Origin of the sequence: Saccharothrix algeriensis, from assembly GCF_016907655.1 — a bacterium.
In the GTDB taxonomy this organism is placed as follows: Bacteria; Actinomycetota; Actinomycetes; order Mycobacteriales; family Pseudonocardiaceae; genus Actinosynnema; species Actinosynnema algeriense.
The window spans coordinates 4,316,386-4,431,728 of sequence record NZ_JAFBCL010000001.1; the positions used below are offsets into that span (position 1 = coordinate 4,316,386).

A 115,343-nucleotide genomic window follows, 5' to 3' on the forward strand; every position below is an offset into this window, starting at 1 on the left:
TGCTGCAACCGCAGGAGCATCACCGGCACGCTGAAGCAGCCCACGGCGAGCACGCCGGCGCCCCACCGGGAGCGCTCGGCCAGCGACCAGAAGCCGGCCAGCGGCAGCAGGAGCACCGGGCCGACGAGGTAGCCGACGAACGTCGGCCCGGAGATGTCCCGGTCCAACCCGATCAGCTTGACCACGCCGATGACGGCCTGCACCAGCAGGCCGACCTCCAGCAGCACCACCAGCCCCGCGATGCCGAGCGTGAGCTTGGTTTCCAGCGTCAGCGGCTTGTCCAGCACCATGAGCAGCACCGCCCAAGCGGCTGCCACCAGCGCCAGGACGGCCAGCGCCACGGCCAGAGAGTCGATCATCGCCCCAGGTCCTCCAACGGCATGTCCACCCCGGAATGTAGCCGTCGGCCCCCGGCGCCCGACCGAGCGGGCGAGCTAACGCCGGTCCCGCGGCCGGGCCGGGGCGCTCGCCGCGCTCACACCGCACCGGTTTCCCGAACCCCGCGCGGCCGGCCTGCCAGCGCCCCGTCAACCGGCCATCTCACTGTTGACGTCGATTCACCCGGCAGTGCCCACTCCCGTGCGATCCTGCCGGACAGATCGGCACCATCTCGTCACGCACAGTCAAAGCCCTAGGTGGCGTGCCGGCACCCTGCGTCGCCGACTTCGGGGAGAGGACACCCAGCCGTGCGAAAGTTCCCCTGGCGCTTGAGCGGACTGCTCGCCGCCACCGCCACCGTCGCCGCCACCCTGCTGGCGCCGTCGACCGCCGCCGGAGCCGCGCCCATCACGGTCGCGGAGGCCATCGGCCGGCAGGACGGGGCCCCGGCCACGGTCCGCGGCTACGTCGTCGGGCAGCCGACGGCGACCGACACCGTGCTGCGGTCCGGTTTCCCGTCCGACTACGCCTTGGCGCTGGCGGACACACCGGAGCAGACCTCCACCAGTCGTATGCTCTACGTGCAGGTCACGTCCTCCTTCCGGGCGTCCTGGGGCCTGCGCGGCAACCCCGGCCTGCTCGGCGCGCGCATCGACGTGACCGGCCCGCTGAGGGCCTACTTCGCCCACCCGGGCCTGACCTCGCCCACGGCGTTCGCCCCGGCCGGCGCCACACCGCCGCCGACCACGACCCCGCCCGCGACCACCACCGGGCCCGGCGTGCCCGGCGGCGACCACGACTCGACGTACTACCGGAACGCCGTCGGCAAGTCCGGCGCGGCGTTGAAGACCGCCCTGCACCAGATCATCCGGACGAACGCGAAGCTGTCCTACGACCAGGTGTGGAACGCGCTGAAGGCCACCGACGAGGACCCGGCCAACCCGGCGAACGTCATCCTCCTCTACAGCGGCCGTTCGCAGAGCAAGTCGACCAACGGCGGCAACGGCGATGACTGGAACCGCGAGCACGTCTGGGCCAAGTCGCACGGCGACTTCGGCACGGCCACCGGTCCGGGCACCGACCTGCACCACCTGCGCCCGGAGGACGTGTCGGTCAACGCCAACCGCGGCAACAAGGACTTCGACCTCGGCGGCTCGGCGGCGGCGGAGGCGCCCGGCAACTACACCGACGCCGACTCCTGGGAGCCGCGCGACGCGGTGAAGGGCGACGTGGCGCGGATGCTGTTCTACATGGCGGTCCGCTACGAGGGCGGCGACGGGTTCGCCGACCTGGAGGTCAACGACAGCGTCGGCAACGGCAGCGCGCCGCGCATGGGGCGGCTGTCGGTGCTCAGGCAGTGGAACGCCCAGGACCCGCCGGACGCCTTCGAGAAGCGGCGCAACCAGGTCATCCACGACACCTACCAGCACAACCGCAACCCGTTCATCGACCACCCGGAGTGGGTCGCGTCGATCTGGGGCTGACGCGCCGAGGGGTGTCACACGGGGCAGGCGTGTTGCGGGCGCGGCACCTGCCCCGTGTACGGCCGGAAGGGGACCACGTCCCCCGTACTCCTCTTCCGACTCCCCTTGCACCAACGGAAGGACACACACCCTCCAGGAGGAGGTGCGGTAACGCTATGCCACGCCGGCCTGATTGGCATCTACGACGTTCGAGTGAATTACCCGGTTCGCGGTAGTCGACTACTCTCAGGGAGTGACCGCTCCTCGGCGGTCGAACACGAGTTCGCGGGCCGAGCGCAGGCCCATCGCGATCGCGCCGCTGAGCACCGCCCCGTCGCCCAGCTCGCCCGCCACGACGCGGGGCGCCAGCGGCGTCATCCGGCGCAGCGCCGCCTCCATCGGGCCGCGCAGCATCCGGGTGTTGCCGCCGATGCCGCCGCCCAGCACCACCACCTCCGGGTCGATCACCGCGGTCACCGACGCGACGACGTAGGCCAGGCGCTCGCCCTCGTCCCGCACCGCCAGCAGCGCCCGCTCGTCGCCGGACTCGGCCAGCGCGAACACGTCGCGCGCCGACTTCGCCGTGGTGATCCCGTGCTGCCTGGCCAGCGCCACGACGGCCTCCGCGGCGGCGACCGCCTCCAGCCGGCCGCGCGGCGGGACGTCCACCCCGGACGGGTCGCCGTAGGGCAGGTAGCCGATCTCGCCGGCCGCGCCGTGCGCGCCGCGGAACAGCCTGCCGTCCACCACGATCCCCATGCCGATGCCGGTGCCGACCGTGACGTAGGCGAACACGTCGATCCCGCGCGCCGCGCCGCAGGCGCGCTCGCCCACGGCGGCGAGGTTGGCGTCGTTCTCCACCACCAGGTCGGGGCCGAGCACGGCCCGCAGGTCGCCCAGCAGCCCCGGCCGCCCCAGGCCGGGCAGGTTCGGCGCGTGGTGCAGCGTCCGGTCGTGCCGGTCGGGGACGCCGGGCGTGCCGACGACCTTGACGACCAGGTCGGCCGTCGTGAGCCCGGCCTCGGCGGCGGTGCGCGCGGCCAGGTCGCGGACCGTGCGCACCAGCGTGGCCGCCGAACGGCTCCGGTTGCGCTCGTCCACCCGGGCGACCACCGAGCCCGCCAGGTCCGCCACCGCCACGCGGATGTGCTGCCGGCCGATGTCGACGCCCAGCACGTGCCCGGCCGCGGGGTCGGGCTCGTAGACCATCGCCGACCGGCCGGGGCCGGCCGTGGTGCGGCCGATGGCGCGCACCAAGCCGTGCCGCTCCAGGTCCAGCAGCGCCTGCCCGACGGTCGGCTTGGACAGCCCGGTGTCCTTGGCGACCTGCGGTCTGGTCGCGGGGCCGCCGCGCCGCAGGCGGTCGAGCACGGCGCGCTGGTTGAGCACGCGCATACCTGCGGGGGTGCCCACCCGGGGCGACTTGCGGACCGTCACAGCGGGTGAGTCTAGATCGCGGGCGGCGGTGGCCGGTCAGTCTCGCGGGCAGGCGGCCGGCCGGTGTTGACAACGATGTCAGCTTATGGTCCCCCTGGGTCGGGAGCCGGTTCGCCGAGGCGGGAGGCACGTGCGATGGGGCACCTGCGGAGTTCGCTGGTCCTGCTGACGGCGGCTGCCGCGGCGCTCGGCGGCGTGGGAGGCTGGTCGTCCGCCACCGCACCGGGGGAGCCGACCGTGAGCGAGACGTCGTTCGCCTCCTCCTTCGAGGAGGGGCAGCCGCAGCCGCGGTGGACCAGCGCGGTGGAGACCGACCGCGACGGGGCGCCGAAGGCGTCGGGCGTCGACGGCTCCGACCCCACCGACCTGCCCGGCGACGTCACCGACCGCGTCGTGGCGGTGGCCGCCAACTCCGAGCACGCCGAGGCGGGGGAGGTCAAGGAGAACCTGGTCGACGGCAGCGCCGCGACCAAGTGGCTGACCTTCACGCCCACCGGCTGGGCGAGCTTCGGCTTCCCGGAGCCGGTGGTGGTCCGGCGGTACGCGCTGACCTCCGCCGACGACGCGCCCGGGCGCGACCCGCGGGACTGGGCGCTGAGCGGGTCCGACGACGGCTCGACGTGGACGGCGGTCGACGCGCGGGCCGGCGAGGTGTTCCCCGCGCGGCTGCGGACGAAGGTCTACGACACGGCCAACACCGCGGCGTTCCGCTTCTACCGCCTGGACATCACGGCGAACGCCGGGGGCGTGGACCTCCTCCAGCTGGCCGAGGTGCGGTTCTCGGACGGCTCGACCGAGCCGCCCGCCCGGAACATGCGCACCACCGCGGGCAGGGGCGCCACCGGCGGGTACAGCGCGAAGGCGGGCGCGGGCTTCACGGGCGTGAGGGCGCTGCGCTACCGGGGTGCGCACGTCGCCGAGGGCCGCGGCTACTCGTACAACAAGGTGTTCGAGGTCGACATCCCGGTGACGGCCACGACCGAGCTGTCGTACCTGATCTTCCCGTCGTTCACCCCCGGCGACCTGCGCTACCCGAGCACGTTCGCGGCGGTGGACCTGGCGTTCACCGACGGCACCTACCTCAGCGACCTGGGCGCCCGCGACCAGCACGGGTTCGAGCTGTCGCCGCGGGGACAGGGCGCGGCGAAGTCGTTGCACACCAACCAGTGGAACCGCGTCGCGTCGGTCGTCGGCGAGGTCGCGGCGGGCAAGGTGGTCCAGCGGATCCTGGTGGCCTACGACAACCCGGCCGGCCCCGCGTCGTTCAACGGCTGGATCGACGACGTGGCGGTGCGGTCCGCGCCGGTCGTCGTGGAGCGGGCCCGGCCGACGGACCACGTGCTGACCACCCGCGGCACGAACTCCAGCGGCAGCTTCTCGCGCGGCAACAACATCCCGGCCACCGCCGTGCCGCACGGCTTCAACTTCTGGTCGCCGATGACGAACGCGGGTTCGACCAGCTGGCTCTACGAGTACGCCAAGGGCAACGACCGGGACAACCTCCCGACGATCCAGGCGTTCACCGCCAGCCACGAGCCCAGCCCGTGGATGGGAGACCGGCAGACCTTCCAGGTGATGCCGTCGGCCGGCCCGCCCACCGCCGACCGCGCGCTGCGCGCCCTGCCGTTCGAGCACGGGAACGAGACCGCGCGGGCGCACTACTACGGCGTGCGGTTCGAGAACGGGATGCGGGCCGAGATCACGCCGACCGACCACGCGGCGCTGCTGCGCTTCACCTTCACCGGGGACGCCTCGAACCTGGTGTTCGACAACGTGAACAACAGCGGCGGCCTGTCGCTCGACGCCGCTTCCGGTGTCGTGACGGGCTTCTCCGACGTCAAGAGCGGCCTGTCGACCGGCGCGACCCGGCTGTTCGTCTACGGCGTGGTGGACCGGCCGGTCCTGGCGAGCGGGCGGCTGACCGGCGCGGGCCGCGACGACGTCGCGGGCTACCTCCGGTTCGACACCTCCGCGGACCGGACCGTGACGCTGCGGATCGCCACGTCGCTGCTCGGCGTGGAGCAGGCCCGGCGGAACCTGGAGCTGGAGGTGTCCGGTTCGGACACCTTCGAGTCGGTGCGCGACCGCGCCCAGCGGGCGTGGGACGACGTGCTGGGGGCGGTCGAGGTCGAGGGCGCCTCGGCGGACCGGCTGACCACGCTGTACTCCAACCTCTACCGGCTCCACCTGTACCCGAACTCGGGCTTCGAGAACGTCGGCACGGCGGCCGAGCCGCGGTACCGGTACGCGTCCCCGGTCCGCCCGGCCGGGCCGTCGACCCCGACGCGGACCGGCGCGCAGGTCGTGGACGGCAGGATCTACGTCAACAACGGGTTCTGGGACACCTACCGCACGACGTGGCCCGCGTACAGCCTGCTGGCGCCGCGCCGGGCCGGCGAGCTGGTGGACGGGTTCGTGCAGCAGTACCGCGACGGCGGCTGGATCCCGCGCTGGTCCTCGCCCGGCTACGCGGACCTGATGACCGGCACCAGCTCCGACGTGGCGTTCGCGGACGCGTTCGTCAAGGGCGTGGAGGGCTTCGACGCCGAAGCGGCGTTCGCGGCGGCGGTGAAGAACGCGACCGTCGCGCCGCCGCACGCCGGGGTCGGCCGCAAGGGCCTGGACACCTCGATCTTCACCGGCTACACGTCCACCGCGACCGACGAGGGCATGTCGTGGGCGATCGAGGGCTACGTCAACGACTTCGGCATCGCCGCCATGGCGAAGGAGCTGCACCGGCGGACCGGTCGGGCCGACTACCTGGCCCAGCACGAGTACTTCGCCGACCGCGCGCTGAACTACGTCACCATGTTCGACCCGGGCACGGGGTTCTTCCAGGGCCGCGACCCCGACGGCGCCTGGCGGGTGCCGCCCGACGAGTACGAGCCGCGCGAGTGGGGCCACGACTACACCGAGACCAACGGCTGGAACATGGCGTTCTCCGTGCCGCACGACGGCCAGGGCCTGGCGAACCTGCACGGCGGGCGGGAAGCGCTGGCGCGCAAGCTCGACACCTTCTTCGCCACGCCGGAGACGGCGGAGTTCCCCGGCTCGTACGGCGGTGTCATCCACGAGATGACCGAGGCGCGGGACGTGCGCATGGGGCAGCTGGGCCACAGCAACCAGGTGTCGCACCACATCGCCTACATGTACGACTACGCCGGGCAGCCGTGGAAGACCCAGGAGAAGGTGCGCGAGATCCCGTCGCGGCTGTACCTGGGCAGCGAGATCGGCCAGGGCTACCCCGGCGACGAGGACAACGGCGAGCAGTCCGCCTGGTACCTGTTCAGCGCCCTGGGCTTCTACCCGTTGCAGATGGGCGGGGCGACCTACGCCATCGGCTCCCCGCTGTTCACCAAGGCGACGGTGCACCTGGAGAACGGCCGCGAGCTCGTGGTCAACGCGCCGGGGAACAGCGCGCGCAACGTCTACGTGCAGTCGTTGAAGGTCAACGGCAAGCAGTGGGACAAGGCGTACCTGCCGCACGCGGAGATCGCCGGGGGAGGCGTCCTCGACTTCGAGCTGGGCCCCGCGCCGTCGAGGTGGGCGACCGGGGCGGACGCCGCGCCGCCGTCGCCGACCACCGGGACCGGGCCGCCGCGGCCGTTGCGGGACATCACCCCGTCGTCGACCGTCACCGGTTCCGGCCCGGTGGCGCCGCTGGTGGACGACACCTCGCAGACCTCCGGCAGCGCGTCGTGGCTCCGGGTGGACGTGCCGGACGCCCGGGAGGAGGTGGAGTTCTACACGCTGACCTCCGGCACGGCGTCCGGCGACCCGGCGTCGTGGGTGCTGCGCGGCTCCTACGACGGCCGGAAGTGGTCCACTGTGGACGAACGCTCGGACGAGGTGTTCCCGTGGCGGCGGCAGACGCGGGCGTTCAAGGTCGCGCGACCCGGGCACTACCGGCACTACCGGCTGGAGTTCCCGTCCGCCGCGACGCTGGCCGAGGTCGAGCTGCTGGCCAGGCCGCCCGCCGCCTGCGCGACGACCATCACGGGCGAGCACCGGGGGCCGCTGCGCGTCCGGGACGCCACCTGCGTGGTCGGCGGGACGGTCGACGGCCCGGTGCGGGTCGAGGCGGGCGCGTCCCTGCACGTCCTCGGGGGAGCGCTGCGGGGCCCGGTGACCGCCTCCGGCGCGGCGGCGGTCGTGCTGGTGGACGCCGAGGTCGACGGCCCGCTGAGCATCTCGGGGACGTCCGGCGAGGTGGCCGTCGAGCACTCGGTCGTGCGCGGCCCGGTGACCCTGGCGGGCAACCGGGGTGGGACGGCGGTGGCCGCGAACACCGTGGGCGGGCCGCTGTCGTGCGTGGCGAGCGACCCGCCGCCGGTGGACAACGGGTGGCCCAACGACGTGAGCGGGCCGAAGCTCGGCCAGTGCGCGGGGCTGTGACGCCGGGCCGGCGCGGGGACCGGCCCGGCGCGGGTCAGGCCCGCCGGCCGGTCAACCCCAGGAGGCGGTCCAGCAGCGGCGCGTCGGCCGCGACGGGCGCCTCGGGGCCGAACACCCCCATCTCGCGGCCGAGCGGGGCACTGGCCACCAGGTCGGCGTGGACGAACTCCAGCACCTCCCGGTCCCAGTCGAGCCGCCGGCCGACGGCGGTCGCCAGGTCCCAGCCGTGCACCAGCAGCTCGCCCACCACCATGCCGCCGACGACCCCGGCGGGCATCTCCCGGGGCGAGCCCAGGCGCGTCACACCCTCCCAGGCCGCCGGCGCGCTCCACGCCGACGCGGTCGCCCGGAGCCGGGCGGGCAGCCGGACCCGCCAGTCGCCCAGGTCGGTCCCGGCCTCATCGTCGGCGGGCGCGACGAACTCCTTGCGGGCGGCGGCTTCCAGGGCGGGGCCCCAGAACAGCAGGTGGCGGATCAGGCGGCGCACGTCGAACTCGGCGCACGGCGTGGGCGCGTCGAGCAGTTCCGGTGTGATGTCGTCGACGATCCCCAGGACGGGCGCGACGGCCTGCTCCGCCAGTCGTTCGGTGTTCATGGGCGCACGGTAGGGGCGGACCGCGCGGGCCGTATTGAACAAACGCGACATAGGCTGGGGCCGTGCGCGACGAGCGGGAGCTGGACTGGCGGAAGCACCAGCGCCACCGGTTCCTGGAGCCCTCGGCGGACCTCGCGCCGCACGTCGCCCGGTACTGGGTCGTGCACTGGTCCTACGACCGGCCCTACCGGCAGTTGGTCGTGCCCTACCCGAACGTGCACCTGGTGTTCCGGGACGGTCGGGCGACGGTGAGCGGGGTGTCCAGCCGGCACGTGTCCCGGGAGCTGGCCGGCGAGGGGTGGGTGTTCGGCGTCGCGTTCCGGCCGGGGCGGTTCCGGGGCTTCCTGGGCGCGCCCGTGCGGACCATCACCGACCGGACCGTGCCCTCGATGTTCCCCGACCCGGCGGGGCCGGTCGACGTGGCCTCGGTGGAGGAGGTGCTGCGCGCGCGGCTGCCGGAGCCGGACCCCGCCGCGGAGCTGGCGGCCGGGATCGTGGCGGCGGTCGTCGCCCGGCCGGGCATCACCAGGGTGTCGGAGCTGGCCGAGGGGACCGGGCGCAGCCCGCGGCAGCTGCAGCGGCTGTTCGCCGAGCACGTCGGCGTCGGCCCGAAGTGGGTGATCCGGCGCTACCGGCTGCACGAGGTCACGCAGCGGATGGCCGCCGGCGCGCGGATCGACTGGGCGGCGCTCGCGGCCGACCTCGGCTACGCCGACCAGGCGCACTTCGTCCGCGACTTCACCGCGATGTTCGGCGAGACCCCGACCGGGTACGCCGCGCGGTATCACCAGGAGATCTCGCGGCAGCGCTCGGTGGAGTCGCCGGGCTCGACCTGAAGCGTGGCGTGCTCCAGGTCGTACCGGTCGGCCAGCAGGGCCCGCGCGGCCCGGAGCACCTGCGCCGGGTCGGCGTCGGCGCGGGTGGCGAGGTGCGCCGAGGCGACCTCCATGCCGGAGGTCAGCGTCCAGACGTGCAGGTCGTGCGCCTCGGCCACGCCCGGCAGCCGGTTCAGCTCGGCCAGCACCTCGGCGAGGTCGAGCCGCTCGGGGGCGTGCTGGAACAGGATGCGCAGCGCGCCGGAGGCGAGCTTCCAGGTGCGGGGCAGCACCCACAGGCCGATGGCGACGCCCATCACCGGGTCGGCGTAGCGCCAGCCGAACAGCAGCGTCACGGCGCCGCTGAGCAGCACGCCGACCGAGCCGACGAGGTCGGCCAGCACCTCCAGGTACGCGCCGCGCACGTTGATGCTGTCCTTCGCGCCCTCGCGCAGCAGCAGGAACGAGACGACGTTGGCGACCAGGCCCGCCGCGGCGGCCAGCACGACCGGCAGCCCCGGGACCTCCGGCGGGCTGCCGAAGCGGCCCGCGGCCTCGACCACGACGTAGCCGGCGACGCCGAACAGCAGCACGGCGTTGGCCAGCGCGGCCAGCACCTCGGCCCGGTAGAGGCCGAAGGTGCGGCTGCCCCGGGTGGTGGCGCGGCGGGCCAGCAGGATCGCCGCGAGCGCCATGCCGACGCCCAGGACGTCGGTGAGCATGTGGGCGGCGTCGGAGACGAGCGCGAGCGAGCGCGTCGCGAAGCCGACGACGAACTCCACGACCATGAACGCCGCCCCGATGCCGAAGGCGGCCCACAGGCGGCCGAGGTGCTTGGCGCCGCCCGACGAGACCCCGTGGCCGTGACCGTGACCCATGCCTCGGAACATATAGTCACATGCGCATGAGTGCAACAGGGGGTCAGGTGGCGCCGACCACCCGTCCCAGCAGGCGGACCAGCCGGGGGGACACCCGGCCGACGGCCTGCGCGAACCGCGCCTCGGGCGTCACCGCGACGACCACCTCGTCGCGTTGTACCGCCCGGAACACCCGGTCGGCCACCTTCTCCGGTCGGTAACCGCGCAGCCGGTAGGCGCGCGCCGCCCTCCGCTGCCGCTCGGCCTGCTCCTGCCCGTCGGCGCCGGCGAACCGGGTGGTGGCGGCGATGCCGGTGGCCACGACGCCGGGGCAGATCGCGCTGACCCCGATGCCGTGCGGTTCCAGCTCGGCGGCGAGGCACTGGGCGAGCATCAGGACGGCGGCCTTCGTGGCCGAGTAGGCGGGCAGCGCGGGAGTGGGGAAGTAGCCGGCCATCGACGCCGTGACGACGAGGTGCCCGCCCTCGCCCCGCTCGACCAGGTGCGGCGCGAAGGCGCGCAGGGTGTGCACGACGCCCCAGAGGTTGACGTCGACCACCCGGCGCCAGTCGTCTTCGGAAGTCCGGAGGAACGACCCGGCCAGCCCGACGCCGGCGTTGGCCATGACGACGTCGGGCACGCCGTGCCGCCGCCGGACGGTCTCGGCGACCTCCCGGGTGGCGGCGCCGTCGGCCACGTCGAGCCGGTAGGAGTGGCCGCCGGTGTCCGCGGCGGTCCGCGCGGCGGCCTCGGCGTCCACGTCGAGCGCCACGACCTCCGCCCCGTCGGCCGCGAACCGCAGCGCCGTGGCCCGCCCGATCCCGCTGCCCGCGCCCGTGACGACGACCAGCCGCCGGCGCCGCCGGCCGTCCACGAAGTCCCCGATGAGCCGGGCGACGTGCCCGGGGTGGGTGCGCGGGGCCCAGTGGCCGGCGACGAGGTGGCTGCGCGTGAGGTCGTCGGTCCAGGGCTCGGCGGCCTCCAGGTGCCGCGCGGAGACGTACGGGTCGTTCCGCAGGGCGATCTGGTGCACCGGCACCCGGACCCGCCGGGGCCGTGCGGCGCGCCCGACGTTCGCGCGGTACAGCTCCAGCCCGTTGACCAGGGTGCGGAGGTCGGCCCGGAGCCGGCGGCGGACCAGCGGGACCCGCCACACCAGCTCGGGCAGCACCGGGACCAGGAACCCGGCGATGTACCAGGACCGGCGCAGGAGGCCGACCACCTCGGCCGGTCGGGTCGCGTGCCGCCGCACCCAGGCCCCGACCTGCCCCAGGTCCGGCCCGGAGATGCTGGTGAACGACAGGAACGCCGAGGGGTGCTCGGCCACCGCCCGCCAGCCGACCACCGACCCCCAGTCGTGCCCGACGAGGTGCACCGGCCCGCGCCCGCCCACCACGGCCAGCAGGTCCCGGACCAACCACTCGATCCGATACCCGTCCCGCTCCCCGGGCGCCCCCGACCCACCGGCCCCCCGCCAGTCGAACCGAACCACCCGGAACCGCTCCCGCAGCCCCTCCACGACCCCGTCCCACACCCGGAGGTCGTCCGGGAAGCCGTGGGCGAGCACCACGACAGGCCCCCCTTCAACCCCTTCCTCGACCACCCGAATCCGCAGGTCAGCGCTCTCGACGAACCTCTCACGCACCCCATCCACACCCTGGAGGGTAGGGGGTGCGCAAGGGGTCCGACACGCCTGCTAAGCTTCTGCTCGTAGCTGCGGCCCCCGTAGCTCAGGGGATAGAGCACCGCCCTCCGGAGGCGGGTGCGCAGGTTCGAATCCTGCCGGGGGCACACTGCGAAAAAGCCCGCTGAGCAGCGAAAATGCAGCCCGGCGGGCTTTTTGCTTGTCCGGCTGTGTCCGGCCAAAATCGGCCGTTTACGGGTGTCTGTGCCCATGCTGTGCCCACGGAACTTCGCGGATCTTCCGATAGGCAGCGAATCAGGCCCTGCTGGAGGTGTCCTCAGTCACGTCACTCTGCGTCGACTTCAGCCCCTTCTCCACCAGCGCGCGGATGGTGTCGTTGGAGCCGCTGAGCACGTGGGCGTAGATCCGGAACAGCACCTCCAGGGAGCGCCCTGCCCACTCGGCGACCTGCTTCGGCGGCATGCCGGAGCTGAGCCACAGCGAGATGCCCGCGTGGCGCAGGTCGTAGGGCGAGGCGGCCAGGTCGGTTGCCGCCAGCTCGGGTGGCAGTGCCTTCTGCCTGGCCTTGCGCCAGGCCCGCAGGATCGTCAGCTTGGGCAGTTCGTCGTTGTTGCGCTCGCCGCGGAACAGGCGGCCGTCCGGTGCCGTGCCGAAGGTGCGGATGTGGCGGTGCAGCAGGGCGGTCAGCTCGGGTGGGCTGGGGACCGGGCGGATCGTGCCCCGGTCGCGCTGCTTGAGCTGGCGGTCGTCCCGGTTCTTCCCGCTGTCGGTCCAGTACTTGCCCGCGTGCGTGCGGGCGGTCTCCAGGTGGATCTCCCCCCATCCCTCTTCGGGGAGGGCGAGCTGGTGCTTGGACAGGCCCGCGGCCTCCTCCGGGCGCATCCCGGCGTAGTAGAGGCAGGCGAAGAACGCCACCAGGCGCGGGCCGCTGCGCTTCTGCACGCGCACGGCGTCCAGGAGCTCGCGCACCTGCGCGGGGTTGGTGACGCGGCGCCGGTCGATGGCCTGGACCGTCTTGCGCGGCGCGATCCACTTCAAGGCCGGGACGGGGTTGGCGTCCAGGAGCTTGAGCTCGTGGGCGGCGTACTCCATCGCCGTGCCGAGGATCTTGCGCTGGCGTGAGACCACGCCGTCGAGCTTGATCGCAAGCTTGTCCGGCAACGGGCGAAGCACCTTCGGGTCGCTCAATGCGGAGACGGGCAAGGTGTTCTCGGCGACCCACTTCAGGGTCCGGCGCACGTCCTCGGGCGCGTCGGCCCGCCGGACGGTCCGGATGAGGTCCTCGCCTACCTCGCTGAGGAGAGCAGCCCTGGCCACCTCGTCCGGTGGTTCTGGTCGAGGCTGCGAGACCAGTACCGGCCAGTAGTTCGCCGGGCCAACCGGCTCGTGTCGGCCGAGCGCCTAGAGACGGGAGTTTGACCTACACCCCGGAACAGGTCGAGCAGCTCCTGCCGAGAGTCTGGGGCGGGACGTGGGCCTGGGGGATGCAGAACCCCCAGGCCCCGGACCCGGACATGCCCCGAGCAACGAGCGTCGCCTCTCAGAGCGGCACTTAGAGCCGGTCTCATGTGGTGGTTTTGGTGAGTTGTGTGAAGCAGATGAGGGTGGCGGCGAGGGTGGCGAAGGCGCAGTAGTTGTCGGCGTGACGTTCGTAGCGGACGACCAGGCGGCGGTGGCCGGACAGCCAGGCGATGGTGCGCTCCACCACCCAACGGTGCCGGCCGAGCCGGTCGGAGGAGTCGACGCCCTTGCGTGCGATGCGCGGGACGGTGCCGCGCGCGCGTAACCATCGTCGGAGGTGGTCGATGTCGTAGACCTTGTCCGCGTGCGGCTTCGCGAGCCGGAAACGGCGGGGTCCACGTCGGGACCGGACGCGCGGAACGGCGCGCAGCATCGGCTTCCAGCGCCTGGCTGTCGTGCAGGTTCGCCGCGGACACCCCGATCGCGAGCGGCAGGCCGGCACGGTCGGTCACCAGGTGGATTTTTCGAGCCCGGTCTGCCCCGGTCGACCGGGCTCGGGCCGGTCAGGGAGCCCCCTTTTTCGCCTGGACCGACGCGCTGTCCAGAATCGCCCGCGACCAGTCGACCATGCCCTGAGCGCCAAGGCGGTCGAGCGCCGCCTGGTGCAGCCTTCGCCAGAGGGCGGCCTCGGTCCACTGCGTGAACCGCCGGTGCGCGGTCGGGGCCGAGACACCGAACGACGGAGGCAGATCCCGCCACCGACACCCGCTGGTCAGCACGAACACGATCGCGGTAAACACCGCCGATCGTCCACCGGAGCCGTCCCACCACCCTGCGGACGCACCGCGAACCCCGGGACCAACGGCTCCACCAGCACCCACAACTCGTCCGGTACCAACCGCAACGCCAACCGATCAACCACAACACAACATCATGGCAGCATCACAACTACCACGTGAGACCAACTCTTAGAGCTCGGCCGCTGCCCACAGTCTGCTGCGATGCCTGTGCGCCACCGCTAGCGAGTGTGTCCCATTGGGGTGAGTCGACGCCAGCTACACCGGCACCCTGCGCTGCTCTACTGCGCTCACTCAACTCTTCATCTGGTGGTGGGAGTCGCGCAGCGCCTGAATTGCCGCTACTTCCGTGCTACCCAGAAAGTGGGCGGTCGAGCGTGCACTGACCCGGGTGGTTGACACCCCCCCGCTGCATCTGCGACTACGAATATTTACGCCACTCTCATGAGACCATCGCCTCCTGGCCCATAATTCCTATCGTCGGCCGCCGGCAAACCCAACCACAATAGCTTGGAAGCAAGCACTTGTACCGCAACCGACATGCGGGCTGGCAGAACGTAGGCACGACAACGTACAACTGTTGTATGAACTCCGAAGCTGTAATGTCGTGTCCAGTGCGCTGTGACTACATATTTGCTGGGAAGCAGTGGGAGGTGGCATATAAAAATGGCGGTGTCGGAGCATGGCGGAAGTCGGCTCGGTTGCTCTGGTCTTCGAGAGCCCTCGGTCACGCCCCTACTACGCAGTTGATATGTATCTCTACCCAATCAAGCGAGTGCCGCCCCAAATCCTCTGATAGCTGGGAAGGAAGTAGGCGACCCAGGCGGCCAGGGTTTCCCATGCATCCGCCGGATCGTCAACGGAGTGACTAACTTCGTCACAGATCTCAACGAGCCGCTGGACCGCCTTCATGGTAGTCAGGTTACTGCACTCTCGTGCAATCCTTCCGGGGAACCCTTGGCGAAGGATGGCTCCCACATACGTATTGAATACATCCTCAGTCGGCAGCCCGTTGGGCACGCCCAGCGCGTCTAGGTCGGGTCGAACGAGATCCACCACGCTATCTTCCCGCTGTCCGGCGTACACACGCCAAAGAACACCTGGGGGCCTGTAGCTAGGCAACCAGTCGGTGCGGTCCACTGCCCTGACGGATGTTCGAACAGACCGTGTGGGCAACGTAGCAGCAGCAGCGAGGATTGCGTCACGGTCTGTTTCGTCGGCGATGGAGGATGTCGCTCGCAGCACGGCTATTAGTTCCACAAGTGCTGGATCCTGCGCTGACGTTTCCACGAGAATCTCGACAGCACCAGGCCGAATCCAGCCTAGGCCATTGACGGTCACGTTCGCAGAGCCGACCAAGGCACGGATGCCGACCACGTATGCCTTCGCATGCACAACCGGTTGCAACGCGACCGTCCCACCGCGTTCGCTGATTAGATCGAATGCCCGCGGGTCGCTCACTCCGTTAGCGACCTCATCGGGTCGCCAACGCGTGTAGACCGTTAGTGAACACTTATCCGACAATGCGGACAGAATAGGCTGGATTCCTGGAACGGTGATAAAGGGCGCGATGATCGTAAGGTCTTCCGCGTCACGCACCAGCGCCAGGACTCGATCTCCACAGTGCTGTGGATCGAAGCCGGCTCGAGTCATGCGTGATCCTCTCCATCCTGGCTTTCATCCTCCTCGCCGAACGGTGAGGCCGCCTTGAACGCCTCGTCCTCGACATACTCCGCGAGTCGGCGTCCCCATCCGTCTCGGAATTCCTGAAGCTGTCGATACTGCGGACTCGTCCTGTGTTCATTCTCAAGTCGTGACCAAGCCAGTAGGAGCCAGGTGATTGTATCGGCGCTTTGTACGAGCAGGTTCTTGGCGTCGGCTTCGCTCATTTCCTGAATCTGCTCACCCGACAACTGCAGAGGCTCAATCAGCTTCTTGTAGGCGGGGTGGGCGTTGTTTAGGCACAGAATCTCGAGGTTGAGAGCCTCGTCGGGCCAGAAGAACGCATTGAGCTGCTTAACAGGACGCTTGATCACCTGGACGGTGACGCCGCGTTGATAGTCAGCGATGACGGCACCGCGGACTTCCGCCGGTACGTCCTGCTCCTCCAAGATCCGATCAATGGCAGCTGCTGCCTGACCAGGATCGGGCTTGGTCTTAGCAAAGGTAGTCTCGCCGGGTGTCGGGCTGACGCCAGATCGAGCCTTCTTGACACTGGATGCAACGTTCGTTACTTGAGGCCGAGCTCGGCGAGGGCCGGCGGTAGCGTTCTTCTCGTCCTTTCCTTCGGCCTTCATCTGGGTAGCAAGTTCCACCAGCTGAAATGCCATGTCGTACAGTTCTGCAATAGGATGATCTTCGTCGAAGAGCCCTTGCTCCAGCGCTTCGGTTTTTGTGAGTCGATGTTCACGGACAAGTCGAAGTGCCTGCGTGAAAGTCGGGGCGTCCTGTTTGTTATTCGTGACCCCGAATACCTCGTCGAGGCAGGGGTCGAATGTGACTTCGATGCCCCACCACCGGTCCGTTGCTTCGGAGGCGAGTGTCTTTTCCAAGACCAACTCTCGGTCGGCCCGTATGACAGAGATACCGGAGTTGTCGCGGGCGTGGCGGCCTTGGTGCGTATCCTTGCCGGGATTGCGGCCGGGCCTGGACTGTGGCTTTGCCAGGGAGAGCCGTACGTGAACCGTCGAGGTTCCCTGGCCATCCAGGCGTTGAATGGGGAAGTCGCGCGGTGAGGTGTAGTGCTCGCTGAACGGCGGCTCATCCGTTATGCGCACTTTGCTTTCGGTGCCGTCCTCGGCGATTTCCGACCTTTCCCAATATTCCAGAGTCGTAGCGCATGGCGACTGCAAGTAGAGCGGGTCGTTCGGGCGGACGTCATGGAAAATTTCTGGTCCGAGTAGTGTCTCTCCTTCCATGATCGCTACCTTGACACTGCGTTGCCGTGTAGTGGAGGTGAGGAAGTTGCGGTAGACACGACCGAGGAGATTCTCGGTGTGCGCGAACATCGCATCCGCGCGCACCCACCGCAGCTTGTCGAGTACGGTCCACCGGATCGCGGTTCCGCTATAAACCGGCTGGCCTGTCTTCGTATCGGGCACTGCGTGTGATTTGAACACGTCAAATACCCAATCCGGCATGGGGGTATAGTCAGTGCTTGATGGGTCAGTGGGCCATGGGACCGTGAGGGCTGAGCCCTTTTCGGATGCTTCAACCTCGCTTAAATCCAAGTAGGTGTGGATAGCGTTCTCCGGCTGCGATCCCTGCCACGTCCATACGTCCGTACGCTTGCACTGCGACACACTGGCTTGCGGTAGCCCCATGCCAAATCGACCGATCCCCGACCGGTCGTCGTATTTGCCGGAGCCACCGAAGGACAGTGCAAGGTTAAGTGCCTCATCCGTCATTCCAACACCGTCGTCAATGACCCAAATCTCATCGACGCGGTTGGACGCGCGAGTCCTGCCCTGTACCTTGCGCTGTACAATGACTAGGAGGACGGTGTTAGCGTCGCCCCATTGAAACGAATTGTCGATAAGCTCGGCCAGGGCGTAGTCGGTTCCCTTGTATCCGGTATCACGGATAGACTTGACCGTCTGCGAACCAGAGAGGAGAGGCGCTTCCTTCGGCGGATTGGTTGGTGTTACCACAGGTTCTCCCAGTGTGTGAAAGCAGACGCGATGGAGCCGAATGCAGGAACGGATGGATCGACAACCGTCACGACGACGGCCTTCTTGTTGCCACCAGCCTTCGGTCCTCGAATGCCACGGCCGACCATCTGACTGTAGAGCACGAGCGAACGTGTAGGGCGAGCGATCACGACTGCACTGGTCTGCGGAGCATCAAATCCGGTGGTGAGTACCCCATAGTTAACCAGCACGCGGGGCACCGGAGTAGGACTCTTGAACATCCGGATTGCGGTGTCGCGGACTTCCAAAGCTGTAGTGCCGTCAACCGAGTCGGCCAGCACGCCTGAGCATCGCAATGTCGCCGCGATCAAGTGAGCGAGCTCGACGGATGCTGCAAATACGATCACGCGTCGATGCGACTCCTGTATGAGAGTGAGTGTGGCTGTGACGACTGCGGTGAGGTAGTTGTCTTCGTTCAGGCCCAGCTCGACCTGATCGTTGCTGGTGGTTGAGGGTTCCGCATCGACCTCTGGCAGTTCACCGAGGAGGCGGAACTCAGGTTTGGCCAGGTAGCCTTGCTGTATCAGGTACTCGACCGGGTTGGCTGCGGCGCCCGTCTCACCCGTGTCGAGTTCGATCTTCGTGTGCTCGAAGAACTCAGCGAGGTCCTCATCCGTTTGAGATCCGACAAATGTTCGTCCCGGGGTAGCGCTCAGGCCAATGATGGGGGTGATGGGCTGTCCGGCCGCCGACAACTGCTGCACTGTCCGCCGGTAGGTTGGAGCAATGACTTGGTGAGCTTCATCAAAAACGATAAGCCCCAACCGGCGTCCCAGGTCACGGATAAATCCGGGCTCGTCTTGACGTGTGTAGATCGTCTGCAAGCTCGCTACGAGGAGACCATCCGTCAGATCATTGCTATGCCACCCTTCACCACCCCATGCGGTGATTACTGGCACCTCGCGGTTACCCAAGATACCCCAAGCACGATGGAATTCACGCGCTGCTTGGTCGAGGAGTTCCCGGGTGGAGGCGACCCATAGAATCGGACGCCCCTCGTTTTCCCGAAGGATGTCGCAAACCAGGTTCAAGGCCGTCCGGGTCTTCCCAGATCCAGTTGGCATGTGCAACAGCAGCCGGGTCCGACCTTTCCGCAGCAGCGCTTTCAGTTGCGCGATGGCGCGCCGCTGATGCGGGAACAGCCCGTAGGCCGGGCCCGCCTCGGTGGGTAGCGGTGTCGGCGTATCGCTGTGCGTCTCGGGCAGTCCGAGAAAGACAGCTATGCGACCAGCGTTCGTGGTCATGTCTCTCGTGCTCAGCTCGTCGCCATCGAGTGCGAGGCGTGCCGCCAACAGACGACGCGGTTCCTCCGGCAACTCGTACGGTAGCACTCCGGCAGCGACCAGGCGCCGTATAGCGGACAGCGGATCACCCAGGCACGCCAGGGCGAGCACCGCGTCGGTGGGCATCTCGCGGACAAGGCCGTCTCGAACAAGCCTGGTAAGCGTCCGTACTACCCGAGCATCGACGAAGGAGCGCGCATGCGTCGACGCCCTCAAGAGGTCAAAGACGGTGAACTGCTCCATCACACCCGACCATGACATGACAGATGAGCCACCCCTGAGGCTCCCATCACCGCAGGTCTGAGACGACCACTCGACAGCAGGTCAATGAGGAGGTGCAGGCCCCCTGCCCCAGCGCTGCGGACCGTCAAGTGCGCCACCCCATCGACGAAGTCCATCCCAACCGTCCCCTGTGCTGTCGCCCCAAGATCACCACTTGTGGCTCCTTATTAGAGCGGACACCTCTGACATCGCACCGAGAGGCTCACTGTTAACGGCAAGGTCTCGCTTCTGCGGTGTCGTGACTTACCCGAGCCGGTGTCCCAGGTAAGAGCCACGAGGCCTCGTCGAGTACGCAACATCGCTGGTCACAGGCTCTCTACCAGGCAGTAACGGCGATGAGGGCGATCCGGCCAGACAGGGGTTGTGACTAACCGGCAGACATCGTCACGCTCTGTGATTGCGCTCGCTCGCCGGGTATGCCTGCCGGAACTGTCGGAGGGAGTGGTTATGATCGCGATGCACTCCTGGTGGGACGAGAGGGCCTACCGCGAAGATCCACCAGGAGTGACCAACGCATCCGCGAGGCAGTAGGACAGGACATGGACGATGGCTCTGTCGAGGTCGACGTCGTCTACCTCGATTACAACGCGACCGCACCACTACGGCCAGAAGCGCTCGACGTGATCCTGGCTGCGTTCAGCAGAGTTGGCAACGCCTCCAGTGTTCATCAGGCTGGCCGCGACGCCGCCACAAGGGTCGACAACGCCCGCCGACAACTCGCTGACCTGCTCAATTGCCACCCTGCCGAGATCATCTTCACCTCCGGCGCAACAGAGGCGAACAATCTTGCTCTGCGGGCCGCCTATGGCCGCGGAGGGGCACTGGTGACGACGGCGGTCGAGCACCCGGCAGTCCTCGAAACGGCACGAGCCATCACTGCGGGGGCTTCGGGGGCTCTCGTGGTACTGCCCGTCGACAAAGACGGCACTGTTGACTACCGTGCCCTGGACGCGGCGCTCGACCGCGGTGACGTGTCTGTGGTATCAGCCATGCTTGCCAACAACGAGACGGGTGTTCTGACCGACCTGGAGCCCATCGTCAAGGCTGCTCACGACGTTGGTGCGCTTGTGCACACCGATGCTACGCAGTATGTCGGCAGGCTTCCCCTGGATCTTGCCGAACTTGAGGTTGACCTGCTGTCCCTGTCGGCCCACAAGTTCGGCGGCCCACAGGGCATCGGGGCGCTCGTCGTGCGGCGCGGCACCTCCCTGCCCTACATGCCGCTGCTGTTCGGCGGTGGTCAAGAACGCGGGTGGCGGGCTGGCACGCTGAACGTTGCTGGGATCGCCGGGCTCGGAGCTGCCGCAGACACGGCGCGACGGCAGCTCAACGAAGAAGCCGCCCGTGTTGCCGAGTTGCGCGATGTGTTCGAAGCAGAACTGGTCGCGCGGGTACCCGACTGCGTGATCAACGGTAAGCGCGTGCCCCGCCTTCCCGGAGTCACGAGCGTGACCTTCCGCGGGGTGCCGGCGGACGCTGTACTAGCCGCGATGCCGGACGTCGCGGCGTCGGATGGCAGCGCGTGCGCCTCCGGGGCTCCAAGTCCTAGCCACGTCTTGCTTGCGATGGGACTCAGCCGTGAAGATGCCGATGCGACGGTGCGCTTTTCGCTCGGTTATGCCACGAGCAGGCGCGATATCGAACGGTCCCTCGCTGCGGTCGCGCGTGCTGTCGGGCGTACCCGCACTGTCTTGGCAGCCACCGCCTGCCGCTAGTGTTCGCCGCTACTGCCTTTATAAGCTTGCTTGTAAATTGAAAGGATTTGTCTGATGCCCGATAGCCGCCTTGCCGATGCCGCCGAACCGAAGTTCGGGCGCCACGAAACATTTGCGCCGCGCTTCGGCTGGTTGCATAAGGCGTACATGGCGGTAAAGGAGGACAGTGAAACATTCCACCGGGAGGACGCGCCGGTAACACTCGGGGTTGGCAAGAACATGGTCAACGCCATGCGATACTGGTGCCAGGCTTTCAAGCTCACCGAGGAGCACCCACACAGGGATCCGTCCTACCGAGCATACGTCGCATCGCCGACGTGGCGGGCTAGGTGGCTGCTCGACGAGGAAGGCGCCGACCCCTACCTAGAGGACACGGGTAGTTTGTGGTTGCTTCACTGGTGGTTGCTCTCGTCCACCCCTGAGGCTAAGTGCCTGGCTCCGAGCTGGTACGTGATGTTTCATCTCGCCCCGTTGTCTCGAGAGACATCTGAGGGGATGGCGACGGTTATTACTCGGCACGTCCACGAGGGCTATGACGAAGAGCTATGGCCAGCTTCAGAGTCCATTGGCCGCGACGTTGACTGTCTGATCAAGATGTACGCGCTTGATCAAGAATTCAACCCACTGTCGCCGGGCAGTTTCGAGGATCTGCTGGCCTGTCCGTTCCGTGAGCTTGGCTTGTTGGAAGGACAAGGCAGAGGTAAAGGACGAGAATGGCTGTTCACCATCGGGTCTCGTTCCAACCTGCCGGCAGCAGTGCTCGCCTATGCATGCTTGGACTATGCTTCACAGTTTTCGTCCAATGCCGGGTCCATCTCGCTCGCCCGGCTCGCCAACGAGCCTGGCGCTCCAGGTCGAGCCTTCCGAGTCGGTGAGCCCGAGCTCACTAAGGCCATCGAAACACTGGTCAACGACCATCCTGAGCTCCAGATCGTGGAGGCACTCGGCCAGAGAAGCCTCGCCTTCGCTGCGTCGCCGCAAGCCCTTGCCTGGGATGTGCTCGACGAGCACTACGGCCGAGTCCGCGAACGCCAAGGGTTCCCCACTCCACAGATGTGGTCCCAGAAATACCCCAGCCTTGATCGCGGCAATCGTAAGCGTCCGCGTAAGAAAGCTACCTCTCATGCTGAGGGGTTGGCGCTGATGGAGGAGAACGCGTGACAACCGCAGCCAATATTGCGCGACGCACTCGCCAGACCAAGATCGTCGCGCAAATTCCCGAGGGAATCAGCTTGGTTGGTTCCGAGATGCGGTCCACCAACCTCGAGCGGGATGTCCGTGATCAGCACCTGTACTCACCCTATGTCGGGGCGCGAGCGCTGGATGTCCTTGACCGCATCACGAATGCGATCGCTGATCTCAAACGCACCCGATCATTTTCGTTCACCGGCCCTTATGGATCGGGCAAGTCTACTTTGGCAAACTTGTTCGATGCGTTTCTCGGGCACGATCCCGTCCGCCAGTCCGAAGCTGAGGCTGCCGTCGCAGCGACTAACCATGGTCTTGCCGCACGGTTGGCTCGGGTGCGCGACGAATTTGCGCCACAGGGTTTTTTGGGGGCCGTTGCAACTGCCGACCGCGAACCGCTTGCAACAACAGTGCGACGCGCATTGTGCACAGCTGCCGAACGCCGGTGGAAGAAGCGACCGCCGAAATCCGTAGCGCAGGCGCTGACGGCATGCATGGGTCACAGTGTGCCTACCACCGAGAGCCTCGTGGAATTGGTCAGCGCATTGTGCGCCGAGGCGCCTGTACTGTTGATCATCGACGAGTTCGGTAAAACGTTGGAACACCTCGCTGCTGAGGGCGACTCCAGCAGCGCAGGGAACGACGTGTACCTACTCCAGGTTCTTGCTGAAAAGGGCGCAGGGCGCTCCGGGTTGCCGCTGTTTATGGTCACCCTTCAGCATCTGGCCTTCACGGACTACGCCGCGCGCTCCAGCAGCATTCAAAGTAAGGAATGGGCAAAGGTTCAGGGCCGCTTCGAAGACGTCACCTTTACCCCAAATCTCGGTGACGCTGTTCACTTGCTGCGGCGCCGCCTTGACCTGTCCTTGGTCACGCCAGTCGGCCGTGGCCTGATCGACGCACAGGCCCGGGCTGCGGCCGAGGCATGGAATATACACGCGCTGAACGCCATTGTGGACATCTCAGAAAAGATGTTCGCTGACCTCTATCCGCTGCATCCGCTTACGGCGATCGTGGCACCACTCCTGGCGGCGCAGATCGGTCAGCACGATCGCAGCCTCACGGGCTTCCTGGGAAGCGACGAGCCACACACCGTGCGCCGTGCCCTCGACACATTGACGGTCGAGGCTCCGACCCAAGCGTCCACCCTGCGCCTGCCACAGTTGTACGACTACTTCTTCGCCTCCGGACGAACCACTCTCCTCGCTTCAGCTAATGCCAGTCGATGGCTCGAAGTGGACAGCCGAATCAACGAGGCACACGGACTGCCACTCGAGGACCAGGATGTCCTTAAGACGATCGGCACCCTGAACTTGATCGATGTCGACGGTGTCCTCCGCGCGACGCCCGCTATGATCCAGTTCGCGCTGCACGACCCGGTCGACGCGCAGAACACCGAGCGTTTCGCGGCTCTACAGAAGTGCCTTGACAGACTAGAAGCCAACAGCTTCGTCGTTCACCGCGAATACAGTGATGAGTATCGTATCTGGCAAGGTACGGACGTCAAGATCGACAAGCGTGTCAACGATATTGCGGCCCGTCTTGAAGCATCCGATGTTGTCCGTTATTTTAACCAACAGCTAGGAACGGTACTTCCCGTGGCGGTCGTGGCTGGCGGACATAGCCAGCGCACGGGCATGCTGCGCTACTTCCGGACCGCGATCAGCCACCGCACGGACAAGCTGCCAGGCCCTGAGGTGGTCACAGACGCCTCCGATGGCCTGATGGTCTACCACTTCGGCTCGCTCATCGACCGGCCTGTAGTCAACTCACCACTGCCAGTTCTGATCGGAACCAGCAGCAAGTCTGTGACAGTTCTCCAAGCTGGGATCACCCTCGTCGCCCTCCAGGAACTTCTTGAGGACCAAACACTTGACCGAGTAGCGTCCAGTGAGATCAAAGAGCGTATCGCGGACATCTCACACCGTATCGGTAGCTTGCTCGACGAGGCGTTCAACCCTGTCAGTCCGCATTCTTCCTGGCACCTCTGGGATTCGGGTAACGACACTAGTTCCGAACCGCGTGAGGAGATCGGGGCGCGCAGCTACTCTGGTTTGGTTTCCAAAGCGTGTGATGCGATGTACCCGTTTACTCCTCACATCCGCAACGAAATGGTAGGGCGTCATCAGCTCAGCAGTATTGCCGCTAAAACCCGTCGTGAACTGTTGACTGCGATGCTGCAGAAGTCTGGCTACCCCCTGCTCGGCTACGACACCGGCCGGTACACGGCTGAACGTGCAATGTACGCCGGAGTGGTGCAATACCTTGGTCTGCACCGCGAAGCCGATGCGTTCAGCAGCAATTCGGCCACCAACGGCATCTTCACGCACGGCATCTCCCGCCCCAGAAAGGGTCAGGAAAACGGCAGCATTCATCCCGCTTGGGAAGCCCTCGAAGAGGCGCTGACTAGCGCGAAGCAACCTACCCCTATCGTGGACATTTACCACCAGCTCATGTCTCCTCCATATGGGGTCAAAGCTGGTGTGGTTCCGATTCTGGTGGTCACCGCTCTAATGTTGCGCTCCGAGGATGTTGCTCTGTTTGAGGAGGGCAACTACTGCCAGCGGCTGACCGCCGACATCATCGAACGCATTAACGTTCCATATCCGGATCGCTTCACGGTCAAGGCCATGCCGATCGGACGCGGCCAGCGCCGGCTCGTAATTGACGGTCTGGCCTCATTTCTGAAAGTCGACGCTCCCGCTTCGCCATCGGCCCGCAACCCCAGATTGCTTGCGGTCACCCGGGCGATGTTGGAACGGGTTATGGTGCTCGCTCCGTACGCACGGCAAACACAACGCCTCAGCCCGGATGCGCTCACAATCCGAGACGTTCTGTTCGAAGCAACCGACCCGGACGAGCTGGTGTTTGCGGCTCTGCCGAAGTCACTGGGATTTGAGCCGATCCTCGTCAACGCAACTAGAGACGAGGTGATGGCCGAAGCCTTCGTCCATAGACTGACCGCGGCTTTGGACGACCTATCCAGTGCTGCCACCGCGCTCCGACAAGAAATAGTAGCGACCATGGGCCGGGCTTTTCGCCTGCCGCCAGACCTCAGTGAACTTCGCTCCGGTCTTACGGAGCGGTTGCGTGGCTTTGCCAACGCTTCCCTTGAGCTCAACCTGCAGGGATTCGTATCCCGTGTGCTCAACAAAAACCTGTCGGATGAGGACTGGCTCGACCCGATCATCATCCGTCTCGCAAATAAAGCTCTGGGAGACTGGACCGACCGAGACGCTGAAGCGTTTCCTCGACAAGTTGAAGAAATGGCAAGGGCCCTCGATCGAGTCAGTCATCTCTATGACGTCCACAATTTTTCTGCGCCGGGTGCACCTGGGGCGCCACCCGAATCCCGACAGATCGAAACCCGCCTACTGACGCTCACCACCCCAGAAGGGGCCGAAGAACGTACCCTCATCCACGTGCCGAAAAAGTCGCGGCAGGCGGCGGGCAAGCTTGTTGTCAGCGTTATTCGGCAAGCCGAGAAAGCGCTCGGCCCCGATGGTGCGCGCATTCTGCTCGCAGCCTTGGCGGAGCGTCTTGCCGCAACCGACTCGGATTCGACCCAGCAAAGGTAGGAGAAGTTGTGACCGATATCAGCAGGTCTAGCGGCAAGAAGCGCCACGTCCTTGGCCTCTCCGGCGGCAAGGACTCTTCGGCACTTGCGATCTACATGCATGGTCGAGTTCCCGAGATGGAATACTTCTTCTGTGATACCGGTGCGGAGCTGCCGGAGACCTATGAATATCTCAACAGGCTCGAGGCGGCGGTAGGCAAGCCGATCGTCCGGCTCAACAGCAGCCGCGACTTCGATCATTGGCTCGAGGTGTACCAGGGTACGCTGCCCAGCCCCCAGATGCGCTGGTGCACCAAGAACTTGAAGATCAAGCCCCTCGAAGAGTGGGTCGGCGACGACGATGTCATCTCCTATGTCGCCATCCGTGCTGACGAGAATAGATTGGGCTACGTCAGCACCAAGCCCAACATCACGGCTGTGTTCCCCTTTCGCGAGGATGGGATCGACCGAGCCGGCGTCGACAGGATCCTCGACGAGGCCGGGATCGGGCTGCCGGACTACTATGAGTGGCGCACCCGGTCGGGCTGCTACTTCTGCTTCTTCCAGCGCAAGCATGAATGGGTGGGGTTGAAAGACCGGCACCCGGAGCTTTTCGAGAAGGCAGTCGCATACGAGGAAAAGGTCAACTACCGGCGTACAGCGATGCAGGACCGGCAGTTCACCTGGTCGCACAACGAGTCGCTGCGCGAATTGATCGAACGCCGAGATGAAATTGAAGCCAAGCACCAAGCGGCACTTGAACGCGCAGCCAAGAGGGTTAAGCCCAACCGTCCACTTCTGGAAATTTTGGCCGATGTGCACGATGAAGACGACGATCAGGGTGGTTGTGCCGTTTGCCATCTCTGACCCAAACGAAGAGTCGCATGTCTCGTGCCTTTCGATAAAACCCGGTGAAGGTGTGAAGCGCGGCGGTGGAAATTTTATTCACGCCTTCATTCAGGCGAAAGGTGAAGCTCGCTCCGGATTACGATCCAGTCGCGCAGATCGTCTTCCGGTGTACTCGGGGACTCAAGCGCCGCAGCTCGGGGATTGATCGGCGAGTAGCTCAAGCTACCGCTCGACACAGTCCTGGGATAGTTGTCGGAATAGACAGCAACCCGATTAGGTACGTCATCGCCGCCGCGCGGCCCTGCAACCACGCCGCCTTCAGGGGGAGGCCCACCGCAGCTACCTGGTACCCAACTACCTAGTGCTGCATCTCGGAACGTTGACCTGCTAATCGGTGTGGTGGGCTGACGGTCCGGGCTGGTCCTCCCATTTCGAGCGGGAGGTGGTCGTGGGTCGTCGTCCGGAGGTTTTCGTCCGGCCGTTGTCCATGGAAGAGGGCCGGAAGTTGGCCCGGATCGGCAGGACGGCGAAGGCCCCGGTGCGGTTGCGTCGGGCGATCGTGGTGTTGATATCCGCCCAGGGCCAGCGGTGCCTGACATCACGTCGTTGATGCAGGTCGGCGCCGACTACGTGCGTGATGTGATCCACGCGTGCAACGAGCGGGGGTTCGCGGCATTGGACCCGGAATGGAGCGGGGGACGCCCGAAGGTGATCGGTGAGGCGGTCCGGCAACGGATCTGCCTGATCGCACGGACATCCCCCGCCTCATGGGGCATCACCGCGTTCTCGACCTGGCCGCTGTCCACGCTGCGCGACCATCTGCTCGACCGCGGCACCGTCGCGACGATCAGCCGGGAGACCCTGCGCCGCATCCTGCACGCCGGCGGCGTGTCCCGGCAGGCCACCACCACCCGGAAGACTTCCACCGACCCGGACCTCCTCACGAAGATGCACCGAATCCTCGACCTCTACGATCACCCTCCCGAAGCCGGGAGGGTGATCTGCAACGACGAGTTCGGGCCGCTCGACCTTCAGCCACGCAAGGGCAAGGCATGGCAGCCGACCGGATCGCCGCGCCGACTACGCGCCACCCACAACCGCCACCACGGCGTGATGCACATGCTCGCCGCACTCGACCTGACCACCGGGAAGATCCACTACCGCATCCACCGCCGCAAGCGGCACCGGGAGCTTCCGGAGCTGCTCACAAGCCCGCGGACACGGTGGCCGGGCCAACGACTCCACCTGGTCATGGACAACTTCTCGCCCCACCGTCACCCCGACGTCCACGCCCGGGCCGCCGTCAACGACGTCGAGTTGGTGTTCCTGCCGACCTACTCCAGCTGGTTGAACTGGATCGGAGCCGAGTTCACCGCCCTGTGCTACTTCATCCTCAACGGCACCGACACCACAGCCACGCCGAGCAGAACGCCACCATCTCCGCCTACATCCGCCGGCGCAACGCCCGAGCCCGACCCAAGACCGGCTTCACCACCGACTCACCCATCCGCACCCGGACCAGTACCCGATCAAGGTTGCGTGATGCAGAACTAGTTGCCAAGGCGGACAAGGACCACCCTGACTACCGACGCACTGTCGATCCCGATGAAGGAGTCGGACTCAACGAACTCGAAGACGACGACGCAACCGTGGTTTGAAGGGGAAATTGCGTACGAGCCCAGGTCGCGGCGAGGCTGTGAAGGGTGAGATCGGTGTGACTCGGTTTCCGCAGGCTGGTCGACGGCAGCCTCCTATTCCCGGAGCTTGCCCAAGTGCGGCGCGTGGCGGCGCGTTTGCCAGGGGTAGATGACGCGTTGAACGGGTTCGGTTCTGTTGCCCTACTGCTGTTTTGGAGGGCCCTGCACGACAGGCTGTTGTGGGACGGCAGGTCGCCAAGGTGAAGGTCACGCACCGCGGTGCGGTGGTGACGGCGACGCCGTCACCACCGGACGGCGCCGGCGTGCGGCTCCTCCCCGGTGGGGTGCGGTACTACCGCGTGGTCGGTCCCGGGGCGGTGGGGCGGGGCGTGGTGGAGCGTTGGGTGATGGCTTCCGCCACTTCCTCGATCGCCCGGCGGATGAGGTTGCCGTAGTCGTCGTCGGCCAGGGCGTGCTGGTGGGCGCGTGCGGCGGTGATGTGGGTGGTGGCGGCGGGGAAGGAGGACAGGCGGCGGAAGTCGTCGGCCAGGTTGAGGTGCAGGGAGGGGTAGAAGGCGGCGATCTGCAGGGTGGCCTGGTGTTGCCGCACGCGGTCGTCGGTCAGGGCTTCGGCTGCGTCCAACGCCCTGCTGTCCCAGACGAGGGCTTCCGCCGGGTCCTCGTGCAGGTCGGCCATGTAGTGCGCGAGCGTGCAGCGGTGGAACGGGTCCCCTGCCGGGCCGATCCGGTCCCAGAGCCGGTGGAGGCGGGCGCGTGCCGCTTCGGTGTCGCCCGCTCGGCCCAGGGTGACGGCGGCGGCGATGTCGGTCATCGTGGGGTCCGGGGTCTGCGTGGTCATCAGGGGCCTTCCTGGGTCAGGGGGCGGACGGGCATGGCCAGGGTGGTCAGGTCGCCGTTGTCGGCGGAGCGGACGACCACCGGCTGGTCGGGGCCTGCCAGGTCGAGCATCAGGTCCGGGCCGATGGCCGTGCTGATCGCGGGGTAGAGGGTGGTGATCGCGAAGTCGACGTCGATCCCCGGACCGGTGACCGTGGCGGGGATCGGTGGCGTGTCAGGGATTCCGCCCGGTCCGACCGCCACCGCGGAGTCGGTGACGCGGAGCCGGACCCGCTGGTCGCGGTGGTGCTCCAGGCGGTGCACCAGCGCGTTGCGCGGGACGAGCACGCGGGTGCGCACCTCGGGCAGGGAGGCCAGGAGCACCCGGTGGTCGGGGAAGGGCCCGGCGAGGGTGCGGCACTCGCGGGTGGTCTCGTCGTCGCCCGCCAGGCGGATGCTCCCGGGGCGGGTGCTCAGGTGGAGCCGGTGCCGGCGCCGCGCCCAGGGCATCGCCGCCCCCAGGTCGTCGGCGTCGACCGTCGCCGACCAGTCCGCCTCGTGGGGGCGGGTCGGCGCCAGCGTGCGGGTCGACAGGCGGTACCGGTCGGTCGCGGTCAGCTCGACGCCGTCGGCGGACACGCCGACGCGCACCCCGTTGAGCACGGGCAGGTCCGGTTCGCGGGTGGTCGCGGTGATGATCTGCTCGACGGCGGCGGCGAACACGGAACCGGTGACGGCGACGGGCGGCGACCAGCGCGTCGGGTCCAGCGAGGCTTTGACCGCCGCGGCGGTCTCCCGCGCCCGGTGCGCGCGCTCGGCCAGGGCCGCGACGTGCTCGTCGATGACCCGGGCGGCGTCGCGGCCGTCGGAGCGCAGGATCTCGGCGACGCGCTCGAGCGGCACGTCGATCTCCCGCAGGCGGCGGATCACGACCGCGCGCTCGACCTGGTCGCTCGCGTAGTAGCGGTAGCCGGACGCCTGGTCGACGCTGGCCGGCCGCAGCAAGCCGGAATCCGCGTAGAAGCGCAGCGCGCTGGCGGTCAGCCCGCTGGCGCGGGCGAAGAGGCCGATCGTGAGCAGTTCGGGCCGGGGCACCCGCCCATCATCGAGTCTCAGGTTGCCTGAGGGTCAAGCCCGGGCGGCCCGCACCGGGGAAACACCATCGGGCGACCTGATCGACAGGACAGCCCGCGGGCACCGGGTTACGGTTTTCCCGGTGTCACGCGGAAAAGGCGCGCCGCGCTTTCGCGTCGGTGCTGCGCGATTCGGCCGGGGGTCGCCCGCAGGAACTGAGGAGTGGCCTTGAAGAGGTATTCGTTGATCCGCGTCCTGGTGGCTCTCGCGACGGTCGCGGCGGGTGCGGTCGGGCCGACCGGCGCGGTCGCCGCGGCCGATCCCGGCCGGTCCGCGATCTTCGGCGGGGGGCCGTTCTACTCCGGCGGTCAGCAGGACGTGGACGTCCTGCGGTCGTCGGGGTTCACCACCGTCATCGTGTGGTCCGTGCACGTCGACGAGGACGGCAGCCTCGGGCTCAACGACACCCGGATCGTGACCAACGGCGCCTACGTCGGCGATCCCGGGTGGCCGGGGCGGCTGCGGGCGCTGAAGCAGCAGCCGACCTCGGTCGACCGCGTCGAGGTGTCGGTCGGCTCGGCGGGCGTCCGCGACTGGGAGAACATCCGCGACCTGATCGCCGAGCAGGGCACCGGGCCGGACAGCGCCCTGTTCAAGAACTTCCGGGCGTTGAAGGACGCCACCGGGGCCGACGCGATCAACACCGACGACGAGTCGGCCTACGACGTCGCGTCGACCGTCGCGTTCGCGCGGATGGCGGAGCGGATCGGCTTCCGGAACTTCACCTTCGCGCCGTACGAGGAGATCCCGTACTGGCAGGGCGTGAAGCACGAGCTGGGCCCGCTGGTGGACCGCGTGTACCTGCAGGTCTACGCCGGTGGCGCCGACAACGACCCGGCGGAGTGGGCGCGGGCACTGGGGATGCCCGTCGACCCCGGGCTGTGGAGCAAGCACGGCGACGGCTGCGCCGCCGGCGACTCCCCGGAGGCCGTGGAGGAGAGGATGCGAGGGTGGAAGGCTTCCGCGGGCATCCCCGGCGGCTTCATGTGGCTCTACGACGACATCAGGAAGTGCGCGGAGTCCGGCGGGCCCACCGCCCGGGAGTACGCGCGGGCGATCAACGCGGCGACCGCCGGCTGACCCGCCGCGGCCGACCCCCGGTTCCACCGCCGGAGGGCCGCGCGGGGATTATTTTCCACCCGTTGGAATAATGCGCGGCGGAGTGGGTGCCACCTGTTCGGGTGAAAGTGATCCGCAGTCGTGCGGAATGCCGGTAATCCGGTCGGGAACTATTCGGGCGCGGGCTGTTTCGCTAGGCTCCCACCATGCTGGTCGAAGTGCTCTCGGCGCACCCGCACGCGCTCCTGGCGCGGAGCGAAACGGCGATCGAGGACCAGTGGCGCCGGGTGCGCGCGCACCGGCGGGCGGTGGCGGACCTCCGGGCGCACCACGTGCTGACCCGGCGCTGGTGGCAGGTCGGCCGGTGGCTGCGGCAGCGGCGCGAGCTGCGCGAGCTGCTGGCGCTGGAGCCCCGGGTCGACCCGGGGCTGCTGATCAGGCGGGAGCGGCAGCGGCACGGCGTGCGGGCCGAGGAGCTGGTCACCGCGGCCCTGGAGCGGCTCGGCGACGACTGGCTGCTGTTCCGCGGCTACGCCAACCGGCGCGGCGAGGTCGACCACCTGCTCGTCGGGCCGGGCGGGGTGTGGGCGATCGAGGTGAAGTCGCGCGGGGTGGTGGTCCACGTCCACGACGACCGCTGGACGTTCGAGAAGTTCGACCGCTACGGCAACCTGGTCGAGAGCGGGTGGCTGCGCGACGGCGGCGGGCGCAGCTGGGGGCGCCAGGTGTCCGACGTGGCCGGCGAGCTGCAGCGGTTCCTGCGCTCCCGGTCCCTCGACGTCGTGGTGCGGCCGGCCGTCGCGGTGGTCCACGAGCGCGCGGAGCTGGGCGAGTTCCACAGCGCCCGCGACGTGCTGCTCAGCATCGGCGCCGACTACCTGGTCAACCACGTCGAGCGGCAGCCGGCCCTGCTCGACGGGTGGACCCGCGACCGGATCGCGGCGCTGGTCCGGCGCGACCACCGCTTCCACGAGGACCGCCGGGGGGACGGCGCGGCGGGCAGCCGCCGCCGGCGGTTGGTGCGGCCACCGTCGTGACCGGTGCGGGCCCCCGCGCGGCGCGGGGGCCCGGGGCACCGGTCAGCCGGGCGGGCAGGACCGCTCCACGGCGGCCACGAGGATCTCGGCGGCCCGGTCCACGACCTCCTCCGTCACGTTCAGCGGCGGCATCATGCGGATCACCGCGTCGTCCCGGCCCGCCAGCTCGACGATCAGCCCCCGGCGCAGGGCGTGGGACTGGGCGGCGGACGCCTGCGCCCCGGCGGGCAGCCCGGTCACCGGGTCGGCCAGCTCGACGCCCCACATCAGGCCCCGGCCGCGGATCTCGCGGACCCACGGGTGGTGGTCCAGGGCGGACAGCCGGGCGCGCAGCTGCGCGCCCCGCTCGCGCACGTTCTCCAGCACGCCGTCGCGGCGGATGACGCGGATCGCCTCCGCGCCCCCGGCGAAGGCCGCCTGGTTGCCCCGGAACGTGCCGGTGTGCGCGCCGGGCGACCAGGTGTCCAGCCGCTCGTCGTAGAGGATGATCGCGATCGGCAACCCCAGGCCGCTCAACGCCTTCGAGGCCACGATCACGTCCGGTTCGATGTCGTACTGCTCGAAGGCGAACCAGGTGCCCGTGCGCCCGCAGCCGGTCTGCACCTCGTCGACCACCAGCGGGACGTCCATCGCCCGGGTCAGCGCGCGGACGCGGCGCACGAAGTCGCGGCGGGCCGGGATGATGCCGCCCTCGCCCTGCACCAGCTCCAGGATCACCGCGGCGGGCTTGGGGATGCCGCCGTTGGGGTCCTGGAGCGTGCGCTCCAGCAGGCCCGCGCAGTTGCCCTCGCAGCTGTCCGGGCGCAGGCCCAGCGGGCACCGGGCGCAGTAGGAGTAGGGGAAGAAGTGGACGCCGGGCATCCCGTCGGCGATGGGCTCCTTCTGCGACACCAGCCCGGTCAGCGCCATCGCCGCGTGGCTGGAGCCGTGGAACCCGCCCTGGAACGAGATCACGCCGCCCCGGCCGGTCGCGGTCTTGCAGACCTTCAGCGCCGCGTCGACCGCGTTCGCCCCGGTCGGGCCGCAGAAGTGGATCTTCATCCGGTCGCGCAAGGCCGCCGGCAGCATGGACAGCTGCGCGTCGACGAACTCGCGCTTGGCCGGGGTGGGGAAGTCCAGGGCGTGGGTCAGCACCCGGAGGCGGTCGCCGGCGGCCCGGACCACCTCGGGGTGGTTGTGCCCCAACGAGAGCACGCCCGCACCGGACAGGAAGTCGATGAACACGTTGCCGTCCACGTCGCGGACGTAGCTGCCGAACCCCTCGGCCAGCGCGATCGGCAGGCGGCGGGGGTAACTGCGGGCGTTGGACTCCCAGCGCTGCTGGTGCTCCAGGTACTCGACCGAGCGCGGGCCCGGTACGGCGGTCTTGACCAGGGGGTAGTCGGTGGTCGTCGTGGTGGGTGCGGTGGTCTGCGTCATCGTCGCCTCCGCGCGGGCCCTGCCGCGCTGTCTCCGGTCGGTTCCACGCTGTCTCCGGTCGGTTCCGCGTTGTCTCCGGTCAGTTCCACGGCCGGGTTGCCGCGCCACCTCGACCCGGGCGGGGCTTCCGTGCCCTTCATGACGAACGAGTCCGGGTCCAGCACCGCGTGCTCGCCGACGGTCGCGCCGTAGTGGACGAACGCGCCCGTGCCGAGCGTCGCGCCCGCGCCGATGGCGATGTGGTCGGACTTGAACGCCCCGTCCTCCAGCGAGTGGGCCTGGATGGTGCTGCCCGCGTTGAGGCAGCAGTCGTCGCCCAGGGCGACCAGCGACTTCTCCGGGATGGCGCAGCCGTCGTCGAAGACCCGGCGGCCGATGCGCACCCCGAGCAGCCGCCAGAGGACGTTCTTGAGCGGTGTGCCGTCGAACAGCGCCAGGTAGTGGCCGGCGCTGAGCTTCCAGAAGCGCTCGTGGCGCCAGAACACCGGGTCGTAGAGGGAGCACAACCGCGGGCGCAGCGGCCGGAAGCCCTGCACCGCCCGCTCGGCCAGGACCAGGAGGGCGACCGAGAAGACCAGGGAGAGCACGATGCCCGCGGTGACGGCCGGCCAGCCGATCCGCCCGTGCAGGCTGCCGGCGGCCACGCCGATCAGCACCAGGCCCAGCGCCTGCAGCCAGTGCACGGCCAGGTAGAGCAGGGCGGTGACGGCGTTGTGGCGGTTCTTCGCCGCCAAGCCCCCCGCCCTGCCGCCGGCGACGTCGAGCCCGGTGTCGCGGCGGACCGCGCGCGGTATCGGGAACGCGGGCGAGCCCAGCAGGCCGGTGCCGCGGCGGACCGGGCCGTCCAGCGGGACGAGCACCTTCGTGGCCAGCAGGCAGTCCTCGCCCACCCGCGCGCCCGGCGGGTAGGCGATGTTGTTGCCCAGGAAGGACCGCGGCGCGACGGAGACCTCCCGCAGGCGGAACGACGTGGCGGAGAAGTCGGCGTTGAGCATCGACAGCCCGTCGGAGACCATCGTGCCCCGCCCGACCCGGCACAGCCCCGGCGCCTCGTGCTTGACCTCCACGCCGAAGTTCGAGCCGGTCTGCTCGACCGCGCCCAGCCGGTACCCCAGCGCGCGCAGGTAGTGCACGATGGCCGAGCTGTCGCCGAACAGGTGGTTCAGCGACCGCACGTTGGTCAGCCGGAACAGCGCCCGGTGCGCCGAGTAGCGCAGGCCGTGCAGCGGGTACACCTCGCCGGGGCGCAGGAGCGGCGCGAGCAGCCGCGGCGCGGTCAGCACGACCAGCAGCGCGGCCAGCAGGCCGCCGAAGTAGAGCAGCAGCGAGTCCAGGACCTGCCCCCGGTAGAACGCCCAGCCGGTGAAGTCCGGCGGGCCGGGGTGGACCAGGCCGGCCACCGCGCGGGCGGCCAGCAGCGCGGCCGGCAGTGCCACGAGCACCAGGGCCAGCACCTGGCCGAGGCCGAACAGCGCGGCCCGGCCCCGCGCCGGGACCCCGCCGGGCAGCCCCTGGTAGTCCACAGCGGACGGACGGGCGGGTGAGCCGTGCCAGGACTCGCCCGCGGGCACGGACTGGCCGCGGTGCAGGCAGGACGCGTGGCCCAGCTGCGCGTGCTCGCCGATCGCGGTGCCCACGTCCAGCACCGACATCTCGCCCACGAACGAGCCCGCGCCCAGCTCCACGCGCCCGGTCTCCAGGCGGCCCGCCCGCACGCGGTAGCCGTTGAGGTAGGAGTCCTTGCGCACCACGGCCCCGTCGCCGACGGTCAGCAGGTCCGTGCACACCGGAGGGTGGCGCGTCAGGAACAGCACGCCCTTGCCGATCCGCGCGCCCAGGGCGCGCAGGTACAGCGAGTACAGCGGGGACCCGGTGAGCAGCGGCAGCGGGCTGAACCCGATCAACGCCTTGACCGTCCAGAACCGCAGGTACGCCCAGCCCCACAACGGGATCTCCCGCGGTTTCCACCGGCCCACCAGGAGCCACTTCGCGGCGATCGGCGCCGCCGCGAGCAGCACCAGCGCGCACGCGGCCGACTGCACCGAGCGCACGTACAGCCCGACCACCCCGTCCGCGCCGCTGATCCACCGGAACCCGGCCTCCACCGCCAGGCCCAGCCCGCAGGCGAAGGCCAGGAACACCAGGACCTGGGCGAGGCCGCACAGCAGGTAGCGCCCGGAGCCCGACCGCGCCGCGGGCTCGACCCGCGCGGCCCCGGCCGGCGGGCCGGACAGCGCCGCCGCCAGCGCGCGGACGTTCGGGTGCCGGTACACGTCCCGCACCGCGATCGGCGGCAGGTCGCCGCGCCGGCGCACCGCCGCGCAGAACCCGGCCAGCAGCAACGAGTCCGCGCCCAGCTCGGTGAAGAAGTCGCTGTCCACCGACACCCGGTCGACGCGCACCGCCTCCGCCAGCGCCTCGGCCAGCACCCGCTCGGCGGGGGTGGCCGGCGCCACGTGCGGGCGACCGGCCACCAGGCCGCGCCCGGTCGTGGGCGGCGGCAGGCCGCGGCGGTCGGCCTTGCCCGCCGGCGTCATCGGCACCAGGTCCAGCCGTTCGAGGTACGCGGGCACCATGTACGCGGGCAGCCGCTCGCGCAGCCACCGGTAGACCTCCCGCGCGCCCGGGTCGGCGGCGCCCCGGCGCAGGCTGTAGTAGCCGACCAGCTCGACCTCGCCGGACCCCGACCGGTGCGGCTGCACCACCGCCTGGGCCACGCCGGGCACGCCCAGCAGCACCGACTCGACCTCGGTCACCTCCACCCGGTACCCGCGGACCTTCACCTGGGTGTCGATCCGGCCCAGGTACTCGACCTCGCCCGCTTCGTCGATCCGGCCGAGGTCGCCGGTGCGGTAGATGCGGCCCGACGGGTTGTGCCCGATGCCCAGGAAGTCGGGCACGAACGCCCGCGCCGTCAGGTCCGGCCGGTCGAGGTAGCCGGTCGCCAGGCCGATGCCCGCGATGCCCAGCTCGCCCGCCTCGCCGCGGTCGAGCGCGCGCGGCTCGTCCGGGTCGAGCACCACCACCGAGTACGTGGGCAGCGGCACGCCGATGGTCACCGGCCGCCCGGGCCGCACCACCGCCCAGGTCGCCGTCACGGTCGCCTCGGTGGGCCCGTAGACGTTGAGGAACCGCCGCCCCGGCCGGTGCCAGCGCGACACCAGGTCCTCCGGGCACGCCTCGCCGGAGACCAGCAGGAAGCGCAGGTCCGGCAGGTCCTCGTCGATCGTCGCGAGCAGGGTCGGCACGCAGCACAGCGCCGTGACCCGCCGGTCGAGCAGGAACTCCCGCAGCTCCCGGCCGACCAGCGCCGGGCCCGCCGGCCGGGGCACGAGCGTCGCGCCCGCCAGCAGCGGCACCCAGGTCTCCTCCACCGAGAAGTCGAAGGCGATCGTCATGCCCTGGTACACCCGGTCGCCCGGCTCGATCCCGTAGACCTCGGCCGCGACCCGGACGAAGTTGCAGATCGCCGAGTGCTCGACGGCGACGCCCTTGGGCCGGCCGGTCGAGCCGGAGGTGTAGACGACGTAGCACAGGCCGTCCGGCGGCTCGCCCCGCTCGGCGGGCGCCAGCCGGTGGCCGGGCAGCGCCGCCACGGCCGGTTCCGCCTCGTCCAGGCACACCGCCTCGACCGGCACGCGGTGGCGCAGCGACGACACCGTCAGCACCCGGCGCACGCCGGCGTCGGCCACGACGAAGGCCAGCCGGTCGTCCGGGAAGGCGGTGTCCAGCGGCACGTGGACCGCGCCCGCCTTGAGCACCGCCAGCACCACCGGGCAGGCGTCCGCCGGGCGGTCGAGCAGCAGGCCGACCCGCTCGCCGGGCACGACGCCCAGCCCGCGCAGGTGCCGGGCCAGCCGGTTGGCCCGCGCGTCGAGCTGCCCGAAGGTCAGCCGCAGGTCCGCGGAGTCCACGGCGAGCCGGTCGGCGACCTCGTCGCAGTGCCGCTCGAACACCCCCTCCAGCCGCTCGCCGGCGGTCCACCGGGGCTCCTGGCGGAAGCCGCCGCAGGTCAGGACCCGGCTGTCGGCGACGACCCCGACCGGCGCCCCGGGCGGGCTCACCCGCCCACCCCGGCCGCGGGCAGGCCGAGGCCGAACGTCTCGTGCAGGGCCAGCACCGCCGCGTCCACCAGGTCGGCGGGCAGGACGGCGGTGAACCGCGACGGCGACGTGGTCAGCGCGGTCACCGCCGCGCCGAGCCCGCCCACCGCGCGCAGCGTCCCCGCCAGGTAGCCGGAGTGGTCGAACAGCCCGACACCGACCACGGACACCGCACCCAAGCCGTCCTCCACCGCCCACCGCGCGCCCAGCTCGCGCGCCACTTCGCCGATCACGTCAACCGGTGTACGCCCGCCCACGGTGAACCGCACCTCGTGGCAGTCCCGCCAGGTGAGCACGTCCGGGTGAAGCCCGTGCTCGACCAACCCGGCCAGCGCCGGGGCGCACCGGACCGGCCGGTCGCCGGCGAGGGTCAGCGACACCAGGCGCACGTCCCGCTCGTGCGCGACGCCGACGACGCGGTGGCCCTCCGACAGGGGGTCGGGGGCCGTGCCGTGCGCCGGCCACACCGAGTGCAGCACCCGCACGCGGACCGGGCGGCGGGCGGTGGAGCCGGGGCGCGGCCCGGCTCCGGGCGCGTGCCCGCCCGGCACGTCCGTGCGGATCTCGCAGTCCGTGCTGCCGAACGCGGCGGCCAGGGCGACTGCGGTGGTGTCCGCGCCGCCCCGCCCGAGGGTGAGCAGCTCGCCGTCGCGGGTGCGGCCCTGGGACCCCGCCACGACCACGACCCGCCAGCGCCGCAGCCGTTCCCGGACGCGGTGGGTGTCGACCCACTCGACCACGCCCGCGCCCGGCCGGCCGCCGACGACGATGCCCGCCTGGTCCCCCGACAGCGACCCGGCGGGCACGCCGAGCTGGTTGACCGCCAGCGCGAGCAGGGCGGCCGTCGCCTGCCCGCCGGTCGCCAGCAGCTGGTCGACCTCGCGCGGCTCGGGGCGCTCGGCGAACCCGCCCGCCAGCGCGACCAGCTCGTCGGTGGTCTCGCCCATGGCGGAGACCACCGCGACGACCTCCCGGCCCTCGGCGGCCAGCGCCGCCAGCGCGCCCGCCGCGGTCCGCACGTGCTCGGGCGTGGCGAGGGACGAACCGCCGTACTTGCGGATCACGAGCCCGTTCGGTAGTCCGCCGGCGCGCCGCCGCCCCGGCCGGTTCCCGGCGGCGGTGGTCGGCCGCGAGCACTCCTCCATCGCGAGGCCCCCGATCCTTCTGCACGTGGAGCGCAATTCCGCGAAGCGCGGCGCGGACCGGCCGAACGATTGCGCGGTGATTCGGTTCGCACGCTCGACGGGCGTTTCCGGATTTGCTCGCGCCTCGGGTGGAACCGGTGCGGCCGGTCCGAAGGTAGCGCACGTTCACAGCGGGTGGGCACCCCCAGAAGGCTTACGGCGACCCCGGCCCGCGACTGCTCCGGTGGCCGCGGGAGTCGTGGTCGGCAGGGGTGTGACGTGGGCCGAACGGCCCAGGCGGGGTCGGGGGAGCCGGGTGCGGGGCCGGTCGGGCGCCGCGGGGCGGACCCGTCTCCCCGGTTCGTCACGCACCGTGCGGGAGCATTTCCGGTAATTGTCAAGGCACTGGTCAGTGGCGCCCGGGTCGGAGGTGGTCCGCACTTCTTGGAGGACCGGCCGGGGCTGTTCGCCATTCGTTTCGGCGAATCGCCGGGTGGATTCGACAATGCGCGGGCGGAGGCGTTCACGCACCGTCACGCGCCGGCCGGGACCGCACCGGGTCGGGGTGCGGTTCCCGCCGGACCGGGTGGGGCCGGGGTGTCGTGAACACGGCCGGTGACCTGCGGCCCGCCTGCGGCGCCACTGCGGGAAACCGAAGTCGCGTCCCCCGGTCGGGCGGGTTCGGGCGCCGCCGCGGTGGCCGCCGCCGAGCCGTCGCGCCGCGGGCGGGCGAGGCGGCAGCGGGGCCGACCGGTCGCCCCACCGGCCACAGTGGACGGCACGACCGCGCGCGGTGCGGTCGGCGAGACCGGAACGTCACCCGGATGGCCGTGTTCAACCCCGCTGGGCGTAGCCCGGACGGCATCGACGCGCCTAGCGTCATGGCCGACGGCGCGATCACACACCCAAAGTGTGATGTTCGGCAGCCGTGGGCGTCCTCTTACGAGTGATTGGCAGTATGGGGGCGTGGTGGAGGGAGGTCGGCTGGTGGAACCCGCGCTGGTGCCGGCCGTGCTGGCGTTGCTGCTGATCGCCGGCACGGGGATCTTCCTGCTCGCCTGCCGGTGGTCGGCCGACGAGCCGTGGCCGGCCGCCGACGCCCGGCGCCTCGCCCGCCTGCGCAGGGCGGCGCCGTGGGTGGTGGGCGCGTCAGCGGCCGTGGTGGTGCTCAACCTGGTGCTGGTGGCGATCCCGGGGTAGGCGCCGGACGGGCCCGCCGGCGCGGGCGGCAGCGGTGCGCCGGGTCAGCGGGCGGTCTCCGCCGGTTCGGCCAGGGCGTCGTTGGTGGAGGAGGTGAACAGCATCCACAGCAGCGCGCCCACGACCAGGCCGCTGATCACGAAGACCGGGAAGACCAGGTCGAACACGCCGGTGCCCTGCGGCGCCGGCAGCTTGAGGTCCGACGACACGCGCACGCCCGCCATGCCGGTGTAGTGCATCCCGGTGGCGGCCACGCCCATGATCAGGCCGGCGGCGACGCTCGCCGTCGTGGTCTTGACGACCAGGGTGAACCAGAAGGCGGCCGTGGCGGCGACGATCGCGATCACCACGGACAGCGCCACGAGCGCCTCGTCGTAGAAGATCCCGCCCTTGAAGCGGATGGCCGACATGCCCAGGTAGTGCATCCCCGCCACGCCGAGGCCGGCCAGCACGCCCGCGACGACCAGGCGCGCCGTCGAGAACCGGACCAGCGTGACCAGCGACAGGCCGATGCCGACCACGACCACCGCGACCAGCGCCGACAGGGCGGTCAGCGGCGCGGAGTACTTGATCGTCGTGCCGGGGACGTCGAAGCCCAGCATGGCGATGAAGTGCATCAGCCAGATGGCGATGCCACCGATGGCGAACGCGCCCAGCACGGTCCACAGCACCTTGGCGCCGCGGGCCCGTTCCCTGCGGGCTCTGGACGTGCACGACAGGCCGATCAACGACCCGATGACGGAGATGGCGTAGGCGAGGACGAGCGTCCACGGCCCGGACGAGAAGTGCTGCATGGATTCGTGGTTCACGACGGACACCGATCTGGAGGGGGCGGAGGATCCCTTTTACGAGCCCACTGTGATCGGTCCGGTCCCCTGGAACCAGGGTCGGTAACCCATTTGAGGCATGTTTTCGGCAACATTATCACGGGCGGTAATTAATGGGATACCGCCTGCTCCTCCTCGGGGCGGAGGGCCGCTACCAGGTCTTCAGCGCCGGCGGACGGCCCCGGCGTGCCGGCGGTCACGCCGGAAAACCCCTGATTCCGTAATTGTTCGGACGCGCGCGCCGCGCCGCGCGTGCATTCCCGCGGCGCGGCCCGGTGGAAAAGGCGGCGCCGCGCCCGCCGGCCCGCACGCCTCCGCCCGGTGGTCCGGGGGCGCCGGTGACCCAGGGGGCGGAGGGCGTCGATCGCGCCCGGACGCGGGCGCGGCGGGGCCGCGTGCCCGGGGCGACTGTGGGCGCGCGGGATTGGGCGCGCTGAGCCGGGCGCGCGGGAGCGGGCGCGCAGGACCGGGCGTCGGGGGAGGGGTGCTGTGACAGGGGTGCCGGGGGGCGCGGGCGGGCCGGCGCCGCGCTCCCCGATCAGGGCAGCGGCGCCGCGCCGCGTTCCTGGATCAGCTGCTTCATGTACTCGCCCTCGCTGGACTGCGACTTGAGCATGTTGCCCGCGAGGGTCCGGACCACCGGGACGCCGGCGTGGGTGGCCGCGTACTCGGCCATCGGCGCGCCGCCCTGGTGGTGCCGCAGCATCAGCTGAAGGAAGTAGACGTCGAACTCGGTCCCCGACAGCGAGCGCAGCCTCGCCAGCTCCTCGGAGGTCGCCATGCCCGGCATCAGGCCGGTGGTGCCCGCGTTCGAGGAGGAGTGGTGCGAGGAGGAGTCCATCCACTCCATGTGCGTGCCGTCGGCGGACTGCTCCGGCATCCCCCACAGGGTCAGCCAGCCCTTCATCCGCCCGACCTGCTCCACCTGGGTCGACTCGATGTCGAACGCCAGCTGCCGGATCGCCGGGTCGGTGGTCTTGTCCCGCGCGGTGTTCGCCATGGTGACGCCCTGGAGGTGGTGCACCGCCATGTCCTGCGCGAAGCCGACGTCCACCGAGTCCTTGGCCGGCGCGGCGGAGGTGTCGGAGCCGGGCAGCTTGATCAGCAGGCCCACCGCCGCGCCGAGCAGCAGCACGGCGAGCACCGCCACGGTGACCACGACGGCCCGCGTGGCGGTGACGCCCCGGTGCTGCCCGGCGTCCTGCCGGGTGTCCTGCTCGGCGTCCTGCTCGGTCAAGGTCAGCTGCTCGGCTGGGTCGACGGCGCCTGGCTGGGCTCCATCGCGCCGGACGTGCCGCCGGTCTCCGCCTGGTCCACGGTGCCGCCGTCCATCGGGACGGCGTCCGCGCCCGGCTTCTCGGCCACGAACGGCGGCGGGTTGTCCACGTCGAACGTGGTCGAGTCGCAGGCCGCGCCGATCTCCGGGTAGGTGTACTGGTTGCGGCGCAGCGACTGGATGAACTGGTCGATGCGCTCGTCGTCCGCGCTCTCCACCTTCAGCTGGCGGCCCCACGCCTGCAGCGAGATCGGCTTGTCCAGGCCGGGGTAGGGCGAGAGCATCGTGAACTGCTGGCCGTCGGCGCGGCGCTTGAGCTTGTCCAGCGCGTCACCGGAGACCTGGTCCGGGTTGTAGGCGATCCAGATGGCGCCGTGCTCCAGCGAGTGCACCATGTTCTCGGTGCGCACGGGCTTGGCGTAGACGATGCCGGTGCAGTTGGCCCACGCGCCGTCGTGCGGACCGCCGAAGGGCGGCGAGTGGTCGTAGGCCACGCGCTGCGTCGGCTGGACGTGCTTGCCCTCTTCGTAGTCCTGCTTGACCACGCCGGCGATCTGCTCCGACGGGTCCTTGTTCTCCTCGGAGGGGGTCCACTTCGCCAGGGCGGCCTCGCGCCGGTTCTGCTCCGAGATCTGCGAGTAGGCGTAGCCGAACACCGTTCCCGCCAGCGCCAGCACGGCGATCACCGCGATGATGGTGCCCCACGGCTTCGGCTTCTTCGCCACCACCGAGGACCGCGCCGCCGCCACGCTGGAGCGCGCGGCCTTAGTCTTCTTGCCGCTGGTCATGTCCGCCTCAGGTCAGTCGTCCTACCCCCGTGCCGCAGGCCAGTGTAGGGACACCGTGTCTGGTCGCCGTCAACTGACGTTCACCGCCGGTGGCCGTTAACAGTTACCGCGCGTGGCCGCTCCCGCCGGCTGCTCCCACTCCTCGGGACGCCCATCCCGGTCGAGACCAGCGGGAACGCTTCCCTAGACTTGACGGGTGACTCCCGCTGCGCTCGCTGCGCTGGCCCGTGCGACGGCCGTGGACGTCCTGGCCGCGCGCGGCCTGGACCCCGCGGCCCTGCCCGCGGTGACCTTCGAGCGCCCCCGCAACCCCGAGCACGGCGACTACGCCACCAGCCTGGCCCTGCGGACCGCGGGCCGGCTCGGCGTCGGGCCGCGCGACCTGGCCGGCTGGCTGGCCGACGCGCTGGTCCGCACCGGCGCGGTCGCCTCGGCCGAGGTCGCCGGGCCCGGCTTCCTCAACCTCCGCCTGGCCGCCGCCGCGCGGGGCGAGGTCGTCCGCGAGGCGCTGGCGGCCGGCGGGGCCTACGGGCGGGGCGACCGGCTGGCCGGCGTCCGGGTCGACCTGGTGCTCGCCCCCGCGGACCCCGCCGACCCCCTCCACCCGGGCGACGCCCGGCGGGCGGCGGTGGCCGACGCGCTGGGCCGCGTCCTGGCCGCCAACGGCGCGGAGGTCACGAGCGGGCGCCGCTCCGACGACGGGGCGGCCCGCCGGCCCGGCGCGGACCCGGCGCTCGACGGGACCGGGCGCGACTTCGGCGCCGGCGACGCCGGCCGCTCCCCGGGCGGACGGGCGCACGGGTCCGACCTGCGCCTCTGCCTGCGGGGCGCGGACGACCGCGTCGGGGCCGCCGCGGCGGCGGGCGACGACCCGGCGACCGTCGAGGTGCTGACCGTCCGGCCGGCGAACCTGGTCGGCGGGCCGGCGCGGCCGGGCGCGGTCACCCTGCGGGACCTGGTGGGCGCGGTGGGCGCGGACGCCGCCCGGTACGCCCTGACCCGCTCCCCGGCCGACTCCGCCCTGGACGTCGACCCGGCCCGGCTGCGCAGGCGCACCGACGAGAACCCGGTGTTCCCCGTGCAGCACGCGCACGCGCGGACCTGCTCGGCGCTGCGCAACGCGGCCGACCTGGGCCTGGCGCCCAACGACTCGTTCGACCTGCTGCGGCACGACCGCGAGGGCGAGCTGATCCGCGTGATCGGCGAGTTCCCGAGCGTGGTGGCCGCGGCGGGCGAGTCGCGCGAACCCCACCGGGTCGCGCGGTACCTGGAAGAACTGGCGGGCGCTGTGCACCGCCTCCACGACACACCGGAGCTGAGGGTGCTGCCACGAGGGGACGAAGAACCGACCGAGGCGCAGGGCGCACGGCTGAACCTGTGCGCCGCCGCGCGCCAGGTGCTCGCCGGCGGCCTGGACCTGCTGGGCGTGAGCGCTCCGGAGCGGGTGTGATGCGCGCCCACCCGGCCGGTCCCCGGCACGCCGACGTCCTGGTGCCCGCGAACACCGCGGGCCACCGCCCGACCGGCGCGGACGAGCTGGACGAGCTGCACCCGCGGGTGTGGCCGCGCAACGCCGCCCGCGGCGCGGGCGGCGCGGTCACCCTCGCCGGCGTGGACGTGCGCGCGCTGGCCGAGGAGTACGGCACGCCGCTGTTCGTGATGGACGAGGCCGACTTCCGGTCCCGCTGCCGGGAGCACGCCGACGCGTTCGGCGACCCGGCGCAGGTGCACTACGCGTCCAAGGCGTTCCTGTCCGTCGCGGTGGCCCGCTGGGTCGCCGAGGAGGGCCTGAGCATCGACGTGTGCAGCGGCGGCGAGCTGGCCATCGCGCTGCGCGCGGAGTTCCCGCCGGAGCGGATCGCGCTGCACGGCAACAACAAGTCCGTCGCCGAGCTGGCCGCCGCGGTCGACGCGGGCGTGGGCGCGGTGGTGCTCGACTCGTTCCACGAGATCGCCCGCCTGGACCAGCTCGCGCGCGAGCGCGGGCGCGTCCAGCCGGTGATGATCCGGGTCACCGTCGGCGTGGAGGCGCACACCCACGAGTTCATCGCGACCGCGCACGAGGACCAGAAGTTCGGCTTCTCGCTGTCGTCGGGCGACGCGGCGGAGGCGGCCCGCCGGGTGCTCAAGTCCGAGGGCCTGCGCCTGATCGGCCTGCACAGCCACATCGGCTCGCAGATCTTCGACGCCAGCGGGTTCGAGGTGGCCGCGCGCCGCGTCGTCGGCCTGCTCGCCGAGCTGCGCGACGAGCACGGCGACGGCGTCCTGGAGCACGTGGCCACCGTCGACCTCGGCGGCGGCCTCGGCATCGCCTACACCGCCGACGACGACCCGCCGCCGCCCGCCGAGCTGGCGCGGCAGCTGCACGCCATCGTGGCCAAGGAGTGCGAGCACGCCGGCCTGCCGGTCCCCAAGATCGCCGTGGAGCCGGGCCGGGCCGTCGTCGGACCGGGCACCGTCACGCTCTACGAGGTCGGCACCATCAAGGACGTGCAGCTCGACGCCGGCGCGACCCGCCGGTACGTCAGCGTCGACGGCGGCATGAGCGACAACATCCGCACCGCCCTCTACGACGCGGTCTACGACTGCCGGCTGGTGTCGCGCCCGGCGGAGCCCGACGCGCGGGCCGTGCTCTGCCGGGTCGTGGGCAAGCACTGCGAGTCCGGCGACGTCGTGGTGCGCGACTGCTGGCTGCCCGACGACCTCGCGCCCGGCGACCTGATCGCCGTCGCCGCGACCGGCGCGTACTGCTACTCGATGGCCAGCGGCTACAACCGGCTGCCCCGGCCCGCGCTCGCCGCGGTCGCGGACGGCCGGTCCCGGTTGCTGCTGCGCCGGGAGACCGAGGAAGACCTGTTCCGCCTGGAGGTATGACGTGCCTGGCCAGAAACCGATCAAAGTCGCGCTGCTGGGCTGCGGCACGGTCGGCACCGAGGTGGTCCGGCTGCTGACCGACCAGGCGCCGGACCTGACCGCGCGGGTCGGCGCGCCCGTGGAGCTGGCCGGCATCGCGGTGCGCAAGCCGAACAAGCACCGCCAGGTGCCCGCGGAGCTGCTCACCACCGACGTCGACGCGCTGGTCGAGTCGGACGTGGACGTCGTGGTCGAGGTGGTCGGCGGCATCGAGCCCGCCCGGACCTGGCTGCTCAAGGCGCTGCGCGCGGGCAAGTCCGTGGTGACGGCGAACAAGGCGCTGCTCGCCGACCACTCCGGCGAGCTGTTCGAGGCGGCCGACGCCTCCGGCGCGGACCTGTACTTCGAGGCGGCCGTCGCGGGCGCGATCCCGCTGCTGCGCCCGCTGCGCGAGTCGCTGGCCGGCGACCGGATCACCCGCGTGACCGGCATCGTCAACGGCACGACCAACTTCATCCTCTCGGGCATGGACTCGACCGGCGCGAGCTACGCCGAGACGCTGGAGGAGGCGACCCGCCTGGGCTACGCCGAGGCCGATCCGACCGCGGACGTGGACGGCTTCGACGCCGCGTCCAAGGCCGCGATCCTGGCGTCGCTGGCCTTCCACAGCCGGGTGACCGCCGCCGAGGTGCACCGCGAGGGCATCGCGTCGGTCAGCGCGGCCGACATCGCCGCCGCCAAGGGCCTCGGGCGCGTCGTGAAGCTGCTGGCCATCTGCGAGCGGGTGGACGGCTCGGAGTCCGGCGAGCCGGGCGCCGGCGAGAGCATCTCCGTGCGCGTGCACCCGGCGATGATCCCCCGCACGCACCCGCTGGCCGGCGTGAGCGGCGCGTTCAACGCGGTGTTCGTGGAGGCCGACGCGGCGGGGGAGATGATGTTCTACGGCAAGGGCGCGGGTGGCGCGCCCACGGCCAGCGCGGTGCTGGGCGACCTCGTCGCCGTGGCCCGCAACCGGGTGGTCAGCGGGCGCGGACCCCGCGAGTCGGCGTACGCGGCGCTGCCCGTGCGGCCGATGGGCCAGGCCCCCACCCGCTACCACATCAGCCTCGACGTGGCCGACCGGCCAGGTGTGCTGTCGCAGGTCGCGGCGGTGTTCGCGGAGCACGACGTGAGCATCGCCGTGGTCCGGCAGGAGGGACGGGTCGACGACGCCGGCCTGGTGATCGTCACCCACGCCGCGACCGACGCGGCACTGCGGTCGACCGTGGACAAAATCGGCGGACTGCCCGTGGTTCGGGAAGTGGTCAGCGTGATGCGGGTGGAAGGCGAAGAGTGATGGCAGTCCAAGCGACCTTCGGCGGTGCCGACGACCGGGTGGCCGCGCGGCCGGGGTGGCCGGGGATCATCCGCGCCTACGCGGACCGGATCCCGCTCCCCGGGGGTGCGCGGGTCGTCACCCTGCACGAGGGCGGCACGCCGCTGGTGGCCTCGGACCACCTGTCCGACGTGACCGGCTGCGAGGTCTACGTCAAGGTCGAGGGCGCGAACCCGACCGGCTCGTTCAAGGACCGCGGCATGACCGTGGCCATGACGCACGCCCTGGCCAGCGGCATCAAGGCGGTCATCTGCGCGTCGACCGGCAACACCTCCGCGTCCGCCGCCGCCTACGCGGCCAAGGCCGGGCTCGCCGCCGCCGTGCTGGTGCCGCGCGGCAAGATCGCCCTGGGCAAGCTCGCCCAGGCGGTCGCGCACGGCGCGCGGATCCTGCAGATCGACGGCAACTTCGACGACTGCCTCGAACTGGCCGCCAAGACCTCCGCCGAGTACCCCATCACCCTGGTGAACTCGGTCAACCCGGTCCGGCTGGTCGGCCAGAAGACCGCCGCGTGGGAGGTCTGCGACGTCCTCGGCCGCGCGCCGGACGTGCACTGCCTGCCGGTCGGCAACGCCGGCAACATCACCGCGTACTGGCGCGGCTACGCCGACTACGCGGCCGACGGGGTGGTCGGCTCGACGCCGCGCATGTTCGGCTTCCAGGCCGCCGGGGCCGCGCCGCTGGTGCTCGGCCGGCCGGTCGCCGAGCCGGAGACCATCGCCACCGCCATCCGGGTGGGCAGCCCCGCCTCGTGGGCGGGCGCGGTCACCGCCAAGGAGGAGTCCGGCGGGCTGTTCGAGGCCGTCACGGACGAGAAGATCCTGGAGGCTTACCGCCTGCTGGCCGCCCGCGACGGCATCTTCGTCGAGCCCGCGTCCGCGACCAGCGTCGCCGGCCTGCTCGCCACCGCCGCCGACGGCCGGCTGCCCAGGGGGTCGGTCGTGGTGTGCACCGTCACCGGCCACGGCCTGAAGGACCCCGACACGGCCCTGCTCGGCGTGGCCGAGGTGGAGCCGGTCCCGGTCGACCCCGGCGCGGTCGCCACGGCGCTGGAGCTGGCATGACCGGCGTCCGGGTCACCGTCCCCGCCTCCACCGCCAACCTCGGGTCCGGGTTCGACGCCCTGGGCATGGCGCTGGGCATCCACGACGAGGTCGAGTTCGAGGTGCGCCGGGACGGCCTGGTGGTCGAGGTGTCCGGCGCCGGCGCGGGCGAGGTGCCCCGCGACGGCTCGCACCTGGTGGTCCGGGCCTTCCGGGCCGCCTGCGCGCGGCTGGGCGCGGACGTGCCCGGGCTGCGGCTGCGCTGCCGCAACGCGATCCCGCACGCGCGCGGCCTCGGGTCGTCGGCGGGCGCGGTGGTCGCGGGCGTGGCCGCCGCGTACGCGCTGGCCGGGCACGAGTTGGACACGAGCGCGTTGCAGCTCGCCGCGGAGTTCGAGGGCCACGCCGACAACGCGGCGGCGGCCATGTTCGGCGGCGTCGTGGTGGCGTGGACCCGGGGCGAGCGGTTCCACGCCGTCCGCCTGGAGCCGCACCCCGCGCTCGCCCCGGTGGTGCTGGTCCCCGAACAGGAGTCCTCCACCACCACGACCCGCGGCCTGCTGCCCGCCTCGGTGCCGCACGCGGACGCCGCGTTCGCCGCCGCGCGCTCCGCGCTGGCCGTCCACGCGCTGACCGCGGACCCGGCGCTGCTGGTCGACGCGCTGGACGACCGGCTGCACGAGCCGTACCGCGAACCGGCCTGGCCGGAGACGTTCGCCCTGGTCAGGGCGCTGCGGGAGGCCGGAGTGGCGGCGGCGGTGTCGGGCGCGGGGCCGACCGTGCTGGCCCTGCCGGAGGACGGCAAGCTGCCCGAGGAGGTGGAGGTGGGCGGGTTCACCGCGCACCACGTGCCGGTCGAGGCGGCGGGGGTCCGCGTTGCGCCACTCGGTTGAGCGCGGCGACGCGCCGCGCTTCGGTTGTTGCACCCGGCCGGACCGGCGTCTACCCTCGGGGCCATCAGTCACCGCGCGCACGGGCGCCGGTGTGGTGCCCGGACACTCGCTCCGGATCGCATTCCTCCAGTGACTTGGCCCTGTGCCGTACGGACGGGGTCGGCGCTGGAAGGCACCCGCTCGCCGTGTGACCGAGAACGTCTCGTGCCGGTGGACTCCGCATTCGTGCGCGTTGTCGCGACGACGAGGTCCTCCGAGACGCAGGCGAACTGCCTGTCCGCATTCCGTCGGACGGCAGGTCCGCTGGGCCGCGTAGGAGGCGCGGTCCGGTCAGGAAGGACATGTGTGAGCAACACCGATGTGCTGAGCAGCGAAGCTCCTGCTGCTCCCGACGCCGCCCGTTCCGGAGCCGAGGAGAACGCTCTGACCACCCCTTCGAACGGCAGCGCCCCGCCGCGCAAGCGCGCCGGCCTCTCCGGAATGGTCCTCGCCGAGCTGCGCGAGCTGGCCGGCCAGCTCGGCCTCACCGACACCGCGGGGCTCCGCAAGGGCGACCTCATCGCGGCCATCAAGGAGCGGCAGGGCGGCACCTCCGGTCGGGGCAGTGCCGCGACGCCGCCGAAGGCCGAGAAGAAGCCCGCCGCCGACAAGCCCGCGGTCGACAAGCCCGCCGCCGACAAGCCCGTCGCCCAGGCGCCCGAGCCCGTCGCCGAGAGGGCGGTCGAGAAGCCGGTCCAGCAGCAGCTGGACGTGGCCGAGCGGCCCGCCGTCGAGGAGGAGGGCGGCCGGCGGGGCAACCGCCGCCGCCGGTCCGCCAACCGCCCGGCGGGCAGCCCGGAGGGCGGCCAGCCGGGCGCCGACGCGCCCGCCCAGCCGCAGCCCGACCGCGGCGAGCGCCCCGCGCCCGACCGCGCCGGGTCCGACCGGGGCCAGTCCGATCGCGGGCAGTCCGACCGGGGCCAGTCCGACCGGGGCCAGTCCGACCGGGGCCAGTCCGACCGGGGCGACCGCCAGGACCGCGGTGAGCAGCGCGAACAGCGCCAGGACCGGGGCGACCGCAACGACCGGGGCAGCCGCCGCGACCGGGACCGCGATCGGGACCGGGATCGCGACGGAGGCCGCGACCGGGACCGCAACCGCCAGGGCGCCCAGAACGTCCAGGACGACGACGACGAAGAGGGCGGTCGCCGCGGTCGCCGCTTCCGCGACCGCCGCCGGCGCGGCGGGCGCGGCGACGGCACGGGTGGCGGCGCCGACACCGAGGTGCGCGAGGACGACGTCCTGCTCCCGGTGGCGGGCATCCTCGACGTGCTGGAGAACTACGCGTTCGTCCGCACGTCCGGCTACCTCGCGGGGCCGAACGACGTCTACGTGTCGCTGTCGCTGGTCCGCAAGTACGGCCTGCGACGCGGTGACGCGATCATCGGCGCCGTCCGCCAGCCGCGCGAGGGCGAGCAGCAGCGCCAGAAGTTCAACCCGCTGGTCCGGGTCGACAAGATCAACGGCTTGGACCCGGAGGAGTCGCGCAACCGCCCCGACTTCACCAAGCTGACGCCGCTGTACCCGAACGAGCGACTGCGCCTGGAGACCGAGCCGCACATCCTGACGACGCGCGTCATCGACCTGGTGATGCCGATCGGCAAGGGGCAGCGCGCGCTGGTCGTCTCGCCGCCCAAGGCGGGCAAGACCTCCGTCCTCCAGTCGATCGCGAACGCGATCACGAAGAACAACCCGGAGTGCCACCTGATGGTGGTCCTGGTGGACGAGCGCCCGGAGGAAGTGACCGACATGCAGCGGTCGGTGAAGGGCGAGGTCATCGCCTCCACCTTCGACCGCCCGCCGTCGGACCACACGACGATCTCCGAGCTGGCCATCGAGCGGGCCAAGCGCCTGGTCGAGATGGGCCACGACGTGGTCGTGCTGCTCGACTCGATCACCCGCCTGGGTCGCGCCTACAACCTGGCCGCGCCGGCCAGCGGGCGCATCCTGTCCGGTGGTGTCGACTCCACGGCCCTCTACCCGCCGAAGCGCTTCCTCGGCGCGGCGCGCAACATCGAGGGCGGCGGCAGCCTGACCGTCATCGCGACGGCGCTGGTGGAGACCGGCTCGGCCGGTGACAGCGTGATCTTCGAGGAGTTCAAGGGCACCGGCAACGCCGAGCTCAAGCTCGACCGCAAGATCGCGGACAAGCGCACCTTCCCGGCGGTGGACGTGGACTCGTCCGGCACCCGCAAGGAGGACCTGCTCCTGTCCCCGGACGAGCTGGCGGTCATGCACAAGCTCCGCCGGGTCCTGCACGCGCTCGACAGCCAGCAGGCCATCGACCTGCTCCTGGACCGCCTCCGCAAGAGCCGGACCAACATCGAGTTCCTGATGCAGGTGGCCAAGACGACCCCCGGCGCGGACAACGACTGACCGACCGGACCGTCACCGGGAAAGCCCGCCGACCGAGTCGGCGGGCTTTCCCCGTCCAAGGCCCGCCCACCCACCAAGTCCACCCGCTCTGGAATCACACCGCGCCGTCCTGAAGCCGGCTTGAAGCCGCGCGCAGCGCGCACCCCGGTGTGGGCTGCGTGTCATCCCCGTATGGCCTGCGCGCAGCGAACCGCATGTGTCAAGGGGAGATCGAGGCACCCGGTCACCGCACACCCGATTCGATCTCCCCTTGACACATGTGGTTGTCTTTGACCAGGTCATGCGGGGATGGCACGACGCCCTGAGCTTGGTCTTTGTGTCATCCTTGGCGGCCTCTTGGCCGCTCTTCATACCTCTGTCACGCACGGATCCGGGTGAGATTCGGTGCTGTACCGCCCGAGGCTGAAAAGAAAAAGAGTCCTCGCCGGACAGGCAGGCCGCCAAGGAGAATGAAAAGAAACAGCGGTCGTGTTCCCCCCGCATGACCTGTCAAAGACGACCATGCTTTTCCTGGGGGTGCAAGCGAAAAGCGTGCTTGCACCCCCAGGAAAAGCATGGTAGCCCTCCGGGCAGGCCATACTGATCTTCAATTGTTGGGGTCAGGTTGGTTCGGGGGTGAGGGTCAGGCCGGTGTGGGCGAGGAATCCGTCGAGCAGGTCGGGCCGGTTCCGGATGAGGCGGAGTCGGCGGCGCACGATCGGGACCAGGTCGTTCAGACCGACGGGGGCGAGGTTGGCCAGACCGCGTTTGAGGTGTGACCACACCCCTTCCACCGGGTTGAGTTCCGGGGCGTAGGCGGGTAGTCGGATCACGTGCAGCCAGTCCCGGGCGGCGAGGGCGGGCCGTATCCGGGCGCTGATGTGCCGGTCGAGGTTGTCCCAGATCAGCACGATCGGGCCGCCCAGGCGACGGTGGGCGTCGTCCAGCAGCGCGAGGTAGTGCCGCTCGAGGAAGCTGCGCGGGGCCGGCGGGCTGCGGCGGCGGTGGTGCACGAGCACCCGGTGCAGCAGCCGGGTGCGTTCGCCGGGTTTGACGCAGAGCAGGCCGGCCACCGAGATCCGACCCTGGGAACCGGCCCAGTAGGGCAGGACCGGGGTGTGGCCGCGCCTTGCCCAGGTGCGGGCCTTGTGCGGGCGGGTGTTGCAGCCGGTCTCGTCCTCGAAGCACAACCAGGCGCCCAGGTCCGCGGCTAGGGTTTTCCCCGCGCCCACGACTCCCGCCGCCAGGCGGTGACCGCGGCCTCGTCACGGCGGTCGGCCCGCCGGGCCGGCACCTGGGGGCTGTAACCGATGCGGTGCAGCACCAGCGACATCCCGGCCGGGGTGTAGCGCACCGCGAACAACCGCGCGACCAGCTCCGCGACCCTGGCCAGGGTCCAGCGTCGATCCTCGGTGTACCCGTGGGCGGCCGGCCCCTGCTCCAGGGCCTGGACCAGCCGGTCGAGCCGGGCCCGGTCCAGACGGCAGTCCGGCCCGCCCGGCCCCCTGGAGCGCAGGGCCTGCCGGCCCCCGGCACGCCACAAACGCCGCCAGGCATAGGCGGACTTGGTCGACACCCGCAGACCACGAGCGACCTCGCAGGCGCCCACACCACGCTCGAACCAGTCGGCGGCCTGCATCCGCACCGCCTCACGTCGGGCCCGTTCCCGTCCGGTCAGGCCACCACCATCGGGATAGCGCATACCCCACGGGTACCCCCGGGACAGCCCCACCCACCGACACAAGCCACCACAGACCCCAACAATTGAAGATCAGTACGGGGAGAACACGAAGGCCGGCTTCTGTGCGGGCGCGCGAACGGCTGGAGCGCTTTGGGGCGGTTCGGGGTGGGGTCAGCAGGTGCCGGCGTGGGTCATGCCCTCGTCGGGGTCATCGGCCACGCGGCGCCGTTCGGCCACGCACTCGGCGACGAGGAACGCCAGCACGGGGAGGCCGACGGCCGTCGTGGCGGCGGCCGGCACGTGCAGGCCGTCGAGCAGGACGCCGGTCGCCAGCCACGTCGTGAGGTAACCCCAGCGGAGCCAGACCCGCTGCCAGTCGTGGCGCCAGGTCACCGCGCTGCTGGAGCCGACGCCCACCGCGACCGCCGCGCCGAACAGCGGGCTGGCCAGGGTGACGTCGCGGGGGCCGCCGAGGAGCAGGCCGGTCAGCCCGATCAGGCCGAGCACGGCGCTGCCGAACAGGAACGGCACGGCCAGCCACGTGGTCAACCGCAGCGGGCGTCCGGGGGTGCACGACAACACGGGTTCAGTCTTGCGGGTGGCAGCAGGCGGGTGACGCGCGCCGTGGTCCAGCGGTTGCCCGGTGCGCCGAGTGGTCGGCCGCGCGCGGCGAGCGGTCGTGAGCTCGGACACGGGAACATCCCAGGTCCGGAACGCGTTGACATGCTCGTCGACGGCATCTGGCAGACTGTCAGGTCGAGTCCGGCTCCGGTTCACCTCCCGCGAACGACGAGGACCCGGCGGCCACCGAAGAGAGGGACAAGACGTTGAAGACCGGTATTCACCCCGAGTACGTGACGACCGAGGTCACCTGCGGCTGTGGGAACACCTTCACCACGCGCAGCACCAAGACCTCCGGTTCCATCCACGTCGAGGTCTGCTCGAACTGCCACCCGTTCTACACCGGCAAGCAGAAGATCCTCGACACCGGTGGCCGGGTCGCGCGCTTCGAGGCCCGCTACGGCAAGCGCAAGGGCAAGTAGCCGAACCGACGGCGTCCACCCGGGAAACCGGGTGGGCGCCGTCGTCGTCTCACCAGCCACCGTCGAGACCGGAGCGCCGAACGTGACCCTGGAAGCACTGCTCGCCGAGCACGCCGAGCTGGAGGCCAAGCTCGCCGACCCCTCGGTGCACGCCGACCAGGCAGGCGCGCGGAAGCTCGGCAAGCGCTACGCCGAGCTGACCCCGATCGTCCGCACCGCCCGCGAGCTGGGCGAGGCCCGCAGCGACCTGGAGGCCGCGCGCGAGCTGGCCGCCGAGGACCCGGCCTTCCAGACCGAGGCCGACGAGCTGTCCGAGCGCATCCCCCGCATCGAGGAGCGCCTGACCGAGCTGCTGCTGCCGCGCGACCCGCACGACTCCGCCGACGTGGTCCTGGAGATCAAGTCCGGCGAGGGCGGCGAGGAGTCCGCGCTGTTCGCGGGCGACCTGCTGCGCATGTACCTGAGGTACGCGGAGCGGCACGGCTGGAAGGCCGAGGTGCTCGACGGCACCGACTCGGACCTGGGCGGCTACAAGGACGTCACGGTCGCCATCAAGGCGCGGACCGACTCGCCGGACGGGGTGTGGTCGCGGCTGAAGTACGAGGGCGGCGTCCACCGCGTGCAGCGGGTGCCGGTCACCGAGAGCCAGGGCCGCATCCACACCAGCGCGGCCGGCGTCCTGGTGTTCCCGGAGACCGAGGACGTCGAGATCGAGATCGACGAGAACGACCTGCGGGTGGACGTGTTCCGCTCCTCGGGCAAGGGCGGGCAGAGCGTCAACACCACCGACTCGGCGGTCCGCATCACCCACCTGCCCACGGGCATCGTCGTCTCCTGCCAGAACGAGCGCAGCCAGTTGCAGAACAAGGCGCGCGCGATGCAGGTCCTGCAGGCCCGGCTGCAGGCGCTGGCCGAGGAGAAGGCGCAGCAGGAGGCTTCCGACGCGCGGCGCACGCAGATCCGCACCGTGGACCGGTCCGAACGGGTGAGGACCTACAACTTCCCGGAATCCCGCATCTCCGACCACCGGGTCGGGTACAAAGCGCATAACCTGGACCAGGTCCTGGACGGCGACCTCGACGCGGTGCTCGACGCGCTGGCGGCGGCCGACCGGGCGGAACGGCTTGCCGGCGGGTGACTGACGGGAGGGCGCGCGATGGCGGAGATCCTGGTGGACCCGCGGTGCGCCCCGCTCGACCGCACCCTCGACCTGCGCGTCGTCGGCCTGGAGCCGGGCGGTGAGACCACCGTCCGCGCCACCACCGGCGACTTGGCGGCGCAGGCCGTCTTCCGCGCCGACGACCGGGGCGTGGTCGACCTGACCCGGCACGCCCCGGTGTCCGGCAGCTACTCCGGGGTCGACCCGATGGGCCTGTTCTGGTCCCTGGCGCCGACCGGGGAGCGGCCCGGGCCGACCCGGTTGGAGGCGACCGGCGCCGAGCCGGTCGAGATCACTCGTCCGGGTGTTCCCGAGGGGATCGAGCGCACCGAGGCGCCGGACCTGTCCGCCGTCCTGTTCGGACCCGGCGACGGCGCCGCCCGGCCCGGCGTGGTCGTGCTGGGCGGCGAGGACGGCGGGCGGCCCGAGCGCGACGCGGCCCTGCTGGCCGGCCACGGCTTCACGACGCTCGCCCTGCCCTGCACCGGCGCGCCGGGGCTGCCCGACGACCTCGTGGAGGTCCCGCTGGAGCACGTCGGTCGGGCCGTCGACCTCCTGCGCGAGCGCGCGGGGCGGGTCGGCCTGCTCGGCGCGTCGCGGGGCGGGGAGCTGGCGCTCCTGGCGGCCTCCGCGTTCCCGGCGGTCCGGGCGGTGGTCAGCGTCGTGGGCGGCGGGGTGGTGACGCAGGGCATCGGGCCCGGCAAGCGCCTGCTGGAGAAGCTGTCGGCGGAGGTCGCGGCGTGGACGTGGCGGGGCCGCCCCCTGCCGTACCTGCCGCACTACGTCCCCGAGGAGCTGCGGCGCGCGGTCGTGGCCGGCGAGCCGGTGCGGCTGCGGCCGGTGGTCGACCTGTCCGACGGCATCCCGGAGGCGGCCGAGATCCCGGTCGAGCGGGTCGCCGGCGGTGTGCTGCTGCTCTCATCCGGGCGCGACGAGGTCCGGCCGAGCGCCGAGCTGAGCGAGGTGGCGCAGCGCCGGCTGGCGGAGCACCGCCACCCGTTCCGGTACGAGCACGTGGTGTACCCGGACGCCGGGCACCTGATCGCCGGGGCGCCGCACCGGCCCGCCACGGACCTGGTGACCCGGGGTCTCGGCGCCCGGCTCGCCGCGGGCGGCACACCGGCCGCCACGGCGGCGGCGCGGGCGGACGCGTGGCGCCGGACCATCGAGTTCTTCTCCGACCAACTGGGCACCTAGTGTGTGTTTCATGAGCGCACACTTCGACGTCGTGGTCCTCGGTGCGGGGCCAGGCGGGTACGTCGCCGCGATCCGCGCGGCCCAGCTGGGGCTGAAGACGGCTGTCATCGAGGAGCGTTACTGGGGCGGGGTGTGCCTGAACGTGGGCTGCATCCCCTCCAAGGCGCTGCTGCGCAACGCCGAGCTGGCGCACCTGTTCAAGCACGAGCAGAAGACCTACGGCATCCGGGTCGACGGCTCGGTGCAGTTCGACTACGGCGCCGCCTACGAGCGCAGCCGCAAGGTCGCGGACGGGCGCGTCAAGGGCGTGCACTTCCTGATGAAGAAGAACGGCATCACCGAGTACAACGGTCGTGGGTCCTTCGTCGACGCGAACACCATCCAGGTGGGTGACGAGCAGGTCACGTTCGACCACGCGATCATCGCCACGGGCGCGTACACCCGCCTGCTGCCCGGCACGTCGCTGTCCGAGCGCGTGGTGACCTACGAGGAGCAGATCCTCTCGTCCGAGCTGCCGGAGAGCATCGTCATCGCGGGCGCGGGGGCCATCGGCGTCGAGTTCGGCTACGTGCTGCACAACTACGGCGTCAAGGTCACGATCGTGGAGTTCCTGGACCGCATCGTGCCCCTGGAGGACGTCGAGGTGTCCACGGAGCTGGCCAAGCGCTACAAGCGCATGGGCATCGACGTGCGCACCGGGACGCGCGTGGAGTCCATCGACGACACCGGCTCCAAGGTGCGCGTCACGATCTCCAAGGACGGCGAGGAGGAGGTGCTGGAAGCCGACAAGGTCATGCAGGCCATCGGTTTCCAGCCGCGCGTGGAGGGCTACGGCCTGGAGAACACGGGCGTGGCCCTGACCGAGCGCGGCGCGATCGCCGTGGACGGTCGCGGTCGGACCAACGTGCCGCACCTCTACGCCATCGGCGACGTGACGGCGAAGCTGATGCTGGCGCACACGGCCGAGTCCATGGGCATCATCGCGGCGGAGACCATCGCCGGCGCGGAGACGATGGAGCTGGACTTCGTCATGATCCCGCGGGCGACCTACTGCCAGCCCCAGGTCGCGAGCTTCGGCTACACCGAGGCGCAGGCCCGCGAGAAGGGCTTCGACGTCCAGGTGGCGAAGTTCCCGTTCACGGCCAACGGCAAGGCGCACGGCCTCGGCGACTCGACGGGCTTCGTGAAGCTGATCAGCGACGCGAAGCACGGCGAGTTGCTCGGCGGGCACCTGATCGGCCCGGACGTGACCGAACTGCTGCCCGAGCTGACCCTGGCGCAGCAGTGGGACCTCACGGTGCACGAGGTGGCCCGCAACGTCCACGCGCACCCGACGCTGGGCGAGGCGGTCAAGGAGGCCGTGCACGGCCTGGCCGGGCACATGATCAACTTCTAGCCCCTAGGCTCACCCACCATGACCCGACACCCGCTGCGGTTGGCCGTCCTGGAAGCCGAACGGATGCTGGCCGCGGCGGGGGTCGGCAGCCCCCGCGCGGACGCGGAGCTGCTGGCCGCCCACGTCCTGGGCGTGCAGCGCTCCCGCCTGCCCCTCATCCCGCTGGTGGACCCGCCGGTGGTCGAGGCGCTGCACCGGCTGGTGCGGGCGCGGGTCAAGCGCGTGCCGCTGCAGCACCTCACCGGCTGGGCGCACCTGGGCGGCCTGGACCTCGACGTGGGCCCCGGCGTGTTCATCCCGCGGCCGGAGACCGAGCTGCTGCTGGAGTGGGCGCTGTCCGCGGTGGGCGCCGACCCCGTGGTGGTCGACCTGTGCACCGGCTCGGGCGCGCTGGCCCTGGCGGTGGCCCACCGCCTGCCGGGCGCGGTGGTGCACGCCGTGGAGCGCGACCCGGTGGCCCTGTCCTGGGCCAGGCGCAACGCCGACGCCCGGGCCGCGGCGGGCGACCGGCCCATCCACCTGCACTCCGGCGACGTGACCGCGCCGGGCGTGCTGTCCGACCTGGACGGCGCGGTCGACCTCGTGCTGTGCAACCCGCCCTACGTGCCCGACAGCACCCCCGTGCCCCCCGAGGTGGCCGAGCACGACCCGCCCGCGGCGGTCTTCGGCGGGCCGGACGGGTTGGACGTGATCCGCCACGTGGTGGGCGTCGCGGCGCGGTTGCTGAAGTCCGGCGGCCACGTGGCGGTCGAGCACGACGACACGCACGCGGTGGCGGTGCCGGCCCTGCTGTCGGCCCGCCGCGTGCTGACCGACGTGGCCGACCACACCGACCTGGCCGGCCGCCCGCGCTTCGCCACCGCCCGCCGGACCTGATCCACTCGCGTTTCGCCACCGCCCGCCGGACCTGACCCGTTCGCGCTTCGCCACCGCGCGTCGGACCCGATCCGCTCGCGCTGCCGACCCGCGGGTCCGCCCGGCTCGCCGGGACGCGCCTTCCTGCCCGCTGAGGCGCGCTCGGCCGCCTTGTGGGCACGTCCGCCGGGGTTTTCCCCGCCGGGACGCGTCCGCTCGTGCCACCGGGCGTTTCCGCCTGCCTGCCGGACGGGTCCGCTCAGGGTTCCGGGGCAGTTCTGCTCGCGGTCCTGCTCGCGGTCGTTGGGACGCGCGGGCACGAGCCGTGGAGCGGCGCTGTCGGAGTGGCGCTGTCGGGGCGGTGCCGTCGGAGTGGCGTTGTCGGGGCGGTGCTGTCGGGGTGGTGCTCTTGGGCGGGCGCTGTCGGGGGCGCCACTGGGATGGGCACCGCCGGAATGGGCGCTGCTGAAGCGGGCGCTGCTGGGGTGAGGACTGCCGGGGTGGGCGCTGGTGGGGTGACACCGCTGGGACGAGCGCTGCCGAGGCAGGCGCCGCTGGGATGGGCTTCGCAGGCGTCCCCTCGAGGTGAGCGCCCCCGACGCATACCCAACCACCCGACCCCGACGATTCCGGGCCGGTGGGCTGAGAGCGGACCGCCCCGGTCCTCAGCGCGCCGCGTGCGCGCTCCACGCGTCCGTTCGCGTGCAGCTGTGACCTCCGCCGCTCCCCGGGAACGACCTGTGCCAGGATCCACCCGTGAGCACGCTCTACGACTGCAGCGTCCAATCCGATCGGGCGGCCGGTCTCGCCGCCGCCGCCGGCGCGGTGCGGTCCGGGCGGCTGGTCGTCCTGCCCACCGACACCGTCTACGGCATCGGCTGCGACGCCTTCGACGCCAAGGCCGTCCGCTACCTGCTGGAGGCCAAGGGCCGCGGCCCGGACATGCCGGTGCCCGTGCTGGTCGGCTCGTGGACCACCGTCGACGGCCTGGTCCTCGGCGTGCCGCGGCAGGCCCGCGCCCTCATCGAGGCGTTCTGGCCGGGCGGCCTGTCGCTGGTGCTGCACCACGCGCCGTCGCTGACGTGGGACCTCGGTCACACCAGGGGCACCGTCATGCTCCGGATGCCGCTGCACCCGGTGGCGCTGGAGCTGCTGCGCGACGTGGGCCCCATGGCCGTGTCCAGCGCCAACAAGTCCGGCTTCCCGCCGGCCGGCACCGCGCAGGAGGCTTGGGACCAGCTCGGCGAGGAGGTCGGCGTCTACCTCGACGGCGGCCCCGCGCAGGAGAACGTCGCGTCCACCATCGTGGACCTGACCGGCCCGCACCCGATGGTCCTGCGGGAGGGCGCCGTGACGGTCGGGGAGGTCCGCGAGGTGCTGGGCGACGAAGTCGAGGTCGCCTCCTAGTGGATCTTCGCCCCCGGAGTAGCGTGGTCCCCGCCGTGTCCGAAACCCCACCCCCGAGGGGCTAGCGCCAGTGGGCCCGTTGCCCGACACCACCAACGTCCTCCCCGTCCGGGAGTACCTGCTCGTCGCGCTGACCGCCGCCGTCGTCACCTTCCTGCTGGTCGGCCTGGTCCGCCTGCTCGCGTTCCGGATCGGCGCGGTGGCCTACCCGCGCCAGCGGGACGTGCACGTCAAGCCCATGCCGCGGATGGGCGGGCTCGCCATGTACGGCGGCGTGCTCGGCGGGATGCTGCTGGCCCACCAGCTGCCCGTCCTGCGCTCCGCCTTCGACTTCTCCGACGACCCGTGGGCGGTCATCGTCGGCGGTGGCGTCATCGTCCTGGTCGGCGTGCTCGACGACCGGTTCGAGCTGGACTCCCTGACGAAACTCGCCGGGCAGGTCACGTCCGCGGGCATCCTGGTCCTGTTCGGGCTCCAGTGGCTGCTGTTCTGGGTGCCGTGGGGCGACAGCGACGGCCGGGGCTCGCTGCTGGTGCTGGACCAGAACCAGGGCGCGCTGCTGACCGTGCTGCTCGCCGTCACCATGGTCAACGCCATGAACTTCGTGGACGGGCTGGACGGCCTCGCCGCCGGCATCGGGCTCATCGCCGCCGTCGCGACCTGCGCGTTCTGCATCGGCGTGCTGGCCAAGAACGGCGGCGACGTCGGCTCCTACCCGCCCGCCCTGATCGCCGCCACGCTGGCCGGCGCGTGCCTGGGCTTCCTGCCGCACAACTTCAACCCGGCCCGCATCTTCATGGGCGACTCCGGTTCGATGCTGATCGGCCTGATGCTCGCCGCCGCCGTCACCTCCGCGTCGGGCAAGCTCAACTACCCGTCCATCGACGGCTCCTCCCAGGCCATCGAGACCGTCGACCTGCTCGGCCTGCTGTCCCCGCTGCTGGTGGTGGCGGCGGTGCTGTTCGTGCCGGTGCTGGACCTGCTGATGGCCGTGGTGCGGCGCACCCGGCGCGGCGAGAGCCCGTTCTCCGCGGACAAGATGCACCTGCACCACCGGCTGCTGGAGATCGGCCACTCGCAGCGCCGGGCCGTGCTGCTGATCTACCTGTGGGCCGGGGTGCTGGCGTTCAGCGCGGTGGCGCTGACCATGTTCGACGCCGTGCTCGTGGGGTGGGGCCTCGCCCTGGGGCTGCTGCTGGCGCTGGTGGTGTCGGTGATCCCGAAGCTGCGCGAGTCGCGGCGCACCTGACCCCCGCCGGTCAGGTGGTCCGACCCGCCCTTTTACACTGGTAGTGACCAGTGGGAAGGGGTGACATGAGCCAGGAGTGGACGCACGAGAACGTCGTCCGTCGGCTGGCGGGCGAGATGTTCCGCGGGCTGATCTGGGCGGCGCTCGCGACCGTGGCGGTCGGCGCGGTGGTCTGGGCCGTGCTGGCCGGGGTCCCCGGCTTGGTCGCGGCGCTGATCGGCGGCGCGCTCGCCATCGCGTGCTCGCTGATCACGCTCTGGCTGATGCACCGCACGGCCGCGCTGCCGGTGCAGTTCATCATGGTGGCCGCGCTGGGCGGGTTCCTGGGTAAGCTCATCCTGCTCGTGATCGTCATGGTCGTGCTGCGCAAGTTCCCCGTCCTGCACACGAACGCGCTGGCGCTGACCATGGCCGCGACGATCGTGGTGGCCACCTTCATGGAGGCGCGGGCGTCCAAGCGCAGCCGGAGCCAGGTGGTCATCCCGTCCTCGGAGAGCGCCTGACCGGCAGGGCCCGGACGTCGTTCGCGACCGCGGGTTCTCCCAGGTGGGGTGCCTCTCGCGGCCGTGCGCAGTACGTAAGGTACGTTTGTCCCGATCGTGACGATTCCCCCGGCGGAGTGAACGCCGGCCGGGAGAACCGGAAGGAACACAGTGACCACGATGGTGCTGGCTGCGGGTGACGAGTTCGTCGCACCCGGCGTGAAGGACTTCTTCCCCCCGCCGATCTTCGGTGACGTCACCAAGCCGATGGTGCTGGCCGTGCTGTCGATCTTGATCATCGGCACGTTCTTCCTCGTGGCCTCGCGCGGCCTGAAGCTCGTCCCGGGCAAGTTCCAGTTCATCGCCGAGTCGATCTACGACGTCGGCCGCAACTCGATCGCGCGGGAGCAGATCGGCAGCAAGGACTTCAAGCCCTTCGTGCCCCTGCTGCTCACGGTGTTCACCTTCATCCTGGTGAACAACCTGTTCGGCATCATCCCGGTCATCCAGTTCCCGACGATGGCGCACATCGGCTTCCCGCTCGCCGTCTCGGTCCTGGTCATCTACCCGGTATACCACTTCGTCGGGTTCAAGCGGCACGGCTTCCTCGGCTACCTCAAGCACCAGACCGTCCCGCCGGGCGCGCCGTGGTTCGTGCTGATCCTGCTGACGCCGATCGAGTTCTTCCAGAAGTTCTTCCTGAACCCGCTCACGCTGGCGATCCGAGTGTTCGCGGCCATGTTCGCGGGTCACCTCCTGCTGATGGTGTTCACCCTCGCCGGCGAGTTCCTCCTGCTCAACGGGGGCATCACCGTCGTGGTGGCGCCGGTCGCCTTCGCCTTCGCCATCGCGCTGACCTTCCTCGAAGCGCTGATCATGGTGCTTCAGGCGTACATCTTCGCCCTGCTCTCCGCCAACTACATCGGCGCGGCGCTGGCCGAGGAACACTGAAGAATAACAAGCCTCCGATCCGCGAGTGTTCGCGGACCGAGTTGGAAAGGGAACAGCACAAGTGAGCGCTATCGTTCTTGCCCAGGAAGCCGCTGCATCCGGTATGACCGACGCCGGTCTCGCCGCCATCGGCTACGGCCTCGCGGCGATCGGCCCGGCCCTGGGCGTCGGCATGATCTTCTCCTCGGTGATCAACGGGACTGCCCGGCAGCCCGAGGCCCGCGGTGTCCTGCTCAGCCTGGCGTGGACCACGTTCGCCCTGGTCGAGGTGCTCGCCCTGCTCGGCTTCGTCGTCTTCTTCCTCGCCACCGGCTGAGAATTCATCCATCGCGTTAGGAGACGATTGCGATGAGCTCTCTGAATGTGGCCGCGGAAGAGCTGAACCCGGTTCTCCCGCACAAAGCCGAGATCGTCATCGGCCTGATCGCGTTCCTGCTGCTGTACTTCATCATCAGGAAGTACGTGTCTCCGCGCTTCGAGACGCTGTACGCGGAACGCGCCGCCAAGATCGAAGGCGGCATCGAGAAGGCGGAGCAGGCGCAGGCCGAGGCCCAGCGCAAGCTCGAGGAGTACACGGCGCAGCTGGCGGAGGCGCGGGCCGAGGCCGCGCGCATCCGGGACGACGCCCGCATCGAGGGTGAGCAGATCATCAGCGAGCTGCGAGCCAAGGCGCAGGAGGAGTCCGCGCGGATCGTCGCGCAGGGCCAGACGCAGCTGGAGACCCAGCGCGCGCAGATCGTCGCGGAGCTGCGCGGCGAACTGGGCCGGCTCGCCATCGACCTGGCCGACCGGGTCGTGGGCGAGTCGATGGAGGACGAGGTGCGCCGCCGGGGCACCGTCGACCGGTTCCTCGCGGAGCTGGACAACACCTCGGCCCCGGCCGTCAAGTGAGGGAACGCCGATGACGCTGCACGCCGCCAGCCGCGACGCGCTGGCCGCCGCCGAACTGAGGCTGCTGGAGATCCTCGACAGCGCCGCGGGCGCCACCGGAGCGGCGCCGGGCGAGCTGGGCGAGGAGCTGTTCGCGGTGGTCGGCCTGCTGTCGGGGCAGCCCGCCCTGCGGCGGGCCCTGGCCGACTCCTCCAGCGACCCGGCGGGCCGCGAGCGGCTGCTGCGCGGCCTGCTCGGCGGCCAGGTCTCCGACCGGGCCCTCCAGGTGCTGACCGCGGTCGTCACCGCCCGCTGGTCCAGCCCGCGTGAGCTGGTCGACGGCGTCGAGTCGCTGGCCCGCACCACGCTGCTGGTGCGGGCCGAGCGGGACGGCACGCTCGACGCGGTCGAGGACGAGCTGTTCCGCCTCGGCCGGATCATCGCCGGCAACCACGACCTGGAACTGGCGCTGACCGACCCGGCGGCGGACGCCGGCGGCAAGGTGGCGCTGCTGGACAGCCTCGTCGCGGGCAAGGTCGACGGCACCACCAAGGTCCTGGTCGAGCAGCTGGTGCGCGACCCGCGCGGCCAGGGCGTCGTCGGCGGCCTGGCGGACCTCGCGGCGCTCGCGGCCAAGCGCCGGGAACGTTCCGTCGCCCACGTCCGTTCCGCCGTCGAGCTGGACGCGGCGCAGCTGGACCGCCTCGAGGCCACGCTCACCCGGATCTACTCCAGGCCCGTCGCGCTGCACGTGGAGGTCGACCCGGCGCTGCGCGGCGGACTGGTGATCAAGATCGGCGACGAGGTCATCGACGGGAGCGTGGCCGGTCGGCTGGCGGCACTGCGCCGCGACCTCGCCGGCTGACCGAACCGGAACCGCGGCCCACAAGCCCCTTTCCTTTAACGAAGTGAGAGCAGGAACGACATGGCGGAGCTGACGATCTCGTCGGACGAGATCCGCAGTGCGATCGAGAAGTACGTCTCGACCTACTCCCCGGAAGTCAGCCGGGAAGAGGTCGGCGTCGTCGCGGAGACCTACGACGGCATCGCCATCGTCGAGGGTCTGCCCGGCACCATGACCAACGAGCTGCTGGAGTTCCCCGGCGGCGTGCTCGGCGTGGCCCTGAACCTGGAAGTGCGCGAGATCGGCGCGGTCATCCTCGGCGACTTCGACAAGATCGAAGAGGGCCAGGAGGTCAAGCGGACCGGCCAGGTGCTCTCCGTGCCCGTGGGCGACGGCTTCCTCGGCCGCGTGGTCAACCCCCTCGGCCAGCCGATCGACGGCCTCGGCGACATCGTCGCCGACGACAACCGCGCCCTGGAGCTGCAGGCCGCGTCGGTGCTCCAGCGCCAGCCCGTCGGCGAGCCCATGCAGACCGGCATCAAGGCCATCGACTCGATGACGCCGATCGGCCGCGGCCAGCGCCAGCTGATCATCGGCGACCGCAAGACCGGCAAGACCGCGGTCTGCATCGACACGATCATCAACCAGAAGAAAGCCTGGGACTCGGGCGACCCGCAGCAGCAGGTCCGCTGCGTCTACGTCGCCGTCGGCCAGAAGGGCTCCACCATCGCGGGCGTCAAGTCCGCGCTGGAGGAGGCGGGCGCGCTGGAGTACACCACCATCGTGGCCGCCCCGGCGTCGGACTCGGCGGGCTTCAAGTGGCTCGCGCCCTACACCGGCTCGGCCATCGGCCAGCACTGGATGTACCAGGGCAAGCACGTCCTGATCATCTTCGACGACCTGACCAAGCAGGCCGAGGCGTACCGCGCGATCTCGCTGCTGCTGCGCCGCCCGCCGGGCCGCGAGGCTTACCCCGGCGACGTGTTCTACCTGCACTCGCGCCTGCTGGAGCGCTGCGCGAAGCTGTCCGACGACCTCGGCGGCGGCTCGATGACCGGCCTGCCGATCATCGAGACCAAGGCCAACGACGTGTCGGCCTACATCCCGACCAACGTCATCTCCATCACCGACGGCCAGTGCTTCCTGGAGTCGGACCTGTTCAACGCCGGCGTCCGCCCGGCCGTCAACGTGGGCATCTCGGTCTCCCGCGTCGGTGGCGCCGCGCAGACCAAGGCGATGAAGCAGGTCTCCGGCTCGCTGCGGCTGGACCTGTCGCAGTTCCGCGAGCTGGAGGCGTTCTCCGCCTTCGCCTCCGACCTGGACGCGGCCTCCCGCGCCCAGCTGGAGCGCGGCGCGCGCCTGGTCGAGCTGCTCAAGCAGGGCCAATACTCGCCGGTCCCGATGGAGGAGCAGGTCGTCTCCATCTACCTGGGCACCAAGGGCCACCTGGACTCGGTGCCGGTGGGCGACGTCCGCCGCTTCGAGTCGGAGTTCCTGGACCACCTGCGGCGCGGCCAGGACGCGATCCTGACCGGCATCCGCGAGTCCGGGAAGTTGTCCGACGACGCCGAGAGGGGCATCGTGGACGCCGTGAACTCGTTCAAGCAGCAGTTCACCGCTTCGAGTGGCGCTTCGGTGGTCAACGAGGCCCCGGCCGACGCGATGGACGCCGACCAGGTCGGACACGAGTCGGTGAAGGTCAACCGACCCGCTCCGACCGAGAAGTGACGTAGGCATGGCAGCCCAGATCCGAGAGCTGCGCCAGCGGATCCGAACGGTCAACTCGACCAAGAAGATCACCAAGGCGTACGAGCTCATCGCCACGTCGCGGCTGGCCAAGGCCCAGGCGCGGGTCGCGGCCTCGCGCCCGTACGCGGACGAGATCACCGGGGTGCTCTCCGCGCTGGCGAGCGCCTCGACCAACCTCGACCACCCGCTGCTGACCGAGCGCACCGCGCCCAAGCGGGCCGGGGTCATCGTCGTGACCAGCGACAAGGGCATGTGCGGCGGGTACAACGCCAACGTGCTGCGGGCGGCCGAGGAGCTGTTCGCGCTGCTGCGGTCCGAGGGCAAGGAGCCCGTGCTCTACGTCATCGGCCGCAAGGGCGCGGGCTACTACCGCTTCCGCCGCCGTGAGATCACGGCCGAGTGGACGGGCTTCTCGCAGCTCCCGCACTACGTCAACGCCGCGGAAGCGGGCGACGTGGTGGTGCCCGCGTTCCTCGCGGGCACCGACGACGGCGGCGACGGCGTCGACGAGCTGCACGTCGTCTACACCGAGTTCAAGTCGATGCTCAGCCAGCAGCCGACCGCCAAGCGCATCGCGCCGATGGAGGTCGAGTACGAGCAGTCCCAGCCGAAGCTCCAGTCGGTGTACTCGTTCGAGCCGGACGCCGAGGCGCTGCTCGGGGAGCTGCTGCCCAAGTACGTCAAGACCCGGCTGTTCTCGGCACTGCTGGAAGCGGCGGCGTCGGAGTCGGCGGCCCGGCGGACCGCGATGAAGGCGGCGACGGACAACGCCACCGAGCTGGTGCGCAACCTCAGCCGCCAGGCCAACGCCGCCCGCCAGGCCCAGATCACCCAGGAGATCAGCGAGATCGTCGGTGGCGCCTCCGCGCTTACCGGGGGCGCAGGAAGTGATGAGTGACATGAGTGCTACTGCCACCACCACCCGCACCGGCCGTGTGGTCCGGGTGATCGGCGCCGTCGTCGACGTGGAGTTCCCGCGCGACGCGGTGCCCGAGCTGTTCAACGCCCTGCACGTCGAGATCACCTACGAAGCGGTGGCCAAGACGCTGACCCTGGAGGTCGCCCAGCACCTGGGCGACAACCTGGTCCGCACCATCTCGATGCAGCCGACCGACGGCCTGGTCCGCGGCGCCACGGCGGTCGACACCGGCTACGCCATCCGCGTGCCGGTCGGCGACGTCGTCAAGGGCCACGTGTTCAACGCCCTCGGCGACTGCCTCGACCAGCCCGGCCTCGGCCGCGACGGCGAGCAGTGGGAGATCCACCGCAAGGCCCCCGCGTTCGACCAGCTGGAGGGCAAGACCGAGATCCTGGAAACGGGCATCAAGGTCATCGACCTGCTCACCCCGTACGTCAAGGGCGGCAAGATCGGCCTGTTCGGCGGCGCGGGCGTGGGCAAGACGGTGCTCATCCAGGAGATGATCACCCGCATCGCCCGCGAGTTCTCCGGCACGTCGGTGTTCGCCGGCGTCGGCGAGCGCACCCGCGAGGGCACCGACCTCCTCCTGGAGATGGAGGAGATGGGCGTGCTCGGCGACACCGCGCTCGTCTTCGGCCAGATGGACGAGCCGCCCGGCACGCGCATGCGCGTCGCCCTGTCGGCGCTGACCATGGCGGAGTACTTCCGCGATGTCCAGAACCAGGACGTGCTGCTGTTCATCGACAACATCTTCCGGTTCACCCAGGCCGGCTCCGAGGTCTCGACCCTGCTGGGCCGGATGCCCTCGGCCGTGGGCTACCAGCCGACGCTGGCCGACGAGATGGGCGAGCTGCAGGAGCGCATCACCTCGACGCGCGGCAAGTCGATCACCTCGCTGCAGGCCATCTACGTGCCCGCGGACGACTACACCGACCCCGCGCCGGCCACCACGTTCGCCCACCTGGACGCGACGACGGAGCTGTCCCGCCCGATCTCCCAGAAGGGCATCTACCCGGCGGTGGACCCGCTGTCCTCGTCGTCCCGGATCCTGGAGCCCACCATCGTGGGCGACGAGCACTACCGGGTCGCGCAGGAGGTCAAGCGGATCCTGCAGAAGTACAAGGAGCTGCAGGACATCATCGCCATCCTCGGCATGGACGAGCTGTCCGAGGAGGACAAGGTCCTCGTCGGCCGCGCCCGCCGCCTGGAGCGCTTCCTCGGCCAGAACTTCATCGTGGCCGAGAAGTTCACCGGCCAGCCGGGCTCGTTCGTCCCGATCAAGGACACGATCGAGGCGTTCGACCGCGTCTGCAAGGGCGAGTTCGACCACTACCCGGAGCAGGCTTTCTTCAGCTGCGGCGGTCTCGACGACGTCGAGGCCAACGCCAAGAAGCTGGCCGGCAAGTAGGCCGGACCGCTCGGCGAAGGGCCCGCTCGTCCACCGTGGACGGGCGGGCCCTTCCGCTTCCCGGGCGTCAGGGGGTGCGCCACCCGAGGGCGCGGGAGATCGTGCGCCCGCAGGCCCGCACGGCCGGCAGGACCGTGTCGGTGCGGGTGTCGGTCGGCACCACCACCGACACCGCCGCCACCACCTCGCCGCCCGGCCCGCGCACCGGGGCGGCCACCGAGTGCGTGAACGTCTCGATCTGCCGGTCGGAGGTGGCGTAGCCGTCCCGCCGGACGGTCGCCAGGGCGGTCCGCAGGGCGTTCGGCGTCGTGATGGTGTGCGCGGTGTACCGCTTGAGCGGCTGGGCCAGGGCGCGGTCCTGGACGTCCTTGGGGGCGTGGGCCAGCAGCACCAGGCCCACGCCGGTGGCGTGCAGGGGCATCCGCGACCCCATCCTGGTGACGACGTTGACCGCGTCCCTGGCCGAGATCCGCTCCACGTACACGGCCTCCAGGCCGTCGCGGATCGCCAGCTGCACGTTGTGGCGGGTGACCTCGAACAGGTCCTCCAGGTACGGCAGGGCGCGCTCCCGCAGCCCCAGCGCGCCGGGGGAGAGGGCGCCCAGCTCCCACAGCCGCAGGCCGATGGTGAAGCGGCCGGCCTCGTCGCGGGCCAGCGCCCCCCACGCCACCAGTTCCCGGGTCAGCCGGTGCGTGGTGCTCAGCGGCAGGCCGGAGTACCGGCTCAGCTCGGACAGGGTGGCCGAGGGGCGGTCGGCGGTGAAGACGGCGAGCAGCGCGAACGCTCGGCCGAGGAGGGACTTGGGGGCTGGCACGGCTCTCACTCTTCCGTTCACCGGAAAGGGTACTCCCCGCGGGCCGGTGACCGCCGCCACGCTGGGCCACCGGGTCGGGCGTCGGTCCACTCCGGACACGAGGAGGTGTCATGGCTGGTCGTTGGGTGTTGCCGCTGAGCTGGGCGGCGGTGCTGCTGGACGGGTTCGACCTGGTGGTGCTCGGGACCGTGCTGCCGGTCCTGCTGCAAGACCGGGTGTGGGGGCTGACACCGGCCGGCGCGAGCGTGGTCTCCACGGTGGGGCTGGTCGGCATGATGGTCGGCGCGCTGGCGATCGGGACGGTCACCGACGTGATCGGGCGGCGCAAGGCGCTGATCCTCGCGGTGGCGAGCTTCTCGGTGTTCACCGCGCTGTGCGCGGTCGCGCCGTCGGTGGTGGTGTTCGCGGCGCTGCGGTTCCTCGCGGGGCTGGGGCTGGGCGGGTGCCTGCCCACCGCCATCGCGCTGGTCAACGAGTTCGCCCCGGCGGAGCGCCGCGGGCGCGCCACCACGTGGATCATGACCGGGTACCACGTGGGCGCGGTCGTCACGGCGTTGCTGGGTATCGCGGTCATCCCGTCGCTGGGGTGGCGGGCGCTGTTCGTCATCGGCGCCGCGCCCGCGCTGCTGCTGGTGCCGCTGATGCTGCGCCACCTGCCCGAGTCGCGCGCGTTCAGCGCCGCGCCGGTCAAGGACGTGGTGGGCTCGCTGTTCCGGCCCGGCCTGGTGCGGGCCACGGTGGCGTTCTGGGTGGCCTCGTTCATGGGCCTGCTGCTGGTGTACGGGCTCAACACGTGGCTGCCGCAGATCATGCGGGCCGCCGGGTACCCGCTGGGCGCCGCGCTGGGGCTGCTGCTGACGCTGAACATCGGGGCGGTGATCGGCCTGGTGGTCGCGGGCGCGGTGGCGGACCGGGTCGGCGTGCGGCCCGCGACGATCGCGTGGTTCGCCGCGTCGGCGGTGGCGCTGGGCGCGTTGAGCGTCAAGCTGCCCGGGATCGGCGTGTACGCGGCGGTGCTGGTGGCGGGCTGCTTCGTGTTCAGCGCGCAGGTGCTGGTGTACGCCTACGTGGGCCGCGTCTACGGTGACGACAACCGGGCCACCGGTTTGGGATGGGCAGCCGGTATGGGACGGATCGGCGCGATCTGTGGTCCACTACTGGGGGGCGCGCTGCTCACCGCGGGGATCGCCTACCCGTGGGGTTTCTACGCGTTCGCCTTGGTCGCCGCGGCGGGGGCTGTGGCGGTGCTCACCGTTGGGGCGACCACCGGGCGGGTGACTCCACCGGTGTCCGGCGGCTGAGGGTGGCTGGGGCGGCGCGTGCTCCGGGCGACCGTTTAGACTGCACGGGACTTCCAGTGCCAGACAGAGGGAGATGCGCGTGGCCGAGATGACCGTTCAGCTGGTCGCGGTGGAACGCCGCCTGTGGTCCGGCACGGCCACCTCCGTGGTCGCGCAGACGACCGAGGGTGAGATCGGCATCCTGCCCGGCCACGAGCCCGTGCTCGGCCAGCTCGTCGAGGGTGGCGTGGTGCGCATCCGGACCGTCGACAACGACCTGGTGACCGCGGCCGTGCACGGCGGGTTCCTGTCGGTGACCGGTGAGGGCGTGAGCGTCCTGGCCGAGGCCGCCGAGCTGTCCCACGAGATCGACGTGGACGAGGCCCGGTCGGCGCTGTCGGACGCGGACGAGGTGGAGCGGGCGAGGGCGATGGCACGCCTCCGCGCTGCCGGCCACACGGCCTGACGCGGACGAGCGGACAAGCGCCGTGGGGATCGCCGAAGTCGTCGGGGTGGTCCTGTTCGTCGCGGTGGTGGTCCTCGCGTACGTCACGTGGCGCCGGATCCGCCTGCTCAGGGCCGGCGGGGTGCACGTGGCCCTGCGGACCAGGCTCGACGCCACCGGCCGGGGCTGGCACCTCGGCGTCGGGCACTACCGCGGCGATTCGTTCGTGTGGTCCCGGGTGCTGAGCCTGCGCACCGGCCCGGACCGCGTGATCCACCGCGAGGGCTTCGAGATCGACGACCGGCGCGAGCCGACCGCCTCCGAGACCTATGCGATGCCGCACGGCGCCGTGGTGCTCAGCTGCCGCGGCGCCGAGGGCGAACCGGTGGAGATCGCCATGGGCCCGGACGCGCTCACCGGCTTCCTGTCCTGGCTGGAATCCGCCCCCCCGGGCCGTTCGATCCCCTGGGCTTCATAGCCGCCCCCCACCGCCGCCTTCGGCGCTCTCACCCCGCACCGCCGCCTTCGGCCAGGCACACCCAGTGCAGTCCGGTGCCTTCGTGTTCTCCCCGTATGGCCTGCCCGGAGGGCTACCATGCTTTCTTGGGGGGTGCAAGCACGCTTTTCGCTTGCACCCCCCAAGAAAGCATGGTCGTCTTTGACAGGCCATACGGGGAGAACACGACCGCTCTTTCTTTTCATTCTCCTTGGCGGCCTGCCCGTCCGGCGAGGACTCTTCATCTTTTCAGCCAAGCGCTCTGCCGCCCTCTCCGAAGAACGCAACGAGCACCGCCCTCTCCGAAAAGCGCAACGAGCACCGCCCCCTCCCTGAAGAGCGCAACGTGCGATCGGCCGAACGAGCCACCGCGCACCGTTGCCCGGCCGTACCCCCGCCGATACCGCCTCCCCGAACCTTCCCCGTCGCTAGCCTGGGGCCGCTGCCACCCACGCCGAACACACCGTCCGGCGTGCGCAGCACAAAGGGGGATGGACCGGGATGGCTTCCGATGAGAAACCACCGCCACTGCACTTCGTCTTCTACGTCTTCGGGTTCGCGGTGCTGTTCGCGACCCGCACGAGCCTGCGGCACCTCTTACCCGACGCGCCCTGGTACGTGCCGCTGATCGGCGCGCTGCTCGTCTACGGCGGCGTGCTGCTGGGCATCCGGGCGTACTTGCGGAGGAAGTGGAGGCTTCGGCAGCAGCAGGGGTGACTCCCTCGACAGCAGGGTGGCACCCCGGCAGCCCCGGGCACCGCCCGCGCTCCGCACCCGACTCCGATCAGGCGTTCCCGCCCGGCTTCCACAGCACGTCGCCCTCCGGGTTCGCCACCCTGGCCAGGATGAACAGCAGGTCGGACAGGCGGTTGAGGTACTTGGCCGGCAGGGTGCCGGTCCGCTCCGGCTCCGCTTCGACCAGCGCCCAGGTCGCGCGCTCGGCCCGGCGGGCGATGGTGCGGGCCTGGTGGAGCAGGGCCGCGCCCGGGGTGCCGCCGTTGAGGATGAACGAGTCGAGCTTGCCGACCCGCGCGTTGTACTCGTCGCACCACGCCTCCAGGCGGTCGACGTAGCCCTGGGTCACCCGCAGCGGCGGGTACTCGGGGTTCTCGACCACGGGGGTGCAGAGGTCCGCGCCCACGTCGAACAGGTCGTTCTGGACCTTGCGGACGACCCCGGCCACGTCCTCCGCCAGGCTGCCCAGGGCCAGGGCGACGCCGAGGGCGGCGTTGGTCTCGTCCACGTCCGCGTAAGCCGTGATGCGCGGGGAGGTCTTGGGCACGCGGCTGAAGTCGCCCAGGCCCGTGGTGCCGTCGTCGCCCACGCGGGTGTAGATCTTCGTCAGGTGAACCGCCATGCCAAGCACTGTAGGGGGCTCCGGGCACTGGCTTGATTCAGTGCCTCCGTACGATTGCCCGCAAACCGACATGAGGAGTTTCCTTGGTGAGCGAGCACTTCCGGGTCCAGGGCGGTGCGCGGCTAGTCGGCGAGGTCGAGGTCGTCGGGGCCAAGAACAGCGTGCTGAAGCTGATGGCGGCGGCGCTGCTGGCCGAGGGCACGACCACCATCACCAACTGCCCGGAGATCCTGGACGTGCCCCTGATGGCCGACGTCCTGCGCAGCCTCGGCTGCTCGGTGGACCTGGACGGCGACGTCGTCACGATCACGACGCCGGCCGAGCTGAACCACCGCGCCGACTCCGAGGCGATGGGCAAGCTGCGGGCCTCGGTGTGCGTGCTCGGGCCGCTGGTCGGGCGGTGCAAGCGGGCCGTGGTGGCGCTGCCGGGCGGTGACGCGATCGGCTCGCGACCGCTGGACATGCACCAGAACGGGCTGCGCAGGCTCGGCGCGCACAGCGAGATCGAGCACGGCTGCGTGGTCGCGGAGGCCGAGGGCCTGCACGGCGCCCAGGTCTGGCTGGACTTCCCGAGCGTCGGCGCCACCGAGAACATCCTGATGGCCGCCGTGCTGGCCAAGGGCACCACGGTGATCGACAACGCCGCGCGCGAGCCGGAGATCGTGGACATCTGCGTGATGCTCCAGGAGATGGGCGCGCGCATCGAGGGCGCCGGGACCTCGACGCTCACCGTGCACGGCGTGGAATCGCTGCGCCCGACGCAGCACCGCGTCATCGGCGACCGCATCGTCGGCGCGACGTGGGCGTTCGCCGCCGCCATGACGCGGGGCGACATCACCGTGCGCGGTGTGAACCCGCACCACCTGGACCTGGTGCTGGAGAAGCTGCGGATGGCGGGCGCGGACGTCACCACGTTCGACGACGACGGCTTCCGCGTGGTGCAGGAGGGCCGCCCGCAGTCGGTGGACTTCGTGACCCTGCCCTACCCCGGTTTCGCCACCGACCTCCAGCCGTTCGCGATCGCGCTGTCGAGCGTGTCCGAGGGCACGTCGATGATCACCGAGAACCTGTTCGAGGCGCGGTTCCGGTTCATCGAGGAGATGGTGCGGCTGGGTGCGGACGCGCGCACCGACGGCCACCACGCGGTCGTGCGCGGGGTGGACCGGCTGTCCAGCGCGCCGGTCTGGGCGTCGGACATCCGGGCGGGCGCCGGGCTCGTGCTGGCCGGCCTGTGCGCGGACGGGGTGACCGAGGTCTACGAGATCTTCCACATCGAGCGCGGCTACCCGGGCTTCGTGGAGAACCTGCGCAAGCTCGGCGCGACGGTGGACCGCGTCGCTTCGTGAGGTCGGAGCGCGTGAGGTCGGAGCGCATCACTTCGTGAGGTCGGAGCGCGTCGCTCCTCGAAGGCGGAGCGCCGCCTCCTGACCCCGGTCACCCCTCCGCCGGGGGCCGGCCCCGAGCCGGTCAGCCCTCGGCGGCGGCGCGGGCCGCCGCTTCCACGCGGGCGTGGTGCCGCTGCCACCACTCCCGGTCGCCGGGGGCCATGTTGTCGGTGCCCGGCCGGTGGCCGACCGCGCCGTCGAGCAGCTCCCGGACGATGTCGGCCTGACCGCCGTGCCGGTTGGTCTCCGCGACCAGGTGGACCAGCACGAGGTGCAGGGTGACCTCCCGGCGCTCGGCCGGCCACCACGGCACGGCGCCCGTGCTGTCCAGGTCCAGCGCGTCGATGGTCTCGTCCGCGTGGGCCTGGGCGGCGCGGTAGGAGGCGATCAGCTCCGCGCGGGACTCCTCCGGGGTCGCCCACATGTCGGCGTTGGGCTCCGCGTCCTCGCCCATCCACGGCAGCCGCTGCGGGTAGGGCCTGCCGAACACGTCGCCGAAGTAGTCCAGCTCGATGCCCGCCAAGTGCTTCACCAGACCCAGCAGGTTCGTGCCGGTCGGGGTGAGCGGGCGGCGGACGTCGTACTCCGAGAGGCCGTCGAGCTTCCACAGCAGGGCTTCGCGGGCCAGTCGGAGGTAGTGGTGGAGGTCGGACTTCGCCTTCGCCGCGGTCATGGGCACAGCATCGCAGCGGGGTACGACATCCTGTCGGCGTCGCGCAGCGGCGGTGCGGCGTCAGCGCAGCAGCAGCTTGGCGTCGGCCGCGTCGCGGGGGAACACCAGCAGGCGGTGGACCTCGCCCCGCCGTGCCACGGTGGTCCTGATGCCGGCCGAGCGCAGGCGCCGGGCCAGGACGTCCGCCGCCTCGGGCGTCGGCACCGCGGCGACTTCGCTGAGCAACCCGAAGTCGTCCCCGGTGTGGTCGGGCACGCCACGCCGGTCGTTGCCGAACGCCCAGCGCAGCAGGAGCGCGAGGGCGGCCAGGACCACGGCCAGGAGCAGGGTCTGGGTGAGCGCGGTCACGGCACCATCGTCCTCCGGCACCGATTCAGTGAGCAACGGCACGCCGGCGGCCGTGTTACTCGTCAGTACGCTGCGGGGAACGACGCCGTAGGAGGTTGCCGTGCCTTACCCGGCCGACCGAGAACGCGACCGCCCGTGGGTGATGCGCACCTACGCGGGGCACTCCAGCGCCACCGCCTCGAACGCGCTCTACCGGCGCAACCTCGCCAAGGGGCAGACCGGCCTGTCCGTGGCGTTCGACCTGCCCACGCAGACCGGCTACGACCCGGACGACGAGCCGGCCAGGGGAGAGGTGGGCAAGGTCGGCGTGCCGGTCGGCCACATCGGCGACATGCGGCAGCTGTTCGACGGGATCCCGCTGGGCGGGGCGAACACGTCCATGACGATCAACGCGACGGCCATGTGGCTGTTCGCGCTCTACGTCAGCGTCGCCGAGGAGCAGGGCGCGGACCGCGCCGCCCTGGCCGGCACGACGCAGAACGACATCATCAAGGAGTACCTGTCGCGCGGCACGTACGTGTTCCCGCCCGGCCCCAGCCTGCGGCTGATCACGGACATGGTCGCGTGGACCGTGGCGAACGCGCCGAAGTGGAACCCGATCAACATCTGCTCGTACCACCTGCAGGAGGTCGGGGCGACGCCGGCGCAGGAGATCGCGTACTCGATGTCGACCGCGATCGCCGTGCTGGACTCGGTGTTCGACTCCGGGCAGGTGCCCGAGGAGCGGCGCGGCGAGGTGGTCGCGCGCATGTCGTTCTTCGTGAACGCCGGCGTGCGGTTCGTCGAGGAGATGTGCAAGATGCGGGCGTTCGTCCGGCTGTGGGACGAGATCACCCGCGACCGGTACGGCGTCGAGGACGCCCGGCACCGCCGCTTCCGGTACGGGGTGCAGGTGAACTCGCTGGGGCTGACCGAGGCGCAGCCGGAGAACAACGTCCAGCGGATCGTGCTGGAGATGCTGGCGGTCTCCCTGTCCCGCGACGCCCGCGCCCGCGCCGTCCAGCTGCCCGCGTGGAACGAGGCGCTGGGCCTGCCGCGCCCGTGGGACCAGCAGTGGGCGCTGCGGATGCAGCAGGTGCTGGCCTACGAGACGGACCTGCTGGAGTACGAGGACATCTTCGAGGGCTCGCGGGTCGTCGAGGCCAAGGTCGAGGAGATCGCGGCCGGCGCGCGCGCCGAGATCGACCGGGTGCAGGCGATGGGCGGCGCGGTGGCGGCCGTGGAGTCCGGGTACATGAAGTCGGCGCTGGTGTCGTCGCTGGCCGAGCGGCGGCGGCGGGTGGAGTCCGGCGAGGACGTGGTGGTGGGCGTGAACAGGTTCACCACCACCGAGCCGTCGCCGCTGCAGGCCGGGGGCGCGCAGGCGATCGAGACCGTCGACCCGGCCGTGGAGCGGCACGCCGTCGAGGCGATCCGCGCGTGGCGCGCCGAGCGGGACGACGGCCTGGTCCGGTCCGCCCTGGAGGCCCTGCGGGCGGCGGCGGGGACCGACCGGAACCTGGTGGAGGTGACCATCGCGTGTGCGCGCGCGGGCGTGACCACGGGGGAGTGGGCCGCCGCGCTGCGCGGCGCGTTCGGCGAGTACCGGGCGCCGACCGGGGTCTCCGCCGCCGCCGCCGGTCCGGGCGAGGCGGGCGCGGAGGTCGCGCGGGTGCGGGAGCGGGTGCGGGCGACCGGTGAGGAGATCGGCGAGCGGCTGCGCATCCTGGTCGGCAAGCCGGGGCTGGACGGGCACTCCAACGGGGCCGAGCAGGTGGCGGTGCGGGCGCGCGACGTCGGGTTCGAGGTGGTGTACCAGGGGATCCGGCTGACCCCGGCGCAGATCGTCTCGGCCGCGGTGCAGGAGGACGTGCACGTGGTCGGCCTGTCCGTCCTGTCCGGCTCGCACCTGGAGGTCGTGCCCGCGGTGGTGGCCGGGCTGCGGGCGGCCGGGGCCGGGGACGTGCCGGTCGTCGTCGGGGGCATCGTGCCGCCGGAGGACGCGGACAGGTTGCGGGAGGGCGGTGTCGCCCGGGTCTTCACGCCCAAGGACTACGAGTTGACGCAGATCATGGACGAGATCGTGGCGGTGGTCCGCGAGGCGCGCGGGATTTAGGGGCTAGGTGCGCGGTGTTGCGTTCGTGCTGATCGGTGCGGTGCGGGGCTTGGTGGAAGAGCTGAAAGAGTCCTCGCCGGACGGGCAGGCCGCCAAGGAGGAGGAAAAGAAAGAGCGGTCGTGTTCTCCCCGCATGGCCTGTCTAAAGACGACCATGCTTTTCCGGGGGGTGCAAGCGAAAAGCGTGCTTGCACCCCCCGGAAAAGCATGGTAGCCCTCCGGGCAGGCCATACGGGGAGAACACGAGGGCATCGGGCTGCACGGGGCGTGCAGAGAGCCGGGGGCGGTCATTCCTCGGTGAACAGGGGGGTGAGTGCCGAGACGAGGAGGGTCACCCCTTTGCCCGCCTCGTCGTACCCGGCCGCGCGGGGCTGCTTGGTCAGCACGGCCACCACGTAGCGGTTGTCGACGACGCCGGTGGTGTTCAGCGCGCGCAGGCCGTTGTAGCAGCACGCCCAGCCCTGCTTGACGGCCCACCGGTGCTCGCCCGCGGCGTCGGGGATGCCGAAGGTCTGGTCGATGCCGTCCGCGCCGAAGGGGGTGGCCGCCTCCAGCGCGCGGACGACGACGTCGGCGTGCGGCGAGTCGAGGACGTGGTGGTAGATGGCGATGACGTCGTGCGCGGTCATCAGCGTGTCGCCCCACTTGTTCGGGTCCGGTGCGGGGACCAGGCCGGTGAGCCCGATGCGCCTCGACCAGTCCCGCGGGATCGACAGCCGCCACAGGCGGTTGGCGATGTCGTCGTTGCTGGTGGACAGCATCTCCGCCACCGCCTTCGGCGAGGCCGTGCCCCGTTCCAGCGCGTCGAGCGCGATCAGCAGCTTGATCACGGAGGCCGCCGGGAACGGCTGGTCCGGGTCCTCGGCGAAGACCTCGCGGCCGGTGCGCCGGTCGAACACGGCGATCCCGCGCCGCACGCCCGGCGCGACGTCCGCCAGGTCGACCGCCACCGGGGGGCCGGGTTCGGAGAGCGGCTCGTCGGGAGGGGCGGAGGCCGTCGGCTCCTGCGCGTCCGGCGCGGCCTTCAGCTCCACCTCCGTCGTGGGCGTCACCGCGACGGACGCCGCCGTCACGATCGTCGCCGCGGCCGCGGGCGGCTGCTGCCGGTCCGCTCGCCCCACCGTCGTCGCCGCGGTCACGGCCATCGCGGCCACCGCGCCCACGCTCATCGCCACCAATCCCGCTCGCGTGCTCCTCACACAGTGAAAAGGCTTCAGAGGGGTGCTCGTGTTGCCTCTGCGGCGAGGCAACCTGGCGGCAGTCGACGGCGTACGCGCGCGATTCCTCCCCAGCGCGAAGGCGGTGTGGTGATGATCACAGGCCGGTCGTCGTGCCGGACCGCCCGGCCCCCGGTTGGGGGCTGACGGCCGGGGAAGTCCTTTGTGGACACCACGGTGGCGAAGTCGCCGCCGCGCAGGTTGGTGGCGGTGGCCTGCGCGAGCTGGTCGGCCGACAGGCCCTCCAGGTCGAACGTGAACCCCACCCCGCGTGCCGGGGACGAGGGGCGGGCGGTTGCACCGCCGACTACGGTCGGGACATGGTCGAATACCAGCACATCCGCGTCGAACGGGCGGATGACGTGGTGCGCGTCACCATGGACCGGGCGAAGAAGCGCAACTCGCTGTCCGCGGACCACCTCGCCGAGCTGCTGGCGGCGTTCCGCGCGATCGCCGCCACCGACGCCGCGGGCGTGGTCCTGGCCGGGGAGGGCCCGGTGTTCTCCGCCGGCCACGACTTCGGCGACGTGGCCGCGCGCGACCTGGAGGGCGTGCGGGAGCTGCTCACCCTGTGCACGGACCTGATGCGCACCATCGAGTCCGTGCCGCAGGTGGTGATCGCGCGGGTGCACGGGCTGGCCACGGCGGCGGGCTGCCAGCTCGTCGCGTCCTGCGACCTGGCGGTGGCCTCCGAGGAGGCCGGCTTCGCCCTGCCCGGCGGCAAGGGCGGCTGGTTCTGCCACACCCCGGCGGTGCCGGTGGCGCGGGCCGTGGGCCGCAAGCGGCTGATGGAGCTGGCGCTGACCGGGGACGTGATCGACGCGCACACCGCCGAGCGCTGGGGCATGGTCAACCGCGTCGTGCCCGCCGAGGAGCTGGACGAGGCCGTGGACGACCTGCTGCGCCGGGCCACGCGGGGCAGCCGGGCCAGCAAGGCGCTGGGCAAGCAGACCCTGTACGCCCAGCTCGACCGGCCCGAGGCGGACGCCTACGCGATCGCCGTGGAGGTGATGGCCGCCGCCTCCCAGACGCCCGCCGCGAAGGAGGGCATGGCGTCGTTCCTGGAGAAGCGGGCGGCCGACTGGGCCGACTGACCGGAGCCGCCGTGCCGCGTGCCCGGCGCGGCACGGCGGCCCCGGTCAGGGCTGCGCGTGCTCGTGCAGCAGCAGCAACGTGTAGGCGGCGATCGACTGGGCGTCGGTGATGTCGCCGCGCGCGATCATCGCCTCGAACTCCGCGCGGGGGAACCACGCCGAGCGCATGTCCTGCTCCTCGTGCTCCCGCTCGTGGAAGCCCTCGGTGAGCCCGGTCGCCAGGAACACCCGGCCGCGCTGGCTGGACATGCCCGGCGCGACGTCGAGCAGGCCCAGCTCCACCAGTTCGCGGGCGCGCAGCCCGGTCTCCTCGCGCAGCTCCCGCTCGGCCAGGGCGCGCGGGTCCTCCGCGGCCCGCTCCGGGGCGGTGCCCTGGGGGAACTCCCAGCGCCGCATCCCCAGCGGGTACCGGAACTGCTCGACCAGCCGCAGCCGCTCCCCGTCCAGCGGGATGACCAGCGCGTAGTCGGGCTTGTCCACCACGCCGTAGATCCCGGTCGTGCCGTCGGCCCGCCGGATCGGGTCCTCCCGCACCGTCATCCACGGGTTCGCGTACACCTCGCGCGATCCAAGGGTCTCCACGTTCACCTTCCCTGCGCCTGGTCCGCTCGGGCCAACTCCGAGTGGCGCCGTCCGTACGCGAAGTACACCACCAGCCCCACCGCGGACCAGACGGCGAAGGCCAACCAGGTGGCGGGCGCGAGCCCGACCACCAGCAGCGCGCACAGCCCCAGCCCGAGCAGCGGCACCACCGGCACCCACGGCGTGCGGAACCCGCGCGGCAGGTCCGGCCGGGTCCGGCGCAGCACGATCACACCGATGTTGACCAGCCCGAACGCCACCAGGGTCCCGATGCTGGTGGCCTCGGCGAGCTGGCCGAGCGGCACCAGCGCGGCCAGCGCCGCGACCACGACGCCGACGATCACCGTGTTCACCGCGGGGACCCGCCGGCGCCCGACGCGGGCGAAGACGCCGGGCACCAGGCCGTCGCGGGACATCGCGACCAGCACCCGGGTCTGCCCGTACAGGACGGTCAGCACGACGGAGGCGATCGCGACCACCGCGCCCGCCGACAGGATCGTCGCGGGCCAGTCCGCGCCGGTCAGCTGCCCGAGCACCACCGCGAGCGAGGCGTCCGACCCCGCCAGCGCGTCCACCCCGGCCGCGCCGACCGCGGTCAGCGCCACCAGCACGTACACGACGGTGACGATCGCCAGGGAGATCACGATGGCGCGCGGCAGGTCCCGCTGCGGGTTCTTCGCCTCCTCGCCGGCCGTGGACGCGGCGTCGAAGCCGATGAACGAGAAGAACACCAGCGACGCGGCCCCGGTGATCCCGGCGACGCCGGCGGGCGCGAACGGCGCCAGGTTCTGCGACCGGAAGCCGAACACGGCCACCACGACGAAGAACAGCAGCACCAGGACCTTCAGGACCGTCGTCACGGTGGTGACCGCGGCGCTCTCCCGGACCCCGCCCAGCAGGACCCCGGTGGCCAGCAGCACGACGACCGCCGCCGGGAGGTTCACCACGCCGCCGCTGAGCGCCTCCGGCAGCTGCACGCCCAGCGTGGCGTCCAGGAAGGCGTTGAGGTAGCCGCTCCACCCGACCGCGACGGCCGCCACCGACACCCCGTACTCCAGCAGCAGGCACCAGCCGCAGACCCACGCGACCAGCTCGCCCAGCGTCGCGTAGGTGTAGGAGTAGGCGGACCCGGACACCGGCACCGCGCCCGCCAGCTCGGCGTAGGACAGGGCGGAGAACAGCGCGGCCAGCGCGGCGACGACGAACGACACCGCCACCGCGGGCCCGGCCACCGGCGCGGCCTGGCCGAGCACCACGAAGATGCCCGTGCCCAGCGTCGCGCCGACCGACAGCGCGATCAGCGGCACCAGCCCGAGGGTGCGGCGCAACGAGGTGTGCTCGCCGTCGTCGGCGATCCGGTCGACCGGCTTCGTGCGGAGGAGTGACACGTCGCCCGACGGTACCTGTCGGCCCCCCGGCCCTTGAACCCCGTAGCCTGTCGGCCGTGCGCCTAGTCATCGCTCGCTGCCAGGTCGACTACGTCGGACGCCTCACCGCCCACCTGCCGATGGCCCAGCGGCTGCTGCTGATCAAGGCAGACGGCTCGGTGTCGGTCCACTCCGACGACCGGGCGTACAAGCCGCTGAACTGGATGAGCCCGCCGTGCTGGCTGATCGAGGAGCCGGACCTGTGGGTGGTGCAGAACAAGGCGGGCGAGAAGCTCGTCATCACGATGGCCGAGGTGCTGCACGACTCGAAGCACGAGCTGGGCCCGGAGCCGGGCCTGGTCAAGGACGGCGTGGAGGCCGACCTGCAGAAGCTGCTGGCCGAGCACGTGACGACGCTGGGCGAGGGCTGGACCCTGGTCCGCCGCGAGTTCCCGACGCCGATCGGCCCGGTCGACCTGATGTGCCGGGACGCGGCCGGCGGGTCGGTGGCGGTGGAGATCAAGCGGCGCGGCGAGATCGACGGCGTGGAGCAGCTGACCCGCTACCTGGAACTGCTCAACCGCGACCCGCTGCTGGCCCCCGTGCAGGGGGTGTTCGCCGCGCAGCAGATCAAGCCGCAGGCGCGGACGCTGGCGGAGGACCGGGGCATCCGCTGCGTGGTCCTGGACTACGACGCGCTGCGCGGCATCGAGCCCGACGAGTTCCGGCTGTTCTGAGCCGACTGCACCTGCCACTCCTCGCCTTCGCCCTGTTCGTCCAGGCGCCAGGAGAACGACAGCACCGGACCGGTCACCTGCGCGCCGGCCGCCAGGCGGGCGGCACCCGCTGCGCGGTCCCGGACCACGACGCGCTGCGCGGCGCCGAGCCCGACGAGCCCCGGCTGTTCCGAGCCGGCCGCGGGCAGGTGGGCCTCCCGCGTGTCGACGGCTGTTCCGCGCACGTCGATCGGCATTCCACGGCCTCGGCGCGGAGGTAATGCCGGAAATCCCGACAAGTGCGGTCAGCGGTGGTGGGCGAGTGCTGCCGGGATCCTTCGCAGCGGGGTGCGCGCCTGCGGCTCGACGGGCGCTCAACTGCGGTGATGCCGTCCGCGGCGGGCCGGTGGCGGTCGGTCGGGCGAATGGTTCGGGAAAGGCCCGGCAACGGTCGCGGTGTACGCCGTTCGGTCGCGTGGCAGGGCCGAACCCGCGATATACGCTGACGTCCCGGAAAATGGAGGCGTCGTGCGTTGCCGAAGACCCCGCCTGACGGTAGCCCTGATCTCCCTCGCCGCGCTCACCGGCTGCGCCGCCGAGGCCGCCGCGCCGTCGCCGTCGCCGGTGACACCGGTCGCGGGTTCCGCGGCCCGGGCGCCCGCCGCCCTGCTCGCCGCCCAGCCGCAGGCGGGCCGGGCCGGTGACGAGATCCGGCTCAGCGGTGGCGGTTACCCGGCCAACGCGCGGGTCGTCTTCACGTTCCACGGCGAGCGGGTCGGGGACGCCACCACGGACGCCGCCGGCCGGTTCGCCGGGGTGCCGGTGCGGGTGCCCGACTCGTTCGAGGACGTCGCGCCGGGCACGCAGTTCGTCCTCGGGGCGACCGCCGGCCCGTTCTACGCCGAGACCCCGTTCGTCCTCACCCGATAGTGCGCTGACGCCGACGGGCCGGCCACCGGCCCGCGGCGCGCCCGCACCGCCCGCCACCTCCCGCTCCGGCGTCGGGGACCGCCCCGGCCCGGGGTTTGACCGCGGGTAGTCCAGATCGGCGAAGCGGCCCCGGTTGCACTACCGTCTGCTTGATCGGTGTGCGTTAGTGTCCGGTGCTGTTGGACATTGTTGAATAGGGAGGTGGGCGACGGTGCCCGTGCTCGCCGAGGCGCAGGCGGATCTCCGGCTGGACGCCGGGCCGCTGGACTACGCGCTGCTCGCGATCTACTTCGCGTTCGTCCTGGGTATCGGCTTCCTGGCCCGCCGCTCGGTCTCGTCGAGCCTGGACTTCCTGCTCTCCGGCCGCTCGCTGCCCGCCTGGGTCACCGGCCTCGCGTTCATCTCCGCCAACCTCGGCGCCATCGAGCTGCTGGGCATGGCCGCCAACGGCGCCCAGTACGGCATGGCGACCGTGCACTACTACTGGATCGGCGCGATCCCGGCCATGGTCTTCCTCGGCCTGGTGATGATGCCCTTCTACTACGGCTCCAAGGTGCGCAGCGTCCCCGAGTTCCTGCGCCGCCGCTTCGGCAAGGGCGCGCACCTGGTCAACGCCATCAGCTTCGCCGTCGCCCAGGTGCTGATCGCGGGCGTGAACCTCTACGCCCTGGCGTTCCTGCTCAACCTCATGCTCGGCTGGCCGATCCCGCTGTCGGTCGTCATCGCCGCCCTGATCGTGCTCGCCTACACCACGCTCGGCGGCCTGTCCGCGGCGATCTACAACGAGGTGCTGCAGTTCTTCGTGATCGTCGCCGCGCTGCTGCCGCTGACCCTCGTCGGCCTGCACAAGGTCGGCGGCTGGCAGGGCCTGGTGGACCGGGTGACGGCCGGGCCCGGCGGCTCCGAGCAGCTGTCCGCGTGGCCCGCGACCGAGCTGACCGGCATCCAGAACCCCGTGCTCAGCGTGCTCGGCATCGTGTTCGGCCTGGGCTTCGTGCTCTCGTTCGGCTACTGGACCACGAACTTCGCCGAGGTGCAGCGCGCGCTGTCGGCCAAGAGCATGTCCGCGGCCCGGCGCACGCCGATCATCGGCGCCTACCCGAAGGCGCTGATCCCGTTCGTGGTGATCATCCCCGGCATCATCGCGGCGCTGGTGGTGCCCGAGCTGGCGGCGCTGAAGGCGGGTGACGACAGCTCCGGCATCGTCTACAACAACGCGCTGCCCGCGCTGATCGGCGAGCTGCTGCCCAACGGGATGCTCGGCATCGCCATCACGGGCCTGCTGGCGTCGTTCATGGCCGGCGTGGCGGCGAACGTGTCCTCGTTCAACACGGTGTTCACCTACGACCTGTGGCAGGACTACATCCGCAAGGACCGGCCCGACGAGTACTACCTGCGGATCGGCCGGCTGGCCACGGTCGGCGGCACGGTGGTCGCCATCGGCACGGCGTTCCTCGCCGCCGGCTACGGCAACATCATGGACTACATCCAGGCGCTGTTCTCGTTCTTCAACGCGCCGCTGTTCGCCACGTTCATCCTGGCGATGTTCTGGAAGCGGATGTCGGCGGCGGCGGGCTGGATCGGTCTGGTGGCGGGCACGCTGGCGGCGGTGCTGGTGTTCGTGCTCGCCGAGACCGGCGTGGTGGACCTGCCCGGCCAGGGCGCGAGCTTCGTGGGCGCGGGCGCGGCGTTCGTGGTGGACATCGTGGTCAGCGTGGCGGTCACGGCGGTGACCCGGCCGGTGCCGGAGGAGCGGCTGGTGGGGCTGGTCTACAGCCTGACGCCGAAGGAGTCCCGCCGGCACTCCACGACCGGTGAGGACGCCGGCTGGTACCGCTCGCCGCTGGTGCTGGGCGTGGGCGTCCTGGCGCTGACCGTCGTGCTCAACATCGTCTTCGGCTGAGGGAGGTCGTCGTGGCGCACAAGGCCGGTCTGTTCGACCTGCGACTGGTGATCGCGGTCCTGTTCGGGATCTACGGCGTGGTCCTGGCGGTGGTCGGGCTCGTCTTCACCGACGAGTCCGACCTGGCCAAGGCCGACGGGCTCAACATCAACCTGTGGTCCGGCGTCGGGATGGTCGCCCTGGCGGCGCTGTTCGCCGCCTGGGCGCTCCTGCGGCCCGTCGTGGTCCCCGACGACGCGGACGCGCGGGAAGGCGCCTAGCGGCGCGGGTAGACGGGGTTGAAAGCCTCGACGGTCCAGGCGTCGAGCCAGCGGACAGCGCGGCGGATTCGGTCGCGCACTCAGTGCTCCTCTCATAGGGGGTCACCGGGTACAGCGCGTCGATGTTCTGAATCGTTCCCGAACCCCGTGGTGAGGCCCGACACAGGGTTAAGGCCACGAATGGGCGAATCGCTCGCTACCGTGCTCCCGTGCCCCGCCTCGCCGTCGCCCTCTGCGCGCTCCTCGTCCTGTCCGGCTGCGCCGGAGCGGACCTCGCCAAGCACAAGCCCTACCCGCGCAGCACCATCCAGGCGAACGCGGGCAAGGAGACCGAGTCCTCCGCCCCGACGCCGACGGACTCCGCCGACGGCGGGCCGGTGGACCCGGCGTTCGCGCCGGAGAAGCTCCGGGTGATCGACCCGTGCAAGCTGCTCGACCCCGACGTGCTCGCGCAGTTCGGCGCCCCCGGGGAGCCCTCGCCCAGCGGGTTCAGCCGGTGCTCGAACTTCATGGAGGACAAGGGCGGCAAGGACCTCGCGGTCACCGTCGAGACCGGTCAGACGATGACCACCGAGCTGAAGAACGCCGACAAGCAGCTCGCGGGCCTCAAGAGCTACGAGCAGACCCTCGACACCAGCGCCTGCTTCGTCTCGGTGATCACCCAGGAGAAGCCCGCGCTGGGCCTCACCGTCCAGATCGGCTACAAGGACGGTGACTCGTGCGGCATCGGCCGGGTCGTCGCCCAGTCGGTGGTGGAGCTGATCAAGAAGAGGGTGGGCGCGCAGACGCCGCCGCGGGACTCGCTGGTCACGCTCGACCCGTGCGTGCTGGCCGACCAGGCCGCGGTGACCGCGGCGGTCGGCTCGGTGAACCGGGTGTTCCCCTACGGCCTGCACAACTGCTCGTGGGTCAGCGACGGCCGGGAGGTCACGCTCGACCTGCGCTGGTCGTTCATCCCGCCCGACCGCAAGTTCGACACCAAGCAGACCGAGGTGGACCTCGGCGGCGGGACCACCGGCTACCAGCTGGCCAACGCCGGCGCCTACCCGTCGTGCTCGGTGAAGTGGGTCCAGCGGCTCAACCCCGGCGACAAGGGCGAGCTGGTGGAGGTCAAGTCGGCGGGGCCGAAGAAGAACGAGTTCGACCGGTGCGCGGCGGCCGTCGGGTTCGCCAAGGCCGTGCTGCCCAAGATCCCGAAGGGCTGACGGGGCTGACACCGCCGGGCGCTACCCGTTACTGTCGAGTAACACCTCGCGCGCCTCGGAGGGCCACCCATGACGCAGACCGCTCCCGGCACGCCGCCGCGGGCCGACGACGGGCAGCGGCGGTTCGCCTCGCTGGACCCGCGCACGGGTGAGGTCGTCGCGCACCACCCGGTGCACGGCGCGGCCGAGGTGCGCGCGGCGGTGGCGGCCGGCCGGGCGGCGGCGGCCTTCTGGGCGGGGCTGGGGTTCGACGGCAGGCGCCGGCGGCTGGACGCGTGGCGGCGGCTGCTGGTCCGCCGGCTGCCCGAGTTCCAGGCCCTGATCAGCGCGGAGACCGGCAAGTCCGCCGACGACGCGCGCACCGAGCTGGCGCTGGTGGTCGACCACCTGCGCTGGGCCGCCCGGCAGGCGCCCCGGGTGCTGGGCAGGCGCAGGGTCCGCTCCGGTCTGCTGATGTACAACCACGCGGCGTCGCTGGAGTACCGGCCGCTGGGCGTGGTGGGCGTGATCGGGCCGTGGAACTACCCGGCGTTCACGCCGATGGGGTCGATCGCCTACGCGCTGGCCGCTGGCAACACCGTGGTGTTCAAGCCGAGCGAGCACACGCCGGGCGTCGGGGTGTTCCTGGCCGGGACGTTCGCCGAGGTCGTGCCCGAGCACCCGGTGCTCCAGGCGGTGACCGGGTTCGGCGAGACCGGCGCGGCGCTGTGCGCGGCCGGGGTGGACAAGCTGGCGTTCACCGGGTCCACCGCGACCGGTCGCGCGGTCATGGCGGCGTGCGCGGCGACGCTCACGCCCGTGCTGCTGGAGTGCGGCGGCAAGGACGCGCTGATCGTGGCCGAGGACGCGGACGTCGCCGCCGCCGCCCGCGGCGCGGTGTGGGGCGGGCTGTTCAACGCCGGGCAGACCTGCGCGGGCGTCGAGCGGGTGTACGCCGCGGACGCGGTGTACGACGAGTTCGTCCGGCTGGTGGCGGACAAGGCCCGCGCGCTGCGGCCCGGCGGCGACCCGGACGCCGACTTCGGGCCGATCACCACGCCCGAGCAGGTGGAGGTCATCCGGTCGCACGTGGCCGACGCGCTGGAGCGGGGCGGGCGCGCGGTGGTGGGCGGCGCGGAGTCGGTCCGCCCGCCGTACGTCGGGCCCGTGGTGCTGGTGGACGTGCCCGAGGACGCCGCCGCCGCGACCGAGGAGACGTTCGGGCCGGTCCTGGTGGTGACCCGGGTGGCCGACGCGGACGAGGCGGTGCGGCGGGCCAACGCGCTGCCCTACGGGCTGGGCGCCGCGGTGTTCTCGCGCGACCGGGGCGAGGAGCTGGCGGCGCGGCTGCGCTGCGGGATGGTGTCGGTGAACTCCGTGCTGGCGTACGCGTCCGTGCCCGGCCTGCCCTTCGGCGGCGTCGGCGACTCGGGGTTCGGGCGCGTCCACGGCGAGGACGGCCTGCGCGAGTTCACCTACGCGCACGCCGTCGCGCGCAAGCGCTTCAAGGCGCTGCTCGACCCGATGACCTACGAGCGCGGGTCGCGCACCATCAAGCGCGTGCTGCGGCTCGTGCGGGTGCTCCACGGGCGCTGAGCGGGTAGGAAGGTGGTGGCCATCGGCGATGGAGGTCACCGTGAAGAAGATCGTGAACGATCCGGCGACCGCGGTGGCGGATGCCCTGCGGGGCATGGCGCTCGCGCACGCCGACCTGATCGAGGTCCACCACGACCCGGCGGTGGTGGTGCGGGCCGACGCGCCCGTGCCGCGCAAGGTCGCGGTGATCTCCGGCGGCGGGTCCGGCCACGAGCCGCTGCACGCCGGGTTCGTCGGGCGCGGGATGCTCGACGCGGCCTGCCCGGGCGCGGTGTTCACCTCGCCGACGCCCGACCAGGTGCGGGCCGCCGTGGCGCGCACCGACGCCGGCGCGGGCGCGCTGCTGATCGTGAAGAACTACACCGGCGACGTGATGAACTTCGAGATGGCCGCCGAGCTGGCCGCCGACGACGGCGTCGAGGTGCGGTCGGTGGTGGTCGACGACGACGTGGCGGTGCAGGACTCGCTGTTCACCGCCGGCCGCCGCGGCGTGGCCGGGACCGTGCTGGTGGAGAAGCTGGTGGGCGCCGCCGCCGAACGGGGCGTGGACCTGGCCGGCTGCGAGGCGCTGGCGCGCCGGGTGGTCGGGCGGGTCCGCTCGATGGGGCTCGCGCTGTCGCCGTGCACCGTGCCGCACGCCGGCCGGCCCAGCTTCGAGCTGGGCGAGGACGAGGTGGAGCTCGGCATCGGCATCCACGGCGAGCCGGGCCGGCAGCGGGCGCCGGCGGGCCCGGCGGACTCCCTCGTGCCCGCGCTGCTGGACCCGGTCCTGGCGGACCTGCCCTTCACCGGGGGCGACCGGGTGCTGCTGCTCACCAACGGCATGGGCGGGACACCGCTGCTGGAGCTGTACCTGGCGCACGGCATCGCCGAGCGGCTGCTGGCCGAGCGCGGGATCACCGTGGAGCGGCGGCTGGTCGGCTCGTACACCACCAGTCTGGAGATGCAGGGCATGAGCCTGACGCTGTTGGAGCTGGACGACGAGCTGGTCGAGCTGTGGGACGCGCCCGTGCGCACGCCCGCGCTGCGGTGGGGCGTCTGATGGGGTGCACGGCGGAGCGGGTCGCGGACGCGGTGCGGGCGGTGGCGCGGGTGGTCGCCGAGCACCGGGAGGAGCTGGTCCGGCTGGACCGCGAGATCGGCGACGGCGACCACGGCGAGAACCTCAACCGGGGGTTCGCGGCCCTGGCGCCCCGGCTGGCCGAGGAGGCGCCGGGCACGCCCGGCGCGGTGCTGGAGCTGACCGCGACCACGCTGGTCTCCCAGGTCGGCGGCGCGGCCGGCCCGCTGTTCGGCACGGCCTTCCGGCGGGCGGCGGTGGCCGTGGGGGGCGTCGCGGAGCTGGACGCGCGGGCGGTGGCCGCGGCGCTGCAGGCGGCGCTGGAAGGCGTGGTGGCGCGCGGGAAGGCCGCCGTGGGGGACAAGACCATGGTCGACGCGCTGACCCCGGCGGTGGCGGCGGCGGAATCGGTCGCCGCGACCGGCGGCGACGTCGCCGCGGTGCTGTCCGCCGCCGCCCAGGCGGCCGAGCAGGGCGCGGAGTCGACCGTGCCGCTGGTGGCGCGCAAGGGGCGGGCGTCGTACCTGGGGGAGCGCTCCGCCGGGCACCTCGACCCCGGCGCGCGGTCGACGGCGCTGCTGCTGCGGACCCTGGCCGGGAGCGCGCGGTGATCGGGCTGGTGGTGGTCTCGCACAGCCGGGCGCTGGCCGACGGCGTGGCGGAGCTGGCCGGGCAGATGGCCCCGGACGTGGCGGTCGTGCCCTCCGGCGGCGACGGCGCGGGCGGGCTGGGCACCGACTACCCCGCGGTGGCCGAAGCCGTCGCGCGGGCCGACTCGGGCTCCGGCGTCGTGGTGCTGTTCGACCTGGGCAGCGCCCGGATGGTCGCGGAGATGGCGGCCGAGGAGGCCGCCGGCGAGGTCCTGGTCGTGGACGCGCCGCTGGTCGAGGGCGCGGTCGCGGCGGCCGTCGCCGCCCAGGGCGGTGCGGGGTTGGACCGGGTCGCCGCCGCCGCTGCTGCCGCCGCCTCCGCCGCCGCCCCGGTCGCCGATCCGGGTGCCGATGCCGCTGCTGCCGCCGCCGCTGCCGCCGGCGCGGGCGTTGCCGCGGTCGGCGCCGCTGCTGCCGCCGATGCCGCCGCCGGCACCGCCGCTGCGGCCGGCGCGGATGCCGCTGCTGCCGCCGGTGCGGGTGTCGCCGCGGTCGGCGCCGCCGCTGCCGCCGATGCCGCCGCCGGTGCGGGCGCCGGCGCGGCCGGCCGGGCTGCCGGCGATCCGTCCACGCAGGACGGTGTGCGCGAGGAGGTCCTGCTGGCCAACGAGGTCGGGTTGCACGCCCGGCCCGCCGCGCTGCTGGCGCGCTCCCTGGCGGGCCTGGACGCGCGGGTCGTCGTGCGGTACGGCGGCCGGGAGGCCGACGCCGCGAGCGTGCTCGCCCTGATGGGGCTCGGCGCGCCGGGCGGCAGCCGGGTGGAGGTCGTCGCGACCGGGCCGGACGCCGCCGAGGCGGTGCGGCGGGTGGGCGCGCTCGCCGCCCGGCACTTCGACGAGTGAGCGGGCGGCCCCGGCCCGACCGGTGACTTGCTCGATCCGGATGGCGAAGCTCACGTGAACGGCCCGGGAGGGCCGTGGAATAGTCGGGCGCAAGTTACCGTCCGGTAGCCACTCGGCGGAGCGGGAGGTACAGCGTGACGCGCCGGTTCAACGCGGTCGGGATCGTCGGTCTGGGCACCATGGGCGCCGGCATCGCGGAGGTGCTCGCCCGCGCCGGTCACGCGGTGGTGGCGGTCGACGCGGACGAGGAGGGGCTCGCCCGCGGGCGCGGCCACGTCGAGCACTCCACCGGGCGCGCGGTGGCCCGGGGCAAGCTGACCGGGCGGGCCCGCGCCGAGCTGCTCGGCCGGATCGACTACCGCACCTCGCTGGACTCCCTCGCGGGCGTCGACCTGGTCGTGGAGGCCGTGCCCGAGCGGATCGGGCTCAAGGCCGACGTGCTCGCCGCGCTCGACCGGATCTGCCGGCCCGACGTGGTGTTCGCGTCCACCACCTCGTCGCTGTCCATCACCGGGATCGGCGTCCGCACCGGGCGGCCCGGCAAGGTCGTCGGGATGCACTTTTTCAACCCCGCCCCGGTGCTGGAGCTGGTCGAGGTGGTCCGCACGGTGGTCACCGAGCCGGACGTCGTGGCCGACGTGGTGGCGTTCGCGCGATCGCTGGGCAAGACGCCGGTCGTCATCGGCGACCGGGCCGGGTTCATCGCCAACGCGCTGCTGTTCGGCTACCTCAACCACGCCGTGCGGATGTACGAGTCCCGCTACGCCACGCGGGAGGACCTCGACGCGGCGATGCGCCACGGCTGCGGCTACCCGATGGGCCCGCTGGCGCTGCTCGACCTCATCGGCCTGGACACGGCTTACGAGATCCTGGACGCGATGCACCACCGGTCGCGCGACCGGCTGCACGCCCCGGCCCCGCTGCTCAAGCAGATGGTCACGGCCGGTCTGCTGGGCCGCAAGAGCGGGCGCGGCTTCCACACCTACGACGGCCCCGACTCGCCGACCGTCGTGCCGGACGCGCTCACCCCCGCCGCCGCCGGCGGCGACGGCGTGCCCGCGCGCGAGGTCCGGCGGGTCGGCGTGGTCGGCACCGGGACCATGGCGACCGGCATCGCCGAGGTGTTCGCCAGGCGCGGCTACGACGTGGTGCTGCGGGCCCGCTCGCAGGACGGGGCCGACGCCGCGCTGCGCCGGGTGCGCGCGTCGCTGGACCGGGCCGTGGCCAGGGGCAGGCTGGCGGAGGCCGACCGGGACGCGGCGCTGGCCCGCCTCGCGCCCGCCGTGCCGTTCGAGCGGCTCGCCGACCGCGACCTCGTGGTGGAGGCCGTCGCGGAGGAGCTGCCGGTCAAGAAGGCCGTGTTCGCGGCGCTGGACCGGGTGTGCAAGCCGGGCGCGGTGCTGGCGACCACGACCTCCTCGCTGCCGGTCGTCGAGTGCGCGGCGGCCACCTCGCGCCCCGGCGACGTGGTGGGCCTGCACTTCTTCAACCCGGCGCAGGTGATGAAGCTGGTGGAGGTCGTGGGGACCATCGCCACGTCCGCCGAGGTCGTCGCCACCGCCCGGGAGGTGTGCCTGGACCTGGGCAAGCTGCCGGTGCACTGCGGCGACCGCGCCGGGTTCATCGTCAACGCGCTGCTGTTCCCGTACCTCAACGACGCGGTGAAGATGCTGGAGGCGCACTACGCCTCGGCCGACGACATCGACAACGCCATGAAGGTCGGCTGCTCGCTGCCCATGGGGCCGTTCGAGCTGCTCGACGTCGTGGGCCTGGACGTCTCGCTGGCCATCGAGCGCGCGCTGCACCTGGAGTTCCGCGAGGAGGGCCTCGCGCCGGCGCCGCTGCTGGAGCACCTGGTCACGGCGGGCAGGCTCGGCCGCAAGACCGGCCAGGGCTTCCGCGACCACACCTGAGTGCCGGCGGGCCGCTCCCGTTTGGCATGGTGGACCCCATGCGGCGGCGTGCGGTTCTCTCGGTCCTGGTGGCGGCGCTCGGCCTGGCGTCCGGCTGCGCGTACTCGGTCAACGGCACGCCGGTCTCGGCGGGCGTGCTCGACGTCGAACCGCCGTTCTCGTCCGGCTCGCCGTCGACGACCGGGGAACCGGACCCGTCCACCACCGGGACGCCCGGCGCCGATCCGGCCGGCGACATCTGCGGGCTGCTGACCTGGAAGGACCTGCCCTACGACGTGCGGGACAGGTCGGCCCCGCCGACCGACACCGGCTACGACCCGAAGTTCGACCAGTCCTGCAAGTGGCAGACCTCGGTGGACGAGTTCGACGTCGGCGTGACCCTGCGCTTCCGCGCCGGGCGGCCCATCACGCTGGAGGAGAGCAACGGGGAGTTCGACCTGGGCGACCGCAAGGTCCGGTACTTCGACCGCACCACGGACACCTCCGTGCAGCCCTCGTGCGTGATGGTCATGGACTACGCGGGCGGCGGCATCGGCATCATCGTGATCGACGGCTCGGCCAGGTTCGGCGCGATCTGCGAGCAGGGCAGGAAGGTCGCCGAAGTGCTGCTGGCCAAGGAGCCGACCGGCTGACCCCGGCCCGCTAGCCGCAGCAGCCGCCGCCGCAGCACCCGCCGCCGGAAGCGGGCGCGTCGAGGCCGACGCCGGCGCCTGCGCCTGCGCCGCCCAGGCCGACCACGGACAGCAGCTTGACCGTGTCGTCGTGGCCGTGCGGGCAGGTGGCGGGCGCGGAGGCTTCGCTCATCGGCCGCTTGACGTCGAACGTCGAACCGCACGCCTTGCAACGGAACTCGTAGGTGGGCACGCGCCTATTGTGACCGCTGCCGCGGCAGCAGCACCAGCGCGGGCACCGCCGCCGCGGCGACCGCCGCGACCAGCGTCAGCAGCGGCATCCCGTGCGCCCAGCCGAGCCCCGCGGCGGCGGCGTGCGCGCCCGCGAACGTGGCCAACCACGTGCGCGAGGACGGGCTCAGCAGCATCGTCACCAACCCCGTCCCGGCGGTGACGAGCAGGATGGTGCCGGAGGCCAGCAGCATCCCCTGGTGGCCGCCCCGGTTGAGCGGGGCCACGTCGCCCAGCCCGGCCCGCAGCGCGGGCTGCGCCAGCACGGCCATCTCCAGCAACAACAGCACTCCGACCACAGCCCGCTGCCAGGTGTTCACCCCACGGACCGTAGGCGATCAACGAACGCGATCGGGATACCCTGGTCCCTCGTGCCCCGCCGCAACCGCCCGCGCCGCCCCGCCGAACCCCCGCCCCCGGGCGGCCACGGCTGGGCGCGGTCGGAGAGCGCGCCCGACGGCGAGTGGCTGGTCCGGAACGTCTCGGGGGCGGGCACCACGAAGACCTACCGCTGCCCGGGCTGCGACCACGAGATCAGACCGGGCACGCCGCACGTCGTGGCGTGGCCCGCCGCCGAGTACGGCTCGGTGGAGGACCGGCGCCACTGGCACCGGCACTGCTGGACCTCGCGCGGCCGTCGGGGCCCGACCCCCCGCCGCCGGTGACCCCGGCGCGGCCGGCGGACGCATAGGCATTCCGCATCGCGCCGGCGAACCGATCCGCAACCCTGCGGGTCCGCTCCGCGCGGCGGCTGCCGGGGGAGTGACCGCCCTGCGGAGCAGACCTGTCGGGCAGGATCCGCCGGGCAGGACCCGCCGGGCAGGATCCGCCGGGCAGGATCCGCCGGGCAGGATCCGCCGGGCAGGATCCGCCGGGCAGGATCCGCCGGGCAGGATCCGCCGGGCAGGATCCGCCGGGCAGGATCCGCCGGGCAGGATCCGCCGGGCAGGATCCGCCGGGCAGGATCCGCCGGGCAGGATCCGCCGGGCAGGATCCGCCGGGCAGGACCCGCGGAGCAGACCTGTCGGGCGGGCCTGCCCGGCAGGCCCGCGGAGCAGGCCCGCCGGCGCGCTCGCCGCGGTCGTGCCCGCGGCCCCGCCGGCCCGCGCCGAGCGCGGCGACGGGCGTCAGCCCGCCGTCGCCCCCTGCCGCCGGTAGACCAGCACCGGGCCGTCGATGGTGGTGCTCTCGCCCACGTGCGCGAAGCCCAGCTTCTCCGCGACGCGCCGGGAGGGCGCGTTGCCGTGGTCGACGATGATCACCACCGGCCGGTCGGGCAGCGCCCGGCCCGCCCACTCGACGGCCGCGCGCGCCATCTCGGGGGCGTAGCCCCGACCCCGGTGCCGGGGGCTGAAGCGGTAGAACAGGTTGAGCGTCGGCTCGCCGCCCAGCCGGTGGTGGCGCAGGCCGCCGAACCCGATGACCTCGCCGGTCCCCGGCAGCACCACCGCCCAGTACCCGATGCCCTCGCGCGCCCAGTGCTCCCGCCACTCGGCCAGCAGCTCCCGCGCCTCCTCCGGCGTGGGCACGCCCGCCGCGTCGTGGCGGCCGGCCTCCGGGTCGGTCAGGACCTCGACCGCGGCGCGCAGGTCGCCCGGACCGACCCGCCTGAGCAGGAGCCGGTCGGTGCGGATCTCCTCCGGGTACGCGGTCATGCCGCGCAAGGTAGCGCGCGGGACCGACGATCCCGGGCGGAGCCCTCCCGCCGCCGGAGGCGCCGGGGGCGTTCGCGGTGGTGCCGGGCCGGCGGCGGCAGACCCGCCGCCGAACCGGGACCCGTCGCGGGTCAGCGCTTGCCGGACCGCGCCTTCGCCGGGTTCGGGCGGGCCATCTTCTGGGTCGGCCCGTCCGGCGCGGCCTGGGGCTTGCCGTCGACGGCGGGCTGGGGCTTGCCGTCGGTCGCCGCCTGCCGGCCCGCCGGGGTCGCGGTCGCCTTGCCGCCCGACGCGCTCTCGGTCGACGCGGCCTGGCCCGCGGCTGCCTGGGACCCGGCCGGGGCTACGTGAGCGCCCGCGGGCTGAGCGCCGGGGTTCTGAGCGCCGGCGTTCTGAGCGCCGGCGTTCTGAGGACCGGCGTTCTGAGGACCGGCGTTCTGGGCGGCGGCGGGCTGAGCGCCCGTGCTCTGCGCGCCGGGGTTCTGCGCGCCGGGGTTCTGCACGGCGGGGTTCTGGGCGCCGGGGTTCTGGGCGCCGGGGTTCTGGGCGGGCGGGGTCGGCGCGGGGCGGTTCTGCGCGCGCTCCTCCTCCAGCGGGTCCAGCAGGGGCGTGACCTCGTGCAGGGCGGTGCGCACCGCGTGCAGCTGCTGGGACAGGCGGTGGCGCAGCTGCTTGAGCGCGTCGACCTTGTGCGCCGCCTGCGTGACCCGCCGGTTGGACTCCTCGGTGGCCTCGCGGACGCGGCGGTTCGCCTCGTCGGTCGCCTCCTGCACGCGCGCGGTCGCCTCGCTGATCGAGTCGTGGCGGCGGCGGTTGGCCTCCTCGGTGGCCTCGCGGACCAGGCGCTGGGCCTCCGCGTTCGACGCCGCCTGCTCCTGCGCGATCTGCGCGCGCACCCGCGCCGCCTCCTCGGCCGCCTCGCGGACCCGCCGGTCGGCCTCGGCCTTGCTGGCGGCCTCCTGCTCGGCCAGCAGCTTCATCGACTCCACGCGCCGGGCGGCCATCGCGATCTCGAAGTCCTCCTCGACGGTCGTCCGCCGCTGGAGCGACTCCTCGTCGAGCCTCGCCGCCGCCTCGCGCGCCTCGCCGACGATGCGCTCCGCCTCGGCGCGCGCCGTCTCCAGCACGCCGCGGTGCTCGGCCTCCATGTCGGTGCGGCGCTGGTCCAGCTCGGCGAGCAGCTTCTCGTAGCGGGTGCGCAGCGCCGCCGCGTCGGACTCCGCCTTGGCGCGGATGTGCCCGCCCTCGGCCTCGGCGCGGGCCTTGATCTCGTTGGCCTCGTCCTGGGCCAGGCGCAGCATCCGCTGGAGCCGCTCGCTCAGGCCCTCCAGCGTGGTGGGCGGCAGCGACAGCCGCTCGACCTGGCCGCGCAGCTCCGCGATCTCCGAGCGCGCGGCCTCCAGCTGGCGGGCGAGGTCGTTGGTCTGCGAGACCGCCGCGTCCCGGTCGGCCGCGAGCAGCCGGAGGTCCGAGTCGAGGCGCTCCAGGTGGTCCTCGACCTGCGCGCGGTCGTAGCCGCGTTTGACGATGTCGAAGCCGGATCCCAGGGGGACGAGGTCACGGTCGTCAGCGAGGCCCATGGGGGTCACGCTACCCGTTCCGGGCGCGCGGGTGGGACCGCGCCACCCGCGCGGACAGGGGTTCTCCCTTACACGCCCCGAAAACGGTTGATCCCGGTCAGGTGCGCCGCGCGCAGCTCGTGGTCGAGCACGCCGAGGCCCTCCTCGGGCGCGAGGCACAGCACGCCGACCTTGCCCTGGTGCGCGTTGCGGTGCACGTCGTGGGCGGCCTGGCCGGTGTCCGCCAGTGAGTACACCTTGGACAGTGTCGGGTGGATCCGCCCCTTGGCGACCAACCGGTTGGCCTCCCACGCCTCGCGGTAGTTCGCGAAGTGCGACCCGATGACCCGCTTGAGGTTCATCCACAGGTACCGGTTGTCGTACTGGTGCAGGTACCCGCTGGTGGACGCGCAGGTCACGATCGTGCCGCCGCGCCTGGCCACGAACACCGACGCGCCGAAGGTCTCCCGGCCGGGGTGCTCGAACACGATGTCCGGGTCCTCGCCGCCGGTCAGCTCCCGGATCCGCGCCCCGAACCGCTTCCACTCCTTCGGGTCCTGCTCGTGCTCGTCCTTCCAGAACCGGAAGCCCTCGGCGGACCGGTCGATCACCAGCTCCGCGCCCATGGCGCGGCACAGCTCCGCCTTCGCCGGCGAGGACACCACGCAGATCGGCGTCGCGCCGCCGTTGAGCGCGAACTGCGTGGCGTACGAGCCCAGGCCGCCGGAGGCGCCCCAGATCAGGACGGTGTCGCCCTGCTTCATGCTCGCCCCGTTGGTCGACACCAGCTGCCGGTAGGCGGTGGAGTTCACCAGACCGGGTGACGCCGCCTCCTCCCACGTGAGGTGCTTCGGCATGGGCATCAGCTGGTTGGCCTTGACCAGCGCGAGCTCCGCGAGGCCGCCGAAGTTGGTCTCGAAGCCCCAGATCCGCTGCTCCGGGTCGAGCATGGTGTCGCCGTGCCCGTCGGGGTGCTCCAGCTGCACGTCCAGGCAGTGCGCGACGACCCGGTCACCGGGCTTCCAGGCGTTGACGCCCGGACCCGTCCGCAGCACCACGCCCGCCAGGTCGGAGCCCACCACGTGGTAGGGCAGGTCGTGCTTGGCGGCCTCCGGCGCGCTGCGGCCGTACCGCCGGAGGAACCCGAACGTCGACATCGGCTCGAAGATCGACGTCCACACCGTGTTGTAGTTGATCGCCGAGGCCATCACGGCGACCAGCGCCTCGCCGGGGCCGAGGTCCGGCGTCGGCACCTCGTCCACGTGCAGCGACCGGCGCGGGTCCTTGTCCGCGGTCGCCAGGCCCTCGAACATCCCGACCTCGTCGGCGTGCACCGCGACGCCCCGGTAGGACTGCGGCACGGCGAGCGAGGCGAGGGCGTCCGGTTCTCCGGCGAGGATGGCGTCGAGGATCTCCTGCACGGCGTTCCCTCCAGGGTCGGGGGTTGCTCGGCTGACGGCGGCGGGCGCTCGTCCCCCGCGGGGTGCCGGACGTTACCCACCGGTAACCGATTCAGTTCCCGACCTGTGAGCCAACGCACTGGCGGTTCGCCCGATTGCGGATCCGCCCCGCCGGCGGGCCCGGGAGCCCCTGCCGGCAGCGCTCAGCGACCGCCCGCGGCGGGTTCCACCAGTTCGACCAGCACGCCGCCGGCGTCTTTCGGGTGCACGAAGTTCACCCGGCTGCCGGAGGTCCCGCGCTTCGCCGCGGCGTAGAGCAGCCGCAGGCCCTTGGCGCGCAGCGCGGCGGCGGCGGCGTCCACATCGGACACCCGGTAGGCCAGCTGCTGGAGCCCCGGCCCGGAGCGGCCGATGAACTTCGCGATGGCCGACTCCGGCGTGAGCGGCGCCAGCAGCTGCACGGCCGTGCCGGCGCCGGCGTCGCCCGGCGCCCGCAGCATCGCCTCGCGGACGCCCTGCTCCTCGTTGACCTCCTCGTGCGCGAGCACCAGCCCGAAGTGCTCGCGGTGGAAGGCGATGGCGGCGTCGAGGTCGGGCACGGCGATCCCGACGTGGTCGACGGCGATGACGAGGGCGTCCAGTTCTGCCTGCATGGCAGGCACGGTAGCCGCCGGATCGGTGCAGGCGCGGCTGTGCGGCGCCTCACACGGCTACCGCTGGGTAACCCTGGGTATCGTAGCCAGTTAACAACCGCTTACACACGCTCGTGGAGGCCGATGTGTCCGGTTCCGTCATCGTCGCCGGGGCCCGCACCCCGATGGGGCGACTGCTCGGGTCGTTGAAGGACTTCTCCGGCGCCCAGCTCGGCGGCGTCGCGATCAAGGCGGCGCTGGAGCGGGCCGGCGTGGCGCCCGAGCAGGTCCAGTACGTGATCATGGGCCAGGTCCTCACCGCCGGCGCGGGCCAGATCCCCGCCCGCCAGGCCGCGGTGCACGCGGGCATCCCGATGACCGTGCCCGCCCTGACCGTCAACAAGGTGTGCCTGTCGGGCATCGACGCGATCGCGCTGGCCGACCAGCTCATCCGCGCCGGCGAGTTCGACGTCGTGGTCGCGGGCGGCCAGGAGTCGATGACCCAGGCCCCGCACCTGCTGCCCAAGTCGCGCAGCGGCCACAAGTTCGGCGACGTGACCCTCCAGGACCACATGTCCCTGGACGGCCTGTTCTGCGCGTTCGACCAGGTGGCCATGGGCGCGTCGACCGAGAAGCACAACTCCCGCCACGGCGTCACCCGCGAGGAGCAGGACGCGTTCTCCGCCCGCTCCCACCGGCTCGCCGCGCGGGCCGCCGAGAACGGCGTGTTCGCCGAGGAGATCACCCCGGTCGAGATCCCCCAGCGCAAGGGCGACCCGGTGCTGTTCGCCACCGACGAGGGCGTGCGCCCCGACACCACCGTCGAGGCGCTGGCCAAGCTGCGCCCGGCCTTCGCCGCCGACGGCACCATCACGGCGGGCTCGGCCTCGCAGATCTCCGACGGCGCGGCGGCCGTGGTCGTGATGAGCAAGGCCAAGGCCGAGGAGCTGGGCCTGACCTGGCTGGCCGAGATCGGGGCGCACGGCGTGGTCGCCGGCCCCGACGCGAGCCTGCACGAGCAGCCGGCGAACGCGATCAGGGCCGCCTGCGCCAAGGAGGGCATCGACCCGGCCGACCTGGACCTGGTCGAGATCAACGAGGCGTTCGCCGCGGTCGGGCTGGTCTCCACCCGGCAGCTGGGCATCCCCGAGGACCGGGTCAACGTCAACGGCGGCGCCATCGCGCTGGGCCACCCGATCGGCATGTCGGGCGCGCGGCTCGCGCTGCACCTCGCCCTGGAGCTCAAGCGCCGCGGCGGCGGCGTGGGCGCCGCCGCCCTGTGCGGCGGCGGCGGCCAGGGCGACGCCCTGGTCCTGCGGGTGCCCCGGGTCTGATCGTGTGACCCGCACCGTGGACGTCGCGGACCTGGTCGGCCGCGCGCGGGACGGGCAGCCGCGCGCGGTGGCCCGGCTGATCTCGCTGGTCGAGGACGACGGCCCGCACCTGCGCGCCGTCGCGCGGGCGCTCGCGCCGTTCACCGGGCGCGCCCGGGTCGTCGGCCTGACCGGCGCCCCCGGCGTGGGCAAGTCGACGACCACCTCGGCCCTGGTGGGCGCCTACCGGGAGCGCGGCGAGCGGGTCGGCGTGCTGGCGGTCGACCCGTCGTCGCCGTTCTCCGGCGGCGCGCTGCTGGGCGACCGGGTGCGGATGGGCGAGCACGCCACCGACCCCGGCGTGTTCATCCGGTCCATGGCCACCCGCGGCCGGCTGGGCGGCCTGGCGCGGGCGACGCCGCAGGCGCTGCGCGTGCTGGACGCGGCGGGCTGCGACGTGGTGCTGGTCGAGACGGTCGGCGTCGGCCAGTCCGAGGTGGAGGTCGTGTCGCTGGCCGACACCACCGCGGTGCTGCTCGCGCCCGGCGCGGGCGACGGCGTCCAGGCCGCCAAGGCGGGCGTCCTGGAGGTCGGCGACGTGTTCGTGGTGAACAAGGCCGACCGGGACGGCGCGGACGCCACCGCGCGCGACCTCGGGCACGTGATCTCGCTCGGGCGGCGGGGGCGCGCCGACGCGTCGTGGCGGCCCCCGGTGGTGAAGGCCGTGGCGACGCGCGGCGGGGGCGTCGCGGACGTCGTCGCCGCGCTCGACGCGCACCGGGCGTGGCTGCGCGAGGGCGGTGAGCTGGCGCGGCGGCGGGTGCGGCGCGCGGCGGGCGAGGTCGAGGCCATCGCCCTGGAGCGGCTGCGCGCCCGGATGGGCGGCCCGCGGGGCGGCGGCGCGGTGGCCGCCCTGGCCGAGCGGGTCGTGGCGGGCGAGCTGGACCCCTACGCCGCGGCCGACCGGTTGGTCGAGGGGGTGGGCGCGTGACACCGGTGGCGGTCGACCCCGGGACCCGCGCCGCCCGGCGGGCGCCGCCCGGCGGCGCGGTGGCCGCCGCCCCGGGACGGCGGCCCCGCGCGGCGCGGTCCCGGCGCACGCGGTCGGCGTGCCGGTCGGCGTGGTGATCGCGCCGGTCATCGGCGCGGTGCCCACGGGTGTCGGGTGCCCACCGGTGTCGGGCGCTCGCGGCGGTGACCGGGAGAAAGCCCCGGCCCGCGCGCTCGTGCCCGAGCCGCCCGGCGCGCGGTGGGACGTCCCGCGGGCCACGTCGCGGGCGGCGCCGCGGTCGGACCCGGCGGCCGAGCGCGTCGATCGGCCCTCCACCGCGCCGGCCCGCCCCACCCCGGCGCGGGCCCCGGAGGTCCGGGCGCGGTGCACGGAAATCCCCGTCCAGGTGAGTCACCGAAGCCGGGACTTCCGCCTCTAGGCAGGGCGATCGCCCCGGCAGAACGATTTGGTCCGGCAATCGGGGGATAAGAGGTGCGATGTACGACTCGGTTGGGCTCCAAGTCCTCTCCCGCGAGGAGTGCCTGGGACTGCTGGGCGCGACGGCGGTCGGCCGGCTGGTCTTCACCGACCGGGCGCTGCCGGTCGTTCACCCGGTCGTGTACGCGCTGGACGGCGAGTCGGTCGTGCTCAGGGTGCCCGACGGCAGCCTGACGCTCGTCGCGCGGGACACGATCGTGGCCTTCCAGATCGACGACATCCGGCCCGACCTGTCCACCGGCTGGTCGGTGATGGCCGTCGGGCACGTCACCGAGGTCGACGACGAGGCCGGGCTGTCCCGGCTGCGGGACCTGCCGCTGCCCACGCGCGGCGTCCGCGGGCAGGACCGCTACCTGGTCGTCGCGCTGGAGGTGCTGACGGGCCGTCGCATCCCGTGACCGGAGGCGATACCCTCGGGGACTCCCGCGGCGGAGGGGTGGGGCGGTTGCCAGGTTCCCCGGACTCGAGCGCGGCGCGCCTGGACGGCCTGCTGCGCCAGCTCACCGACCGGACCGCCGAGGCGATCGGCTTCCAGGAGCGGATGCACCGGCTGCTGGGCGCGGTCGTGTCGCTGGCCAGCGACCTGTCCCTGCCCGACGTGCTGCGCCGCATCGTGGAGTCCTCCTGCACCCTGGTCGGCGCGCGGTACGGGGCGCTGGCCGTGGTGGGGCCCAACCGGCAGCTGCTGGAGTTCACCTACGGCGACGAGCGCAGCCACACCGACTTCACCGGCGCCGCGTTCGACCCGTCCGCGCCGGGCTTCCTGGGCGTGCCGGTGCACGTGCGGGGCGAGGTGTTCGGCAACCTCTACCTCACCGACAAGGACGACGGCGAGGACTTCACCCCCGCTGACCGCGAGGTGGTGACCGCCGTGGCGGCGGCGGCCGGCATCGCGATCGAGAACGCCCGCCTCTACGAGCAGTCGCGGCAGCGCGAGGTGTGGCTGCGCGCGTCCAACGAGGTGACGAACGCGCTGCTGACCGGCACCCCCGACCGGGACGCGCTGCGGCTGGTGGCGGTGCGGGCGCGGCTGGCGGCCGACGGCGTGAACGCGGTGGTGGCGCTGCCCGACGCGCAGGGCGAGCTGGCGGTCCGCGTGATGGACGGCGAGCTGCGCGGGTTCACCGTCTCGCGCGAGGGCAGCGCGAGCCGCGAGGTCTACGCCACCGGCCGGACGAAGGTGCTCGACGGGCTGCCCGGCCACTTCGACCGCATCGGGCCGGTGGTGGTCGTGCCGCTGGCGGCCGGCGAGCGGGTCCTGGGCGTGCTGGTGGTCGCCCGCGCGCGCGACCACCACCCGTTCGACGCCTCCGACGTGGCGCTGGTGGAGTCCTTCGCCCGGCAGGCGGCGCTGATCCTGGAGTTCACCCGCGCCACCGGGGCGGGTCGCCGGCTGGCCGTGCTGGAGGACCGCGACCGGATCGCCCGCGACCTGCACGACCTGGTGGTGCAGCGGCTGTTCGGCCTGGGGCTGGAGCTGCAGAGCCTCAACGCCCTGGTGGAGCAGCCCGTGGTGGTGCAGCGGCTGGCGGGCTTCGTGCACGAGGTCGACCAGACGATCCACGAGATCCGCCGGACGATCTTCTCCCTCCAGGAGCCGGCGGCGGGCTCGGCGAGCCTGCGCGCCCAGCTGCTGCGGGTCGTGCAGGACTCCAGCCGCCTGCTCGGCTTCGAGCCCGCGTTGAGCACCGACGGCCCGGTGGACTCGCTGGTGCCCGACCACGTGCGCCCCGACCTGCTGGCCACGCTGCGCGAGGCCCTGGCCAACGCGGCCCGGCACGCCTCGGCGCGGACGGTGCGGGTGCGGGTGGCGCTGGACGTGGAGGCGGGCGAGGTGGCGCTGGTGGTGTCCGACGACGGCGACGGCCTGCCCGACGGGCGCGTGCGGCACACCGGCGGGCTGGTGAACATGGCCGCGCGCGCCGCCCGGTGGGGCGGCGCCTGCGACGTGCGCTCGGAAGCGGGCAAGGGCGTCACGGTGACGTGGTCCGTCCCGCTGGTGTCGGGGTAGGGAGAGGACGATGGCCATCTCGGTGCTGCTCGTCGACGATCACGAGATCGTGCGGCGCGGCTTGAACCAACTGCTCGCGGTGGAACCGGACATCGAGGTCGTCGGCGAGGCGGAGAGCGCGGCGGCGGCCGTGGCGGCGGCGGCCGAGCACCGGCCCGACGTGGCCGTGATCGACGTGCGCCTGCCCGACGGCGACGGCGTGACGGTCTGCCGGGAGATCCGCTCCACCGCCCAACCGCCGCCCGCCTGCCTGATGCTGACGTCGTACTCGGACGACGAGGCGCTGTTCGGCGCGATCATGGCGGGCGCGGCCGGGTACATGCTCAAGCAGGTCTCCGGCATCGACCTCGTCTCGGCGATCCGGACCCTGGCGGCGGGCGGTTCGCTGCTGCACTCGGGCGTCACCGCGACCGTGCTGCAGCGCCTGCGCGGCGGGCCGGTCGAGGACCCCCGCTACGCGGCGCTGAGCCCGCAGGAGCGGCGGATCCTGGACCTGATCGCCGAGGGGCTGACCAACCGGCAGATCGCCCAGCGCCTGTTCCTGGCGGAGAAGACGGTGAAGAACTACGTCTCGTCGCTGCTGCACAAGCTGGGCTTCGGCCGCCGGACCGAGGCGGGGGTGTACGCGGCCCGCCGCCGCCAGAGCGGCGCGTTCGGCGGCTAGCCCGCGGCCCGGCCCCCGCCCCCCGGGGGGCGGGAGCCGGGCCGCGGGGCGGGTCAGAACCAGCCCTGGACCAGGGACGGCCGCGCGGGCGGCGCGGTCGTCGGGTCGGGCAGCGGCGTGCCGGGGCAGGTGACGTCCCGGGCCGGGACCACGCCGTCGACGATGAAGGACTCCACCAGGTCGTCCACGCAGGCGTTGCCGAAGCCGTAGATGCCGTGGTCGCCCTCGTCGGTGACGGTGAGCAGGCGGGAGCCGGCGAACTGCTCGTGGGCTCGCCGCGCGCCCTCCACCGGGGTGGCCGGGTCGCGGACCGACTGCACCATCAGCACCGGCGGGACGCCCTTGCCGGTCGGGGTCTTCAGGTGCAGCGGCGGGCGGTCCCAGAACGCGCACGGGGCCAGGAGCTGGTAGTAGCCCATCAGCGGGTACTGCCGGCCCAGCCGCTCGGCCTCCCGGGCCAGCCGCTCGCGACCGCCCCGGAACTGCGTGTCGTTGCACGTGATCGAGTACAGGGTCGCGGTGGGCGCGTCCGGGTAGCGCACGTCGAGGGCCGCCGCCGCGACCGCGCCCGAGGTGGTCTGCGCGACCTGCGAGAAGGTCTGCGCGACCGTCGGGAACAGCTGCTTGCTGTACTGCCCCTGCATCAGGACCAGGTCCAGCAGCACGCCGTCGAAGAGCGTGCCGTCCGGCAGCGCGATCGGGTTCTTCGCCAGCGCGGCGCGGGCCTGCTCGTAGCGCTGCCGCACCTGCTCGGCCGTGGTGCCCAGGTGGTAGACGCTGTCGTGCTTCGCGACCCAGGGCAGGAAGTCGACCCGGAAGCGGCGCTCGAAGCCGCGGCCGAACTCGTCGAAGACGTCCTGGAACGTCGTGGTGAACTCGGCGTTGGAGTCGAGCACGAACTTGTCGACCCGGTTCGGGAAGTAGGTGGCGTAGTAGGCGCCCAGCCACGTGCCGCCGGAGTAGCCGATCCAGCTGACCTTCTCGCGGCCCAGCAGGTGGCGCAGCAGGTCGAAGTCCTTGACCGTCTGCTCGGTGTTGACCACCCGGCCGAACTCGCCGCTGCGCCGCTGGCAGGCCGACGCCTGGAACTCGGCGGCGTCGTAGAGCAGCCCGACGTTGGCGCGGCTGCGGTCGCGCGGGTCCGCGACGGTCAGGAAGTCGAAGTTCGCGCAGGTGACGTTGGTGCTGGCCCCGGTGCCGCGCGGGTCGACGCCGATGATCTCGAAGTTGTCCACCAGCTTCGAGCGGCCCAGGTAGGCGGTCGGCAGGAGCCTGCCGGGGCCGCCGGGACCGCCCGGGTTGGTCAGGACGCTGCCCCTGGCCTGGCCGCTCCTGGGCTTGAGGCGGCTGACGGCGATGGTGATGTCCTTGCCGTTGCGCGGCGCGCGCCAGTCCTGCGGCGCGGTGTACGTGCCGCACTCCAGGGCGGGCGCGTCGATGTCCGTGCACGGGCCCCACGTGATCGTCTGCGCGAAGTGCGGGCTCGCCGGCGCCCCGACCCGGTCCTGTGCCTGCGCGGTCGCCGGGAGCGTCGCCGCCAGCAGGGCGGCGGTCACGGCTGCTGCCAGTGTTCGCATGGATTCCCCCTCCAGTCGTGCCATCACCTCATCGGTGACGCGGGGTGGGGGACAACCGCACAAAGAGTGGTGTTCGGGTCTACGAAAGCACTACGCCGGTCGGGGGTCCGGGAAAGTAAGGTCGACGGGGTGGGGATTTTCCGGAGGAAGCGGCCTGCCGCGGTGGCCCGTGAGGTGGTGCGCGACCACACCTACGACGACGCGATCCTGGACATCGCGGCGGAGGAGATGGACGCCGGGCACCTGCGGGCGGCGACGACCGTGCTGGCCGAGTGCCGCGACGAGCCCGAGGTGCGCGCGCTGCGGGTCGAGGTGCTCGGCGAGCACGCCATCGGCCACGCGGACGAGCTGCTGGAGCTGGCGAAGAACAACACCGACCCGGACCTGTGGCTGCTGGCGGGCACGGCGTTCATCCGGGAGGCTTGGGCGATCCGCGGGTCGGGCCGGGCGGACAGCGTCGGCAAGGACCGGTTCAAGGTGTTCTTCGCCACGTTGCGCAAGGCCGTCGGGCCGCTGCACGAGGCCGCGAAGCTGCTGCCCGGCGACGCGGTGCCGTGGGCGCAGCTGCAGACCGCGGGCCTGGGCCTGCAGGTCGACCGGGACCAGAAGGACGAGGTGTGGCGGGAGATCGCGGCCCGCTGCCCGACGCTGTACCCCGCGCACTGGACGCGGTTGCAGATCCTCGCCGCCAAGTGGGGCGGCTCCGCCGAGGAGATGATGGCCTTCGCGCACGGCAGCGTGGACGCGGCCCCGCCGGGCGACCCGGTGGTGGCGATGCTGCCCCTGGCGCACTTCGAGGTCTTCCTGGAGCAGTTCGAGGACGCCGTGCAGGCGCGCAGCGCGCTGAAGATCGCCACGCTCAAGCTGCGCTACTTCGGCCGCGTGCGCGAGGAGATCGCGCCGGCGGCGGACAAGTGGGCCGCCGCGCCGTCGCGCCCGCACCCCAGGTCGCTCCAGGCGCACAACCTGTTCGCGGCGGCCTTCGCGCTGGCCGACGACGCGCCCCGGGCCCGCCGGCACCTGCTCGGGATGCGCGACCACGTGCACGACGTGCCGTGGGCCTACGTCGCGTACCTGGCCGACGACCTGGAGAAGGAGTACTCCGAGCTGGCCAACAAGTACCTGGACGCCTGAGCCGGGCGCCCGGTCCGGGCGCCCGGCCGGGTCAGCACCCCTGCTTGTAGAAGTACTCCTCGTTGGCGTCCATGTCGGCCCGGGTGAGCGCGACGAGGTCGGTCTCGACCTCGCGCCGGACCTCGCCGCCCTCCAGCGCCGCGACCGCCTGCTCGACGCCGGTCCGGCCGATGGTCGCCGGGTCCTGGGCGATCAGGGCCTGCACCGCGCCCGCCCTCAGGTCCTCCACCTGCTTGGGGCTCGCGTCGAAGCCGACGAGGTTGACCACGCCGGTCCTGCCCGCGTTGCGCAGGCCGGTCGACGCGCCCTCGCCGGTGTTCAGGTTCGTGGCGAACACGCCGACCAGGTCGGGGTGGGCGGCCAGCGTCGCGGTGAGCTTGGACACCGCCTGGTCCGGCTCGTTGTCGGTGTACTGCTGGCCGACGTACCGCAGGTTCGGGTACTTCCCGATCTCGTCCTCGAAGCCCTTGGCGCGGGCGTCGGTGGTGGACGTGCCGGCCTTGGTGTTGAGCACCAGCACCGACCCCGGCTTGTCGCCGACCAGCTTCGCCATCGTCCGGGCGGCCAGCTGCCCGCCCTGCTCGTTGTCCGACGAGACGGTGGACACCGCGATCGAGGTGTCCTCCAGCCTGGTGTCCACCTCCACGACCTTGACGCCGGCGTCCTTGAGCTGCCTCATCGGCCCGGCCATGGCCTTGTCGTCGGTCGGCGCGATGAGCACCGCGCCCGGCCGGTTCGCCAGCACCCCGCTCACGATCGGCGTCTGGAGGGTGGAGTCGAACTTGGCGGGCGCCTGCACGTCCACCGCGTAGCCCCGGGCCTGCGCCGCCTCGCGGAAGGCGCACTCCATCGAGATGTAGAACGGCTCCGCCGAGACGCCCGGGATCAGCACCATCCTCTTGCCGTCGCCGGCGTCGCCGGCGTCCCCGATCCGCCCGCCCCCACCGCACGCCGTCAGCAGCAGGGCCGCCCCGAGCAGGGCCGCTGTCCTCGTCGACATGTCTCCCGCACCTCTCCCCTAGCGCCGGTTGCGCGCCCTCCGCCGTGATTGGTCGAACCACACCGCCGCGACCAGCACCGCCCCCACCGCGACGGGCTGCCAGTAGACGTTCACCCCGACGATCACGAACCCCTTCTGGAGCACGGCGGGGATGAACACCCCCAGCACCGTGCCGACGACCGAGCCCGAGCCGCCGAACAGGCTGGTGCCGCCGAGCACCACGGCCGCGATGGCGTCGAGGTTGTCCGTCTCGTGCCCGGTGATCGACGCGACCCGGAAGTAGGCCAGCGACATGAACCCCGCCAGCCCGGCCAGCACGCCCGCCAGCAGGTAGACCCCCGCCAGGTGCCGGGTCACCGGGATGCCCGCCCGGCGCGCGGCCTCCTCGTCGGAGCCGATCGCGTAGGTGTGGCGGCCGAACCGCGTGGTGGCCAGCACCAGCGCGCCCAGCGCCGTGACCGCGCCCGCCAGGATCACCATGTTGGGCAGGTCGAACCAGGTCCCCGAGCCCAGGCCGTCGGTCAGCGCGTCGGGCACCCGGCTGACGTTGGAGCCGTTGGAGATCAGCTGCCCCGCGCCCAGCGCCGCGCCGAACGAGCCGAGGGTCACGATCAGCGGCGGCAGGCCCGCCCGCGCCACCAGCAGGCCGTTGAGCAGGCCCCACGCCGCGCCGCTGGCCAGCGCCACCGCCAGGCCCACCAGCACGGTGCCCCAGCCCGCGCGGGTCGCGTCGCCGGCGTTGAGCGCGTTCATGGCCGTCGCCGACGTGACGCTGGAGAACACCAGCACCGAGCCCACCGACAGGTCGATGCCGGAGGTGACGACCACGTAGGTCATGCCCACCGACAGCACCAGCAGCACCGAGGTCTCCACCAGCAGCGACTGGAGGGTGAACACCGTCAGCACCGCGTCCGGCCGCAGCGCGCCGAACACCGCGACGATCACCAGCAGGGCCAGCCCGATCCACAGCGTGTTCGCGCCGAGCAGGCGCTGCGCCCACGTGCGCCGGCCGCCGTCGGGGCTCATGCGTCCTCCTGCGACAGGGCGCCGGTCATCGCGCCGACCAACTCCTCCACCGTCGTGCCGGCGGCCCGGAACCGCGCCACCCGCCTGCCCAGGCGCAGCACCTCCACCCGGTCCGACACGGCCAGCACCTCGGGCATGTTGTGGCTGATCAGCACGACCGCCACGCCCCGGTCCCGCACCCGCCGGACCACGTCGAGGACCCGGCCCCGCTGCACCACGCCGAGCGCGGCGGTCGGCTCGTCCATGAAGACCAGCCTGCCCGCCCACACCACGCTGCGCGCCACGGCGACGCTCTGCCGCTGCCCGCCCGACAGCGAGCCGATCGGCACGTCCACGCTCTGCAGCGCGACGCCCAGCTCGCGGAACGACTCGGCGGCCCGGCGGCGCATCTCCTTCTCGTCCAGCACGCCGAGCCACCCCAGCAGGCCCGGCTTGCGCAGCTCGCGGCCCAGGAACAGGTTCGCCGCCGGGCCGAGGTCCGGTGCGACGGCCAGGTCCTGGTACACCGTCTCGATGCCCAGCGACCGCGCCGCGGTGGGCGAGGGCAGGGTGATCTCCCGGCCGTCGAGGGCGATCGTGCCCGAGTCCGGCTGCTCCGCGCCGGACAGGCACTTCACCAGCGTCGACTTGCCCGCGCCGTTGTCCCCGATCAGCGCCACCACCTCGCCCGCGTGCGCGGTGAACGAGGCGCCCCGCAGCGCTTCCACGCCGCCGTAGCGCTTGACCAGGTCGCGGGCGTCCAGCAGGGGGTCGGCCACGTCAGCTCCCGGGGTGGGGCGGCAGCGGCGGGCGGCATCGGACCACGACCAGGTCGCCGGTCAGCACGGCCTCGCCCGCCGCGTGCGGCACGACGACCGTGCTGCCCCCGCGCAGCGGCAGGGGACCCAGCGCGCCGGAGCCCCCCAGCACCACCAGCACCGCGAACGACGGCTCCAGCGCGGCCCTGCCCGACACGTGCAGGCGGTCCGCGCGGAAGAACGGATCGGCCTCGGGGGGCAACAGGTCCACCGACGGGGCCACGCGCGAACCGGTGCGGGACACCAGGTCCTCGACGCGCGGGGCCCGCCGGTCGACGCACCCCAGCGCCGCGTCGCCCAGGCCGAGGTGCCACGCGTCCGGGTCGGCCAGGAAACCGCGCCACTCCAGCGTGACGGAGAAGTCGGTGGGCTGCTGCACCTCGACGACGAACACGCCCTCGCCGATCGAGTGCGGCACGCCGGCGGGCACCAGGACGGTGTCGCCGGGTCCGACCGCCACCGGGTTGAGCGCGTCGAGCATGGCCCGGGAGTCCTGCGCGGCCACCCAGCCGGCCAGCGCCGAGGCGGGCACGTCCCGGCGGAAACCGAGGTGCACCAGCGGTTGCGGGCCGTTCGCGCCGATCACCACCCACGCCTCGGTCTTGCCGTGCCGGCAGGCCAGGTGCTCGGCGGCGAACGCGTTCGACGGGTGGCAGTGCACCGGCAGCCGCCGGCCCGCGTCGAGCAGCTTCACCAGCAGCGCGGTGTCCGCGCCGAACGCCGCCACGTGCTCGGGCCCCAGCCACGCCACCGGGTCCGCGCGCACCGCGTCCCGCAGCCACCGCCCGTCGGGCAGCCTGGTCAGGCCCGCCCGGTCCTGCCCGAACAGGGTGGTGGTCGACGCCACCCAGTCCTCCGGCCCCGCGTCCGCCGCGGGGTCGCCGCGCAGCGCCGCGATCGCCGCGCCGCCCCGGTAGAACTGCTCGGGCTGGTTGGCCGCCAGCGCGACCGGCGGGGTGCTCATGCGCGGACCTCCCCCGACCCGCGGGCCACCAGCCGCACCGGCAGCACCACGCGGCGCGGCGGCGAGCCGTCGCCGTCCAGCCGGGCGTACAGCAGGTCCGCCGCGGCCTTCCCGAGCGCGCTCGCGTCGTGCGCGATCACGCTGACCGGCGGCGAGAGCAGGTCGGCCAGCTCGAAGTCGTCGAAGCCCACCAGCGCCGGCCTGGTCGCCGAGCCGGCCAGGGCGCGCAGGGCGTGCACGGTGATCCGGTTGTTGCCGGTGACCACCGCCGTCGCCGGGTCGGGCGCGTCGGCCAGCCGGCGCAGCGCCGCCCGCACCGAGGCCCCGTCGTGCGGGCCCATGGCGACCAGCGACCCGTCGAACCCCAGGCCCGCCCGGGCGCAGCCCTCGCGGTAGCCGCGCAGGCGCTCGTTGGCGGTGAAGATGCCCGGCGCGTCGCCGAGGAACGCGATCCGGCGGTGCCCGAACGACGCCAGGTGCAGCACGGCCTCGATCGTGCCACCGATGTCGTCCACCAGCACGGTGTCCGCCACGACGTCACCCGCCGGGCGGTCCAGGAACACGACCGGCGTGCCCGCGCGCATCTCCGGCAGCAGGTAGCCGTGCTGGAGCCCGGCGGGCACGATGAGCAGCCCGTCGACCCGCCGCGAGCAGAACTCCAGCGCCAGCTCCCGCTCCCTGGCCGGGTCCTCGTCCGACGAGCCGGTGATCACCAGCCTGCCGCGCGGCCGGGAGACCTCCTCCACCGCGCGCGTCACGCCGGAGTAGAACGGGTTGGCCACGTCCTCCAGCACCAGCCCGACCGCGCCGGTGGACGACCCGCGGCGCAGGTTGCGCGCGCTGAGGTTGCGCCGGAAGCCGAGCTGGTCGATCGCCGAGAGCACCCGCTCGGCGGTCGCCGGGTGCACTCCCGCCTCGTCGTTCACCACGCGCGAGACGGTCTTGATGCTGACACCCGCCAACCGCGCCACGTCGTTCATCGTGGCGCGTCGCACCTTGCGGACGCCGGTGGCGCCGTTCGGGGACAACGTTGTCATAGTCGCCGAATCACACACCCGCTCCCCGGTGATGTCAATGATCCGGCCTGTCCCGAACCGGACAACACCCGGACACGGCCTTGACGCGCCCCGAGCACTCTCCGCAAGTATGCAATCACCAGAAGTGGTGGACAGCGTTGTCACCCGAGGAGGGCTCGTGAGGACAGCACTGGTGGTCGCGGCGGTCGTCGCGTCCGCGTCGGTCCAACCGGTGGTCGCCCAGGCGCAGGTGGAGGACCTCGCGCGGTGGGTCAACCCGTTCGTCGGCACCCGGCCGGGTGGCCCCGACCACGGCACCGGCGGCGGCGCGGGCAACACCTTCCCGGGCGCGGACGTGCCGTTCGGCATGGTGCAGTGGAGCCCGGACACGGTGACCCGCCAGCACGGCGGCTACTCCTACGACGACAACCGCATCAAGGGCTTCAGCCTCACGCACCTGTCCGGCGCGGGCTGCTCGACCTACCAGGACATCCCGATCATGCCGTTCGTCGGCGAGGTGACCACCTCGCCCGCCGCCGACCCGAGCCGCTACGTGTCGACCTTCGCGCACTCCGCCGAGTCCGCCTCGCCCGGCTACTACGGGGTCGAGCTGGACAACGGCGCGCACGTCGAGCTGAGCGTGACCCAGCGGACCGGCATCGGCCGCTTCGCCTACCCCGGCGGGGCCACCTCCACGCTGCTGGTCAACACCTCCGGCTCGGTGTCGGGCACCGACGATGCCGAGGTGACCATCGGCGCCGACACCATCAGCGGCTGGGCCACCAGCGGCCGGTTCTGCGGCGCGGACCACCGCTACCGCGTCTACTTCCACGCGCACTTCGACCAGCCGTTCGCGTCCGTCGGCACGTGGAAGGACGGCGCGGTCACGCCCGGCCGGACCAGCGAGCGCGGCGGCTCGCCCCGCCGGGAGACCGGTGACGCGCCCAAGACCCTCGCCGCGCAGACCGCGCCGCGCGAGGTCGCCGCCCGCGACACCACGGTGTCCGGTCCCGGCAGCGGCGGCTGGGTCACCTTCGACGACCCGGACGTGACGGTGCGCGTGGGCCTGTCGTTCGTCTCGGTCGACGGCGCCCGCGGGAACCTCCGGGCGGAGAACACCGGCAGGTCGTTCGACGCGGTCCGCGCGGCGGCGCGCGCGGCGTGGAACGACCGGCTCGGCCAGGTCCGGGTCACCGGGGGCACCGACGCGCAGCGCACCACGTTCTACACCGCCCTGTACCACTCCCTGTTGCAGCCCAACGTCTTCTCCGACGCCGACGGCCGCTACCCCGGCTTCGACGGCCGCGTCCACACGGCCGACCGGGGCCACGCGGTCTACACGAACTTCTCCGGCTGGGACGTCTACCGCTCGGAGATGCAGCTGCTGTCCCTGCTGGCCCCGGCGGAATCGGCGGACATGGTCCGCTCCATGATGGCCTTCGCCGAGCAGGGCGGCTCGTGGGACCGGTGGACGGTGGCCAACGGCTACACGGGCGTGATGGTCGGCGACCCGTACCACGTGATGGTCTCCAGCGCGTACGCCTTCGGGGCCAAGGACTTCGACGCGGGCAGGGCCCTGCTGCTGATGCTGCGCGGCGCGACCCAGCCGACCCAGGGCTACCAGGAGCGGCCGGGTCTCGAGGAGTACCAGGAGCTGGGCTACGTCCCGGTCGGCGCGCGGGGGGTGTGGGGAGCGCCCGCGACCACGCTGGAGTACACCACCGCGGACTTCGCCATCGCCGAGCTGGCCCGCCGCCTCGGCGACGGCGCGACCTGGCGGGCGTTCATGGAACGCGCCCAGTACTGGCAGAACGTGTTCAACCCGGCCACCTCCTACACCCAACCGCGCAACCGGGACGGGTCGTACGTGGAGCCGTTCACGCCCGGCAACCCGGACAACTGGGTGGAGGGCAACGCCGCCCAGTACACGTGGATGGTGCCCTACAACGCGCGCGGGCTGTTCACCGCGATGGGCGGCGACGCGAAGGTCCGCGACCGGCTGGACCACTTCTTCACCAAGCTCAACGCCGGCCCCGACGAGCCGTACGCGTTCCTCGGCAACGAGCCGGTCATGCACACGCCGTGGCTGTACAACTGGGCCGGCGCGCCGAGCCGGGCGCAGGCCGTGGTGCGCCAGGCGGTGGACGAGCTGTTCGGCCCCGGGCCGGACGGCCTGATGGGCAACGACGACCTGGGCCAGATGTCGTCCTGGTACGTGTGGGCCGCGCTCGGCATGTACCCGGCGATCCCCGGCCGCGCCGAACTCGTGGTCAACAGCCCGCTGTTCGAGGAGGTCACCATCACCCGGCCCAACGGCGGGCCCATCGTCATCAAGACCTCCGGCACGGGCGAGCACGTCGCGTCCCTGAAGCTCAACGGCCGCGCGCAGACCCGCACGTGGCTGCCGGAGTCGTTCGCGACGGGCGGCGGCACGGTCGAGTTCGGGCTGACCGCGGAGCCGACGGCCTGGGGCACCGGTCCGGCCGACGCGCCGCCGTCGTTCCGCGACGGCGAGACCGCCCAGCAGGGCTTCGTCGAGCCCGGCCGGCTGGTGCTGCCCGCCGGCGGCTCCGGCGCGGTGACCGTCGGCGCGCAGGACTTCTCCGGCAAGGGCGGCAAGGTGTCCTGGAGCGCCGAGCCGCCCGCGGGGATCGCGGTCACCCCGGCCCGCGGCGAGGTCGCCCTCCCGCCGGGGGACAAGGCGGGCCAACCGGTGACGATCGCGGTCGCCGCCGACGCCGCCGAGCGGACCCACCGCATCCCGCTCGCGTTCTCCAACGGGCAGCGCAGCACGATCTCGGTGCTGGTGGCCGACCCGGGCAGCCTGCGGGCGGCGTTCGACAACATCGGCACGTCACCGGACGACGACCAGGCCGTCGGCAACTTCGACGGCCAGGGGTGGAGCTACTCGCGCAAGGCGTTGGGGGAGCAGGGGTTGAGCCCCGGCGCCACGGTCACCCGGGACGGCATCGCCTACACCTGGCCGACTTCACCGGTGGGCGAGGCGGACAACGTCACGGCGTCCGGGCAGACCGTCACGGTGAACGCCACGGGCACCAGGCTCGGCCTGCTGGGCAGCGGGGCGAGCGGCCGGGCGTCCGGCACGCTCACCGTCACCTACGAGGACGGGACCACGCAGACGGCCGACGTCGGCCTGTCGGACTGGGCGCTGGGCGGCAACCCCTCCACCCCGCCGTCGTTCGACAACCGCATCGTGGCCACCACCCCGTACCGCAACAGCCCCAGCGGAACCCCGCAGCAGATCAAGGTGTTCGTCTTCGCCACCGCGCCCATTGCCTTGCAGCCCAAACCGGTGCGCTCGGTGACACTGCCCTCTTCCGTTTCGGGCGGCACGTTCCACGTGTTCGCCATCGGGGTGGCTT

98 protein-coding genes, 1 tRNA gene and 1 pseudogene (2 of these 100 only partly in view) are annotated in these 115,343 nt (G+C 72.0%); 59 read left to right on the top strand and 41 right to left on the bottom strand.

Annotated elements, in window-relative coordinates; translation table 11 throughout:
- Positions 1-359, bottom strand: partial view of a hypothetical protein gene (locus tag JOE68_RS19785; protein ID WP_204843787.1) — the 5' portion only. It extends 22 nt beyond the left edge of the window; the window shows 359 of its 381 coding nt (coding positions 1-359); it begins with the start codon at positions 357-359; its stop codon lies beyond the left edge, outside the window.
- Between the two features lie 327 nt (positions 360-686).
- Here JOE68_RS19785 and JOE68_RS19790 point away from each other — a divergent pair, with 327 nt between their 5' ends.
- Complete coding sequence (locus tag JOE68_RS19790) at positions 687-1,862, top strand: endonuclease (RefSeq protein WP_372443318.1); 1,176 nt, start codon at positions 687-689, stop codon at positions 1,860-1,862.
- Between the two features lie 225 nt (positions 1,863-2,087).
- Here JOE68_RS19790 and JOE68_RS19795 read toward each other — a convergent pair whose 3' ends face one another.
- Complete coding sequence (locus JOE68_RS19795; RefSeq protein WP_204846191.1) at positions 2,088-3,236, bottom strand: ROK family transcriptional regulator; 1,149 nt, start codon at positions 3,234-3,236, stop codon at positions 2,088-2,090.
- 177 nt (positions 3,237-3,413) lie between these two features.
- On the opposite strand from JOE68_RS19795, the gene JOE68_RS19800 reads away from it, so the two are divergent.
- On the top strand, positions 3,414-7,673 hold the full coding sequence (locus JOE68_RS19800; RefSeq protein ID WP_204843788.1) for a GH92 family glycosyl hydrolase: 4,260 nt from the start codon (positions 3,414-3,416) through the stop codon (positions 7,671-7,673).
- Between the two features lie 34 nt (positions 7,674-7,707).
- Here JOE68_RS19800 and JOE68_RS19805 read toward each other — a convergent pair whose 3' ends face one another.
- Entirely contained in the window at positions 7,708-8,268 is a 561-nt protein-coding gene (locus tag JOE68_RS19805) for a TIGR03086 family metal-binding protein (protein WP_204843789.1), read from the bottom strand.
- A gap of 62 nt (positions 8,269-8,330) precedes the next feature.
- Here JOE68_RS19805 and JOE68_RS19810 point away from each other — a divergent pair, with 62 nt between their 5' ends.
- Positions 8,331-9,104 (top strand): DUF6597 domain-containing transcriptional factor, encoded by a 774-nt coding sequence (locus JOE68_RS19810; protein ID WP_204843790.1) that lies wholly within the window; start codon positions 8,331-8,333, stop codon positions 9,102-9,104.
- Here the strand turns inward: JOE68_RS19810 and JOE68_RS19815 are convergent.
- Both JOE68_RS19815 and JOE68_RS19820 read right to left on the bottom strand, forming a co-directional pair.
- Positions 9,053-9,961, bottom strand: coding sequence for a cation diffusion facilitator family transporter (locus JOE68_RS19815; RefSeq protein ID WP_204843791.1), 909 nt, complete (start codon positions 9,959-9,961; stop codon positions 9,053-9,055). The genes JOE68_RS19810 and JOE68_RS19815 overlap by 52 nt on opposite strands.
- 43 nt (positions 9,962-10,004) lie before the next feature.
- The gene (locus JOE68_RS19820) at positions 10,005-11,594 is read right to left on the bottom strand and encodes an SDR family NAD(P)-dependent oxidoreductase (RefSeq protein WP_307819765.1); all 1,590 of its coding nucleotides are present in this window, start codon (positions 11,592-11,594) and stop codon (positions 10,005-10,007) included.
- A gap of 65 nt (positions 11,595-11,659) precedes the next feature.
- Between JOE68_RS19820 and JOE68_RS19825 the strand changes: the two genes are divergently transcribed.
- Positions 11,660-11,731, top strand: a tRNA-Arg gene (locus tag JOE68_RS19825).
- Positions 11,732-11,879: 148 nt separating this feature from the next.
- Here JOE68_RS19825 and JOE68_RS19830 read toward each other — a convergent pair.
- The 5 genes and pseudogenes from JOE68_RS19830 to JOE68_RS19850 all read right to left on the bottom strand — a co-directional run bounded on the left by JOE68_RS19830 (position 11,880) and on the right by JOE68_RS19850 (position 19,058).
- Entirely contained in the window at positions 11,880-12,746 is an 867-nt protein-coding gene (locus tag JOE68_RS19830; RefSeq protein WP_204843792.1) for a tyrosine-type recombinase/integrase, read from the bottom strand.
- Between the two features lie 403 nt (positions 12,747-13,149).
- Positions 13,150-13,956, bottom strand: a pseudogene (locus JOE68_RS19835) (IS5 family transposase).
- A 646-nt stretch (positions 13,957-14,602) separates the two neighbouring features.
- Positions 14,603-15,496, bottom strand: a complete 894-nt coding sequence (locus JOE68_RS19840) for a phospholipase D family protein (protein ID WP_204843793.1) — start codon at positions 15,494-15,496, stop codon at positions 14,603-14,605.
- Positions 15,493-17,493 (bottom strand): ATP-binding protein, encoded by a 2,001-nt coding sequence (locus tag JOE68_RS19845; protein ID WP_204843794.1) that lies wholly within the window; start codon positions 17,491-17,493, stop codon positions 15,493-15,495. The genes JOE68_RS19840 and JOE68_RS19845 overlap by 4 nt, the downstream gene beginning before the upstream one ends.
- Positions 17,487-19,058: a DEAD/DEAH box helicase gene (locus tag JOE68_RS19850; RefSeq protein ID WP_204843795.1), complete on the bottom strand. Its 1,572-nt coding sequence runs from the start codon at positions 19,056-19,058 to the stop codon at positions 17,487-17,489. The genes JOE68_RS19845 and JOE68_RS19850 overlap by 7 nt, the downstream gene beginning before the upstream one ends.
- Before the next feature lie 578 nt (positions 19,059-19,636).
- Between JOE68_RS19850 and JOE68_RS19855 the strand changes: the two genes are divergently transcribed.
- The 5 genes from JOE68_RS19855 (at position 19,637) to JOE68_RS19875 (ending at position 27,959) form a co-directional block, all read left to right on the top strand.
- Positions 19,637-20,812: a cysteine desulfurase family protein gene (locus JOE68_RS19855; RefSeq protein ID WP_204843796.1), complete on the top strand. Its 1,176-nt coding sequence runs from the start codon at positions 19,637-19,639 to the stop codon at positions 20,810-20,812.
- A 54-nt stretch (positions 20,813-20,866) separates the two neighbouring features.
- A complete protein-coding gene (locus JOE68_RS19860) occupies positions 20,867-21,973 on the top strand; it encodes a DUF4007 family protein (RefSeq protein WP_204843797.1) in 1,107 nt (368 codons plus the stop codon).
- Positions 21,970-25,578 (top strand): ATP-binding protein, encoded by a 3,609-nt coding sequence (locus JOE68_RS19865; protein WP_204843798.1) that lies wholly within the window; start codon positions 21,970-21,972, stop codon positions 25,576-25,578. The genes JOE68_RS19860 and JOE68_RS19865 overlap by 4 nt, the downstream gene beginning before the upstream one ends.
- A gap of 8 nt (positions 25,579-25,586) precedes the next feature.
- A complete protein-coding gene (locus JOE68_RS19870; protein WP_307819766.1) occupies positions 25,587-26,423 on the top strand; it encodes a phosphoadenosine phosphosulfate reductase domain-containing protein in 837 nt (278 codons plus the stop codon).
- A 570-nt stretch (positions 26,424-26,993) separates the two neighbouring features.
- On the top strand, positions 26,994-27,959 hold the full coding sequence (locus JOE68_RS19875) for an IS630 family transposase (RefSeq protein WP_307819767.1): 966 nt from the start codon (positions 26,994-26,996) through the stop codon (positions 27,957-27,959).
- A 435-nt stretch (positions 27,960-28,394) separates the two neighbouring features.
- Here JOE68_RS19875 and JOE68_RS31905 read toward each other — a convergent pair whose 3' ends face one another.
- Both JOE68_RS31905 and JOE68_RS19885 read right to left on the bottom strand, forming a co-directional pair.
- Complete coding sequence (locus tag JOE68_RS31905; protein WP_204843799.1) at positions 28,395-28,901, bottom strand: hypothetical protein; 507 nt, start codon at positions 28,899-28,901, stop codon at positions 28,395-28,397.
- A complete protein-coding gene (locus JOE68_RS19885; protein WP_204843800.1) occupies positions 28,901-29,974 on the bottom strand; it encodes a DNA polymerase III subunit beta family protein in 1,074 nt (357 codons plus the stop codon). Before JOE68_RS19885 ends, JOE68_RS31905 begins: the two co-directional genes overlap by 1 nt.
- A gap of 201 nt (positions 29,975-30,175) precedes the next feature.
- On the opposite strand from JOE68_RS19885, the gene JOE68_RS19890 reads away from it, so the two are divergent.
- Together JOE68_RS19890 and JOE68_RS19895 are read left to right on the top strand one after the other, a co-directional pair.
- Positions 30,176-31,093 carry a lysyl endopeptidase gene (locus JOE68_RS19890; RefSeq protein ID WP_372443320.1) on the top strand — a complete coding sequence of 306 codons (918 nt, stop codon included), beginning with the start codon at positions 30,176-30,178 and terminating at the stop codon, positions 31,091-31,093.
- A gap of 185 nt (positions 31,094-31,278) precedes the next feature.
- The gene (locus JOE68_RS19895) at positions 31,279-32,109 is read left to right on the top strand and encodes a nuclease-related domain-containing protein (protein ID WP_204843802.1); all 831 of its coding nucleotides are present in this window, start codon (positions 31,279-31,281) and stop codon (positions 32,107-32,109) included.
- 42 nt (positions 32,110-32,151) lie between these two features.
- On the opposite strand, the gene JOE68_RS19900 is transcribed toward JOE68_RS19895, so the two are convergent.
- The 3 genes from JOE68_RS19900 to JOE68_RS19910 are packed head-to-tail and all read right to left on the bottom strand — an operon-like array spanning position 32,152 to position 38,695.
- Positions 32,152-33,528, bottom strand: a complete 1,377-nt coding sequence (locus tag JOE68_RS19900; protein ID WP_204843803.1) for a diaminobutyrate--2-oxoglutarate transaminase family protein — start codon at positions 33,526-33,528, stop codon at positions 32,152-32,154.
- Positions 33,525-37,592, bottom strand: a complete 4,068-nt coding sequence (locus JOE68_RS19905; protein WP_204843804.1) for a Pls/PosA family non-ribosomal peptide synthetase — start codon at positions 37,590-37,592, stop codon at positions 33,525-33,527. Before JOE68_RS19905 ends, JOE68_RS19900 begins: the two co-directional genes overlap by 4 nt.
- Positions 37,589-38,695 (bottom strand): amino acid kinase family protein, encoded by a 1,107-nt coding sequence (locus JOE68_RS19910; RefSeq protein WP_307819768.1) that lies wholly within the window; start codon positions 38,693-38,695, stop codon positions 37,589-37,591. Before JOE68_RS19910 ends, JOE68_RS19905 begins: the two co-directional genes overlap by 4 nt.
- 1,026 nt (positions 38,696-39,721) lie before the next feature.
- On the opposite strand from JOE68_RS19910, the gene JOE68_RS19915 reads away from it, so the two are divergent.
- On the top strand, positions 39,722-39,955 hold the full coding sequence (locus JOE68_RS19915) for a hypothetical protein (protein WP_204843806.1): 234 nt from the start codon (positions 39,722-39,724) through the stop codon (positions 39,953-39,955).
- A 44-nt stretch (positions 39,956-39,999) separates the two neighbouring features.
- Here the strand turns inward: JOE68_RS19915 and JOE68_RS19920 are convergent, their stop codons facing one another.
- The 3 genes from JOE68_RS19920 to JOE68_RS19930 all read right to left on the bottom strand — a co-directional run bounded on the left by JOE68_RS19920 (position 40,000) and on the right by JOE68_RS19930 (position 42,846).
- Positions 40,000-40,764, bottom strand: coding sequence for an MHYT domain-containing protein (locus JOE68_RS19920; RefSeq protein WP_307819769.1), 765 nt, complete (start codon positions 40,762-40,764; stop codon positions 40,000-40,002).
- A gap of 556 nt (positions 40,765-41,320) precedes the next feature.
- Positions 41,321-42,019, bottom strand: a complete 699-nt coding sequence (locus JOE68_RS19925) for a DUF305 domain-containing protein (protein WP_204843807.1) — start codon at positions 42,017-42,019, stop codon at positions 41,321-41,323.
- A 2-nt stretch (positions 42,020-42,021) separates the two neighbouring features.
- Positions 42,022-42,846 carry a thioredoxin-like domain-containing protein gene (locus JOE68_RS19930; protein WP_204843808.1) on the bottom strand — a complete coding sequence of 275 codons (825 nt, stop codon included), beginning with the start codon at positions 42,844-42,846 and terminating at the stop codon, positions 42,022-42,024.
- Between the two features lie 196 nt (positions 42,847-43,042).
- Between JOE68_RS19930 and JOE68_RS19935 the strand changes: the two genes are divergently transcribed.
- From JOE68_RS19935 to rho, 6 genes are all read left to right on the top strand, one after another.
- Positions 43,043-44,296 carry a DALR anticodon-binding domain-containing protein gene (locus JOE68_RS19935; RefSeq protein ID WP_204843809.1) on the top strand — a complete coding sequence of 418 codons (1,254 nt, stop codon included), beginning with the start codon at positions 43,043-43,045 and terminating at the stop codon, positions 44,294-44,296.
- Complete coding sequence (gene lysA, locus JOE68_RS19940; RefSeq protein WP_204843810.1) at positions 44,296-45,720, top strand: diaminopimelate decarboxylase; 1,425 nt, start codon at positions 44,296-44,298, stop codon at positions 45,718-45,720. The genes JOE68_RS19935 and lysA overlap by 1 nt, the downstream gene beginning before the upstream one ends.
- A 1-nt stretch (position 45,721) precedes the next feature.
- Positions 45,722-47,035: a homoserine dehydrogenase gene (locus JOE68_RS19945; protein ID WP_204843811.1), complete on the top strand. Its 1,314-nt coding sequence runs from the start codon at positions 45,722-45,724 to the stop codon at positions 47,033-47,035.
- Positions 47,035-48,138, top strand: a complete 1,104-nt coding sequence (gene thrC / locus JOE68_RS19950) for a threonine synthase (protein WP_204843812.1) — start codon at positions 47,035-47,037, stop codon at positions 48,136-48,138. The genes JOE68_RS19945 and thrC overlap by 1 nt, the downstream gene beginning before the upstream one ends.
- A complete protein-coding gene (gene thrB, locus JOE68_RS19955; protein WP_204843813.1) occupies positions 48,135-49,010 on the top strand; it encodes a homoserine kinase in 876 nt (291 codons plus the stop codon). Before thrC ends, thrB begins: the two co-directional genes overlap by 4 nt.
- Positions 49,011-49,355: 345 nt before the next feature.
- Positions 49,356-51,425, top strand: a complete 2,070-nt coding sequence (gene rho, locus JOE68_RS19960; RefSeq protein ID WP_204843814.1) for a transcription termination factor Rho — start codon at positions 49,356-49,358, stop codon at positions 51,423-51,425.
- A gap of 599 nt (positions 51,426-52,024) precedes the next feature.
- Here rho and JOE68_RS19965 read toward each other — a convergent pair.
- From JOE68_RS19965 to JOE68_RS19975, 3 genes are all read right to left on the bottom strand, one after another.
- Positions 52,025-52,636, bottom strand: a complete 612-nt coding sequence (locus tag JOE68_RS19965; RefSeq protein WP_307819415.1) for a transposase — start codon at positions 52,634-52,636, stop codon at positions 52,025-52,027.
- Positions 52,615-53,106, bottom strand: coding sequence for a winged helix-turn-helix domain-containing protein (locus tag JOE68_RS31910; RefSeq protein WP_204840485.1), 492 nt, complete (start codon positions 53,104-53,106; stop codon positions 52,615-52,617). The genes JOE68_RS19965 and JOE68_RS31910 overlap by 22 nt, the downstream gene beginning before the upstream one ends.
- A gap of 150 nt (positions 53,107-53,256) precedes the next feature.
- Complete coding sequence (locus tag JOE68_RS19975; protein WP_307819771.1) at positions 53,257-53,667, bottom strand: hypothetical protein; 411 nt, start codon at positions 53,665-53,667, stop codon at positions 53,257-53,259.
- A 245-nt stretch (positions 53,668-53,912) separates the two neighbouring features.
- On the opposite strand from JOE68_RS19975, the gene rpmE reads away from it, so the two are divergent.
- The 15 genes from rpmE (at position 53,913) to atpD (ending at position 68,614) form a co-directional block, all read left to right on the top strand.
- Positions 53,913-54,128 carry a 50S ribosomal protein L31 gene (rpmE, locus tag JOE68_RS19980; RefSeq protein ID WP_204843815.1) on the top strand — a complete coding sequence of 72 codons (216 nt, stop codon included), beginning with the start codon at positions 53,913-53,915 and terminating at the stop codon, positions 54,126-54,128.
- Positions 54,129-54,210: 82 nt separating this feature from the next.
- Entirely contained in the window at positions 54,211-55,266 is a 1,056-nt protein-coding gene (prfA, locus tag JOE68_RS19985; RefSeq protein WP_204843816.1) for a peptide chain release factor 1, read from the top strand.
- Positions 55,267-55,284: 18 nt separating this feature from the next.
- A complete protein-coding gene (locus tag JOE68_RS19990; protein ID WP_204843817.1) occupies positions 55,285-56,484 on the top strand; it encodes an acyl-CoA thioesterase/bile acid-CoA:amino acid N-acyltransferase family protein in 1,200 nt (399 codons plus the stop codon).
- Positions 56,485-56,494: 10 nt separating this feature from the next.
- On the top strand, positions 56,495-57,880 hold the full coding sequence (lpdA, locus tag JOE68_RS19995; protein ID WP_204843818.1) for a dihydrolipoyl dehydrogenase: 1,386 nt from the start codon (positions 56,495-56,497) through the stop codon (positions 57,878-57,880).
- 18 nt (positions 57,881-57,898) lie between these two features.
- Positions 57,899-58,756, top strand: coding sequence for a peptide chain release factor N(5)-glutamine methyltransferase (prmC, locus tag JOE68_RS20000; protein WP_204843819.1), 858 nt, complete (start codon positions 57,899-57,901; stop codon positions 58,754-58,756).
- A 735-nt stretch (positions 58,757-59,491) separates the two neighbouring features.
- Positions 59,492-60,142, top strand: coding sequence for an L-threonylcarbamoyladenylate synthase (locus JOE68_RS20005; RefSeq protein WP_204843820.1), 651 nt, complete (start codon positions 59,492-59,494; stop codon positions 60,140-60,142).
- Positions 60,143-60,212: 70 nt separating this feature from the next.
- Positions 60,213-61,391 (top strand): glycosyltransferase family 4 protein, encoded by a 1,179-nt coding sequence (locus tag JOE68_RS20010; protein WP_204843821.1) that lies wholly within the window; start codon positions 60,213-60,215, stop codon positions 61,389-61,391.
- A gap of 65 nt (positions 61,392-61,456) precedes the next feature.
- Entirely contained in the window at positions 61,457-61,894 is a 438-nt protein-coding gene (locus tag JOE68_RS20015; protein WP_204843822.1) for a Cg1360 family ATP-synthase-associated protein, read from the top strand.
- A gap of 150 nt (positions 61,895-62,044) precedes the next feature.
- Complete coding sequence (gene atpB, locus JOE68_RS20020) at positions 62,045-62,824, top strand: F0F1 ATP synthase subunit A (protein ID WP_204843823.1); 780 nt, start codon at positions 62,045-62,047, stop codon at positions 62,822-62,824.
- A gap of 61 nt (positions 62,825-62,885) precedes the next feature.
- A complete protein-coding gene (locus JOE68_RS20025) occupies positions 62,886-63,140 on the top strand; it encodes an ATP synthase subunit C-like protein (protein WP_204843824.1) in 255 nt (84 codons plus the stop codon).
- A 32-nt stretch (positions 63,141-63,172) separates the two neighbouring features.
- Positions 63,173-63,715: a F0F1 ATP synthase subunit B gene (locus JOE68_RS20030; RefSeq protein ID WP_204843825.1), complete on the top strand. Its 543-nt coding sequence runs from the start codon at positions 63,173-63,175 to the stop codon at positions 63,713-63,715.
- A 10-nt stretch (positions 63,716-63,725) separates the two neighbouring features.
- Complete coding sequence (locus JOE68_RS20035; protein WP_204843826.1) at positions 63,726-64,559, top strand: F0F1 ATP synthase subunit delta; 834 nt, start codon at positions 63,726-63,728, stop codon at positions 64,557-64,559.
- 60 nt (positions 64,560-64,619) lie between these two features.
- Positions 64,620-66,266, top strand: a complete 1,647-nt coding sequence (gene atpA, locus JOE68_RS20040) for a F0F1 ATP synthase subunit alpha (protein ID WP_204843827.1) — start codon at positions 64,620-64,622, stop codon at positions 66,264-66,266.
- 7 nt (positions 66,267-66,273) lie between these two features.
- Positions 66,274-67,185, top strand: a complete 912-nt coding sequence (locus JOE68_RS20045; RefSeq protein ID WP_204843828.1) for a F0F1 ATP synthase subunit gamma — start codon at positions 66,274-66,276, stop codon at positions 67,183-67,185.
- Positions 67,178-68,614, top strand: a complete 1,437-nt coding sequence (gene atpD, locus JOE68_RS20050) for a F0F1 ATP synthase subunit beta (RefSeq protein WP_204843829.1) — start codon at positions 67,178-67,180, stop codon at positions 68,612-68,614. The genes JOE68_RS20045 and atpD overlap by 8 nt, the downstream gene beginning before the upstream one ends.
- A gap of 67 nt (positions 68,615-68,681) precedes the next feature.
- Here the strand turns inward: atpD and JOE68_RS20055 are convergent, their stop codons facing one another.
- The gene (locus JOE68_RS20055) at positions 68,682-69,428 is read right to left on the bottom strand and encodes an IclR family transcriptional regulator (protein WP_307819772.1); all 747 of its coding nucleotides are present in this window, start codon (positions 69,426-69,428) and stop codon (positions 68,682-68,684) included.
- Between the two features lie 110 nt (positions 69,429-69,538).
- On the opposite strand from JOE68_RS20055, the gene JOE68_RS20060 reads away from it, so the two are divergent.
- The 4 genes from JOE68_RS20060 (at position 69,539) to JOE68_RS20075 (ending at position 72,366) form a co-directional block, all read left to right on the top strand.
- The gene (locus JOE68_RS20060; protein WP_204843831.1) at positions 69,539-70,729 is read left to right on the top strand and encodes an MFS transporter; all 1,191 of its coding nucleotides are present in this window, start codon (positions 69,539-69,541) and stop codon (positions 70,727-70,729) included.
- A gap of 79 nt (positions 70,730-70,808) precedes the next feature.
- Positions 70,809-71,174 carry a F0F1 ATP synthase subunit epsilon gene (locus tag JOE68_RS20065; RefSeq protein ID WP_204843832.1) on the top strand — a complete coding sequence of 122 codons (366 nt, stop codon included), beginning with the start codon at positions 70,809-70,811 and terminating at the stop codon, positions 71,172-71,174.
- 22 nt (positions 71,175-71,196) lie between these two features.
- Positions 71,197-71,631 (top strand): DUF2550 domain-containing protein, encoded by a 435-nt coding sequence (locus JOE68_RS20070; RefSeq protein ID WP_204843833.1) that lies wholly within the window; start codon positions 71,197-71,199, stop codon positions 71,629-71,631.
- A 519-nt stretch (positions 71,632-72,150) separates the two neighbouring features.
- Positions 72,151-72,366, top strand: a complete 216-nt coding sequence (locus JOE68_RS20075; protein ID WP_204843834.1) for a hypothetical protein — start codon at positions 72,151-72,153, stop codon at positions 72,364-72,366.
- A gap of 67 nt (positions 72,367-72,433) precedes the next feature.
- Here JOE68_RS20075 and JOE68_RS20080 read toward each other — a convergent pair whose 3' ends face one another.
- On the bottom strand, positions 72,434-73,006 hold the full coding sequence (locus JOE68_RS20080) for a cob(I)yrinic acid a,c-diamide adenosyltransferase (RefSeq protein WP_204843835.1): 573 nt from the start codon (positions 73,004-73,006) through the stop codon (positions 72,434-72,436).
- A gap of 86 nt (positions 73,007-73,092) precedes the next feature.
- Here JOE68_RS20080 and murA point away from each other — a divergent pair, with 86 nt between their 5' ends.
- Positions 73,093-74,352 carry a UDP-N-acetylglucosamine 1-carboxyvinyltransferase gene (gene murA / locus JOE68_RS20085; RefSeq protein WP_204843836.1) on the top strand — a complete coding sequence of 420 codons (1,260 nt, stop codon included), beginning with the start codon at positions 73,093-73,095 and terminating at the stop codon, positions 74,350-74,352.
- A 121-nt stretch (positions 74,353-74,473) separates the two neighbouring features.
- Here murA and JOE68_RS20090 read toward each other — a convergent pair whose 3' ends face one another.
- The gene (locus JOE68_RS20090; RefSeq protein ID WP_204843837.1) at positions 74,474-75,064 is read right to left on the bottom strand and encodes a DinB family protein; all 591 of its coding nucleotides are present in this window, start codon (positions 75,062-75,064) and stop codon (positions 74,474-74,476) included.
- A 60-nt stretch (positions 75,065-75,124) separates the two neighbouring features.
- A complete protein-coding gene (locus JOE68_RS20095) occupies positions 75,125-75,412 on the bottom strand; it encodes a hypothetical protein (RefSeq protein ID WP_204843838.1) in 288 nt (95 codons plus the stop codon).
- Between the two features lie 100 nt (positions 75,413-75,512).
- On the opposite strand from JOE68_RS20095, the gene JOE68_RS20100 reads away from it, so the two are divergent.
- Complete coding sequence (locus JOE68_RS20100) at positions 75,513-77,507, top strand: methylmalonyl-CoA mutase family protein (RefSeq protein ID WP_204843839.1); 1,995 nt, start codon at positions 75,513-75,515, stop codon at positions 77,505-77,507.
- Positions 77,508-77,794: 287 nt separating this feature from the next.
- Here JOE68_RS20100 and JOE68_RS20105 read toward each other — a convergent pair whose 3' ends face one another.
- On the bottom strand, positions 77,795-78,676 hold the full coding sequence (locus JOE68_RS20105) for a serine hydrolase (protein ID WP_204843840.1): 882 nt from the start codon (positions 78,674-78,676) through the stop codon (positions 77,795-77,797).
- A gap of 368 nt (positions 78,677-79,044) precedes the next feature.
- Between JOE68_RS20105 and JOE68_RS20110 the strand changes: the two genes are divergently transcribed.
- Positions 79,045-79,818, top strand: coding sequence for an enoyl-CoA hydratase-related protein (locus JOE68_RS20110; protein WP_204843841.1), 774 nt, complete (start codon positions 79,045-79,047; stop codon positions 79,816-79,818).
- A 45-nt stretch (positions 79,819-79,863) separates the two neighbouring features.
- On the opposite strand, the gene JOE68_RS20115 is transcribed toward JOE68_RS20110, so the two are convergent.
- Positions 79,864-80,400, bottom strand: a complete 537-nt coding sequence (locus JOE68_RS20115; protein ID WP_204843842.1) for an NUDIX domain-containing protein — start codon at positions 80,398-80,400, stop codon at positions 79,864-79,866.
- Positions 80,401-80,402: 2 nt separating this feature from the next.
- Positions 80,403-81,788 (bottom strand): amino acid permease, encoded by a 1,386-nt coding sequence (locus JOE68_RS20120; protein WP_204843843.1) that lies wholly within the window; start codon positions 81,786-81,788, stop codon positions 80,403-80,405.
- 56 nt (positions 81,789-81,844) lie between these two features.
- On the opposite strand from JOE68_RS20120, the gene nucS reads away from it, so the two are divergent.
- Complete coding sequence (gene nucS, locus JOE68_RS20125) at positions 81,845-82,504, top strand: endonuclease NucS (protein WP_204843844.1); 660 nt, start codon at positions 81,845-81,847, stop codon at positions 82,502-82,504.
- Here the strand turns inward: nucS and JOE68_RS20130 are convergent.
- The gene (locus JOE68_RS20130; RefSeq protein ID WP_204843845.1) at positions 82,456-82,740 is read right to left on the bottom strand and encodes a hypothetical protein; all 285 of its coding nucleotides are present in this window, start codon (positions 82,738-82,740) and stop codon (positions 82,456-82,458) included. The two genes, nucS and JOE68_RS20130, sit on opposite strands and share 49 nt — an antisense overlap.
- Before the next feature lie 271 nt (positions 82,741-83,011).
- On the opposite strand from JOE68_RS20130, the gene JOE68_RS20135 reads away from it, so the two are divergent.
- From JOE68_RS20135 to JOE68_RS20180, 10 genes are all read left to right on the top strand, one after another.
- Positions 83,012-83,413: a hypothetical protein gene (locus JOE68_RS20135; protein ID WP_204843846.1), complete on the top strand. Its 402-nt coding sequence runs from the start codon at positions 83,012-83,014 to the stop codon at positions 83,411-83,413.
- A 211-nt stretch (positions 83,414-83,624) separates the two neighbouring features.
- Positions 83,625-85,316, top strand: a complete 1,692-nt coding sequence (locus JOE68_RS20140; RefSeq protein WP_204843847.1) for a sodium:solute symporter family protein — start codon at positions 83,625-83,627, stop codon at positions 85,314-85,316.
- 11 nt (positions 85,317-85,327) lie between these two features.
- Positions 85,328-85,576, top strand: coding sequence for a hypothetical protein (locus tag JOE68_RS20145; protein ID WP_204843848.1), 249 nt, complete (start codon positions 85,328-85,330; stop codon positions 85,574-85,576).
- 209 nt (positions 85,577-85,785) lie between these two features.
- Positions 85,786-86,781 carry a DUF3558 family protein gene (locus tag JOE68_RS20150; RefSeq protein ID WP_204843849.1) on the top strand — a complete coding sequence of 332 codons (996 nt, stop codon included), beginning with the start codon at positions 85,786-85,788 and terminating at the stop codon, positions 86,779-86,781.
- A 69-nt stretch (positions 86,782-86,850) separates the two neighbouring features.
- On the top strand, positions 86,851-88,356 hold the full coding sequence (locus JOE68_RS20155) for an aldehyde dehydrogenase family protein (protein ID WP_204843850.1): 1,506 nt from the start codon (positions 86,851-86,853) through the stop codon (positions 88,354-88,356).
- A gap of 40 nt (positions 88,357-88,396) precedes the next feature.
- The gene (gene dhaK, locus JOE68_RS20160; RefSeq protein WP_204843851.1) at positions 88,397-89,398 is read left to right on the top strand and encodes a dihydroxyacetone kinase subunit DhaK; all 1,002 of its coding nucleotides are present in this window, start codon (positions 88,397-88,399) and stop codon (positions 89,396-89,398) included.
- Positions 89,398-90,027 (top strand): dihydroxyacetone kinase subunit DhaL, encoded by a 630-nt coding sequence (gene dhaL / locus JOE68_RS20165; RefSeq protein WP_204843852.1) that lies wholly within the window; start codon positions 89,398-89,400, stop codon positions 90,025-90,027. Before dhaK ends, dhaL begins: the two co-directional genes overlap by 1 nt.
- Complete coding sequence (gene dhaM, locus JOE68_RS20170) at positions 90,024-90,908, top strand: dihydroxyacetone kinase phosphoryl donor subunit DhaM (RefSeq protein ID WP_307819774.1); 885 nt, start codon at positions 90,024-90,026, stop codon at positions 90,906-90,908. Before dhaL ends, dhaM begins: the two co-directional genes overlap by 4 nt.
- A gap of 134 nt (positions 90,909-91,042) precedes the next feature.
- Positions 91,043-92,821: a 3-hydroxyacyl-CoA dehydrogenase family protein gene (locus JOE68_RS20175; RefSeq protein WP_204843853.1), complete on the top strand. Its 1,779-nt coding sequence runs from the start codon at positions 91,043-91,045 to the stop codon at positions 92,819-92,821.
- A gap of 38 nt (positions 92,822-92,859) precedes the next feature.
- Positions 92,860-93,453: a DUF3558 family protein gene (locus JOE68_RS20180; protein WP_204843854.1), complete on the top strand. Its 594-nt coding sequence runs from the start codon at positions 92,860-92,862 to the stop codon at positions 93,451-93,453.
- A 10-nt stretch (positions 93,454-93,463) separates the two neighbouring features.
- On the opposite strand, the gene JOE68_RS20185 is transcribed toward JOE68_RS20180, so the two are convergent.
- Positions 93,464-93,685, bottom strand: coding sequence for an FmdB family zinc ribbon protein (locus JOE68_RS20185; RefSeq protein ID WP_204843855.1), 222 nt, complete (start codon positions 93,683-93,685; stop codon positions 93,464-93,466).
- A gap of 4 nt (positions 93,686-93,689) precedes the next feature.
- Positions 93,690-94,043: a hypothetical protein gene (locus tag JOE68_RS20190; protein WP_204843856.1), complete on the bottom strand. Its 354-nt coding sequence runs from the start codon at positions 94,041-94,043 to the stop codon at positions 93,690-93,692.
- Between the two features lie 51 nt (positions 94,044-94,094).
- On the opposite strand from JOE68_RS20190, the gene JOE68_RS20195 reads away from it, so the two are divergent.
- Complete coding sequence (locus tag JOE68_RS20195; RefSeq protein ID WP_204843857.1) at positions 94,095-94,388, top strand: Rv1322 family protein; 294 nt, start codon at positions 94,095-94,097, stop codon at positions 94,386-94,388.
- A gap of 462 nt (positions 94,389-94,850) precedes the next feature.
- On the opposite strand, the gene JOE68_RS20200 is transcribed toward JOE68_RS20195, so the two are convergent.
- The 4 genes from JOE68_RS20200 to mce form a co-directional block, all read right to left on the bottom strand.
- On the bottom strand, positions 94,851-95,378 hold the full coding sequence (locus JOE68_RS20200; RefSeq protein ID WP_204843858.1) for a GNAT family N-acetyltransferase: 528 nt from the start codon (positions 95,376-95,378) through the stop codon (positions 94,851-94,853).
- Between the two features lie 131 nt (positions 95,379-95,509).
- Complete coding sequence (locus tag JOE68_RS20205; protein WP_204843859.1) at positions 95,510-96,958, bottom strand: chromosome segregation protein; 1,449 nt, start codon at positions 96,956-96,958, stop codon at positions 95,510-95,512.
- A gap of 68 nt (positions 96,959-97,026) precedes the next feature.
- A complete protein-coding gene (gene ccrA / locus JOE68_RS20210) occupies positions 97,027-98,358 on the bottom strand; it encodes a crotonyl-CoA carboxylase/reductase (protein ID WP_204843860.1) in 1,332 nt (443 codons plus the stop codon).
- Positions 98,359-98,540: 182 nt separating this feature from the next.
- A complete protein-coding gene (mce, locus tag JOE68_RS20215) occupies positions 98,541-98,990 on the bottom strand; it encodes a methylmalonyl-CoA epimerase (RefSeq protein ID WP_204843861.1) in 450 nt (149 codons plus the stop codon).
- Positions 98,991-99,115: 125 nt separating this feature from the next.
- Between mce and JOE68_RS20220 the strand changes: the two genes are divergently transcribed.
- From JOE68_RS20220 to JOE68_RS20240, 5 genes are all read left to right on the top strand, one after another.
- On the top strand, positions 99,116-100,303 hold the full coding sequence (locus JOE68_RS20220; RefSeq protein WP_204843862.1) for an acetyl-CoA C-acetyltransferase: 1,188 nt from the start codon (positions 99,116-99,118) through the stop codon (positions 100,301-100,303).
- 4 nt (positions 100,304-100,307) lie between these two features.
- Positions 100,308-101,273, top strand: coding sequence for a methylmalonyl Co-A mutase-associated GTPase MeaB (gene meaB, locus JOE68_RS20225; RefSeq protein WP_204843863.1), 966 nt, complete (start codon positions 100,308-100,310; stop codon positions 101,271-101,273).
- Between the two features lie 497 nt (positions 101,274-101,770).
- Complete coding sequence (locus JOE68_RS20230) at positions 101,771-102,169, top strand: pyridoxamine 5'-phosphate oxidase family protein (protein WP_204843864.1); 399 nt, start codon at positions 101,771-101,773, stop codon at positions 102,167-102,169.
- Between the two features lie 38 nt (positions 102,170-102,207).
- Positions 102,208-103,782, top strand: a complete 1,575-nt coding sequence (locus JOE68_RS20235; RefSeq protein ID WP_307819775.1) for a GAF domain-containing protein — start codon at positions 102,208-102,210, stop codon at positions 103,780-103,782.
- 10 nt (positions 103,783-103,792) lie between these two features.
- A complete protein-coding gene (locus tag JOE68_RS20240) occupies positions 103,793-104,446 on the top strand; it encodes a response regulator (RefSeq protein ID WP_204843866.1) in 654 nt (217 codons plus the stop codon).
- Between the two features lie 53 nt (positions 104,447-104,499).
- On the opposite strand, the gene JOE68_RS20245 is transcribed toward JOE68_RS20240, so the two are convergent.
- Entirely contained in the window at positions 104,500-106,023 is a 1,524-nt protein-coding gene (locus tag JOE68_RS20245; RefSeq protein WP_204843867.1) for an alpha/beta hydrolase, read from the bottom strand.
- A 162-nt stretch (positions 106,024-106,185) separates the two neighbouring features.
- Between JOE68_RS20245 and JOE68_RS20250 the strand changes: the two genes are divergently transcribed.
- Complete coding sequence (locus tag JOE68_RS20250; protein WP_307819776.1) at positions 106,186-107,157, top strand: hypothetical protein; 972 nt, start codon at positions 106,186-106,188, stop codon at positions 107,155-107,157.
- Positions 107,158-107,188: 31 nt separating this feature from the next.
- Here JOE68_RS20250 and JOE68_RS20255 read toward each other — a convergent pair whose 3' ends face one another.
- From JOE68_RS20255 to JOE68_RS20275, 5 genes are read right to left on the bottom strand one after another with little or no spacing between them, the layout of a single operon-like run.
- Positions 107,189-108,157, bottom strand: a complete 969-nt coding sequence (locus JOE68_RS20255) for an ABC transporter substrate-binding protein (RefSeq protein WP_204843868.1) — start codon at positions 108,155-108,157, stop codon at positions 107,189-107,191.
- Positions 108,158-108,175: 18 nt separating this feature from the next.
- Positions 108,176-109,183, bottom strand: coding sequence for an ABC transporter permease (locus JOE68_RS20260; protein ID WP_204843869.1), 1,008 nt, complete (start codon positions 109,181-109,183; stop codon positions 108,176-108,178).
- Positions 109,180-109,941, bottom strand: a complete 762-nt coding sequence (locus JOE68_RS20265) for an ATP-binding cassette domain-containing protein (protein WP_204843870.1) — start codon at positions 109,939-109,941, stop codon at positions 109,180-109,182. Before JOE68_RS20265 ends, JOE68_RS20260 begins: the two co-directional genes overlap by 4 nt.
- Position 109,942: 1 nt before the next feature.
- Positions 109,943-110,944 carry a class I mannose-6-phosphate isomerase gene (locus tag JOE68_RS20270; protein WP_204843871.1) on the bottom strand — a complete coding sequence of 334 codons (1,002 nt, stop codon included), beginning with the start codon at positions 110,942-110,944 and terminating at the stop codon, positions 109,943-109,945.
- Entirely contained in the window at positions 110,941-111,924 is a 984-nt protein-coding gene (locus tag JOE68_RS20275) for a LacI family DNA-binding transcriptional regulator (protein ID WP_204846198.1), read from the bottom strand. Before JOE68_RS20275 ends, JOE68_RS20270 begins: the two co-directional genes overlap by 4 nt.
- Positions 111,925-112,138: 214 nt before the next feature.
- Here JOE68_RS20275 and JOE68_RS20280 point away from each other — a divergent pair, with 214 nt between their 5' ends.
- Positions 112,139-115,343, top strand: partial view of a GH92 family glycosyl hydrolase gene (locus tag JOE68_RS20280; protein ID WP_307819777.1) — the 5' portion only. Its footprint extends 2 nt past the window's final position; 3,205 of the gene's 3,207 nt are visible here — the first part of the coding sequence; the start codon lies at positions 112,139-112,141; only part of the stop codon is in view: it crosses the right edge, with 1 base visible at position 115,343.

Bases quoted from the DNA above. Each gene is read 5' to 3' on its own strand.
- JOE68_RS19795 (WP_204846191.1), bottom strand. From the start codon at position 3,236: ATGCGCGTGCTCAACCAGCGCGCCGTGCTCGACCGCCTGCGGCGCGGC.
- JOE68_RS19800 (WP_204843788.1), top strand. From the start codon at position 3,414: ATGGGGCACCTGCGGAGTTCGCTGGTCCTGCTGACGGCGGCTGCCGCG.
- JOE68_RS19805 (WP_204843789.1), bottom strand. From the start codon at position 8,268: ATGAACACCGAACGACTGGCGGAGCAGGCCGTCGCGCCCGTCCTGGGG.
- JOE68_RS19815 (WP_204843791.1), bottom strand. From the start codon at position 9,961: ATGGGTCACGGTCACGGCCACGGGGTCTCGTCGGGCGGCGCCAAGCAC.
- JOE68_RS19840 (WP_204843793.1), bottom strand. From the start codon at position 15,496: ATGACTCGAGCCGGCTTCGATCCACAGCACTGTGGAGATCGAGTCCTG.
- JOE68_RS19850 (WP_204843795.1), bottom strand. From the start codon at position 19,058: ATGGAGCAGTTCACCGTCTTTGACCTCTTGAGGGCGTCGACGCATGCG.
- JOE68_RS19855 (WP_204843796.1), top strand. From the start codon at position 19,637: ATGGACGATGGCTCTGTCGAGGTCGACGTCGTCTACCTCGATTACAAC.
- JOE68_RS19860 (WP_204843797.1), top strand. From the start codon at position 20,867: ATGCCCGATAGCCGCCTTGCCGATGCCGCCGAACCGAAGTTCGGGCGC.
- JOE68_RS31905 (WP_204843799.1), bottom strand. From the start codon at position 28,901: ATGACCACGCAGACCCCGGACCCCACGATGACCGACATCGCCGCCGCC.
- JOE68_RS19895 (WP_204843802.1), top strand. From the start codon at position 31,279: ATGCTGGTCGAAGTGCTCTCGGCGCACCCGCACGCGCTCCTGGCGCGG.
- JOE68_RS19900 (WP_204843803.1), bottom strand. From the start codon at position 33,528: ATGACGCAGACCACCGCACCCACCACGACGACCACCGACTACCCCCTG.
- JOE68_RS19930 (WP_204843808.1), bottom strand. From the start codon at position 42,846: ATGACCAGCGGCAAGAAGACTAAGGCCGCGCGCTCCAGCGTGGCGGCG.
- lysA (WP_204843810.1), top strand. From the start codon at position 44,296: ATGCGCGCCCACCCGGCCGGTCCCCGGCACGCCGACGTCCTGGTGCCC.
- thrC (WP_204843812.1), top strand. From the start codon at position 47,035: ATGGCAGTCCAAGCGACCTTCGGCGGTGCCGACGACCGGGTGGCCGCG.
- thrB (WP_204843813.1), top strand. From the start codon at position 48,135: ATGACCGGCGTCCGGGTCACCGTCCCCGCCTCCACCGCCAACCTCGGG.
- JOE68_RS31910 (WP_204840485.1), bottom strand. From the start codon at position 53,106: ATGCGCTATCCCGATGGTGGTGGCCTGACCGGACGGGAACGGGCCCGA.
- JOE68_RS19990 (WP_204843817.1), top strand. From the start codon at position 55,285: ATGGCGGAGATCCTGGTGGACCCGCGGTGCGCCCCGCTCGACCGCACC.
- lpdA (WP_204843818.1), top strand. From the start codon at position 56,495: ATGAGCGCACACTTCGACGTCGTGGTCCTCGGTGCGGGGCCAGGCGGG.
- prmC (WP_204843819.1), top strand. From the start codon at position 57,899: ATGACCCGACACCCGCTGCGGTTGGCCGTCCTGGAAGCCGAACGGATG.
- JOE68_RS20015 (WP_204843822.1), top strand. From the start codon at position 61,457: ATGAGCCAGGAGTGGACGCACGAGAACGTCGTCCGTCGGCTGGCGGGC.
- JOE68_RS20030 (WP_204843825.1), top strand. From the start codon at position 63,173: ATGAGCTCTCTGAATGTGGCCGCGGAAGAGCTGAACCCGGTTCTCCCG.
- JOE68_RS20035 (WP_204843826.1), top strand. From the start codon at position 63,726: ATGACGCTGCACGCCGCCAGCCGCGACGCGCTGGCCGCCGCCGAACTG.
- atpA (WP_204843827.1), top strand. From the start codon at position 64,620: ATGGCGGAGCTGACGATCTCGTCGGACGAGATCCGCAGTGCGATCGAG.
- JOE68_RS20045 (WP_204843828.1), top strand. From the start codon at position 66,274: ATGGCAGCCCAGATCCGAGAGCTGCGCCAGCGGATCCGAACGGTCAAC.
- atpD (WP_204843829.1), top strand. From the start codon at position 67,178: ATGAGTGACATGAGTGCTACTGCCACCACCACCCGCACCGGCCGTGTG.
- JOE68_RS20060 (WP_204843831.1), top strand. From the start codon at position 69,539: ATGGCTGGTCGTTGGGTGTTGCCGCTGAGCTGGGCGGCGGTGCTGCTG.
- JOE68_RS20075 (WP_204843834.1), top strand. From the start codon at position 72,151: ATGGCTTCCGATGAGAAACCACCGCCACTGCACTTCGTCTTCTACGTC.
- JOE68_RS20080 (WP_204843835.1), bottom strand. From the start codon at position 73,006: ATGGCGGTTCACCTGACGAAGATCTACACCCGCGTGGGCGACGACGGC.
- JOE68_RS20090 (WP_204843837.1), bottom strand. From the start codon at position 75,064: ATGACCGCGGCGAAGGCGAAGTCCGACCTCCACCACTACCTCCGACTG.
- JOE68_RS20105 (WP_204843840.1), bottom strand. From the start codon at position 78,676: ATGAGCGTGGGCGCGGTGGCCGCGATGGCCGTGACCGCGGCGACGACG.
- JOE68_RS20110 (WP_204843841.1), top strand. From the start codon at position 79,045: ATGGTCGAATACCAGCACATCCGCGTCGAACGGGCGGATGACGTGGTG.
- JOE68_RS20130 (WP_204843845.1), bottom strand. From the start codon at position 82,740: ATGCCGATCGACGTGCGCGGAACAGCCGTCGACACGCGGGAGGCCCAC.
- JOE68_RS20155 (WP_204843850.1), top strand. From the start codon at position 86,851: ATGACGCAGACCGCTCCCGGCACGCCGCCGCGGGCCGACGACGGGCAG.
- dhaL (WP_204843852.1), top strand. From the start codon at position 89,398: ATGGGGTGCACGGCGGAGCGGGTCGCGGACGCGGTGCGGGCGGTGGCG.
- JOE68_RS20180 (WP_204843854.1), top strand. From the start codon at position 92,860: ATGCGGCGGCGTGCGGTTCTCTCGGTCCTGGTGGCGGCGCTCGGCCTG.
- JOE68_RS20200 (WP_204843858.1), bottom strand. From the start codon at position 95,378: ATGACCGCGTACCCGGAGGAGATCCGCACCGACCGGCTCCTGCTCAGG.
- JOE68_RS20205 (WP_204843859.1), bottom strand. From the start codon at position 96,958: ATGGGCCTCGCTGACGACCGTGACCTCGTCCCCCTGGGATCCGGCTTC.
- mce (WP_204843861.1), bottom strand. From the start codon at position 98,990: ATGCAGGCAGAACTGGACGCCCTCGTCATCGCCGTCGACCACGTCGGG.
- JOE68_RS20230 (WP_204843864.1), top strand. From the start codon at position 101,771: ATGTACGACTCGGTTGGGCTCCAAGTCCTCTCCCGCGAGGAGTGCCTG.
- JOE68_RS20240 (WP_204843866.1), top strand. From the start codon at position 103,793: ATGGCCATCTCGGTGCTGCTCGTCGACGATCACGAGATCGTGCGGCGC.
- JOE68_RS20245 (WP_204843867.1), bottom strand. From the start codon at position 106,023: ATGCGAACACTGGCAGCAGCCGTGACCGCCGCCCTGCTGGCGGCGACG.
- JOE68_RS20255 (WP_204843868.1), bottom strand. From the start codon at position 108,157: ATGTCGACGAGGACAGCGGCCCTGCTCGGGGCGGCCCTGCTGCTGACG.
- JOE68_RS20260 (WP_204843869.1), bottom strand. From the start codon at position 109,183: ATGAGCCCCGACGGCGGCCGGCGCACGTGGGCGCAGCGCCTGCTCGGC.
- JOE68_RS20270 (WP_204843871.1), bottom strand. From the start codon at position 110,944: ATGAGCACCCCGCCGGTCGCGCTGGCGGCCAACCAGCCCGAGCAGTTC.
- JOE68_RS20275 (WP_204846198.1), bottom strand. From the start codon at position 111,924: ATGAACGACGTGGCGCGGTTGGCGGGTGTCAGCATCAAGACCGTCTCG.